The sequence below is a fragment of the Marinifilum fragile JCM 15579 genome (assembly GCF_001310955.1).
Lineage (GTDB): Bacteria > Bacteroidota > Bacteroidia > Bacteroidales > Marinifilaceae > Marinifilum > Marinifilum fragile.
Genome location: NZ_BAZX01000010.1, coordinates 1 through 115,343 on the forward strand (window position 1 = coordinate 1; position 115,343 = coordinate 115,343).

General features: G+C 34.8%; 100 protein-coding genes, 1 other RNA gene and 3 pseudogenes (1 of these 104 running past the window's edge). 70 read left to right on the top strand and 34 right to left on the bottom strand.

Features of this window, described 5'->3' with window-relative positions; genetic code table 11:
• Positions 1-17: 17 nt before the first annotated feature.
• Positions 18-584 carry a hypothetical protein gene (locus tag JCM15579_RS09235; protein WP_054719027.1) on the bottom strand — a complete coding sequence of 189 codons (567 nt, stop codon included), beginning with the start codon at positions 582-584 and terminating at the stop codon, positions 18-20.
• Positions 585-1,070: 486 nt separating this feature from the next.
• Positions 1,071-2,018 carry a TRM11 family SAM-dependent methyltransferase gene (locus JCM15579_RS09240; RefSeq protein WP_054719030.1) on the bottom strand — a complete coding sequence of 316 codons (948 nt, stop codon included), beginning with the start codon at positions 2,016-2,018 and terminating at the stop codon, positions 1,071-1,073.
• Positions 2,019-2,641: 623 nt separating this feature from the next.
• On the opposite strand from JCM15579_RS09240, the gene JCM15579_RS09245 reads away from it, so the two are divergent.
• The 3 genes from JCM15579_RS09245 (at position 2,642) to JCM15579_RS20765 (ending at position 6,349) form a co-directional block, all read left to right on the top strand.
• Complete coding sequence (locus tag JCM15579_RS09245; protein ID WP_054719033.1) at positions 2,642-3,490, top strand: GLPGLI family protein; 849 nt, start codon at positions 2,642-2,644, stop codon at positions 3,488-3,490.
• Between the two features lie 166 nt (positions 3,491-3,656).
• Positions 3,657-6,068 (top strand): TonB-dependent receptor, encoded by a 2,412-nt coding sequence (locus JCM15579_RS09250; RefSeq protein ID WP_218186122.1) that lies wholly within the window; start codon positions 3,657-3,659, stop codon positions 6,066-6,068.
• An 8-nt stretch (positions 6,069-6,076) separates the two neighbouring features.
• Complete coding sequence (locus JCM15579_RS20765; protein WP_218186123.1) at positions 6,077-6,349, top strand: hypothetical protein; 273 nt, start codon at positions 6,077-6,079, stop codon at positions 6,347-6,349.
• A gap of 75 nt (positions 6,350-6,424) precedes the next feature.
• On the opposite strand, the gene JCM15579_RS09255 is transcribed toward JCM15579_RS20765, so the two are convergent.
• From JCM15579_RS09255 to JCM15579_RS09270, 4 genes and pseudogenes are all read right to left on the bottom strand, one after another.
• Positions 6,425-7,168 carry a shikimate dehydrogenase family protein gene (locus tag JCM15579_RS09255; RefSeq protein WP_054719036.1) on the bottom strand — a complete coding sequence of 248 codons (744 nt, stop codon included), beginning with the start codon at positions 7,166-7,168 and terminating at the stop codon, positions 6,425-6,427.
• Between the two features lie 29 nt (positions 7,169-7,197).
• Positions 7,198-8,132: pseudogene (locus JCM15579_RS22270) on the bottom strand (polyprenyl-phosphate transporter).
• Positions 8,133-8,170: 38 nt separating this feature from the next.
• On the bottom strand, positions 8,171-9,577 hold the full coding sequence (locus JCM15579_RS09265) for a tetratricopeptide repeat protein (RefSeq protein ID WP_054719038.1): 1,407 nt from the start codon (positions 9,575-9,577) through the stop codon (positions 8,171-8,173).
• A gap of 152 nt (positions 9,578-9,729) precedes the next feature.
• Positions 9,730-11,286: a DUF4301 family protein gene (locus JCM15579_RS09270; protein WP_054719041.1), complete on the bottom strand. Its 1,557-nt coding sequence runs from the start codon at positions 11,284-11,286 to the stop codon at positions 9,730-9,732.
• Positions 11,287-11,524: 238 nt separating this feature from the next.
• Between JCM15579_RS09270 and mnmL the strand changes: the two genes are divergently transcribed.
• Positions 11,525-12,472, top strand: coding sequence for a tRNA modification radical SAM protein MnmL/YtqA (mnmL, locus tag JCM15579_RS09275; protein ID WP_054719044.1), 948 nt, complete (start codon positions 11,525-11,527; stop codon positions 12,470-12,472).
• Positions 12,473-12,474: 2 nt separating this feature from the next.
• On the opposite strand, the gene JCM15579_RS09280 is transcribed toward mnmL, so the two are convergent.
• The 3 genes from JCM15579_RS09280 to JCM15579_RS09285 form a co-directional block, all read right to left on the bottom strand.
• Positions 12,475-13,200, bottom strand: coding sequence for a tetratricopeptide repeat protein (locus JCM15579_RS09280; RefSeq protein ID WP_054719047.1), 726 nt, complete (start codon positions 13,198-13,200; stop codon positions 12,475-12,477).
• A 112-nt stretch (positions 13,201-13,312) separates the two neighbouring features.
• Positions 13,313-13,510 carry a hypothetical protein gene (locus tag JCM15579_RS21420; RefSeq protein WP_245625862.1) on the bottom strand — a complete coding sequence of 66 codons (198 nt, stop codon included), beginning with the start codon at positions 13,508-13,510 and terminating at the stop codon, positions 13,313-13,315.
• Positions 13,507-15,147 carry a YgiQ family radical SAM protein gene (locus tag JCM15579_RS09285; protein WP_245625863.1) on the bottom strand — a complete coding sequence of 547 codons (1,641 nt, stop codon included), beginning with the start codon at positions 15,145-15,147 and terminating at the stop codon, positions 13,507-13,509. Before JCM15579_RS09285 ends, JCM15579_RS21420 begins: the two co-directional genes overlap by 4 nt.
• Positions 15,148-15,272: 125 nt before the next feature.
• Between JCM15579_RS09285 and JCM15579_RS09290 the strand changes: the two genes are divergently transcribed.
• From JCM15579_RS09290 to JCM15579_RS09300, 4 genes are all read left to right on the top strand, one after another.
• Entirely contained in the window at positions 15,273-16,112 is an 840-nt protein-coding gene (locus tag JCM15579_RS09290; RefSeq protein WP_054719050.1) for a histidinol-phosphatase, read from the top strand.
• A 205-nt stretch (positions 16,113-16,317) separates the two neighbouring features.
• Positions 16,318-16,749 carry a GNAT family N-acetyltransferase gene (locus JCM15579_RS21895; RefSeq protein ID WP_218186124.1) on the top strand — a complete coding sequence of 144 codons (432 nt, stop codon included), beginning with the start codon at positions 16,318-16,320 and terminating at the stop codon, positions 16,747-16,749.
• A gap of 17 nt (positions 16,750-16,766) precedes the next feature.
• The gene (locus tag JCM15579_RS09295) at positions 16,767-18,122 is read left to right on the top strand and encodes a GNAT family N-acyltransferase (RefSeq protein WP_218186125.1); all 1,356 of its coding nucleotides are present in this window, start codon (positions 16,767-16,769) and stop codon (positions 18,120-18,122) included.
• Positions 18,123-18,218: 96 nt separating this feature from the next.
• On the top strand, positions 18,219-18,827 hold the full coding sequence (locus JCM15579_RS09300) for a LysE family translocator (RefSeq protein ID WP_054719053.1): 609 nt from the start codon (positions 18,219-18,221) through the stop codon (positions 18,825-18,827).
• 630 nt (positions 18,828-19,457) lie between these two features.
• On the opposite strand, the gene JCM15579_RS09305 is transcribed toward JCM15579_RS09300, so the two are convergent.
• Entirely contained in the window at positions 19,458-20,486 is a 1,029-nt protein-coding gene (locus JCM15579_RS09305) for a Smr/MutS family protein (protein WP_054719055.1), read from the bottom strand.
• 95 nt (positions 20,487-20,581) lie between these two features.
• Here JCM15579_RS09305 and JCM15579_RS09310 point away from each other — a divergent pair, with 95 nt between their 5' ends.
• The 35 genes and pseudogenes from JCM15579_RS09310 to JCM15579_RS09465 all read left to right on the top strand — a co-directional run bounded on the left by JCM15579_RS09310 (position 20,582) and on the right by JCM15579_RS09465 (position 56,287).
• Positions 20,582-21,829 carry an S-adenosylmethionine:tRNA ribosyltransferase-isomerase gene (locus JCM15579_RS09310; RefSeq protein ID WP_054719058.1) on the top strand — a complete coding sequence of 416 codons (1,248 nt, stop codon included), beginning with the start codon at positions 20,582-20,584 and terminating at the stop codon, positions 21,827-21,829.
• A gap of 387 nt (positions 21,830-22,216) precedes the next feature.
• Positions 22,217-24,100: an OmpA family protein gene (locus tag JCM15579_RS09315; RefSeq protein ID WP_054719061.1), complete on the top strand. Its 1,884-nt coding sequence runs from the start codon at positions 22,217-22,219 to the stop codon at positions 24,098-24,100.
• Positions 24,101-24,313: 213 nt separating this feature from the next.
• Positions 24,314-25,447 carry an SPOR domain-containing protein gene (locus tag JCM15579_RS09320; RefSeq protein WP_054719064.1) on the top strand — a complete coding sequence of 378 codons (1,134 nt, stop codon included), beginning with the start codon at positions 24,314-24,316 and terminating at the stop codon, positions 25,445-25,447.
• A 75-nt stretch (positions 25,448-25,522) separates the two neighbouring features.
• Positions 25,523-25,825: a four helix bundle protein gene (locus JCM15579_RS09325; RefSeq protein ID WP_083464616.1), complete on the top strand. Its 303-nt coding sequence runs from the start codon at positions 25,523-25,525 to the stop codon at positions 25,823-25,825.
• A 184-nt stretch (positions 25,826-26,009) separates the two neighbouring features.
• An RNA gene (gene rnpB, locus JCM15579_RS09825) (RNase P RNA component class A) lies at positions 26,010-26,372 on the top strand.
• A 1,386-nt stretch (positions 26,373-27,758) separates the two neighbouring features.
• A pseudogene (locus JCM15579_RS09330) lies at positions 27,759-28,936 on the top strand (polysaccharide biosynthesis protein); the annotation flags it as partial.
• 9 nt (positions 28,937-28,945) lie between these two features.
• On the top strand, positions 28,946-29,221 hold the full coding sequence (locus JCM15579_RS20775) for a hypothetical protein (RefSeq protein ID WP_245625864.1): 276 nt from the start codon (positions 28,946-28,948) through the stop codon (positions 29,219-29,221).
• Positions 29,222-29,794: 573 nt separating this feature from the next.
• Positions 29,795-30,091 (top strand): GIY-YIG nuclease family protein, encoded by a 297-nt coding sequence (locus JCM15579_RS09335; RefSeq protein ID WP_054719070.1) that lies wholly within the window; start codon positions 29,795-29,797, stop codon positions 30,089-30,091.
• Positions 30,092-30,204: 113 nt separating this feature from the next.
• Positions 30,205-30,393 carry a hypothetical protein gene (locus JCM15579_RS20190; protein ID WP_157471409.1) on the top strand — a complete coding sequence of 63 codons (189 nt, stop codon included), beginning with the start codon at positions 30,205-30,207 and terminating at the stop codon, positions 30,391-30,393.
• A 389-nt stretch (positions 30,394-30,782) separates the two neighbouring features.
• A complete protein-coding gene (locus JCM15579_RS09340; RefSeq protein WP_054719073.1) occupies positions 30,783-31,463 on the top strand; it encodes a polysaccharide biosynthesis/export family protein in 681 nt (226 codons plus the stop codon).
• Positions 31,464-31,483: 20 nt separating this feature from the next.
• Complete coding sequence (locus JCM15579_RS09345) at positions 31,484-33,214, top strand: SLBB domain-containing protein (RefSeq protein ID WP_054719076.1); 1,731 nt, start codon at positions 31,484-31,486, stop codon at positions 33,212-33,214.
• 416 nt (positions 33,215-33,630) lie between these two features.
• Positions 33,631-34,749 (top strand): Wzz/FepE/Etk N-terminal domain-containing protein, encoded by a 1,119-nt coding sequence (locus JCM15579_RS09350; RefSeq protein WP_054719079.1) that lies wholly within the window; start codon positions 33,631-33,633, stop codon positions 34,747-34,749.
• Between the two features lie 93 nt (positions 34,750-34,842).
• A complete protein-coding gene (locus JCM15579_RS09355; protein ID WP_054719338.1) occupies positions 34,843-36,279 on the top strand; it encodes a UDP-glucose 6-dehydrogenase in 1,437 nt (478 codons plus the stop codon).
• Between the two features lie 116 nt (positions 36,280-36,395).
• Complete coding sequence (locus JCM15579_RS09360) at positions 36,396-37,415, top strand: NAD-dependent epimerase (RefSeq protein ID WP_054719085.1); 1,020 nt, start codon at positions 36,396-36,398, stop codon at positions 37,413-37,415.
• Positions 37,416-37,522: 107 nt separating this feature from the next.
• On the top strand, positions 37,523-38,539 hold the full coding sequence (locus JCM15579_RS09365; RefSeq protein ID WP_157471411.1) for an oligosaccharide flippase family protein: 1,017 nt from the start codon (positions 37,523-37,525) through the stop codon (positions 38,537-38,539).
• Between the two features lie 177 nt (positions 38,540-38,716).
• On the top strand, positions 38,717-39,832 hold the full coding sequence (locus tag JCM15579_RS09370; protein WP_054719091.1) for a CapA family protein: 1,116 nt from the start codon (positions 38,717-38,719) through the stop codon (positions 39,830-39,832).
• Between the two features lie 120 nt (positions 39,833-39,952).
• Complete coding sequence (locus tag JCM15579_RS09375; RefSeq protein ID WP_172677407.1) at positions 39,953-40,738, top strand: ATP-grasp fold amidoligase family protein; 786 nt, start codon at positions 39,953-39,955, stop codon at positions 40,736-40,738.
• A 9-nt stretch (positions 40,739-40,747) separates the two neighbouring features.
• Positions 40,748-41,938, top strand: a complete 1,191-nt coding sequence (locus JCM15579_RS09380) for an O-antigen ligase family protein (protein WP_054719095.1) — start codon at positions 40,748-40,750, stop codon at positions 41,936-41,938.
• Positions 41,931-43,088 (top strand): glycosyltransferase family 4 protein, encoded by a 1,158-nt coding sequence (locus JCM15579_RS09385; protein ID WP_054719098.1) that lies wholly within the window; start codon positions 41,931-41,933, stop codon positions 43,086-43,088. The genes JCM15579_RS09380 and JCM15579_RS09385 overlap by 8 nt, the downstream gene beginning before the upstream one ends.
• 5 nt (positions 43,089-43,093) lie before the next feature.
• Positions 43,094-44,296, top strand: coding sequence for a UDP-N-acetyl-D-mannosamine dehydrogenase (gene wecC, locus JCM15579_RS09390; protein ID WP_054719101.1), 1,203 nt, complete (start codon positions 43,094-43,096; stop codon positions 44,294-44,296).
• Between the two features lie 61 nt (positions 44,297-44,357).
• On the top strand, positions 44,358-45,593 hold the full coding sequence (gene wecB / locus JCM15579_RS09395; protein WP_054719105.1) for a non-hydrolyzing UDP-N-acetylglucosamine 2-epimerase: 1,236 nt from the start codon (positions 44,358-44,360) through the stop codon (positions 45,591-45,593).
• A 149-nt stretch (positions 45,594-45,742) separates the two neighbouring features.
• Positions 45,743-46,294: a glycosyltransferase family protein gene (locus JCM15579_RS09400; RefSeq protein WP_157471412.1), complete on the top strand. Its 552-nt coding sequence runs from the start codon at positions 45,743-45,745 to the stop codon at positions 46,292-46,294.
• Between the two features lie 380 nt (positions 46,295-46,674).
• Positions 46,675-47,793: a glycosyltransferase family 4 protein gene (locus tag JCM15579_RS09410; protein WP_054719114.1), complete on the top strand. Its 1,119-nt coding sequence runs from the start codon at positions 46,675-46,677 to the stop codon at positions 47,791-47,793.
• Positions 47,794-47,797: 4 nt separating this feature from the next.
• Positions 47,798-48,406, top strand: coding sequence for a sugar transferase (locus JCM15579_RS09415; protein WP_054719117.1), 609 nt, complete (start codon positions 47,798-47,800; stop codon positions 48,404-48,406).
• 10 nt (positions 48,407-48,416) lie between these two features.
• Positions 48,417-49,943, top strand: a complete 1,527-nt coding sequence (locus JCM15579_RS09420; protein ID WP_054719120.1) for an amino acid adenylation domain-containing protein — start codon at positions 48,417-48,419, stop codon at positions 49,941-49,943.
• On the top strand, positions 49,940-50,758 hold the full coding sequence (locus JCM15579_RS09425) for a GNAT family N-acetyltransferase (protein WP_054719123.1): 819 nt from the start codon (positions 49,940-49,942) through the stop codon (positions 50,756-50,758). Before JCM15579_RS09420 ends, JCM15579_RS09425 begins: the two co-directional genes overlap by 4 nt.
• A gap of 38 nt (positions 50,759-50,796) precedes the next feature.
• Complete coding sequence (locus JCM15579_RS09430) at positions 50,797-51,021, top strand: acyl carrier protein (RefSeq protein ID WP_054719126.1); 225 nt, start codon at positions 50,797-50,799, stop codon at positions 51,019-51,021.
• Positions 51,022-52,086: a 3-oxoacyl-ACP synthase III family protein gene (locus JCM15579_RS09435; RefSeq protein WP_054719129.1), complete on the top strand. Its 1,065-nt coding sequence runs from the start codon at positions 51,022-51,024 to the stop codon at positions 52,084-52,086.
• Between the two features lie 12 nt (positions 52,087-52,098).
• Positions 52,099-52,314, top strand: coding sequence for an acyl carrier protein (locus tag JCM15579_RS09440; RefSeq protein ID WP_054719131.1), 216 nt, complete (start codon positions 52,099-52,101; stop codon positions 52,312-52,314).
• Positions 52,315-53,082, top strand: a complete 768-nt coding sequence (locus JCM15579_RS09445) for an SDR family NAD(P)-dependent oxidoreductase (RefSeq protein WP_054719134.1) — start codon at positions 52,315-52,317, stop codon at positions 53,080-53,082. It abuts the gene before it with no gap.
• An 8-nt stretch (positions 53,083-53,090) separates the two neighbouring features.
• Positions 53,091-53,837, top strand: a complete 747-nt coding sequence (locus JCM15579_RS09450; RefSeq protein WP_054719137.1) for an SDR family NAD(P)-dependent oxidoreductase — start codon at positions 53,091-53,093, stop codon at positions 53,835-53,837.
• Between the two features lie 2 nt (positions 53,838-53,839).
• Positions 53,840-54,205 carry an MBL fold metallo-hydrolase gene (locus JCM15579_RS09455; protein WP_054719138.1) on the top strand — a complete coding sequence of 122 codons (366 nt, stop codon included), beginning with the start codon at positions 53,840-53,842 and terminating at the stop codon, positions 54,203-54,205.
• A 25-nt stretch (positions 54,206-54,230) separates the two neighbouring features.
• The gene (locus tag JCM15579_RS22275; protein WP_444542999.1) at positions 54,231-54,473 is read left to right on the top strand and encodes an MBL fold metallo-hydrolase; all 243 of its coding nucleotides are present in this window, start codon (positions 54,231-54,233) and stop codon (positions 54,471-54,473) included.
• Entirely contained in the window at positions 54,473-55,126 is a 654-nt protein-coding gene (locus JCM15579_RS09460) for an acetyltransferase (protein ID WP_054719141.1), read from the top strand. The genes JCM15579_RS22275 and JCM15579_RS09460 overlap by 1 nt, the downstream gene beginning before the upstream one ends.
• 21 nt (positions 55,127-55,147) lie before the next feature.
• On the top strand, positions 55,148-56,287 hold the full coding sequence (locus tag JCM15579_RS09465) for a DegT/DnrJ/EryC1/StrS family aminotransferase (protein WP_083464617.1): 1,140 nt from the start codon (positions 55,148-55,150) through the stop codon (positions 56,285-56,287).
• A gap of 724 nt (positions 56,288-57,011) precedes the next feature.
• On the opposite strand, the gene JCM15579_RS09470 is transcribed toward JCM15579_RS09465, so the two are convergent.
• The 3 genes from JCM15579_RS09470 to JCM15579_RS09485 all read right to left on the bottom strand — a co-directional run bounded on the left by JCM15579_RS09470 (position 57,012) and on the right by JCM15579_RS09485 (position 59,543).
• Entirely contained in the window at positions 57,012-57,920 is a 909-nt protein-coding gene (locus tag JCM15579_RS09470) for a carboxypeptidase-like regulatory domain-containing protein (protein WP_054719146.1), read from the bottom strand.
• An 81-nt stretch (positions 57,921-58,001) separates the two neighbouring features.
• Positions 58,002-58,250: a hypothetical protein gene (locus JCM15579_RS20195; RefSeq protein WP_157471413.1), complete on the bottom strand. Its 249-nt coding sequence runs from the start codon at positions 58,248-58,250 to the stop codon at positions 58,002-58,004.
• A gap of 1,155 nt (positions 58,251-59,405) precedes the next feature.
• On the bottom strand, positions 59,406-59,543 hold the full coding sequence (locus JCM15579_RS09485; protein ID WP_157471414.1) for a hypothetical protein: 138 nt from the start codon (positions 59,541-59,543) through the stop codon (positions 59,406-59,408).
• Between the two features lie 635 nt (positions 59,544-60,178).
• Here JCM15579_RS09485 and JCM15579_RS09490 point away from each other — a divergent pair.
• A complete protein-coding gene (locus JCM15579_RS09490; RefSeq protein WP_054719157.1) occupies positions 60,179-61,348 on the top strand; it encodes a hybrid sensor histidine kinase/response regulator in 1,170 nt (389 codons plus the stop codon).
• 118 nt (positions 61,349-61,466) lie between these two features.
• Here JCM15579_RS09490 and JCM15579_RS09495 read toward each other — a convergent pair whose 3' ends face one another.
• The 7 genes and pseudogenes from JCM15579_RS09495 to JCM15579_RS09520 form a co-directional block, all read right to left on the bottom strand.
• Complete coding sequence (locus JCM15579_RS09495) at positions 61,467-61,817, bottom strand: four helix bundle protein (RefSeq protein ID WP_054719160.1); 351 nt, start codon at positions 61,815-61,817, stop codon at positions 61,467-61,469.
• A gap of 93 nt (positions 61,818-61,910) precedes the next feature.
• A complete protein-coding gene (locus JCM15579_RS09500; RefSeq protein ID WP_054719164.1) occupies positions 61,911-63,818 on the bottom strand; it encodes a DUF3858 domain-containing protein in 1,908 nt (635 codons plus the stop codon).
• A 206-nt stretch (positions 63,819-64,024) separates the two neighbouring features.
• The gene (locus JCM15579_RS09505; RefSeq protein ID WP_054719167.1) at positions 64,025-66,001 is read right to left on the bottom strand and encodes a DUF3858 domain-containing protein; all 1,977 of its coding nucleotides are present in this window, start codon (positions 65,999-66,001) and stop codon (positions 64,025-64,027) included.
• A 274-nt stretch (positions 66,002-66,275) separates the two neighbouring features.
• Complete coding sequence (locus JCM15579_RS09510) at positions 66,276-66,881, bottom strand: HD domain-containing protein (RefSeq protein ID WP_054719170.1); 606 nt, start codon at positions 66,879-66,881, stop codon at positions 66,276-66,278.
• 136 nt (positions 66,882-67,017) lie between these two features.
• Positions 67,018-67,635: a DUF2461 domain-containing protein gene (locus JCM15579_RS09515; RefSeq protein WP_262493506.1), complete on the bottom strand. Its 618-nt coding sequence runs from the start codon at positions 67,633-67,635 to the stop codon at positions 67,018-67,020.
• Positions 67,607-67,681: pseudogene (locus JCM15579_RS22280) on the bottom strand (DUF2461 family protein); the annotation flags it as partial. The pseudogene JCM15579_RS22280 and the gene JCM15579_RS09515, both read right to left, overlap by 29 nt.
• A 12-nt stretch (positions 67,682-67,693) precedes the next feature.
• Positions 67,694-68,038, bottom strand: coding sequence for a DsrE family protein (locus JCM15579_RS09520; RefSeq protein WP_054719340.1), 345 nt, complete (start codon positions 68,036-68,038; stop codon positions 67,694-67,696).
• Between the two features lie 303 nt (positions 68,039-68,341).
• On the opposite strand from JCM15579_RS09520, the gene JCM15579_RS09525 reads away from it, so the two are divergent.
• From JCM15579_RS09525 to JCM15579_RS09545, 5 genes are read left to right on the top strand one after another with little or no spacing between them, the layout of a single operon-like run.
• Positions 68,342-69,514, top strand: coding sequence for a hypothetical protein (locus JCM15579_RS09525; RefSeq protein ID WP_054719173.1), 1,173 nt, complete (start codon positions 68,342-68,344; stop codon positions 69,512-69,514).
• Positions 69,515-69,546: 32 nt separating this feature from the next.
• Positions 69,547-70,845: a YaiO family outer membrane beta-barrel protein gene (locus JCM15579_RS09530; protein WP_054719177.1), complete on the top strand. Its 1,299-nt coding sequence runs from the start codon at positions 69,547-69,549 to the stop codon at positions 70,843-70,845.
• Positions 70,846-70,851: 6 nt separating this feature from the next.
• Positions 70,852-72,165, top strand: coding sequence for a CotH kinase family protein (locus tag JCM15579_RS09535; RefSeq protein WP_172677408.1), 1,314 nt, complete (start codon positions 70,852-70,854; stop codon positions 72,163-72,165).
• A gap of 10 nt (positions 72,166-72,175) precedes the next feature.
• Positions 72,176-73,366, top strand: coding sequence for a HEAT repeat domain-containing protein (locus JCM15579_RS09540; protein ID WP_157471417.1), 1,191 nt, complete (start codon positions 72,176-72,178; stop codon positions 73,364-73,366).
• On the top strand, positions 73,363-74,829 hold the full coding sequence (locus tag JCM15579_RS09545; protein WP_054719189.1) for a glycosyltransferase family 2 protein: 1,467 nt from the start codon (positions 73,363-73,365) through the stop codon (positions 74,827-74,829). Before JCM15579_RS09540 ends, JCM15579_RS09545 begins: the two co-directional genes overlap by 4 nt.
• On the opposite strand, the gene JCM15579_RS22425 is transcribed toward JCM15579_RS09545, so the two are convergent.
• From JCM15579_RS22425 to JCM15579_RS09565, 4 genes are all read right to left on the bottom strand, one after another.
• Positions 74,805-77,810 carry an ABC transporter substrate-binding protein gene (locus JCM15579_RS22425; RefSeq protein WP_054719192.1) on the bottom strand — a complete coding sequence of 1,002 codons (3,006 nt, stop codon included), beginning with the start codon at positions 77,808-77,810 and terminating at the stop codon, positions 74,805-74,807. The genes JCM15579_RS09545 and JCM15579_RS22425 overlap by 25 nt on opposite strands.
• Before the next feature lie 104 nt (positions 77,811-77,914).
• Positions 77,915-78,496, bottom strand: a complete 582-nt coding sequence (locus tag JCM15579_RS09555; protein ID WP_172677409.1) for a DUF3332 domain-containing protein — start codon at positions 78,494-78,496, stop codon at positions 77,915-77,917.
• A 196-nt stretch (positions 78,497-78,692) separates the two neighbouring features.
• Positions 78,693-79,934 carry an ammonium transporter gene (locus JCM15579_RS09560; protein ID WP_054719200.1) on the bottom strand — a complete coding sequence of 414 codons (1,242 nt, stop codon included), beginning with the start codon at positions 79,932-79,934 and terminating at the stop codon, positions 78,693-78,695.
• 38 nt (positions 79,935-79,972) lie between these two features.
• The gene (locus tag JCM15579_RS09565; protein WP_054719203.1) at positions 79,973-80,320 is read right to left on the bottom strand and encodes a P-II family nitrogen regulator; all 348 of its coding nucleotides are present in this window, start codon (positions 80,318-80,320) and stop codon (positions 79,973-79,975) included.
• 809 nt (positions 80,321-81,129) lie between these two features.
• Between JCM15579_RS09565 and hisG the strand changes: the two genes are divergently transcribed.
• From hisG to hisIE, 8 genes are all read left to right on the top strand, one after another.
• Positions 81,130-81,990, top strand: a complete 861-nt coding sequence (hisG, locus tag JCM15579_RS09570) for an ATP phosphoribosyltransferase (RefSeq protein WP_054719207.1) — start codon at positions 81,130-81,132, stop codon at positions 81,988-81,990.
• Between the two features lie 42 nt (positions 81,991-82,032).
• Positions 82,033-83,331: a histidinol dehydrogenase gene (gene hisD, locus JCM15579_RS09575; RefSeq protein ID WP_054719210.1), complete on the top strand. Its 1,299-nt coding sequence runs from the start codon at positions 82,033-82,035 to the stop codon at positions 83,329-83,331.
• Positions 83,328-84,380: a histidinol-phosphate transaminase gene (hisC, locus tag JCM15579_RS09580; RefSeq protein ID WP_054719213.1), complete on the top strand. Its 1,053-nt coding sequence runs from the start codon at positions 83,328-83,330 to the stop codon at positions 84,378-84,380. The genes hisD and hisC overlap by 4 nt, the downstream gene beginning before the upstream one ends.
• A gap of 3 nt (positions 84,381-84,383) precedes the next feature.
• A complete protein-coding gene (gene hisB, locus JCM15579_RS09585; RefSeq protein ID WP_054719216.1) occupies positions 84,384-85,529 on the top strand; it encodes a bifunctional histidinol-phosphatase/imidazoleglycerol-phosphate dehydratase HisB in 1,146 nt (381 codons plus the stop codon).
• A 3-nt stretch (positions 85,530-85,532) separates the two neighbouring features.
• On the top strand, positions 85,533-86,123 hold the full coding sequence (gene hisH / locus JCM15579_RS09590) for an imidazole glycerol phosphate synthase subunit HisH (RefSeq protein WP_054719218.1): 591 nt from the start codon (positions 85,533-85,535) through the stop codon (positions 86,121-86,123).
• A gap of 119 nt (positions 86,124-86,242) precedes the next feature.
• The gene (gene hisA, locus JCM15579_RS09595) at positions 86,243-86,974 is read left to right on the top strand and encodes a 1-(5-phosphoribosyl)-5-[(5-phosphoribosylamino)methylideneamino]imidazole-4-carboxamide isomerase (protein WP_218186127.1); all 732 of its coding nucleotides are present in this window, start codon (positions 86,243-86,245) and stop codon (positions 86,972-86,974) included.
• 3 nt (positions 86,975-86,977) lie between these two features.
• Complete coding sequence (hisF, locus tag JCM15579_RS09600) at positions 86,978-87,733, top strand: imidazole glycerol phosphate synthase subunit HisF (RefSeq protein WP_054719220.1); 756 nt, start codon at positions 86,978-86,980, stop codon at positions 87,731-87,733.
• A gap of 170 nt (positions 87,734-87,903) precedes the next feature.
• Complete coding sequence (hisIE, locus tag JCM15579_RS09605; RefSeq protein ID WP_245625865.1) at positions 87,904-88,416, top strand: bifunctional phosphoribosyl-AMP cyclohydrolase/phosphoribosyl-ATP diphosphatase HisIE; 513 nt, start codon at positions 87,904-87,906, stop codon at positions 88,414-88,416.
• Positions 88,417-88,422: 6 nt separating this feature from the next.
• Here the strand turns inward: hisIE and JCM15579_RS09610 are convergent, their stop codons facing one another.
• From JCM15579_RS09610 to JCM15579_RS09620, 3 genes are all read right to left on the bottom strand, one after another.
• The gene (locus JCM15579_RS09610) at positions 88,423-89,364 is read right to left on the bottom strand and encodes a sensor histidine kinase (protein ID WP_157471420.1); all 942 of its coding nucleotides are present in this window, start codon (positions 89,362-89,364) and stop codon (positions 88,423-88,425) included.
• Between the two features lie 131 nt (positions 89,365-89,495).
• Positions 89,496-90,062, bottom strand: a complete 567-nt coding sequence (locus tag JCM15579_RS09615) for a transporter substrate-binding domain-containing protein (protein ID WP_054719226.1) — start codon at positions 90,060-90,062, stop codon at positions 89,496-89,498.
• 292 nt (positions 90,063-90,354) lie between these two features.
• The gene (locus tag JCM15579_RS09620; protein WP_054719229.1) at positions 90,355-90,873 is read right to left on the bottom strand and encodes a nitroreductase family protein; all 519 of its coding nucleotides are present in this window, start codon (positions 90,871-90,873) and stop codon (positions 90,355-90,357) included.
• A gap of 173 nt (positions 90,874-91,046) precedes the next feature.
• On the opposite strand from JCM15579_RS09620, the gene JCM15579_RS09625 reads away from it, so the two are divergent.
• From JCM15579_RS09625 to JCM15579_RS09665, 9 genes are all read left to right on the top strand, one after another.
• On the top strand, positions 91,047-92,075 hold the full coding sequence (locus JCM15579_RS09625; RefSeq protein ID WP_083464618.1) for a carbohydrate-binding family 9-like protein: 1,029 nt from the start codon (positions 91,047-91,049) through the stop codon (positions 92,073-92,075).
• 297 nt (positions 92,076-92,372) lie between these two features.
• Positions 92,373-92,849: a carboxypeptidase-like regulatory domain-containing protein gene (locus tag JCM15579_RS09630; protein WP_054719232.1), complete on the top strand. Its 477-nt coding sequence runs from the start codon at positions 92,373-92,375 to the stop codon at positions 92,847-92,849.
• Positions 92,846-95,551 (top strand): TonB-dependent receptor domain-containing protein, encoded by a 2,706-nt coding sequence (locus JCM15579_RS09635; RefSeq protein ID WP_054719236.1) that lies wholly within the window; start codon positions 92,846-92,848, stop codon positions 95,549-95,551. Before JCM15579_RS09630 ends, JCM15579_RS09635 begins: the two co-directional genes overlap by 4 nt.
• A 114-nt stretch (positions 95,552-95,665) precedes the next feature.
• On the top strand, positions 95,666-97,369 hold the full coding sequence (gene ggt / locus JCM15579_RS09640; RefSeq protein ID WP_054719239.1) for a gamma-glutamyltransferase: 1,704 nt from the start codon (positions 95,666-95,668) through the stop codon (positions 97,367-97,369).
• 471 nt (positions 97,370-97,840) lie between these two features.
• Positions 97,841-98,368, top strand: a complete 528-nt coding sequence (locus tag JCM15579_RS09645) for an NUDIX hydrolase (RefSeq protein ID WP_054719242.1) — start codon at positions 97,841-97,843, stop codon at positions 98,366-98,368.
• 7 nt (positions 98,369-98,375) lie between these two features.
• On the top strand, positions 98,376-99,755 hold the full coding sequence (locus tag JCM15579_RS09650) for a capsule assembly Wzi family protein (protein ID WP_083464619.1): 1,380 nt from the start codon (positions 98,376-98,378) through the stop codon (positions 99,753-99,755).
• Between the two features lie 108 nt (positions 99,756-99,863).
• Positions 99,864-100,919 carry a CDP-glycerol glycerophosphotransferase family protein gene (locus JCM15579_RS09655; protein ID WP_054719248.1) on the top strand — a complete coding sequence of 352 codons (1,056 nt, stop codon included), beginning with the start codon at positions 99,864-99,866 and terminating at the stop codon, positions 100,917-100,919.
• A 20-nt stretch (positions 100,920-100,939) separates the two neighbouring features.
• Positions 100,940-101,542 (top strand): hypothetical protein, encoded by a 603-nt coding sequence (locus JCM15579_RS09660; RefSeq protein WP_172677410.1) that lies wholly within the window; start codon positions 100,940-100,942, stop codon positions 101,540-101,542.
• A gap of 211 nt (positions 101,543-101,753) precedes the next feature.
• Positions 101,754-102,713: a glycosyltransferase gene (locus tag JCM15579_RS09665; RefSeq protein ID WP_054719254.1), complete on the top strand. Its 960-nt coding sequence runs from the start codon at positions 101,754-101,756 to the stop codon at positions 102,711-102,713.
• A gap of 52 nt (positions 102,714-102,765) precedes the next feature.
• Here the strand turns inward: JCM15579_RS09665 and JCM15579_RS09670 are convergent, their stop codons facing one another.
• From JCM15579_RS09670 to map, 3 genes are all read right to left on the bottom strand, one after another.
• Positions 102,766-103,563 carry a glycosyltransferase family 2 protein gene (locus JCM15579_RS09670; RefSeq protein ID WP_054719256.1) on the bottom strand — a complete coding sequence of 266 codons (798 nt, stop codon included), beginning with the start codon at positions 103,561-103,563 and terminating at the stop codon, positions 102,766-102,768.
• A 225-nt stretch (positions 103,564-103,788) separates the two neighbouring features.
• Entirely contained in the window at positions 103,789-104,415 is a 627-nt protein-coding gene (locus tag JCM15579_RS09675; protein ID WP_083464620.1) for an IspD/TarI family cytidylyltransferase, read from the bottom strand.
• Between the two features lie 188 nt (positions 104,416-104,603).
• Positions 104,604-105,383 carry a type I methionyl aminopeptidase gene (gene map, locus JCM15579_RS09680; protein ID WP_054719262.1) on the bottom strand — a complete coding sequence of 260 codons (780 nt, stop codon included), beginning with the start codon at positions 105,381-105,383 and terminating at the stop codon, positions 104,604-104,606.
• Between the two features lie 184 nt (positions 105,384-105,567).
• Here map and JCM15579_RS09685 point away from each other — a divergent pair, with 184 nt between their 5' ends.
• The gene (locus tag JCM15579_RS09685) at positions 105,568-108,582 is read left to right on the top strand and encodes a TolB family protein (protein WP_054719265.1); all 3,015 of its coding nucleotides are present in this window, start codon (positions 105,568-105,570) and stop codon (positions 108,580-108,582) included.
• 128 nt (positions 108,583-108,710) lie between these two features.
• Here the strand turns inward: JCM15579_RS09685 and JCM15579_RS09690 are convergent, their stop codons facing one another.
• The 3 genes from JCM15579_RS09690 to JCM15579_RS09700 all read right to left on the bottom strand — a co-directional run bounded on the left by JCM15579_RS09690 (position 108,711) and on the right by JCM15579_RS09700 (position 110,883).
• Complete coding sequence (locus tag JCM15579_RS09690) at positions 108,711-109,358, bottom strand: CPBP family intramembrane glutamic endopeptidase (RefSeq protein WP_157471421.1); 648 nt, start codon at positions 109,356-109,358, stop codon at positions 108,711-108,713.
• Between the two features lie 31 nt (positions 109,359-109,389).
• On the bottom strand, positions 109,390-109,923 hold the full coding sequence (locus tag JCM15579_RS09695; protein WP_083464621.1) for a lipocalin family protein: 534 nt from the start codon (positions 109,921-109,923) through the stop codon (positions 109,390-109,392).
• A 99-nt stretch (positions 109,924-110,022) separates the two neighbouring features.
• Complete coding sequence (locus JCM15579_RS09700; protein ID WP_157471422.1) at positions 110,023-110,883, bottom strand: DUF5677 domain-containing protein; 861 nt, start codon at positions 110,881-110,883, stop codon at positions 110,023-110,025.
• Positions 110,884-111,663: 780 nt separating this feature from the next.
• Between JCM15579_RS09700 and JCM15579_RS09705 the strand changes: the two genes are divergently transcribed.
• The 3 genes from JCM15579_RS09705 to JCM15579_RS09715 all read left to right on the top strand — a co-directional run bounded on the left by JCM15579_RS09705 (position 111,664) and on the right by JCM15579_RS09715 (position 114,247).
• Positions 111,664-112,431 (top strand): DUF6261 family protein, encoded by a 768-nt coding sequence (locus JCM15579_RS09705; protein ID WP_054719274.1) that lies wholly within the window; start codon positions 111,664-111,666, stop codon positions 112,429-112,431.
• 273 nt (positions 112,432-112,704) lie between these two features.
• On the top strand, positions 112,705-113,145 hold the full coding sequence (locus JCM15579_RS09710) for a bacteriohemerythrin (protein WP_054719277.1): 441 nt from the start codon (positions 112,705-112,707) through the stop codon (positions 113,143-113,145).
• A 1-nt stretch (position 113,146) separates the two neighbouring features.
• The gene (locus JCM15579_RS09715; RefSeq protein ID WP_054719278.1) at positions 113,147-114,247 is read left to right on the top strand and encodes a hybrid sensor histidine kinase/response regulator; all 1,101 of its coding nucleotides are present in this window, start codon (positions 113,147-113,149) and stop codon (positions 114,245-114,247) included.
• Positions 114,248-114,278: 31 nt separating this feature from the next.
• On the opposite strand, the gene JCM15579_RS09720 is transcribed toward JCM15579_RS09715, so the two are convergent.
• Positions 114,279-115,343, bottom strand: partial view of a metallophosphoesterase gene (locus tag JCM15579_RS09720; RefSeq protein ID WP_054719280.1) — the 3' portion only. The gene runs 204 nt beyond the window's last position; the window shows 1,065 of its 1,269 coding nt (coding positions 205-1,269); the start codon falls outside the window, past its right edge; the stop codon is at positions 114,279-114,281.

Genomic DNA, 115,343 nt, shown 5'->3' on the forward strand with positions numbered 1-115,343 from the left:
TTGTGTGTGGTTTTTATTCAATTTCTTATTATAGAAGTTGATATTACTCTCGCTAATGGATTAAGAGCTTTAATTGTGATGTCAGTAATGTCAGACATAATTACATCTGTAAATGGAGCATCAAAAAAGTAAAAGTTGGGATTTGTAATGAGTTTCTCAATCTTTTTATTTGGTTTTTCTAAATGAACTCCACCAGCTTTATTCGAGTATGTTTTTATTAAATCTCTTATTACAAGAACTTCTCCATCGATGTAATAAAATGGAATTTTTAAAAAGTTATCTAAATTAACTTTGACAGGGTTCTGAGACGGACCAACTCTTCGATATGCAAGGAGTCCTTTGTTCATATTTTTATGCTCTTCTAAATCAGTATAATAATTGGAATAGTCTTCGACTTCAAAAAGAATTTTTAATTTATAGTTTTTATTGGCTTGATGAGCCAGATTTTGTTTATCAATAAGAAGTTTTCGTAATAATCCTGAAAGCATAAGTAAATTATACTTTGACCAGTTTTTTGATTTAAATATTATATCAAGGTAAGTGTGATAAAATATCTCCTCTGGTGTCAATAGTCCATGATTCATATGTTTATTTCTTTGCTTTAGGTTAATATCGCTGGCTCAAATTACACACAACATTTGTGTAAAGTGCAATGCACCTTATTTTTCTTATCTGTTGTTTTGAGTAATGGTCATTAATTCAGTATGTAATAGACTATGTTGTTTCAAATGCACTTTTGTTTTTTGCAAGAGAGCATTTCTGTACAAACAGATTGATCCCATTACGATTTCCGAATTTATGAAAAGCACATTAATTGTCAAAACAATCTATTGCTAAAGTTTGTGGTTTAAGTGTGATGATTATGGATGGTAAATGAATGGCAAAAGAAAAGAGGGTGTCCAAAAAGTAAGTTCAATCGAATACAATGTCATGTTGAATGAAGAGAAGCATCTGTTAATCAAAGGGACAGATTCTTCGCTAAACTCAGAATGACAATAATATTGAACTTTTTGGACACCCTCTTTGAAAGTTATCTTTTAATAGCTTGTATTTTCTTAATCTATAATGGATCAGTTTGCCTTCTCGCAAACCCAAATTCTTCTGGCGAAATTTGCTTTCTCCTTTTTGCGAACACTACAATGATCCGTTATTGTCATGCCTGCATTGTTTACAATTTCAGAAATATCTGTAGTAGATACAATCACCAATCGATCGGTTAGTTTGGTTGACGACTCGATGATATGGGAGATGGTGTTCTCATCAGCATAGCTAAACAAATTGTATGGCAAATCGATAATGGCAGCATCGTACCTGTTCTCGATATCTTTAATATCCGAGCGATACACAGTTGTATCGTAGTTGAAATGAGCAAGGTTTTGGCGCGCTTGTCGGCATACCTTCCAGTTGATATCACTGCCTTCAATATGGTATCCGGCAAAACAGGCTTCGAGCATAATGGTACCAACACCACAGCATGCATCCAATAGTTTTGTTTCCTTGTTGGTTTTGGCAGCCAGGATTACCAATGCTTTGGCAATGTTAATATTGATTGAATTGCTATAGGAGAATGGTTTTTTGTTGTGTTTCTCCCAGGCAAAATCATTTTTAAGCAAGGTTCCAAAATACCAGGTTCCTTCGTGATAACAAATGGCATAAGTGATTTTTGGCTTGTAATATTCGGGCATGCCATTAATATTGTAGCCAACATCTCTTAGTTTGTCCAGACGATCCTTGTACTTGGTTTTGTCGCCATTTAAAACCACATATTCCACCTTGAAATCATCTACCGAGATCTTTTCATTTTTGATTTTCTCTATCAGTTCCAAGTAATACTTCGATTGCAATTGAACATCAACTCTTTTCCGAATGAAAGCACTGCACGAAGGTTCTATCTTGATATCAGAAATCAATAGCTTGTCCATTTCTTCCTGGTTGAAAAGATACTTTGATTCTAGTTTGCAAAGATCACTTTCGTGATTGTCGTAGATGTAGGTGTATATGTATTTGCTTGCTTGCATTTGTTGTCAGTAGGTTTAAATTCCTAAGAATGCCCGAAATTATTAAAACCACCTTAACTAACAAAAATCTACCCAAGTAAAGTTTAATACTAATTACACTATTAAATGAGCCTTATAAATCTAATTCCTTCTATTAGCATTCATAATGCTCAAGCCGCAAGGCTCATCCTTTTTATTCATTAAATAATTTCTTTATTAAGGAATTCATGAGCTCCCTTCGGTCGGTTCCATCGATGGAAAAGGATGCAAAAAATCTAGGGCGTGTAAGCTCAAACCACTTATACTTGAAAACTTTAAGTGCGGCGGGGTGATCTTCTCCCGATTATGAATTTTGTTGCATTTGATGGTTAAATGCTTACAAATTCTATTTCGGGATCAGCTTCCCCGTCTTTCTAAAAGTTTTCTGTGCATAAGCAGCCTGATCTTCCCATGCCCATTAAAATAGGACAAACAAAGTAGAGGGTAATTATAAAGGGATACCAAATATAAATTATACAGAGCCAAAATTACTAATTGGCTAATTTGATACTGCAATTGGTATTACTGAGATTTTTTAGATTCTAGTTTTAAACCATTTGCAAAAATGGAAGTCATAGCAGCATAACGAACATACATTGTACATCATGAAGAAATTTCTATTCGCCTTTGCTTGTTTCCTTGTTTTTGGAAACAGCTTATTTGCTCAAGACTTTCAGGGCAAAGCTTACTATGAAAGTAAAACCACCATTAATATGGATTTTGGAGGAAGACAAATTCCTGAAGATCGAAAAAAGATGATTCTGGAACGTATGAAACAGATGAGCGAGAGAACCTACATCTTAAGTTTTAACAGAACCGAATCGGTATACAAACAGGAAGAAAAGTTGGAACAGCCAGGAATGGGCCAGGGCCGAGGTGGAATGCGAATGGGAATGATGATGGGTGCTGGTGGTGAAGATTACTACAAGAATGTGAAGTCGGGAAAATATGCAGTATCAAAAGATTTGTTTGGAAAGATTTTTTTAGTGAACGATAGTTTGCCAAAGCTACAATGGCAAATGCAGGCAGAAACCAAAAAGATTGGCAATTACACGGCTTATAAGGCTACTGCGGTGAAACATGTGAGTGAGCCTAATATGAGGGCCTTTTTTCAGCGCGGGAGTAGAGGTGAGCAAGCGGATAATAAGGAGCCTGAGGTGATTGAAAAGGAGATTGAAATTGTAGCCTGGTATTGTCCTGAGATTCCTGTGAATCAAGGTCCGGGAGAATATTGGGGATTGCCTGGTCTAATCATGGAATTGAATGATGGCAGAACCAGTATTCTATGTTCAAAAATCGTGATGAATCCGAAAGAGAAGATTGAAATCAAAGAACCTAAGAAAGGAAAAGAGGTGAGTCAGGCTGAATATGATGAGATATCGCGCAAGAAAATGAAAGAGATGCGTGAGAATTTTAGAAGCATGAGACCTGGAGGCGGAAGAGGAATGCATTAGCAGTGATCAGTAAACAATGATCAGTTATGGGAAAAAACGCTGATTTTTAGTTTCTCCCTTTTAGGGGATTCGCGATAGCTATCGGGAGTCGATAGACAGAGGAGGGTAAGAAAGCTTAAGCTAAATAAAATATCAACCCACTACTTCATTTAATAAAAGGAAAATCATGAAAAAGTATTTTTTCATATTGGTATTGTTGTGTGCAAGTCTTATGACTTTTGCGCAGGAGAATGTCAATCTTAAAGGAATCGTTACGGATGATTCTGGTAAGGCCATTGAAATGGCCAATGTAATTGCAATAAATGCGGAGACGAACTTGTTGGAATCGTATTGTGTTACCAATCATAGTGGTTTGTATAAGGTGAAGCTGAAGTCGGGTTCGGTGTATAATATTAAGGTGAGTTTTATTGGCTATGCTGCTAAAGAATTCCGGTACGAGGCTACTACAGAAGATGGAAGTCATGATGTTAGCATGTCGGAAGAGAACAGCATGTTGAACGAGGTTGATGTAACGTATACCATGCCTGTAATGGTGAAAGGTGATACCATTGTTTACGATACTGATTCGTTTACTGTGGGAACCGAGCGCAAACTGAAAGATGTTCTGGTTACTCTGCCAGGAGTGGAAATGAATGAGGATGGACAGATTGAAGTAGAAGGGAAGCAGGTGCAAAAAGTGATGGTGGAAGGAAAAGATTTCTTCGATGGCGATTCTAAAATTGCTGCCGATAATATTCCTGCCGATGCAGTAAGCAAGGTGGAAGTGCTAAGAAACTACAACGAAATTGGCCAAATGAGAGGGCTTACAAACGACGAGGATAATATTGCTTTGAATATTCGACTGAAGAAAGGGAAGGATAAATTTTGGTTTGGTGAGTTCACTCTTGGCGCAGGTCCTGATGAGAAGTATTTGGCGCATCCCAAACTGTTTTATTACAGCCCTAAATTCAGTTTAAACCTGATTACCGATGCCAATAATATTGGTGAGGTTCCTTTTACCCGAAGAGACTTCATGAATTTTACGGGTGGCTTTAGAGGCTTTAATCCAGGAGGAGGAAGTTCCATTAGTGTGGGAGGAAATTCTCTGGGAATTTCTACAGCTCAAAATAATCGAGCCAAGGATATCGAAACCAGGTTTGCAGCTTTGAACTTTAGTTATGAGTTGAAAGATAACTGGGATATTGGAGGATTTGGAATCTATTCCTATACGGGAACATTAATGGAGACTCAGAAAATAACTACATATGAGTTGGAGGATAATCAATCGCAGGTGGAAAAAAGCATTACCAGGAACGATCAGGATGCTGAGCTGGGTTTGTTCAAATTCAATTCGGTGTACAAACCAAATGCAAACTTTCAGTTTGATTACGACATTTTTGTGAAGCAATCTAATGATGATGAGGAAGAAGATGTAGAGTCGACTGTTAATGATGAATTGGATAGAATTTACCAGTTGAAACAGCAGGAACCAATTACCTTGCAACAATCTGCTAAAATCTATTATACCGCAAATGATAAGAACATATTTGCTTTCGAAGGTCAGCATATGTATCAAAATGAGGATCCGTTTTACAATTCGATTCGTGATGAGTTTGCCTTTACAACACTATTTCCTGTAGATAATTCAGTGAGTTTGTACAATATGAATCAGGAGAAGAGAATTATTACCAATAAAGTAGATGCAAAGCTGGATTATTATTTGGTTACCGGTGACAAGAGCAACCTGCAGTTTACGCTGGGAACTACGCAGAATCATCAGAATTACGATACGGAGATATTCCAAAAATTGGATGAAGGATCTGATTTGGAAATGGCAGGTGATGAATTTAAAAATGATGTGAAGTTCAATGTTTCTGATTTGTTTTTCGGATTTCACTACAAACTTAAGGCGGGGATGTTCACTTTTAATCCTGGACTTACGCTTCATCAATACGAAACCAAGAGTACGCAGCATGGTAAGAAAGTAAAGGATGATTTGACTTCTGTATTGCCGGATATCTATATCAATATGCAATTGAAGAAATCGGAAAATTTGCGATTCAACTACAGAATTACCAGAACCTTCACCGATGTGGCGAAATATGCAGAAGCATTTGTGCTGAACAATTACAATTCGGTGTACGGTGGAAATCCTGAATTGGAAAGCGCTTTAAAGCACAATGTATCTTTGAACTTCTTTAGTTTTAACATGTTCAACTTTACACACATGTTCGCGAATATTAGCTATACCAAAAGCGTAGAAGGATTTAAGAATAATGTGATTCCGATTGGTATTAACCAGATTAGTTCAACCATTAATTCTGATTTGTCAGATGAGTCATTAAGCGCCAATGCAAGATACCAACGAACATTCAAGAATATAAAGGTATCGGCTAAAGCTAATGTTTCCTGGAGCGAATATAACAATTTGGTGAAATCTCAACCAACAAAGTCGGAGTCGTTTAATCAGAACTACACAGGTTCTGTAGGTACAAATTTTAAAAATGCTCAAATGTTGAATTTGGATATAATTATAGCATCAATATATATGATAGAGGAGCAACAACAAGCACCTATTATACCAAGCGTCCATTCGTAAGATTAGATATGGCTTTCCTAAAAAACTTTATTCTTACAGCAGATTACGATTTTTATTCTTATACCGATAAGGACAAGACCATAGAGAATAAGTATAGTTTTTTAGAAGCTGATTTAACCTACAGAAAGCAGGATAGCAAATGGGAGTTTGGCATCAAAGGAAAGAACCTTTTGGATACGGATTCTTTGGATAGGAATAGTGAGAATGATTTCTCATTTACTTCGTCAACCTACTTTGTGCAACCAAGGTATTTCTTGTTTACGGTGAAGTATGACATTTAAATCAATTACGAATTTTTAATTACGAATTACGATAGAAATTAGCCCATCTCGTAATTCGTAATTTTTCATTCGTAATTATAATTCGTTCCAGATTTCCCAATTCTTTTCTGCCTGTAGGTGCAGCATTTTTAATCCATTGTGTGTTTTGGCTCCTTGTTCTGCGCCTTTTTTCATAAACAGGGTTTCGGCAGGATTGTACACCAAATCGTAAAGAAAGTGTTCCTTACTTAAGTGCTGGTATGGAATGTCAGGACAAGTGTCTTCCTTTGGAAATGTGCCCAGGGGAGAGCAGTTTACGATTAACTTATAATCTTCTATGATTTCCTGTGTCAATTGCTCGTAGGTGAATTGGTTTTCTTTGGCTGATCGACTTACGAATCGATATTCGATTCCCAAATCTTCCAAGCCTCCAGCTACTGCTTTCGATGCACCACCTGTTCCAAGAATCAAGGCTTTTGGTCTGCTTTCTCCAATAAATTCCTTTAGTGATTCCTGAAAACCGTATATGTCCGTATTGAACCCTTTCAGTTTGATTTTATCACCATTTTTAATAATCTGAACCGAGTTTACAGCACCCAATTTAGCGGCCAAAGGATCGATTTCATCCAAAAACGGAATAACCTCTTCTTTGTATGGAATGGTTACGCAAAATCCCTTAAGACGATTGTTTTCATCCAAGGTTTTAGGCAAATCCTGAATAGAAGGAAGCTCAAAATTCAGAAATTCAGCTTCGATGTTTAATTCATTAAATTTCTCTTCAAAATACTTTTTCGAGAAGGAATGTCCCAAAGGATATCCAAGAATGCCGTAGGTGTTCATTGTGGTTAATTCGATTTAATGGTTGATGTTTATTTTGATTCTTCCGGAGAATATTTTTCCATAATCCAAATAAGCAGGAATCCTGCTAGAGCCAAAATTAAGGCAAAGTATAGTTGTGAATCTTGCGCTTGTAAAGATTCAAAAGTTCCTGGTAAAATGTTTTTTTGAAGTACAGGAACCACTTCACCATGTCGGTCAACTCTTGTGGTAATGGTTTCTTTCCAGGGCCACACTTTGTTTAATGATCCAATCATGAATCCTGAAAGTAAACCGATAGTCATGTTGTGATATTTTTTAAGCAACCAACTTAATAGGTGAGAGAAGCTTAGGATACCCAAACCAGCACCTGCAGCCACTGTAGCAATTATATCAATTTTAAAACTACTTAATGCGCTTAAAATATGATTGTATGATCCCAACAAAACCAGGATAAATGCACCTGAGATTCCCGGAAGAATCATTGCACAAATTGCCAACGCGCCAGATAGAAATAAAAACCAGTAGCTGGTTGGAGCTTCGGCTGGTGTTATTTCGGTAATCATAAAAGCTATAGCAGTACCTATAATCATGCAATTATGGTTCTGGCTTTCCACTCTGTAATTTTGCGGGCAACCACAATTGCCGAAGCTACAATTAGACCAAAAAAGAAAGACCAAATTAAAATGGGTTGTGTTTCCAATAAGTGCTTCACAAGTTTGGCCAATGTGTAGAAACTGAATCCAATGCCTGATAGTAAAGCCAAAAGAAAATTCCCATTAACGGCTTTCCAGAAATCCTTCAATTTAAATTGTAAAAGAAGCTTAATAGTGTTTAGATTTACCGATTTAATGGTGTTGATTAATTCTTCGTAAATTCCCGTTATAAAAGCAATGGTTCCACCCGAAACTCCAGGTACAACGTCAGCAGCTCCCATTCCCACTCCTTTTAGGGCAATAAGAACATAATCTTTAATTTTTCTAGGCATAATTGTTTTGTGCGTGAAATTAAGTAGCAATATATTTTCTATGCGGAGTAAGCCGCTATAATTTTCTTGAATTGTGAGTTTTCTTCCAATTCTGGAAACTGAAGGAAGATCTCTTTCAGGTTTTCGGCATCAATATCCGTTGATTTCTTAATGTAATGCTCTGTTGCATTTAAATCACCCGAAAGCATATAATAGGCAGCCAAATTGTTTAAAAGTTCTGGCGATTCCGGATTGTATCCACAGCTTTCCAAAAGAACATCAATGGCAGTTTCAAGCTTTTCGTTCTGATGATAGAATTCTGCTAAAGTTATTGAGAAGGTTGGATCATAAGGATCTAAATCAATTGCTTCGCGAAAGGCACGTACTGCTTTTTGAGGAGTTTGTGATCTTGAATAAGCCGATGCCAAAGCAAACCAATAATCAGGGTTGGCATCATCCAGTTTATTAGCCTTCTCAAGATAAACCAAACTTTCATCAATTTTGTCCTGATACATCAGAATCAATCCCATTCCAAACCATGGGTCAGGAAGTTCTTCGTTTGTTTTTATGGCAGTTTCGTAATAGTTGAGTGCTTGATCGTATTCATTCAACTTTTCGAAACATTCTCCAATATATGAATAGGTTGAAGCGTGATCATCTTCAAAATCCAAATATTCAATGTATTGTTTTATGGCCTCCTCAAATTTTCCAGAATTCGCTAGTGCATTTGCCAGGTTAAAGTAAGCCTTACTGTGCTGTGGGTTTACCGCCAAAGCAAATTCGTATGCTTCTATTGCCTTTGGAAACATCGCCAGGCGATTGTAAACAATCCCGATGTTGTACCATGCATTATCTGAAAAAGGATTTATATCCAGGAATTTAATGTAAGTATCGATACTTTGCTCATCCAAACCAAGTTTCTCGTAGCAATATCCCAGTTCAAAAAGTACTTCAGAATCTTCTTCATTAAGTCTTAATGCTTCCTCTAAGTAACCAATCGCCAAATCGAATTGATTTAGTTGTTCGAAAGCCATAGCAATTCTGAAAAGAAGATCTTCCCGGTTTTCATGATCTTTCGTTAAAGCTTCATCGAATTGTTTTTTGGCACTTTTGTGTTTTCCCATCAGGTTATAAATATTGCCTTTTAAAAGCCAAATCTCCTTGTTGGAAGATTCTATTCCCTGAATTTTATTTAGGATTGCCAATGCTTCGAGATGTTGCCCACGATTGATTAATACCTGGGCCTTTTTAATTTGAATTGATATGGCAGAAGGATGCTGTTTACAAGCAATGTTGGTAACTTTAACCGCATCGCTAAATTTATTTTTTTCGATATAATGATCTATGATGCTTTCAAATTCGTGAACATCAAAGTAGTAAAGCTTATTCACTTTAATCATTTCTTCATATCTACCTACAATCGTAAGTACATCACCATCAAGATAGTTTTCCGTATTATCTATCATTTATCAAATTAAAATGATTACTGCATTGCAAAAGTAGGATTAATTTTAAAAATACCAAGTTGTAAGATATTAACAAAGCAGGTGTTTTTAGAACAGAAAAGTTGGTGTAAAGCCTAAAAATAAAAGGTCTTGCATTGCAAGACCTTTGTTAATTATAAGTTTCGGTGTTCTATTCGTAATAAATCGAAAATGGTTTTAACTGGATTGAAGGTAATGATAGGAACTTCAACAAATATGGTGTTCCAGTCTGACATGGCACCATTCCAAAGTCCCGGAAGTTCCATGGCTTTTAAATCTTTGCCATTGTTTGATTTTTCAGAGATGAAACCAGTTTGAGGGTCAATAAATTGGCGCAAGTCGAATTTGTTTCCTTTGTAATCCTTAGTGCCACAAATCAAATCAACAGGATTAAAGTGTGTGGCTCTTTCAAAAATATTTTTCTGTCTTACGTCTGACTTATCAATTTGAGAACCTTCAATAATCTGCAAAGAAACTGAACCATCTGTGTTTCTTGCCCAGAAAGGACCTCCACCTGGTTCACCTTCATTTTTCACCATTCCACAAACACGAATTGGTCGGTTGAATTTTTCCAACAAGTACTTTTTAACCTTATCCGGATTATCTTTTTTCAATTTGGCTGGAGGTATGATACAAAGTTTTTCTTCCAGAAAAGTCAGCATCTCTTGAAGTGTATCTTCAGAGATCTCCTTGTCTTCTTCCAATAAATTTAAATAATCGAAAATGATTGATTGCATTTCCAGCAATAGACCCGCTAAAACCTTTTTAAACTTGTAGGTTGTTTCCTTTAACCTGTCCGGAACAACATTATCGATATTTTTAACGAATATGATATCTGCCTTAAGTTCGTTAAGATTTTCAATTAACGCTCCATGACCACCTGGACGAAACAGAATTGATCCATCTTCGTTGCGGAAAGGTTCATCGTTAATGTCAACTGCGATTGTATCTGTAGAAGATTTTTGTACTGAGTAGGATACATTCAAATTGCCTTGATATTTCTCTTCAAACGTATCTTTGGTTTTGTTAAAACGTTCCTGGAACAATTCTTTATGATCTTCTGATACAGTTAAATGGATGTTGGCATTGCCAGCTTCATCTTTGGCATAGTTTAGAGCTTCAACCAAATGTTCTTCGAAGGCTGTTCTTGAATAATGCTTGTATCTGTGGAATTTTAATAATCCTTTTGGCAAGTTGCCGTAATTAAGACCTTTGCTGTTAAGAAGCATGGATAAAATTTCCTTGAATTTATTTTTATCAGCCATTTTATCCAGGTCCAAACCTTCTTCAATCATTGCATTTTTAAGATCCCCGTAAAAGGCAAAATCTTCCAAATGGTCAAAGAAATTGAACATGGTTTCAGGTCCTTTGTTGCATAGGAACTTCAGGTATTCATCTTCAGTATCCTGATATGTGTTTAGAAAATCATAAAGGATTTTAAACATTCTTGATGCTGCACCAGAGGCAGGAACAAACTTTAAAAGTTCAAGATTTTTAGAATGTGTGTTATACACTTCTTCGTAAATCTCAAGTTCTTCATCTTGAATTTTGGTAATACCGTCTTCAATGGTAGCCGGCTTTTTCAGTTTCATCTTTGGAAAACCATTTTTGAAGTTGTTAATCTGTTCTTCGATTTTTTCAACAGAAATTCCTTTAGATTGAAATTGAGATAGATCTTGTTCTGAAAACATGTTTAAAGTTTTATTAAAGTGTCCGAAGCAAGATAAAGAATACTTTCAAAAATGAAAAGCATGTGGCTTTAATAATGAAAAAAATTATGCAATACAGTTAAATTATTTTCATTGTAATGGAAAGGGAAACTTAGCAACCAGTATTCTATATGTCATATGGGCTGGGAGGAATCAAAATATACTTGTTCAGTTTTGAATTAAAATTCTATTTGTATTTTTGTCGCAAAATAAAAGATAAATGGCTGACATTACTTACCCATGGGGACATGAAGGACGTTACAATGATTTTCCTTCTTATTTCAAAAAACGATTTGCTGAAAGGATTCAAAAAGTATCAATAGATGCTGGCTTTACCTGTCCCAATCGTGATGGGAGTAAGGGTGTTGGTGGTTGTACATATTGCAACAACAATAGTTTTAATCCTGAATATTGCAGTCCGCGAAAAACAATTACAAGGCAAATTGAGGAAGGGATTGATTTTTTTAAGGCCAAATACAAAGCACAGAAATATTTGGCTTATTTTCAGGCTTACTCGAATACCTATGGTCATATCGACAAGATAAAAGAGCTGTATGAGGAAGCATTGGCTCACGAGAAGGTAGTCGGCTTAGTTATTGGAACCAGACCTGATTGTGTAAGTAATGAGGTGTTGGATTACTTGGAAGAGCTGGCGAAGCACCATTACATTGCAATAGAGTATGGTGTTGAATCGGCTAATGATGAGGCATTATTGGCTATTAATCGTGGACATACTTACATTGAAGCAGAAAGAACCATCCAAAGAACAGCCAATCGTGGCATTCACATTGGTGTGCACTTGGTAAATGGTTTGCCGCATGATAGCAAGGAAGATATGTTGAACCATGCCATTGAATTATCGAAACTGCCTATTGAAACATTAAAATTACACCAGCTTCAAATTCTTCGAAATACTCAAATGGCTAAAGAGTACGAGCAAAATCCTGAGCCATTTTACATGTTTGAACTCGATGAGTATTTGGATTTTATTGTGAGTGTAATTGAGAGAATAAATCCAGATGTGATGTTGGAACGATTTACCAACCAGGCACCTCCGGGATGGTTGATAGCTCCCAAATGGGGCTTAAAAAATTATCAGTTCGTAAACAAACTGAATAATCTCCTAAAAGAGAGAAATACCTGGCAGGGTAAGCTATTCGAGAGATAGATTTATTTAATCTGCTTCAGAATATCAGCTCCTTGTTTATATCCCATAGTAACTGATGTTTGAATGTCTTTTATCGCGCCATTTTTGTCACCATTCTTTAGTTTCGCAATTCCACGTGCATAATATGCTCTGCCGAGTTTCTTATCTATTTTAATTGCCTTGTTGTAATTGTTGATGGCATCATTAAAGTTGCCCGTGCAATCAAGCGAAACCGCTTTGTTGTAATATACGCCTGAAGAATTTAAACCAATCCTAATGGAATGGTTGTAATCAGCAATGGCTCCTTTATAATCTTCTATATAATATTTGCATATGCCACGGTAGTGGTATGCTTTAATATTTCTAGGATTAATGGTTAAAACCTGTGTATAATCTTTAATGGCCTGCTTGTAATTTTTCTGATTCTCATAAAGAATTGCACGATTTAAATAGGCTTCTTCCTCAAATTTCTGTTTGCCGATTACAGCATTCAAATCCTTTATAGCAACCCTGTTGTTGTTAAGGTAAGAATAAGCAATGGCACGGTTAAAATATGCAGGCAAGTAGTTTTTATCTTCTTTTATAATCGTGGTAAAATACTTGACGGCTTCCTCAAACTTTTTATCTGCCAGCAATTCAATTCCTTTCTCATTTTGTCTGTCTTGTTTTGATTTTTCACAATTTGTAAACAAAAAGATGAATCCTAATAACAACAAATATTTAAAAGTCGTTTGGTAAAATGCTTTCATAAATTAAGCTTAGAGTTTGAACACCTAATGTACAATTATATAGACTAATAATAAAATATTACCTATTCAATGTCGACCAAATTATTATCAATAGTGTTTATTGTTTGTTAAACTATCTAAATAGCTTGGTGAGTAAATCTTTTTTACCCATTTTGATTAACTCTTGTTTAATTGCATCACGATATTCTTTTTTGTACCAGAATAAGAACTTTCTTTGCGACAATTTCTCTTTTTTGGTTTTGGCAGTGTAAACCTTTTTTAAAGTATAAGGATGATAGCCAGAATAATATATTACCGTTGCAACAGTCATTGGTGTAGGTGTAAAATCCTGAACCTGTTCCAATTTAAAATCCAATTCTTTGTTTTTACTGCCAAATCAGCCATGTCGGTACCATGACTTCCAGGGTGACTAGAGATAAAGTAGGGAATGAGTTGTTGGTTTGTACCTTCTTTCTTATTGATCTCATCAAAAAGAGTTTTTAGCTTGTAAAATAATTTGAATGAAGGCTTTCTCATGATTTCCAAAACTTCATCAGAAGTATGCTCTGGTGCCACTTTTAGTCTGCCGGAAACATGATTTTTGATCAATTCAACCGCATATTCCTTATTTGCTTTGTTGATGTTTTCATCTTTTGATTGATGCAACATTAAATCGTAACGAACGCCACTACCGATAAATGATTTCTTAACCCCTGGAATTTTATCCACCTTTTTGTAGATATCAAGCATTGGTTGATGATTTGTGTTTAAGTTAGGACAAACATCAGGATGGATGCACGAAGGGCGACGACAAGTTTTACAAATTGATTCAAAAATCCCTTTCATCTGATACATATTTGCAGATGGACCTCCTAAATCAGATAGGTATCCTTTGAAGTCAGGCATTTTTGTAATGTATTCAACTTCCTTTAGGATTGATTTTTCCGATCGGTTGGCAATAAATTTACCTTGATGAGCAGAAATGGTACAGAATGAACAACCACCAAAACATCCTCGATGCATATTTACCGAAAATTTGATCATTTCAAATGAAGGGATGTGTTTGCCTTTGTAGCGTGGATGAGGAAGTCTTGTGTATGGTAAGTCGTAGATCTCATCCATTTCTTTTTCATTCATTACAGGATATGGAGGATTTACCACGATTTGCTGATCGCCAAAGTTTTGAGTTAGTTTCTTTGCCATCATGGCATTTGATTCCATCTCAATATATCTAAAGTTGCTTGCAAATTTCTTTTTATCAGCCAAACAGTCCTCATGCGAAAAAAGCTCCTGACTTTGCCATTGCTTTTTAGTGGCATACTTTTCATCTTGATTTACAATGAATGAAGTTTGAGGAATATTTGTAAGAGAATAGAAAGGCACGCCTCGTTTCATTAGGCGAATAATTTCCTTTAATGGTTTTTCTCCCATTCCATACACTAGCAAATCTGCACCACTATCCATTAGGATGCTGGGTTTCAGCTGGTCTTCCCAATAATCGTAATGAGTTAATCTTCTCAGAGAAGCCTCAATTCCGCCTATCAATATTGGTGTTTCAGGATATAACTTTTTTAAGATTTGTGTATAAACAACTGTAGGTTTGTCGGGACGGAATCCATGCTTTCCACCAGGAGTATAGGCATCATCATGACGCAGTCTTCGGTTTGCAGTGTAATGATTCACCATTGAATCCATATTACCGGCAGTTACTCCAAAAAACAATTTTGGTTGTCCTAGCTTTTTAAAATCTCTTAAATCATCACGCCAGTTGGGCTGAGGAATAATTGCCACCTTTAAGCCTTCGTGTTCAATAATTCGTCCAATTACCGAAGCACCAAATGATGGATGATCAACATATGCGTCTCCGCTAAAAAGAATTACATCTAATTCCTCCCATCCTCTCTCTTTAACCTCTTTGGCTGATGTAGGTAGCCATTGATTATATCTAGTTGTTTCTTTATTCTCCATAAGTCTTGAAATTACTGCAAAGATAGGATTATTTAAAAACATTTTAAAGAAGCATGCTCTTATTCCTAAGCTCATCTTGAAAGTTCTCCATATTGGTTTATATTTGCACAACATAAAAAGAGCTAATGAAATATTTTTCATATCATACACATTCATCCTATTGTGATGGTAAAGGAGATCCGGAAGAGTACATAAAAGAAGGAATCAACCTGGGAATGAGAACAATTGGTTTCTCATCTCATGCACCCTTAAATGAAAATGTTCCCTGGGCAATGAAATCTTCGCGCGTAAAACCCTATTTGAATGAGATCAATCGTTTAAAGGAGACACATAAGGATGAAATAGAAGTATACCTGTCGTTGGAGTTGGATTATATTCCTGGAATTACAAAGCCTTTTAAATCCTGGAAAGAGACTTTGGGATTGGATTATACCATTGGATCGGTGCATTTGGTGAAAGGAGATTCAAATGACGAGTTTTGGTTCTTAGATGGTCCGGACATAAATTATTCAGAAGGAATTCAGAAGCTGTTTCATGGAGATGTTGAGCAAGCTGTTTCTGCTTATTTTAGGCAGGTGATAGAAATGATCGAGACCCAAAAGCCAGATGTTATTGGTCATGTTGACAAGGTGAAGATGAATAACAAGGGACGATTTTTTGAGGAAACGGAGGGATGGTATCTCAACTTGCTTAATAAAACATTGAATGTACTTGAGAAATCAGACTGTATAGTAGAGGTGAATACTCGTGGCATTTATAAAAAGAAATCTGCTAAGCTTTTTCCTGATGATTATTTTTTGAAGGAATGTTGTAAGAGGAACATTTCAGTTACAATTGGCACTGATGCACATCAACCAACAGAATTATTAAGCCATTTTGATGAAACGATAAAGGAGTTGAAACAGATAGGTTTTAAGCAAGTTAGTGTTTTTCATAAAGGAATTTGGATTAAAGAAAGTATTTAAATAAAAAAATAGAGTAGCGATTTAACCAAATATGAACGGTGTCATAAAAGAAATAATGCTATTTTTGCCTAATTAAGACGAAGTGTTCGATTAAAGCGAATACTAGCGAAAGGACAATCAAAACAAAAACTAAGAAAGAAAGTTAATCTTATGATTGAATAAGATTTTTCCTTATAAAAAAGGACTTTCATGAAAATATTAATATATGAAATTAGTTGATCCGAAAGATTTGCTAAAAGCCAGTGAGAGTTTAAATTGGTTTGGTGGTGAAAGTTTTGCCAAATTTTTAATGTACATTTTAAAATTAGACAGGCTGAACAAGCTATACTCTGATAATTGTTGTAAAGACGGGATCGAGTTTATAGACGCTTTGATTGAAGAGCTGGGAATCAAATTTGAATTTGATGAAGAAGAATTAAAGCGAATTCCTACCGAAGGTGCTTTTATTACCATTTCGAACCATCCATTTGGAGGGATTGATGGTATTATTTTGATAAAACTGTTGAGCCTTATTCGACCTGATTTTAAGGCCATGGCGAACTTTTTACTGAAAAAGATAGAGCCATTCAGGATTATTTTCTGGGAGTTAATCCTTTCGAAGATAGAAAAGGAGCAGCGTCAAGTACAGGTGGATTAAAAGAAGCACTGCGTCATTTGAGCGATGGAAAACCATTGGGGATTTTTCCGGCAGGAGAGGTTTCAACCTACCAGTCGGCAACACATAATATTTCGGATAAACAATGGATGCCTTCCATTCTAAAATTTATAAAGAAGGCTGATGTGCCTGTAATACCGATCTACTTTCAAGGAAACAACAGCTTGGTTTTCCATTTGTTGGGTATGATTCATCCAAGCTTGAGAACAGTTAAGCTTCCTTCCGAATTGTTGAATAAAAAGAATAAGGTTGTACGCATCAGAATTGGTAACCCAATCTCTCAAAATGATCAGAAAGGCTTTGTGGATATCAATCAGTATGGGAGATTTTTACGTGCAAAGACCTACATGTTGGGAACTCCAATTGAGGTGAAGAAGTTTTATCGCTTTAAGCGCAAAGCCAAGGTGGTTAAGGTGGAAGATGTAATTCCTCCTATTGATGGGAATGTGATTCGAAATGAGGTAGAAGGACTGAAAGAGGAGTATTTGCTGTTTAAAAGCCGATCGTATTGCGTGTATTGTGCACCTTCATCAAAATTGCCTAATATACTTAATGAAATTGGTCGCTTGAGAGAAATCACGTTCCGTGAGGTTGGAGAGGGTACAAATCAGAGTATAGATATTGATGAGTTTGATTTGTATTATCATCAACTCTTTATTTGGGATGAAGAAAACCACAAGATTGTAGGAGCTTATCGTGTTGGGAAGGGACATGAAATCCTGCCTGGATATGGATTAAAGGGCTTCTACTTACAGAGTCTGTTCCGAATGGGTAAGAAATTTCAGCCTATTCTTAGTCAGTCTTTAGAGCTTGGACGTTCGTTTATTGTGAAGGAATACCAAAGAAAACCAATGCCTCTGTTCTTGCTTTGGAAAGGGATCTTGTACTTTTTACTTAAAAATCCAGAATCTCGTTATTTGATTGGTCCGGTTAGTATTAGTAATAAATACTCGAATTTGTCGAAGGATTTGATCATTAAATTTATAATGGCCAATTATTTCAATTATGAAATGGGGCAGCATATCAAATCAAGAAAGCAGTTTAAAGTTAAGATTAAGGATTTGGATGTTGATATTTTATTGGAAACGGCCAAGAATGATATCAATAAATTGGATAAGTTGATTGGTGATTTTGAAATTACCAATGACAAGTTGCCTGTGTTGTTGAAGAAGTATATTTCTCTGAATGCTAAAATTGTAGGATTTAATATTGATCCAAATTTTAATGATTGTTTGGATGGATTACTTGTGTTGGATTTGTTTGATGTTCCAATGAAAGTGATTGAATCGTTATCGAAGGAAATAAACGATGATACAATTCTTCAAAGATTTTCTTCGGATGATATGGAATTTTAAGAGATTTATTCCGAACTTTGCGACTCAATTTTGTTAACTGAAAAAGACGATTAGTTGGAATTTCAATATATATTTAAAGGGATAGTTGTGGGCTTAATGGCTTCAATACCGTTAGGACCCATTGGTGTTCTAATCATTCAAAAAACATTGCAGAAGGGAAGGTTGGCTGGTTTTATTTCAGGATCAGGAGCAGCTGTTGCTGATACTTTATTTGCCTCCATTGCAGTGTTGGGTTTAGGTTTTGTTATCAATTTTATTCAAGCTCAGGAATTTTACTTCAGATTAATTGGATCCATTTTTCTGGTTTTAGTTGGACTACGAATTTTCTTAACCAATACGGTAAAACAGTTTAAAAAATCACAATCGCCTGGTAAAAGAGGTATGTTTGGTGATTTTTTAGCCATCTTTTTTTTAACACTATCCAATCCTATTGCGGTTTTGTTTTTTGGGGCTATGTTTGCTGGGGCTTCCGTGTTTGGAAATTCCCATTCGGTAATGACTGGTCTTTATTTATTGCTAGGAGTTTTATTGGGTGGAGCACTGTGGTGGTATGCGCTATCAACCATAGTGGATCTGTTTAGAAAAAAGTTTAGACTAAAACAGATGTTTTGGATCAATAAAATATCCGGATTAATCATTGCCATTTTAGGATTCCTGGTATTTCTTTCATGTTTTGAGCCCATCAAATCATTCTTGGATTCTTAAAGAATTTAAATCTACTAATATTTGCTGGTGCTTGATTGTCCTTGTGTGAGTGTTGTACTTATGGGGCGACCGAATCGTATTATCCGAAAGTTTTAAATAAAAATGATTGGCAAATCAAGCCAATGATAATGCTTGAATCACGATTTTGGTCTCATATTGTGCAAATCATATACTTTAATACTTCTATTTGTTGGAAAAACATGCATTGCAAATGATGCAACGGATATTTTGCTACAAATACGGCCGTTGCAAGAGATTAAACAGGCGTATTTGTACAAAAATGGCCGTTTAAAGTCTTGAAAAGCTCATATTGATGACAAAAACAAGCACTTAAAGTAAATAAACGTGCATATTTGCGCAAAAATGAAGATTTATTCTCTTGCAATGCTTCTATTCGTGCAAAAACGACCATTGCAAGTGATGAAATGCTCGTATTTGTACAAAAACTGCAATTTCTTTACATTTTTCGCTCGTATTTGTGCGATTATACCATTTAAAGTCATTCAATGCTAAAATCGTTAGCAAAATCAGCATTAAAACAAAATCATCGCTGTATTTGTTCCTTGTAGTCTGTTCTGATTCAAAAAATAAAAAAGAGTACAGCCACCTGTACTCTCCTCTTGTATTACGCTATCTTATTGTAACCATTGTAGCTCCCCAACCATATTCTTTAAACGAAGCATCTTGTTGATAGTGCTTTTTGTATTTGCGTTTCAATTCGTCGTGTACTTTCTTCTTTAAAGTTCCGTTTCCAATTCCATGAATGAACACAATTCTTTGTCCTTTTGAATTTTGGTATTGACGCATGATTTCGTGAAACTTATTCATTTGAAATTCCAGAATGTCTGCATTCGAAAGGCCAGTAACCGAGTCAATCAAAGCATTAATGTGCAAATCGACTTCAACCAAGTCCTCTTTGCCTTTTACATTTACTTGTTGGTTTTTAGATTTGTTGTCAGATTCTTTTTCCCGAATTACTTTTTTAAATTCTTTCTGGCTCAGTTCTTCCAGTTTGTGTTCCAAATCTTCACCTGTTAATTTGTAGAGAATCACATTTTGTTGAAAATATGGAGTGTCTTTGTAGCTTGTAGATTTGTAGAACTTAACCGGTTGAATCTTAATGTTTCGTTCAAGTGGTTTTTTAATATCAGACTCGCCTGATTTGTAGAATAAAATCTGAAAGAAACAGTTAGATAGTTCATTTAATTCCTTAAGATCGTATTCGTTCAGTAGGATTTTTGATTTTGGGTCAAGGTTACCAGCTGTTTGGCCTTCCATTTTGTCTCCTTTTTTATCATAGAATCCATACAGAAGAATATGATTGGTATCATTGATAAGATAAAGTTCTAAGGGACTCTCGCTTGGATTGTAGCCTTCACGAGGAGCAAATGCTGCATATACTTCTTCTTTCTCCACAAATAAGCTTTGTGCAGTGGGTTTAACAGTCGAACTTTCTGATGTAATATTTGTGGTTTGCTGCTGATTTGCTTGTTCGCCACCGGCAGCTTCAACAACTACAAGGTTTTTTTTAATGCTTGGAATCTCAAATTCATCTTCATCGTTCAACACCATAACCGTGTTGGCATCAATGATTTTGGTTACAATTCCTCCACCTATATCGTTTAAAAAACGGACTTTATCGCCTATATTGATTTGCATTTGATCTGATTTTTTTAATTCCCAACAAAGTTAGCTATTTTTGCCGATCAAAATGAATTGCTGCATGATAATGTGTGGCCTACAGATGAAGGAAGATGGAGATTAATACAGAAAATAAAACATTAGAGACACAACAGATTGAAATTGTAAATTTCACTTACGACTTACCGGATCATAGAATTGCAAAACACCCTTTGCAGAATAGAGATTTATCTAAATTATTGATTTATCGCAATGGTGAGATCAATGAATCTGTATTTAATCAACTTCCTGATGAAATTGAAGTGGGAACGAAAATGGTGTACAACAACACCAAGGTAATTCAGGCAAGACTAATCTTCCATAAGGAAACTGGTGCACGTGTTGAGATATTTTGTTTGGAGCCGCTGAATCCGGCAGATTACAATCTGGCTTTTCAGGCTACTCAAAAATCTACCTGGAAATGTATTGTTGGAAATTCTAAAAAATGGAAATCAGGTGTGTTAAGCATGCCTTTCTTTGTGGGTGATACGGAGTATCAATTACAGGCAGAGAGAATTCAGTTGCTGGATGGTGCTCAGGAAATTCAGTTCAGTTGGAATCACGAAGAACTAAGTTTTAGCGAAGTGTTGGAACAAACCGGTAAAATTCCGATTCCTCCTTATTTGAATCGCGATACAGAAGAAGGAGATTTGATTCGATACCAAACCGTTTACTCAAAATATGAAGGTTCTGTTGCGGCTCCTACTGCTGGTTTGCATTTTACCGATAAGGTTTTTGCAGAAATGGATGCCAAAGGAATTGAACGTGAAGAGCTGACTTTGCATGTTGGCGCGGGTACGTTTAAGCCAGTAAAATCAGAGCAGATTGGAGATCATGAAATGCATACCGAGCATATTCAGGTGACTGCAGAAAGTTTAAGAAGTATTGCTGCTGCAAAAAATGGTGTGATTGCCGTAGGAACAACATCCGTTCGAACATTGGAGAGTTTGTATTGGATGGGTGTTAAAATCCTGACAGAGGCAGAAGAGCCAAAGTTATTGAAGCAATGGGAGGCTTATCAATTGCCAAAACACCATACGGTAGAAGAATCATTTCAGGCCATTTGTTCTTATATGGATGAGAATGAAATTAGCCTGTTTAATGCAGCTACACAAATTATTATAGCTCCAGGTTACGATTTTAAGGTGATCAAAGGATTGGTTACCAATTTTCATCAACCACAAAGTACCTTGTTATTGCTAATTTCAGCATTGGTTGGTGAAGACTGGAGAAAAATCTACCAATATGCCCTGGATAACGAATTTCGATTCTTAAGTTATGGTGATAGTTCACTATTAATGAAAAGAGAGATAGTTGGATAGTCCAAAGGTCTGGAAAGGTCTTGAAGAAGCGAGTCCAAAAGACTCAAAGGATAGCCCCGGAGGGGTGTAATCTTTATAGCCTTGGGTAAATGAGCAAAGCGAATGTAGCCCAAGGTATATGGTTCATGCATATGTCGTCGCAACTGCATACCCTTGGTTAATGAAGATCGTTTAAATGCGACGGAAGAAAATACAAATAGTAGAATGTAAAATAGTAGAAATATAGAATGGCTGGAGATGCTTTCTCCTTTAACCTTTAACCTTTCTCCTTTGGCCTTTGTTCTTTTTTCCTTTCTCCTTATTTATTGGTATTTGATGCTTGAAGTTTGGATTTTCTGATAAAAAAGCCCTATTTTTATTTATGTTCATCCCAAACATAGTAAAAGTATGGCTACCAAAATTCAACTGACTTTGTTATTTGTATGTTTCACCTTTCTCTTGTCGGCTCAAAACCGATTTTTACGGAGAGGAGAGAAGGCATTTGTAAAAAATCATTATGCCGAGGCAATCGCAAACTTTAAAAATGTTAAAAACAAGAATCCGGAAATTAATCGAAAGATCGCCGAGTCCTATTACTTTTTAGGTGATTACCAGGAGGCTGAAAATTATTATCAGAAGATATATGATAGTGAGAAATCTGCAGGCGATTTGTTGGCCTTGTCTCATATCTACCTGAATTTAGAGAAGTATGAAGCTGCTATATTGTGTTGTGAAGGAGCTGCGATTAAAGGGGCTAATCGGATTCTTATAGACAAAAGAATCAAAGCAATTCAGGAATTACATAATACCCAAGATCACTCAGGAATGATTTTACGATCAATCAATCCACAACCCAAATCGAAAAGTCTGGGAGTGAGTGTGGCAGGGAATAAAATCATATATTCTAACCTGGGTAAAAAAAATGCTCGTGGCCATAAAAATTATCAGTTGTTTTATAGTGAGTTTGCTGATCAGGAGTTTTCTGAAGTGAAGCCCTGGGCCAATCAATTGGACAATGGTGTTGATCTGGGTGCAGTTGCCGTTCGTGATGATGAGAAAACCATGTATTATACGTGCTGGTATACCAGGAAAGGCAGGCAGTATATGGAAATTGTTGAGGCTGAGTTCAAAAATGATAAATGGAAGGCAAGTCATGTTTTGTCATTTAATGGTCGTAAATATTCTTGTGCCTATCCATTTCTTAGTAAAGATGGCAAGAGTTTGTATTTTTCTTCGGATATGCCTGGTGGATATGGAGGAATGGACATCTATGTATGTCACAAGAGAGGAGAATTCTGGGGAACACCCATTAATTTGGGCGATGAAATCAACACCAAACATCATGAAATATACCCTTCTCTTTTAAAAGATGGAAAGTTGTGGTTTGCATCCGATGGGCAGGTTGGTTATGGTCGTTTGGATTTGTTTTATGCCTCGAAAACAAAAGAAGGGAAGTGGGGAGAAGTTAAGAATGCAGGAGTAGGTTTAAATTCCTCTCTGAATGATTTTAGCATTCAGGATAGTCCTGAAGAAGGACAGCTTTTATTTATTTCGGACAGAAACAATAAGGGGATTCGGGATCGAATTTATTCATTTGGTGCAGATCGAAAAATATCGGTTGAACTTTTTGTGAAAGAGGCGAGCAGCAAGGAATCCATTCCAAATGCAAAACTGGAAATTAAGAAGGTGATAAGTGATCAGGTTATTGTACCGCAACAAATCACAACAGATAAGTTTCAATTTGATGTTTCCTGTTACGAATTGGGTAAGGGTATACTTTATGAAATAAATGCCGAAAAACAAGGCTATGAAAGCGCACATTTGAAATATTATCCAGTAGAATCTAATTTGAGTGTGGATATTTTACTAAGGAAATTGGAGAACGATATGGGGGGAGATTTTGCCAAAGAGTTGACTCCGATTGATTACCCGGATAAACGAATAATGTTCCGTAAAATTCATTTTGATGCTGGGCAGGAGAGTTTAAGTTCCGAAGCCAAGTTAACATTGACTAAAATGGCCGGATTTTGGAAGATGTATCCCGAATTGGGTGTCGTTATCAATTCGCATACCGATTCGAAAGGAGCTGCTGAATCCAATAGGATTTTATCTATGAAGAGAGCCAAAATGGCTAAGGAGTATATCGTTTCTAAAGGAGTTGATTCCGGTAAAGTAAGCTGTTGTGCCTATGGAGAGCGTTTTGTGGTGAATGAATGCTGTGATGGCGTAGATTGTACGGAAGAACAACATCGAGAAAACCGAAGGTTGGAGCTGTTATTTGTAATCAAATAGTAATTTCAGTTATCAGGGAATTTGGTCCCGAAAGCTTTCGGGATTGGAATTTGGTTTTTGAATCTTAGTATTAGTTCTCTGTGAACTGGTCACTGTTTGATGCTGATTGATCAGTATTAATGGAAAATCTTAATTGTTAATAAGTAGGAAATTATTATATTTACTACTAATATTGCGACCAATTTATCTCTGTACCCTATTCTATCTTGCACTATGAGAAATATTTATTTTATCATCTGTTTTGTTTTATCGGTTGGAACAATCGGCTACTTTTCCCCAGTTTTAGATTTGAACTTTAATGTAGCATCATCTGGGAGTACTTCCTATGCGGTTGAGATTGTGAAGTATAAATATCCTGTTTATACCGATTACTTTGAAAATCTGGATGGAGTGATCGAATTGAGTAGCGAGGGGGGTGATTTTCATTATATATCCGGTGTTACGAAGTCATTGAAAGAAGCAGAGGAGTTGAGCGAGAAGATCAAAGAAATTGGATATACAGAGGCTAGGGTGGTTGATTTGTTAGAAGAATTTTCGAAAGAAGAGCTGGAGGGAGTAATTGATTTGGAGCCTCAAAAAAAGGATGTTCAAAAAAAGAAAGCTGTCGAACTGGCAATATCAAAACTGACCAATTTAGAAAATGCATATTTCTATACCATTAAATTAAAAGAATCAAAAGAGATTTTAACAGCAGATCAATTTGCAGACCTTAAGCCTAAGGTTCATCAACAGGAGGGAGTATATTACTATTTGTTGGGGAAGTTTGAAGATGTGGGTAATGCAGAAAAATACCTTAACGACATGGTAAAAAGCAAGTATGCAAATGCAGAATTGCTTGTGATGAGCCAGGGAAAATTGATGAATGCCTCAAATTCTAAAAAAGTAAAAACAGCGGATGCAGGATCTTATAATATGGGGCGCAAAATGCGTGGAAAGGAGTATGTTGATTATTACTATGAGCTATCAAGCTTGAAAATTTCCAAATCACCAATTTATTATATCGAACTTGGACCATATGCCGATAAGGATAAAGCAGATGAAGCAGTTCAAAAGCTTCATGATTTAGGCTTTACCAGAGCTGGAATTAAGGACCCAAGTAAAGACAAGAGGATTGTAAATCAACCTGATGCTGCAGCAGATGCTCATTATACCATTCAGATTTTTGCTGGCAAAAACAAAGTAAAAATCTCTCGCTTTAACCTAAAAGATGTGAGCCAGTCCTATGATCAACATGATGAGTTGTATCGCTATTTTGTAGGAAACTACGATAACTACTGGGTTTGCCGTCGCGAATTGCGCGAAGTGCGCAAGAAAGGTTTTAGGGATGCTTTTATTGTAAAACTTTAATGTAAGTATAAAGTATAAAGTATAAAGTATAAAGTATAAAGTATAAAGTATAAAGTATAAAGTATAAAGTATAAAGTGGGACAAAACCAATTACAAGAAAGATTATTTAGCTTTTCTGTGGGTGTAATTACAGGTGTGCGAAATTTGCCCAAAGGAAAGGAATTTCAAGTTGTCTCTTATCAAATATTAAAATCAGCAACTTCGGTAGGAGCTAATTATGAGGAAGCTCAAGCGGCAGTGTCAAATGCTGATTTCTCAAATAAAATAGCAATTTCATTAAAAGAAATTACGGAAATAAATTATTGGATCAGATTGATATTGGCGATTTCAAGCAAGAAAGATGTATGGAAAAGCTCGAAAAGGAATCAATCGAATTAATGAGAATATTCGGTACAATACATTCAAAAACCAGGAAAAGGATTAAAAAGTAAAAATCACTTTCCTCTTTTATTCTTTACATTTTCATACTTTTTCTTTTCTCCTTTAATCCATTCTCTTTATTTCTTTTTCATTTTTCTCCTTTTCTCCTTTATCCTTTACTCCTTTCTACTTATCTTTGCCACCGGCAAACCGTTCTATCGCTGTTTCGCAAGAAAGAGAGGAAAGTCCGGGCAACGCAGAGTAACATACTTCTTAACTGGAAGAAGGTCGAAAGGCTTTAGTAGTAGAGCAGAAAATAACCGCCAAAACTACTTCGGTAATTTTGGTAAGGGTGAAAAGGTGAGGTAAGAGCTCACCGGTACCTATGGTGACATGGGTAGCCGTGTACCTTATGTGTTGCAAGATCAAGTATACCGACAGCTGTAGGCTTACTCGGCCGATGTCGGGGGGTAGATTGCTAGAGACATTTGGCAACAAATGTTCAAGATAAATGATAGAAACTCTTTTTTGAGGACAGGACCCGGCTTATAGGTTTGCCTTTTTTAATTAGTAATGAAGCATTAGTAATTAATAATACCATCTCAATTTATTGGGGTGGTTTTTTTGTATTGCTTATCTCATATCCCAAAAGCTCATGAGACCCAAAATAGCTAAAAGCAAGTATGAAGCCAGCTTGCAGGTCCCAATCCTTCGGGATAGAAAGTATTTAAAGTATAAAGTATAAAGTTGCGGAAGGTAGCTATGAGTTCCGAACTTTGCATACTCATTACTCATTACTCATTACTCATTACTCATTACTCATTACTCATTACCAGGTAGAGATCCCTCGTTTCCTCTGGATAACTGCCAACTCAAAATGATAAGCTTTTACTACTAACTGTTCATTGTTAACTGTTTTCCATACTTTTCCAGATCATTCGACTCTTTGACCATTCATCGATTTGACTTTTTGCTCAAATACAAAAAGAGGCACAGTCCTCTGCACCTATTGATTAATTACTCATTGATAATTATTAATTACTAATTGAGGATGTTTTACTCATTACACTTTTCTGTCATTATACCTTTCTACTATTTCACTTTTCATCTTTCCAGACATTTTGATCGTCCCTTTTTTCTACTTTGATGTCTAAAAACTTAAAAAAGAGTTTGTTAAGATAATTATTTAATGCTACGTAGGGTAATAGTTAAATAGATCGGTATAATTATTGACAAAAAACAAAGTGATGACGCAACCGTTTGCTTTTTTTGTAATCTTAAGAATGACACATTGTAGTGTGATGAATAGATATTAAACTTGTGTGAAGGCTTTTAAGCTTTTGATAAAAATAAAAAAATGACAAGTTTGACATTTGTTTTTGATAAATTAAGGGTGTACTTTTGTCAAGTTAACTATATGGGTATGTAATACCACCTATACTACTATAAATTGTTTATTATGACTTTACCTAAAATTAATATCTTTGATAAGACAACTCCAAGATGGATCGTTTTTCTGATCGATTTATTGATTAGTATGATTTCGATTACAGCTGCTTATCTTCTGCGTTTTAATTTTAATATAGAAGATATTCATCTCAATTCTGCAAAGGTGATTATTCCTTTGTTTGTATTGTTAAGGGCTTTAACATTTCTTTATGGAGGCACTTATGCAGGTATTGTTAGGTATACAAGTTCTAAGGATGCAGAAAGGATATTTGTTGTGGTTTCGGTAGGGTCAGCTGTATTTACATTGCTCAATTTATTAAGTTTTGTTGCAAGGGATGGTGTGTTTATTGTACCCTTCTCAATTTTGATCATTGAATATATTGCTGTTGTCTTCTTGATGACCAGTAGTCGTATTATATTTAAAGCCATTTACTATAGATACCTTACTCGATCTAAGATTCGTGAAAACATATTGATTTATGGGAGTGATGAATTTGGTATTATGGCAAAGCATGCTTTGGATAGTGGTAGCGAAGTGAATAGTTTCATAGTTGCGTTTATTGACCACAATAACAAAAAAGTAGGTAGTAAATTGGAAGATGTTAAGATATATAGTACATCTGATTTACAGGATTTGATTGAGCAAAAGGAGGTGGATAAAGTAATTATTGCCAAAAAAGATTTAACTCATGCTCAAAAGAGTGAGGTGGTTGAAAAGTGTCTTGAGTTCAATGTGAAAGTTTGGGAGGTGCCTAAATTTGAAAGTTGGGTGAATGGCGAGTTGAGTGTAAAACAAATTAGAGCCATAAAAATTGAGGATTTGTTGGAGAGAGATCCAATTAACTTGGATTGGGATCAAATCAATGAACAGGTAAATGGAAAAACCGTTTTGGTTACAGGAGCTGCCGGGTCTATCGGTTCTGAAATGGTTAGGCAGGTGGCGCGTTTCTCTCCCAAATGTATTGTCTTGTTTGATCAGGCGGAATCTCCGTTGTATGATATAGAATTGTCATTAAAAGAAGAGTTGAATTTTTACAATGCTGAAATTGTAATTGGGGATGTTCGCGATAAGGAGAGAACTCAAAGAATGTTTGATGTTTATAAGCCTGATTTGGTGTATCATGCAGCTGCATATAAGCATGTGCCTATGATGGAAAATAATCCTTCTGAGGCGATTAAAACAAATGTGTTGGGAACTAAAAATGTTGCCGATCTTTCCTTGGAATATGGGGTAGAGAGGTTTGTAATGGTTTCCACGGATAAAGCGGTGAATCCTACCAATGTAATGGGGGCGTCGAAGAGAATTGCAGAGATTTATACGCAATCATTGAATTATCCAGGATGTCCTACCCATTTTATTACTACGCGTTTTGGTAATGTTTTGGGATCGAATGGATCGGTGATTCCAAGGTTTAAAGCGCAAATTGAAAAAGGAGGGCCGATTACAGTAACTCATCCTGAAATTACCAGGTATTTCATGACCATACCCGAAGCTTGCCAATTGGTGATGCAGGCTGGAGCAATCGGCTCTGGAGGTAAAATCTTTATTTTTGATATGGGGAGATCTGTTAAAATTGCAGATCTGGCTTATAAGATGATAAAGTTAAGTGGTTTAAAATTAAATGAAGACATAAAGGTTCAGTTTACGGCTTAAGGCCTGGGGAGAAACTGTATGAGGAGTTGTTGAATGTGAAAGAAAATACCATTCCAACCAAGCATCCTAGGATTATGGTGGCAAAAGTGAGAGAATATGAATTGGCAGAGGTTCAGCTGATGATTGAGCATTTTTATGACTTGCTGGAAACCAACGATAATTTCAAGATTGTGGCCCATATGAAAGCCATTGTTCCAGAATTTAAATCGATGAACTCGATATATGAACAATTGGACAAGCGTTTCGTGTCAAAATCGAAGTTGGTGGGTGAGCCAGCTTTGTCTGAAGAAATAAAAGAGATGTTGAGCTAAATGTCCTAAAAAAAACTGATTAAAAGCTGTTCTGCACCAAGTGTAAAACAGCTTTTATTTTATCAAAATGTTTAGGAGTAGGGATACAATCCAACTTGACACATTTGGCAGCTTTTTTATTGAGAATTTTTATTTAGTATTGTATGCTAATATTAAACAGAAGGATAAGGAGAAAAGTCTGGAAAAGTAGAAAGGTCAAATAGTAAAATGGGTATGGTTCTAATATTTTACTTTGGAAATTTGTACTGGTTTCGAAGCAGTAATTATCTCGAGTTGGCAGTCATCCCGAGGAATCGAGGGATCTCAACACAAGAGGAAACAGATCCTTCACTCGGTTCAGGATGACCGGAAGGTTTAGCAGTTATCCCGATTTCGAATGGTTGGGAGAGGGAGCTAATGCTGGGTGTTGTCATCTCGAAGTATTGAGAGATCTCATTCTTAAGGAAATAGATCCTTCACTTAGTTCAGGATGACCAAAAGATTTAGCAGTCATCTTGGGCGTTGGTAGTCATCCCGAGCTTGTCGAGGGATCTCTTTGAATTAAATGAATATTTAAAATGAAAATATAAACGGATGAACACGTGTTACGTTTACATATTATCAAATAAAAATAAAACAGTGTTGTATGTGGGTGTAACAAATGATTTATCAAGAAGGTTAAGCGAACATATAAATCAAGTGGATAATATTAATGCTTTTACGAGGCGGTACAATTGTCATCATTTGATATATTTTGAACAGTATGAAAGCATAGAAGATGCAATTGAAAGAGAGAAGAAGATAAAAGGCTGGAGAAGGGAGAAAAAAGAAAAGTTGATTGAGAGCTTTAATCCTGATTGGAAGTTTTTGGAAGGGGATTTCTTTTTATAGATAGATCCTTCACTCCGTTCAGGATGACCAAAATATTGGGGCGTCATCCCAAGTTTGCAGTCATCCCGAGCTTGTCGAGGGATCTCTCCAGAGTAAGAAACGAAGGGTTAATCTTGTTATCAAGAGATCCTTCACTTCGTGCCTCTATTCAGGATGACCAAAATATTGGGGTGTTATCCCGAGTTTGTAGTCATCCCGATCCCGAATGGTCGGGATCGGGATCTAAAGCTGGGTATTGTCATCTCGAAGTATTGAGAGATCTCATTCTTAAAGAAATAGATCCTTCACTTCGTTCAGGATGACCAGAAGATTAAGTTGTCATCCCGAGGAATCGAGGGATCTCAAACCTTTAAATAGGTATAATGTTCTCTGATTACTGATCATTGTTAATTGATTTTTGATCACTGATTACAGGGCTTGGCTAATTAAGCTTGGGTTTTGGTCTCAACAGCTTTCCGAATTGAGTTTTGGACTTTGAAATTTGGTTTTTTGGATTTTACTCTTGCGTGAAAACTATGTTAGAAAAATTTAATATAAAATAGGCTCAAAAATTAGGGAATTGGATAGTAGTTTTTTATTTTTGCGCAACCGCAAAAATCTTTGATCAGACAAAAGTGGGGTTTGATCAAAGCAAAACGGTCTAAATTGAATAAATAGGTGTAAACCACAAGCATTTTAATAGAATACAATTATGATTCGATTATTTCGAAAAACTTTTTTCTTGGGATTGATCTTTGCTTTTGCCACCATCGAGGCTGAGGCGCAAAATACAAACATCAATCCAGCCACGGTAAATGTAAATGCATTAAGCGACAAGCAAATTGAAAGAATCATCTCCGAAATGGAGAAGAATGGGATGAGCCTGGAAGAGGCCATGGCTTTGGCACGAGCTCGTGGAGCTTCGCAAATGCAAATCGATCAAATGACTCAGCGCATTCGGGAGTACAAGATGAAAAATCAGTTTGGAGGAGATCGAAATAATGCTTTACGAGATACTAGCTTGTTTGCAGATGCACAAACAGAGGAGCTATCTGTGAAGAAGGAGTTCGAAGCAACGGAAAAGAACAAAAAGATTTTTGGTTTTCATTTTTTCAATTCAGAGAATTTAAGCTTTGCACCCAATGTGGATGTTCCGGTTTCAGATTCTTATGCTTTAGGCATAGGAGATGAAGTAAATATTGCGGTTTACGGTGCATCTCAACAGTCCTACATGTTGGTGGTTCAAAAAAATGGAGCCATTATCATTCCCGACTTGGGCCCGGTGAATGTGTACGGAATGTCTTTTGCAAAAGCCAGTGAGAAAATCAAATCCAGGTTAATTTCTATTTACAATGGCATGAAAGGCAATCAGCCAACACCTTTGCTGATGTAAGTCTGGGGGCTTTAAAAGGAGTGAAGGTAAATGTAATTGGGGAGGTGAACTTACCAGGAACTTATGCTTTGCCGGCAACCGCTTCTGTTTTCAATGCACTGTACTTGGCAGGAGGTCCCAATGAAAATGGCTCTTTCCGTGTAATCGATTTGATTCGAGATGGAAAAATCATCAATTCGGTGGATGTTTATGAATATTTAATCGATGGAAAAACACAAAATAACGTGCAGTTGCGCGATCAGGACGTAATCATGGTTCGTCCATATGTAAATCGCATTAAAGTAGCAGGCGAATTCAAACGTACCGGTTTGTTTGAGACCAAAGATGGAGAGTTGGTAGCAGACATTTTGCGCTATGCAGGTGGTTTTACCGATAAGGCTTATACCCACGCTTTGGATTTGTATCGCAACAATACTCGCACTCTAAGTTTTGTTGATGTTGCTGCCGATCAATATAAGGAAATTGAATTGATGAATGGAGATTCCATAAAGGCAGGAGCCATTACAGAGCGTTTCGAGAATAGAATTAGCATAGAAGGGGCGGTTTATCGTCCTGGCGATTACCAGTTGTTGGAAGGAATGAAGCTTTCCGAATTGATTGCCAAAGCAGAAGGCCTGAAAGAGGAAGCCTTTATGGAGCGCGGTGTAATTACACGCAAGCAAAAGGATTTGAGCTTGGAGGCCATCTCATTCTCACCTCGCGAAGTCTTGAATGGAAAAGCGGATATACTATTGCAACGCGAAGATCGAATTCAGATCTCTTCCATTTTCGATTTGCGTGAAGCACGTACGGTTGAAATTGTAGGAGAAGTACAATTTCCGGGAACATATGCCTGGGCAGAGAATATGAAAATTGCCGACCTGATTTTCCAGGCAGGTGGATTTTTGGAAAATGCAGAGGTGAGCTCTGTGGAGGTAAGTCGTGTATTGGACTACAATGAAACCAAAGACCTGACCAAATCACTATTGCATACCTACCAATATGGATTGGATCGCAACTTGAAGCTGGATGCAGAAGGAGAAGCTTTTGTACTAAATGCTTTCGATAAGGTATACATTCGCCGTGCACCAGGCTATCGCCCACAGGGGACAGCAAGTGTGCAGGGAGAAGTAAAGTATGCAGGAGAATATGGAATTACCCGCAAGGATGAAAAAATATCCGATGTCATTCGCAGGGCAGGAGGTTTAACGCCTGAAGCTTATGTGAAGGGAGCCTCATTGCGCAGAAGAATAGAGTTGAGCGATGCAGAATACCAGGCAAAATTGGCCATTGCCATGCAGGATACCACCATGAATGCCGAAGAGGTAGAAAAAGTGCAGTATCAGATAGTCGGTATTGACTTGCCAAAAATCATGAAGAAGCCAGGCTGTGTAGAAGATTTGCAAATGCATAATGGGGATCAGCTGATGGTACCTTCTAAATTGCAAACGGTGATGGTTTCAGGATCGGTATTGAATCCGGTAGCTCATACTTTTACGGATAAGAAAAAAGCAAAAGATTACATCCTGAGCTCAGGAGGTTTTGCACAAAGAGCCAAGAAAGGAAAAGTATATGTGCTGTATGCCAACGGAACTACAGCAGCCACAAAAGGCGGATTGTTCGGAAGACGCTTCCCTAGAATCGAACCAGGCTGTGAAATCATTGTGCCGGAAAAACCGGAAGTGGACAAAGCCGTAAACGCAAGCAAGTGGTTGGCCTTCACATCAACATTGGCGAGTTTGATTACAGCCATTGCGGTGGCTACCCGTTAGGGTAAAGTCCCCCTTTGAAGGGGGATGCAGGGGGATGTTTTTGATGTGGCTTGAACAGATTTACAGTTATCCCGAGTTTAACGGTCATCCCGATCTTTGCTGTCATCCCGAGGAATCGAGGGATCTCTTGCAAACAAGTAGGGAGAGGAAACTCTCTCAAAGAAGTATAATTGGATCTCTCAATAAAAGGGAATCATGTAAAGATAAAAATACCCCAAACCCCTAAAGGGGCTTGTTTGGTGCAGGAAAAGTCCCCTTCAGGGGATTTAGGGGTTGAAAGAGGAAAAGAAAAAAACAAATTAGCAGTCATCCCGAGCTTCTCGTCATCCCGAGGAACAGAGGGATCTTTTAGTTACAGAATAAAAAGTTTGCAGTCATCCTGAGCTTGTCGAAGGATCTCTAAAAAAGGAATTATAATGACCGAACAAAAAAATATAACTCAGGCTGAGGACGAAATCGACTTAATACAACTAGCCAAAACCCTATGGGAAGGCAGAAAGACCGTCATCAAAACAACCATCATTTTTATGGCTATTGGTCTCTTCATATCCATTTTCTCCGAAAAAGAATACACAGCTTCATGTACCATGGTGCCGCAATCGACAGAAGGAGGATCAAAGCTAAGCGGTAATTTGGGAGGTTTAGCTGCCATGGCAGGAATCAATTTGGGTTCTATGGGTGGAGGTTCAACAATACCTCCAACTTTATATCCGAAGATTATCTCGAGTATTCCTTTTAGACAGCAATTAATGAATACTCAACTTAATATCTCTGGTGTTGAAAGAAAGGTTAGTTATTCAGAATATTATTTAGATATATATAGACCTGATGTGTTTGGGTACCTGAAAAAATACACGATAGGACTACCAAGTACGATCATAAGTTTATTTTTAAGCAAAGAGGATAGTAATGTTGAGCAAATCATAGATGAAGGTTTAATTCAAATTTCCGCTGACGAAAAAAGGCTTATCAAGAAACTTCAGAAACAGGTTTCAATCGAAGTTGATAAAAAAGAAGGTCATGTTACCTTATCTGTAAGAATGCCGGAGGCGAAAGCTGCTGCTCAAATGGTTAATGATGCTAAAGATATACTTCAAAAGGCTATTGTAGACTTCAAGATTAAAAAAGCTAAAGAACAATTGTATTTTATTGAGCAGCGTTTTGAAGAGAAGAAGAAGGAGGCCAAAGAGGCTCAAGAGAGATTAGCGTTGTTTAGGGATGGAAATAAAAATATGAATACAGCAACAGCGCAAATAGAGCTTCAAAGATTAACTTCGGATTATGATTTGGTGTATGGAGTATATTCAGAATTGGCTAAGCAGTTGGAGAAGCAAAGAATTCAAGTTAAGGAAGATGCGCCTGTTTTTACTGTAATTCAGCCTGTTTCGGTGCCAACAGAAAAATCGAAGCCGAAACGACCTTTAATTTTAGTTCTTTGGACTTTGTTTGGAGGAATGGTTGGAGTAGGTGTTGTTTTTGGGAGAGGATTTCTTAAAGACGCGAAAAGTAAATGGAATAATGGCAATACTTTTTAGGCATATTTTCATTTGCTTATCAGCCCTAGTGAAATATTTGAGAAAAGAATATTAAAATAATCAAAATAGAAGCATTATTAAAAAATGAATGAAGTGAAATCAATTAAAAATATCTGCTGTATCGGTGCAGGATATGTTGGTGGGCCCACAATGGCTGTTATTGCACAAAAATGCCCTCACATAAATGTGCATGTGGTGGACTTAAATGAACAACGAATTGACGATTGGAATGATGCTGATTTAGATAAATTGCCTATTTACGAACCTGGGTTGGCTGATGTTGTGGCTGAAGCTCGTGGTCGTAATCTGAAATTTTCTACAGATGTAGAGAAAGCCATTGATGAAGCAGAACTGATTTTTATTTCTGTAAATACACCTACCAAAACCTATGGCGTAGGTAAAGGTATGGCCGCTGATTTGAAATTTATTGAATTGTGTGCACGTCAAATTGCTCAAGTAGCAAAGAATGATAAGATTATTGTAGAAAAATCTACGCTGCCTGTTCGAACAGCAGAAGCGCTTCGTACCATTTTACATTCTACTGGTAATGGTGTAAAATTTGATATTTTGTCAAGTCCTGAGTTTCTTGCTGAAGGTACTGCAATTCGGGATTTGCACAAGCCGGATCGTTTTCTGATTGGTGGGGAGCAGACAGAACGTGGGGAAGCAGCTGTTCAATCCTTGGTTGATGTGTATTTGAACTGGGTGCCACGCGAAAACATTGTTACTACTCGTGTTTGGTCATCGGAATTGTCAAAACTGACTGCTAATGCATTCCTGGCACAACGTGTCTCTTCTATCAATGCTATCTCTGCTCTTTGTGAGAAAACCGGTGCTGATGTTGATGAAATTGCCAGAGCCATTGGTAAGGATAGCCGTATTGGGGCAAAGTTCTTAAAATCTTCAGTAGGTTTTGGAGGTTCTTGTTTTCAAAAAGATATTTTAAACTTGGTATACTTGTGTCGTCATTTTAATTTACCTGAAGTGGCAGATTACTGGGAACAGGTAGTCATGATGAATGATTACCAAAAACATAGGTTCTCTAAAAATATTATTGACTCTCTTTTTAATACGGTTTCGGGTAAGAAAATTGCATTCTTGGGATGGGCTTTCAAAAAGGATACCAACGATACCCGTGAAACTGCAGCCATGTATGTTGCCGATGAGTTATTACAAGATCGAGCTGAAATTCATGTATATGACCCTAAAGTAACGGAAGAGCAGATTTTTGCCGATCTGGAATATTTGCAAACACACCGTGTTGGTCAATATGTAGAGCAAGGTGAAGTCATGTCCATAAATGAGATTCGCTCTTTAGTGACTATTCATACAGATCCGTACTTAGCAATGCATAAGGCGCACGCGACAGCCATTCTAACGGAATGGGACGAATTCAAAACATATGATTGGGAGAAGGTATATAATGCAATGTTAAAGCCTGCATTTATTTTTGATGGAAGAAATATTATAGATAAAGATCAGTTGGATACCCTAGGTTTTGAGGTGTATAATATTGGTAAAGGAAAATAGTTTTGAATATACAGCAGTACTAAGGTTGAACTCTACTACTTAGAATTGCTGTTTTAAAAATAGCGTATTAGCTTTGACTGGTCTAATTCGCTCTAATTTGTGAAATTCGTGGGAATATGAAGATACTAGTAACAGGAGCTGCTGGATTTATCGGCTTTCATTTAGTAGAAACCTTGGTGAAAGAAGGGCATGAAGTCGTCGGAATTGACAACATCAATGACTATTACGATGTGAATCTTAAATTTGCTAGATTGAATGAGTCAGGAATTGACCGTTATTTGATTACAGAAAACGGACAACTGATAGCAAGCTCGAAAAATAAGACTTATAGTTTTGCTAAGATTGACATAACTGACCTTCAAAAATTAGAAAAACTTTTTGTTGAGGAGAATTTTACGCATGTAGTAAATCTTGCTGCGCAAGCCGGTGTCCGTTATTCCTTGGAAAATCCACATGCATATGTTCAATCTAATTTGGTTGGATTTGTTAATATATTAGAGTGTTGCCGTCACAATAAAATTGAGCACTTAGTATATGCTTCAAGTTCCTCTGTTTATGGCGCTAATTCAAAAATCCCATTTTCGGAAGAGGATCGAGTGGATCATCCTGTAAGTTTATACGCTGCAACAAAGAAGAGTAATGAATTAATGGCGCACACTTATAGTCATTTATATGATTTACCAACTACTGGTTTGCGTTTTTTTACGGTTTATGGCCCATGGGGAAGGCCTGATATGGCACCAATGCTATTTGCGAAGGCAATTACAAAAGGAGTGGCTATCAATGTTTTTAATAATGGAGAGATGCAAAGAGATTTCACCTACATTGATGATATAGTTGAAGGAATCGTCCGATGTGTTTCTACTTTGCCTAAAAAACAACCAAGAGCTGAGGTCTTTAATATTGGAAACTCAAAGCCTGTGGATTTAATGGAGTTCATTTCAACTATGGAAGATTGCTTAGGGCTTTATGCGGAGAAAAATTTCATGCCTATGCAGGAAGGGGATGTAAAGAAAACATGGGCTAATACGGAATTATTAGAGAAAGTGACTGGATATGCACCAAATTATGAATTAAAGAAAGGGGTTAAAAGGTTTACTGATTGGTACCTAAAGTTTAAGGCAATTAAAAACTAATGTTTCAAAAGTGCATAAAATTATAGGGTTACTAAAAAAAATGATCATAAAGGGTGTTAAAAGATATAATATTAAATATTACTAATAATAAAGACGCGAAAGTTCTAATGACAAATTTTGCTTCTTTATCTGTAATGAGATTAATTGGATATATTTTCCCATTAATCACATTGCCTTATTTAGCTAGAGTAATTGGAGTAGATGGTTTTGGCGAGATAGCCTTTGCTGCGGCTGTCATGATTTATTTTGAAACCTTTACTAATTTTGGTTTTAACTATACCGCGACAAGAGATATCGCTAGAATTAAGAATGATACGTTATTAGTTTCAAAAATTTTCTCGAATGTTTTGTTTTCGAAAATTATTTTAATGCTAATAAGTGTTATTGTATTGGGATTTTGTGTCTATTTTATACCATTTATGTATGATAAGAGAGTGTTGTTGCTAATAACATTTTTATACATCCCAGGACATATAATATTTCCAGATTGGTTCTTTCAGGCACAAGAGAAGATGGTTTATATCACTATTCTTAATTTTATCTCAAAATTGATATTTACACTATTGGTATTTATTGTAATCAAAGAGCCTAGTGATTATACACTATATCCGCTGTTAACAGCTTGTGGTTATTGGATGAGTGGAATTATAGCGATGTATATTATTTTAAAAAGGTTTGGTGTAAAATTGATTTTACCTTCCTGGAATGATATTACTGAAACTATAAAGGGTAGTAAAAATATGTTCGTTAGTTTGTTTCTTCCCAATTTGTATACAAATTTTTCAACAATCATCTTAAGGGTATATGGAGGTAGTGCTGCAACTGGAATTTATTCCAATGGATTTAGGTTTATATCTCTGAGTGATCAATTATTTGAAGTTTTTTCTAGAACATTTTTTCCTTTCTTATCAAGAAGGATTGATAAACATAAAATATATGTAATAATAAGTGGTTTTATAAGTGTTTTGGCTAGCTTAATGTTATTCTTGCTTTCGGATTTGATAGTTGATATATTTTATACTGAAGAGTTTAAGGATTCTGCTCTGGTGATAAAAATAATGTCAATTTGTCCAATTGCATTATTTCTAATGAATACATATGGTCCTAACTATTTAGTTTGGTAGGGAAAGAAAAGTTATATAGTCATATAATAATGTTTTATTCTATTTTGGGACTAATTCTAACATGGATATTGACTACAACTTATTCTTACATTGGAATTGCCATGACAATTACGATTATCTGGTTTTTGCGTGGTATTACAACATGGTATTTTGCAACAAAAATAAAACAGACTAAAAATGCTTGAGATATTATTTGCTGGGGATTATTGTCCTCAGTATGGATTACAAGAGAAAATAGATTTAGAAGAATACCAAGAGGTGTTTGGTGATATAAAACCTCATATTGAAAGTGTTGATTACAGTATTGTAAATTTTGAAACATGTATTCCAGGTATAAATGATAAACCAATTGATAAGTGTGGCCCTAATCTAAAGACAAATGATAAAGCATTAGAAGCATTAAGATATATAGGTTTTGATTGTGTTTCTTTAGCAAATAATCACATTAGAGACTTTGGGGATGGAGGTGTGATGGGAGTAATTGATTACTGTAAGCGAAAAAGAATTGATTTTGTTGGAGCAGGAAGAGATTTGATATCCGCAAAGAAAACCTTAACAAAAGAAATCAATGGTAAAAAGATAGCATTTGTAAATTTTTGTGAGAATGAATTTTCTATTGCAACGAAATTTCAAGCAGGAGCAGCACCATTAGACCCTGTTTCTAATTATTATCAAATTGTAAAAGCGAAGACAGAATCGGATTTTGTTGTGGTGATTATACATGGGGGGCACGAGCATTTACAGTTACCAAGTCAGCGAATGAAAAGCACTTACCAATATTTTGTTGACATTGGTGCAGATGCAATAGTTAACCATCATCAGCATTGCTATAGTGGTTATGAGATTTATAAGGGCAAGCCAATATTTTATGGACTAGGTAATTTTTGTTTCGATGATAATATTCAGGATGATTTATGGAACTATGGTTTTATGCTTAAAATGAGGTTTAGTGAAGAAATTAGTTTTGAGCTTATTCCATATGAACAATGTAAGTCTAAAGATGGGGTGAAATTGATTGATAATAGAAGTGCTTTTGATAATAAAATAAAAGAGTTAAATGAAATAATTAATAATACAGATTTACTTGAAGAAAAATTAAATGATTATCTGTATAAAGGTGGCAAAAATATCCTCGGTGTTTTTGAACCATATACAAATAGATATATAAAAGCACTATATAATAGACGATTATTGCCTTCATTCATTGGTAAAAAGAAAAGTGTAATTATTCGAAACTTTATAGAATGTGAATCTCATAGAGATAAATTGTTGAACTATTTACGAAATATATAATTAATGTTACCATTTAGACATTACCTTAGGAGCCCGAAGTTGATTTTTTTAGGAGTTATACATAGTATTCCTCAAGTGTTCACAGATAGACTATATGTTTATATTGAGTATAGCTTAAAAATGGGTAAACTTTTAAACTTGCGAAATCCAAGATATTTTACAGAAAAGTTACAATGGTTAAAACTCTATGATAGAAGTCCAGAGTATTCGGTTATGGTTGATAAAATAGAGGTCAAAAAATATGTAGCGGAGGCTATTAGTGATAATTGTATTATCCCTACGATTGGTACATGGGATCATGCAGATGAAATTGATTTTGAACAGTTGCCTAAACAGTTTGTTCTTAAATGTAATCATACAGGAGGAGGGAATGTCTTTATTTGTAAGGATAAAACAAAGATTGATTTCGATCAACTCAGAGCTAAGCTAAATGCTCAACTTTCAACCAACACTTTTTTGAGAACTAGGGAGTGGCCATATAAAAATATAAAGAGAAGGATTTTATGTGAGAAGTATATGGAGGATGAAAGTGGTGAACTGAGAGATTATAAGTTTTATTGTTTTGATGGAAAAGTTAAATTGTTGTTGATAGCGAGTAATCGATTTACTACGCATAATTTCGATTATTATGATAGTGAATTTAATAAGTTGGATATAACAAGTACAGAGGGACCAAATTCTTTGATTAATCACAAGAGACCTGAAACTTTTAATGAAATGATAGAAACAGCAAAGAAATTATCAAAAGGTATCCCTCATGTAAGAGTTGATTTGTATGAAATACATGGTAAAATGTATTTTGGAGAATTAACGTTTTTTGATTCATCCGGGTATGATAATTTTGGATCTGACGAATGGAATTTGATTATGGGAGATGAGCTTGAACTACCTAGTATTCGAAAATAAAAGAGAATAATGAATAAGCAAACCTTTGGAAATATTATTCAGAGCTGTGTTTTATCCTTAGTTATTTTATATTATTTACAGGGGGTAATTTATCCTATTGGAAACATAGTTGCAAAGATCTCCTTTGCATTCTTGATATTGATATCAGGTATTTATGTTGTTAAGGTATTAGCTTTGAAAAATAAAGGTGTATTTGTTAAGTTGCTGATAACATTTATTTTTATTCAGAGCATGTATTTTTTGTTTTATAGGGCACCTGATTCGGGACTTATATTTCCAAGTTGTTATTATGAACAATTTAAACTTATATTAGGAGGCCTTATTCCTTTCTTTGTATATTATTATCTTGCTCTAAAGGGCAGATTATCAGCGAATATTCTAAATTGGTTTTCTGTTTTTCTTTTTCTAGCACTATTAGGAAAGTACTTTTATGAATTACGTAGTATAATTGACATTAGTAATGATTCAGAAAATGTAGTTAATAATGCTGCTTACTATTTCGTAAATCTCGCTCCACTGTTACTACTTATTGCACGAAAGAAACCTATAATATCTATAATATGTGTTGTTATTAGTTTAGGTTTAGTTATTTCCGCTACGAAACGTGGAGCTTTGGTTTGTTACGTTATGTTTATGTGTATCTATTCATATTTTCTTTTTAAAAGGCAAAGAAAATTCTTGGATACTAGGCTAAAAAAAACTGTTGCATCTATTTTAGTATTAACATTAGTTGTGACGATTGGCTATTTTGGTTTTCAGGCGTTATCAGCAAATGAATATTTTTTACGAAGGTTGTCTGATGGTGTGTCAAATACAAGTGGGAGAGATAGTATTTTCGCTTCGATATTTGAGGCTTGGATGAATGGTAATGTCATAGAAATACTATTCGGTCATGGTTTTGCTGCTTCCGTACAATTTGCAGGAAATTATGCGCATAATGATTGGCTGGAGTTATTAGCTATGGGAGGATTAAGTATTGTTATGATTTATCTACTTATTTTTTTATCATTAGTTGGTTTAATTCGCTCAAAAAGTATGAACAAAGAAGATTCCATAGTGTTGTTTAGTGTGCTTTCTATGTGGGGGGCACAATCACTGTTTTCAATGGGATATTGTGATTTTAGTTGGAATATATATGCATTAGTATTGGGTGTTGTTATTGGAGGTATTGAACGAAGTAAAAGATTGAATTATGAATAGTGGAGATAATAATGATATTTGCTTTATTAGTGATGGTTACCCTTATAAAGGAGAAGCAGAATTTACTTTTGTAGCCCAACTAGTGGAAGCCATTGCTGATACTAAAACGAAATGTATTGTCATTGCGCCACAAAGTATAACAAGAGTTTTTCTTTCGACGAAGAATAAACGTCCGACTATGTGGAAATATAAGACTGATCGAGGTAATGAAATAACTGTGTATCAGCCTTTGACTCTTACGTTCAGTAGGCTAAGGGTTTTTGGCGAATCAATTAGTTATTTATTTGCTCGGTTTAAGATAAATAAGATTTTAAATGGTTTAAGGAAAAAACCTAGTGTGATTTATGGCCATTTTTGGCAAAATGCATATGCTGGTTTTCCATTTGCATATAAAAATAGGATTCCATTGTTCGTGGCTACAGGTGAATCTAAAATATGGATACAAAGCTTAACAAAGTTTAAAGATAAAGATAAGTTTGTGTCTTTTTTATCTGGAGTAATTGCTGTGTCAACTAAGAATAAAGAAGAAAGTATACAATTAGGTCTTTTAAAAGAGGATAAGTGCAAAATTCTACCTAACGGTATTGATAAAAACAAATTTTACAAGAAGGAACAAAAGCTTTGTAGGGAAAAATTAAACTTCCCTCAAGAAGTGTTCGTTGTATGTTTTGTCGGAGCTTTTATTGAACGAAAAGGTGTATTAAGAGTAAACGATGCTGTTAATTCTTTAAATGATAGCTCGATAAAATGTCTGCTTATAGGCAAAGGAGAGCAGGAACCTGAACAAACTAATTTATTGTTTAGTGGTTCTTTGCCTCATGATAAGTTGGTAGATTATTTGAATGCAAGTGATGTATTTGTTCTACCTACTTTAAATGAAGGTTGTTGTAATGCTATTGTAGAGGCAATGGCTTGTGGTTTACCCGTAATTTCTTCTGATAGGTCATTTAATCATGATATTTTGAACGATAGAAATGCAATTCTGGTTGAACCATCAGATATTGGAGAAATTGCTAATGCCATAGATAAACTAAAGAAGGATGCATCACTTCGCTCTATGCTATCCAGAAATGCTTTGGAAACAGCAAAAGATTTATCTGTAGAGCATCGAGCAAAATTAATTGTGGAATTTATAAAAGAAAAACTTTAAATATTATGAAAGCATGTTTTATGGGATTAGGCTATATTGGTCTTCCTACAGCTACAATTGCTGCGCACAATGGAATTGAAGTATTAGGTGTCGATGTTAATCCTACTGTTGTTGATACAATTAATAAAGGTAAAATACACATTGTAGAGCCTGGTTTAGAGAAAATGGTAAAAAGTGTTGTTGAAAGTGGGAAACTTCGTGCAGCTCTTGCTCCTGAAGAAAGCGATGCTTACTTTATTGTTGTACCAACACCATTTAAAGGTGATCATGAGCCCGATATAACATTTGTGGAATCGGCAACGCGAGCCATCATTCCTTTGCTAAAAAAAGGTGATTTATATGTAATTGAATCTACGTCTCCAGTTCATACTACAGATAAAATGGCAGAATTAATTTATTCGGAGAGACCTGAATTAATAGGTAATCTGCATATTGCATACTGTCCGGAAAGAGTTCTTCCCGGTAATGTGATTTATGAATTGGTAAATAACGATAGAGTTATTGGAGGTGTTGATGACGCATCAACTAAAGCAGCAATAGACTTTTATCGAACATTTGTAATTGGTGAATTACATGCGACCAATGCACGTACTGCAGAGATGTGTAAATTGACCGAGAATTCATCTCGCGACGTTCAGATTGCATTTGCAAATGAGTTATCATTAATTTGTGACAAAGCTGATATCAACGTTTGGGAATTAATTGAATTAGCAAATAAGCATCCTCGTGTAAATATCTTACAACCTGGTTGTGGTGTAGGTGGACACTGTATTGCAGTTGATCCTTGGTTTATTGTTTCTGAATATCCAGCAGAGTCAAATATAATTGAACAGGCAAGAAAAATTAACAATTATAAGGCCTTCTGGTGTGCTGAGAAAGTGCATAATGCAATGCTAGAGTTCCAACTTAAAAATGGACGTGAGGCAAAAGTGGCATTAATGGGCTTAGCTTTTAAACCAGATATTGATGATTTAAGAGAATCTCCTGCTAAGTATATTGCCCAAAAAGTAATGCAACGAGCTAATAATGCGGAAATGATGGTTGTTGAGCCTAATGTAAAAGAACACAATGTTTTTAAGTTAACCAACTACAAGGAAGCATTTAAGTCTGCTGATATTGTTGCCTTTTTGGTGGCTCATAAAGAGTTTAAAGGCCTTGTGAATGGTGAAGATAAGGTGATTCTAGATTTCTGTGGTGTTAATAAATAGTAAATGAACATATAGGACTGTGGTTTAGTTTTTATCCGTGGTTCTTACGTCCTAAATAGATATGAAAAAGGTAATGTTGGTTTTTGGAACTCGCCCGGAGGCAATTAAGATGGCTCCATTAGTGAAAGAGTTTCAAAAGAATAATGAGCAGTTTGAAACTATTGTTTGTGTAACTGCTCAACATAGAGAGATGTTAGATCAAGTATTGGATTTGTTTGAAATTGTTCCAGATTATGATCTTAATTTAATGAAACAGGGACAAGATCTGTATGATGTAACTTCACGTGTATTGTTGGGAATGCGAGATGTTTTGACTAAAGCAAAACCTGATTTAATTTTGGTACACGGCGATACTACGACTTCAACATCAGCAGCGTTAGCAGCTTTTTATCAACAAATACCTGTAGGTCATGTTGAAGCTGGATTAAGAACTCATAACTTGTATTCACCATGGCCTGAAGAAGCCAATCGTCAATTAACAGGACGTCTTGCTACTTATCACTTTGCTCCTACGGAAACAAGTAAAAAGAATTTGTTGAAAGAAGGAGTTTCAGAAAATCGAATTTTTGTAACGGGAAATTCGGTAATAGATGCTCTTTACAAAGTTTTAGATCAGATCAAGGAGCGTTCAGACTTAAAAGTACAGGTAGAATCAAAGTTATTGGCTAGTGGTTTGAAACAAGAAATAGTAGACCACTATATGGTGAGAGAGTCGTCTTTAGTCGGTGATAATGCCATAAATTATGACTATTCTTCAGAAAATGGATCAAGCCGAAAACTTATTCTTATAACTGGGCATCGTCGTGAAAATTTTGGTGAAGGTTTTTTAAATATCTGCAATGCAATTAAGGATTTGGCAGGAAATTATCCAGATGTAGATTTTATTTATCCAATGCACTTGAATCCAAATGTGCGAAAACCAATCTTTGAAGTGTTTGGTTCAAAAGATAATGAACAATTAAATGCTGGTAATGTCCATTTTATCGAACCGCTGGAATATTTACCATTTGTTTATTTAATGTCACAATCCTGTTTGGTTTTAACTGATTCAGGAGGAATTCAGGAGGAGGCTCCAGGATTAGGTAAACCTGTATTGGTTATGCGTGATACTACTGAACGTCCTGAAGCTGTTCAGGCTGGTACTGTTAAGTTAGTTGGAACTGATAGAAGAGAAATCGTAGAACATGTTTCTTTATTACTTGACAATGAAAAATATTACGAGTCTATGGCAAAAGCAAACAATCCATATGGTGACGGGTTGGCATGTGAGAGAATTGTTGCTCAGTTAAAGAAATAGAAAATATGAAAGTTATTTTTTTGTTGAACTCTTGTACTCAACCACGCTGTCATAAAAGAATTAGAACAATAAAAAAAATGACATGTGAAACGGAAGTATATTCGTTTGATAGAAGTTGGTATTCCATAAACAAACCAAAGGACATTGAAATGGAAATTCTTGATGGCCTTGAGCATGGTTCATATTTAAAAAGACTGATTAAATATATTAAAACACTACGTCCAATAATTAAGAGAAATAAAGAAAGTGTTTTCTATGTATTTGGTACTGATTTAGCTTTAGTTTTGTTTTTATTTGGTCGTAAGTTTATTTATGAGGAAAGTGATTTAATGTATCTCAACTATCCTAAAGTACTTATAAAAATATTTAAAGTATTAGATAGGTTTTTGCAAAATAGATCAGAGATAACATTCCTAACATCCGAAGGGTTTAGGCAATATTTATATGATAATGCATCGCCCAATAATGTATTCATTCTTCCCAATAAGTTAGACCCATATTTTTTATCTATAGATCGACCTGAAATTAAATTATTTGAAAATGTAAATCAATTAAGATTTGCTTTCGTAGGACTTTTAAGATATCCAGAAATGTTATCAAATTTTATTGAAACATTAATGGATGAAAAACCTAGTTGGGAATTTCATATTTGGGGAGATGGTCCTAAAGAAATGGTGAAACTTTGTAAAAAAACATTGTGATTATTACAAGAATGTATACTATCACGGAGCATTTAGAAACCCAATTGATTTAAATCAGATATATAAAGAGTTTGATGTAAATTTTGTATGCTATGATACAACCGGGGTAAATGAGAGAATTGCAGAACCAAATAAACTATATGAGTCTATATATTATCATAAGCCAATAATGGTTAGTAGCAATACATATTTATCAAATGTTGTTACTCAAAAAGAGATAGGTTATGCAATAGATTGTAAGAATAAGGAGGAGATAAGGAGATTTTTGCGTGAACTTGATCATACATCTTTGAATAGAAAAATTGAAAAATGTGCATCGTTCAAAGAGGAAATGTTGATTGATAATGGTGAGAAAGTAACTTCAATACTAAGTGATTTTTATGAAGAAAAAGGTTATTAGAGTATCCGCAGTACCAGAATCCTTATATACTTTATTGGATGGTCAACTAAAATTTTTATCAAAATATTACGAAGTAATTGCACTATCATCAAAAAGTAAGTTGTTAGAAGATTTAGCAAAGAAGGAGGATATTAAAAGAACAATAGGAATTAACATTGAGAGAAGAATTTCTCTTTTTAAAGATATCCAATCACTTATAAAATTAATTTTAGTCTTTCGTAAAGAAAAACCTGCAATGGTTCATTCTATTACTCCCAAGGCAGGACTTCTTTCGATGTTAGCGGCTAAGTTTTCAAATGTTCCTGTTAGAGTTCATACTTTTACTGGGTTAGTATTTCCAACTTCGACAGGTTTGAAAAGGAAAATTTTAATTTTGACAGATAAATTAACCTGTTGGGCAGCTACTGATATAATTCCGGAAGGAGAAGGAGTAATGAATGATTTGGAGAAATTTAAAATTACTTCTAAACCATTAAAAATTATTGCAAATGGAAATGTTAATGGTATTAACACTTCGTACTTTAAAATTAGGGATGAAAGGAAAGTAACAAATAATAGATTTACTTTCTGTTTTATAGGAAGATTAGTTGGGGATAAAGGTATAAATGAATTAGTAACTGCTTTTGTAAATCTGTATAAACTTCGTCCGAATATCGAATTAGTATTGGTTGGTCCTTTTGAGAAGGAACTCGATCCAATACATCCAGAGGTGGAGCATTTAATTTTTAATCATCCGGCAATAAAGTTTAAAGGATTTCAGAAGGATGTACGCCCCTTTTTAGCTAATGCAGATGTGTTTGTTTTTCCGAGTTATAGAGAAGGATTCCCAAATGTAGTGTTACAAGCGGGAGCAATGGGGTTACCATCAATTGTAACCGATATCAATGGTAGCAATGAAATCATTTCAGATGGTGTTAATGGCAAAATAATCCCGTCAAAAGATGCAGATGCTTTATTGCATATGATGAGACACTTTGTGGATCATCCTTTGGAGGTTGAACAAATGGCTAGTGATGCCCGTGATTTAATAGTTAAGCGCTATGAGCAACATATTGTATGGGAGGCTTTACTTGCTGAGTATCAAAAGTTATTAAATTGATTCTATGTATCAGAGATATTTTAAAAGAGTTATTGACTTTTCATTTGCATTGATTGTATTGCTTTTGGTGATGCCTATCCTTATTGTTGTTACTATTTGGTTGTACTTCGCAAATCATGGATCTGGAGTTTTCTTTTTTCAGAAAAGACCAGGGAAAGATGAGAAAATTTTTAAGATAATTAAGTACAAAACGATGACGGATGAAAAAGGTTCGGATGGTAAGTTGTTACCAGATAATTATCGTTTAACAAAGGTCGGAAAGTTTGTTCGTTCTACTTCCATAGACGAATTGCCTCAATTAATAAACGTTTTAAAGGGAGATATGTCTTTAATAGGGCCCAGACCACTTTTACCACAATATATACCACTATATAATGCTCAACAACGCAAAAGACATAATGTAAGACCTGGAATAACTGGTTGGGCACAAGTTAATGGTAGAAATGCCATATCATGGAATGATAAATTTATTTATGACGTATGGTATGTGGATAACATTACTTTTATACTTGATATTAAAATTATATTTTTAACAGCCCAAAAAGTTTTCTTACGTAGCAATATTAACAAAGCAGGAGAAGCTACAACTGAAGCATTTAAAGGAAATAATTAAATAGAAGAAAATGAGATACAATATTAGTTCATATTTTGAAGAAACAGTTGAAAAATTTCCGAATAAAATTGCGATTATTGACGGAGATAAAGAGATTAATTTTAAAGATTTAGAGCAAAACTCAAAGAAGTTAGCATATAGAATAATCAAATCTGAAATAATTAATAGTCCAATTGCAGTCTATCTTCCTAAGAGTATAGAAAGTATTTATTCTAACATTGGTATTACATATAGTGGTAACACATACATGAATCTCGACATCAAATCGCCTGTTGAGAGAGTTAAGAATATTTTTGCCAGAATCCAACCTCGAGTTGTTATTTCTAACTCAGCTTTGATTAAAAAAATTAACGATGTATTACCAGAAGGAATTCTTATTATCAACTTAGATGATTTTAATTTTGATGAAGGCTATGATCAAAAAGTAATATCGGAGAGACTTTATAGAATTATAGATGCAGATCCTCTATGTATTATAAATACTTCAGGTTCAACTGGAACGCCGAAGGGAGTAGTTTTAAATCACAAAAGCTTTATTGATTTTACAGAATGGTCTTTAAGTGCCTTTGAGTTTTCAGATAATGAAATAATAGGATCGCTTTCTCCGCTGGTATTTGATATATATAGTTTTGAGCTTTGTTTACTTATGGCTAAAGGGGCTACTATGGTTTTAATTCCTGATAGTCTTGCTGCATTTCCTGTGAAAATTTTGGAGTTGATGCAATTGCATAAGGTTTCATTCATTTTTTGGGTTCCAACTATAATGGTGAATATCGCAAATATGGACTTGTTGAGAACTGATTATCTTAAGGATTTAAGGTTGGTATGGTTTGCAGGGGAGGTATTTCCTACTCAACAATTTAATTATTGGCGTAAAAATTTGCCTAAAGTCTTATTTGCTAACTTATATGGTCCAATAGAGATTACATTAGACTGTACCTATTATATTGTTGAAAGGGAGATTGAGGACAATGAACCTATTCCAATAGGATATGCTTGTAAAAATACTGATATCTTGATATTAAATGATCAAGATAAATTAGTGAATGGAAATGAGGAAGGAGAATTATGTGTGAGAGGAACCTCCTTGGCTATGGGATATTATAACAATCCTGAAAAAACAGCACAAGCTTTTGTTCAGAATCCATTGAATAATTCATATCCGGAGATCATGTATCGTACAGGTGATATTGTCTCAGTTAATGAGAGGGGAGAAATTGTTTTTAAAGGTCGAAAGGATAGTTTAATAAAGCACCTAGGCTACAGAATTGAATTGGGAGAAATTGAGCATGTTGTAGTTAATACATTGAAGATAGTTAAAAATGCTTGTGTTGTATATAATTTCCCACTAAAAGAAATTACTCTTATATATGAGGCTGATAGCGAAATGCCTGTTAAAGAATTTAGAAATCTAATTTCAAAAAAACTTCCTAAATATATGGTTCCGACGGTATTTAAGCAAAAAGCTATCTTACCAAGAAATACTAACGGAAAAATTGATAGATTAGCTTTAAGTAATGAGGTGAATTGTATATGAAAATAGTTAAATCATTTGAAGAGATTATGTTGGGAATAAAATCTGTAAGAGATTTTAAAGAAAAGTATTATACAAATTTTTTTCCTAACAAAGATCAAATTGAATTGTGGATAGAAAAAGCAAGCTTATATAAAATTGATAAATTTAATGGAGTTGTTTTTTTTATTAGGAAGAACGAAAGCTTTAATTCACTCTATTTTGTAGCAAAATCAGAAGAATCTTTAAGTAATGGAATAAGCCTAGCAGCAAATTTTTTGGAAGAAACATGTACGGTTATTGATCTAATTGGTAAAGCGACAGAATTGAGTAGGCTAAATGATATTTTTAAAAATTATAAGTTTGTAGAATATACTTCATTAACTCGGATGAGTCGAGTTATAAATGAGGATGAGGATTTTAAAAATGATATTTCTATAGATTTTGCCAACACAAATGATGTACAAGAAATAAAAATATTGCTTGATACATATTTTGATCCTTTATCAGAACAAATACCATTTAAGGAAGAAATATTAAATTGGATCAAGAAAAATCATATTGTTGTGAAAAGAGAAGATGATCATATTGTTGGATTTGTAATTTTTGATTTGATAGGTATGACTTCTTATTTAAGATATTGGTTTGTTCATCCAGAGTATAGAGATAAGAAAATAGGATCTGCTTTATTGAATAAATATTTTTTCTTGAGTAGTGGTTGTAAGAAACAAATGTTTTGGGTTATTAATGATAATGAAAATGCTATAAAAAGGTACAAACACTACGGTTTCGAAATGGAAAGTTTAAATGATATAATTTTAAAAAAAGATCGTAATTAGATTTGAAGATATTTTTGTAAAAAAAAGATTATAAAGAAATGGAAGATAGAGTAAAAAGTATTTTAAAAGAAATTCAGCCAGAATTTGATTTCGCAGTACATGTAAATTTTATTGAAGAAGGAATGTTAGATTCTTTTGATATGATTAACCTTGTTACTTCACTTGATGAAGAATTTGAGATTTCTATTGATGGGATGGATATATTACCAGAAAATTTTTCATCTGTTGAAGCTATTGTTAAGCTCGTTCAAAAAACGAAATAAATGGACTTAAAATATAAAAACAAAAAAATATCAGGAATCTTAACAGTTTTGCCTTCTAAGGAAGTGTCATTTGAGGATGGTATTGAGAATTATAATTTTTCTCTAGCTAAATCGATGAAGTTAAAGTTGGCAATGGGATATAATAAAAGAAGGATTGTAGAAGATGGAGTTTGTTCATCAGATCTTGCAATCCATGGCTTAAAACATCTTATTGATAGTAAACATCTTGATAAGAATGATATTGATGCCTTATTATTTGTTTCTCAATCACCTGATCATTTTATGCCTCCTACAAGTAATATAATTCAGGGTGAATTAGAATTAAAGCATGAAATGTTATGTTTGGATATCAATCAAGGATGTGCTGGATTTATAATTGGTCTTCAGCAAGCTTTTATGCTTTTAGATCAAGATGCTATAAAAAAGGTAGTTTTGATTAATGCTGATGTGTTAAGTCCAAAAGTTTCTATTAGAGATAGAAATAGCAATCCCTTAATCGGAGATGCTGCTTCAATAACTATTGTGGAAAAAACTCCTGAATCTAATGAAATTTACTCTTCTATATTGATGAATGGAAGTGAAGCTAAGGTTTTACAAATTCCTGCTGGTGGGTTTAGAATGCCCTCAACACAAGAAACATCTACAATGAAAGAAGATTCTAGTGGGAATTATAGGAGTCTTGATAATTTGGTTATGGAAGGGGATAAAGTATTTAACTTTGTGCAAGCAGAAGTGCCACCTATTATTGATAGGGTTCTGAATATAAGTGGAAAATCAAAGAAGGAAATTGATTATTATCTGTTTCATCAGCCGAATCGTTTTATGCTGCAAAAATTAGCTGATAAAATTGGAGTTGATAGGGATAAACTACCTTCGAATATAGTGGAGAATTTTGGGAATGCAAGTGGTGTTAGTATTCCAACAAATATTTGTTATAATCTAGGTGAAAGCTTAGTGTCAAATAAATATAATGTTTGTTTGTCAGGATTCGGTGTAGGCTTGACTTGGGGTGCAATGGTTATGGAATTAGGAAAATTGGATTTTAATATGATAATTGAATTTTAATATTATATACACATGGAAAATTTTATTGAAAATATAGCGGAACTTTTAGAAGAGGAAAATGTTAATCTAAATGATGAATTAACCTCTTTTGAAGCATGGGATTCATTAACAGTTTTGTCAATAATTGCATTTGCAGATGAAGAGTATAATGTAACTTTATTAGCGGATGAAATTAATTCTGCTAATACAATTGAAGGATTATTTAAACTAATTCAAACAAAAAATTAAATGGAAGTTTTTAATCCTTTAGATCTTCGTGGCCGTAAATATCTCATAACAGGAGCTGCCTCCGGAATTGGACGTGCCACGTCGATTTTATTATCCAAATTAGGAGCTAAATTAATTCTTGTAGATATTAATCTAGAAGGTTTAGAACAGACCAAAATAGAATGCGATGATAACGATCTGGTTGTTCAATTGGATTTGCTTAAACCTGAGAGGTTTAAAAAGATTATAGAAAGTGCTATTGCAGATTTCGGTAAGATTAATGGATTCATTCACTTGGCAGGGATCCCTTATCTTTCTCCGTTACGGACTATAAACGCTAGTAAAGCTTTGGATGTTTACAAAGTAAATTCATACGCAGGCATTGAGTTGGCACGTATTTTTGCTAGCAAAAAAGTATTTGCAAATGAATTTGGATCAATTGTTTTTATTTCGTCGGTATATGGTTCTGTAGGTTCTGCAGCCAATGTTGGATATGCTATGTCTAAAGGAGCTGTAGAAAGTGCAACAAAAGCATTAGCAATCGAGCTAGCTTCTAAAAATATTAGAGTTAACTGTGTTGCACCTAGTTTCGTTAAAACTGAGATGATGGATGATGTTTCAACTTCATTCTCTTCGGATTCTTATATGAGTGATTTGGAGAAAATGCATCCATTGGGTTTAGGAGAAGCTATTGATGTAGCAAATACTATTGCTTTTCTATTATCTGATATGGCAAAATGGATTACGGGCTCGATTCTTTGTGTTGATGGAGGGTTTACCGCTCAATAATTGTAGCTATGAAAAAAGAATTTGTTTTAATTACTGGTGCTTCTTCAGGTATTGGAAAAGAGATTTCAATTCAGTTGTCATTGAACTTTAATGTAGTTCTGTGCGGTAGAAATTTGGAGAAGTTAAATGAAACAAAATTGCAATGTTCGTCAGAAAGTAAATCATTAATATTCCAGTTTGATTTATCTGATAGTTCGAACATTGATAATGCACTTTCGAATTTTATGAAAGATAACAATATTGTTATTTCTCATTTTGTTCATTGTGCAGGATATATGAAGATGCAACCTGTAAAATTGCTTTCACTTGAAAATTTACAACTAACTTTTAGTACAAATGTCTTCTCAGCGGCTTTAATCTGCAAAGTATTAACTAAGAAAAAAATAAATTTTTCGTCCTTAAAAAGTGTTGTTTTAATATCAAGTAATATTAGTGATAGAGGGGCTAAAGCATTAACTGCCTATGGTTCTTCAAAGGGAGCTTTAGATTCTTTAATGAGATGTTTAGCAGTAGAGTTAGCCCCTGCTGTTAGAGTTAATTCAGTTCTGCCTGGTGCGGTAAGAACCGAAATGACTGAAAATATTTTTGATGATCAAGAGATTGCTTCTAGAATGGAGAAAACTTATCCTCTAGGATTTGGATATCCTTTAGATATTGCTAATGCAGTTGATTTCTTAATATCTGAGAAGGCTAGGTGGATTACAGGACAACAGTTAACAGTTGATGGAGGAAGAACTGTTGATATATCAGGATAATTATGGGGGTGATTATAAAACAAATTGTTAGTAATCCGATTGACTCAAATTGTTTTATTTTGCATCAGCCAAATAATCAATCATGTATTATTATTGATCCTGGTGCAGAAAATACTACAGCTGTGTGCGAGTATATTCAAAACAATATGCTAGAACCTGAGGGTATATTGCTAACACATGAACACTTTGATCATATAATGAGTGTTGAATCATTACGAAAACAGTTCGATTGTAAATTATTTGCATCTAAAAAATGTTCAGATAAGATTGTAGATTCTAAAAAAAACTTATCTCTTTTTTATAATAATATTGGATTTAAATGTAAATCCGCAGATGTTTTTTTTGTAGGAATTAGGGGGATTTATTGATTTTTCATGGATTCAAATTGAGGTTATTTCCACGCCAGGTCATACAGAAGGAAGTGTATGTTTTTCAATAGAAGAGAATCTTTTCTCGGGTGATACTATTTTAGAGAATATTAAAACTGTTGTGAAGTTACCGGGTGGTAATAAGTATGATTTAGTAAATAGTGTTAATGCTATTCTAAATAGGTTTGATTCAAATGTTAATGTTTATCCTGGCCATGGCAAATCTTTTTTATTATCTGAGCTTGAAATTGAAAAAATAATTAATTAATGAAGAATGTTGTAATTATAGGAGCAGGAGCTCATTCTGCTGAAATTGCTGGTCTAATACATGATAATAATAAGTATATTAATAAGGAGTCTCAGTTGAAAATTAAGGGATATATTGATGATAATGATGAAAATTACAGACGTTATAAATTTAACGAACCATTATTATCAAACCTATCTGATTATATTCCTGAAAAAGATGATTATTTTTTAATTGGAGTGTCCAATATTAAGGCAAGAAAAGCATGTTTGGAAAAACTGAGTAATAAGAATTTAAAGTTTACCAATTTTATTCATCACACTGCAATTGTATATGAAACTGCTCAAATAGGTGAGGGTAATGTCATTTGTTGTTTTGCTAAGATAGGTCCAAATGCTATTATTGGTGACTTAAATTCAATAAATTCTAAGACAGAAATTGGTCATGATTGTATTGTAGGGTCTAACAACGTATTTGCTGGTAATATAGGAATTGCTGGTTATTCTGTTGTGAAGAATGATAATTTTTTTGGTATGAACTCCGGTGTTATACCTGATATTTCAATAGGTAGTGAAAATACAATACAAGCTGGAATGATTGTTGATAAAAATATTGGTGATCAGACTTATATTTTTCATCGATTCAAAGAGAAAGTTATTGCTATTCCTAAGTAGTTTAGTTTAAATGTTGTTATTATGAACCCAAAAATATGGCTATCCTCACCACATATGGGAGGAAACGAAATGAAATACGTTCAGGAAGCGTATAATACCAATTGGGTAGCCCCACTTGGCCCTAATGTGAATGGTTTTGAAGAGGATATTCAAAATTATACAGGTACAAAGCATGCTTCAGCATTAAGTGCAGGTACAGCAGCTATTCATTTGTCTCTAATTTTATTAGGGGTAAAAGCCGGAGATGAAGTGATTGCTTCTTCTTTTACTTTTTCGGCTACAGTGAATCCAATTACCTATTTAGGAGCAACACCAGTTTTGGTGGATTCTGAAAAGGATACCTGGAACATGTGTCCGATTCAATTGGAAAAAGCCATTCAAGATCGCATTGCCAAAGGAAAGAAACCAAAGGCAATTCTTTGTGTATATCTGTATGGAATGCCAGGTAAGATTGAAGAGTTATTGGCTGTTGCCAAGAAATATGAAATTCCATTGGTTGAAGATGCCGCTGAAGCTTTAGGTAGCAAATACAAGGGGCAGTCCATGGGAACCTTTGGTAAATTTGGTATTCTTTCTTTCAATGGTAATAAAATCATTACGACTTCAGGTGGTGGGGCCTTAATTTCGGATGATGAAGAACTAATTGCAAAGTCACGATTCCTAGCAACACAAGCCAGAGATAATGCGCCTCACTATCAACATTCACATATTGGTTATAACTATCGTATGAGTAACATTGTTGCAGGTATTGGACGTGGTCAAATGGAAGTCTTGGATGAGCGTGTTGCGCAACGTCGTGCAAATTTTGAATTCTACAAAGAGCTGTTTGCTGAAATTGAAGGTGTTACATTGTTAGAAGAACCAAATGAAGATTATTTCTCAAACTATTGGTTGACTTCAATCTTGGTAGATCCTGCTCATGCAAATGGAATTACACGAGAAGACGTTCGTTTGGAACTGGAAAAAGAAAATATTGAGTGTCGTCCACTTTGGAAACCAATGCACATGCAACCTGTTTTTGCGAATTGCCCATTCTATGGAGATGGTACTTCGGAAAAACTGTTTGAAGAAGGCTTGTGTCTTCCTTCTGGTTCTAATATGACAGATGAAGAGCGCGAGAGAATCAAAAATGCAATTCTTAATATTTTTAACAAGAAATAAACTATCGGCGTACCAACCCAATAGAAGTTAGCACTTGTGGGGCCGAATGTAAAACAAAAGCTCGAAGAAAAAACTCTTCGGGCTTTGTTTTTTGACAGAGATCCCTCTCCCGACCATTCGGGATCGGTATGACAACTGGCTCGTAATGCCTAGAAAACCTTCTGGTCATCCTGAGCGCAGAGAAGGATCTGTCTTTTTTCCTTTATACTTTCTCCTTTCTCCTTTTGATTTTCTGACATTCTACTTTTCCAGACTCTTCAAGACTTTTCCAGACCATTCGACTTTTCTACTATTTTACTTTTCAACTGTTTGACTGTAAATTCTAAAGAAAATAAGAACGCAGTACCAAACTCCCTCTTCTTGATGTAATGTCATTAAGTTAGCACATTTCGACCTACGCTAACCCTTTTATTATTCCTTTTAGTCAAGAGACGCTTCGCTTTGTACCCTAAAGGGAACAGCGCACAGGAAAAGCCCCTTTAGGGGTTTGGGGTAATTTTGCCAATGTTTATCAAAAGGATTCACCCTTAACTTAATGATATTGCTCCTTGAGGAGAGGGTTGGGGTGAGGTAATTGCAAAAAATAAGAGGCACAAACCAATGCACCTCTTTTAATTACTCATTGTTCATTACCAATTGAGAATTTGCTCCTCCTTGTTCATTCTAATTTTAATGAAGGACAAATTCAATTACCTTTCGACTATTCGACTGTTCAACTATTGGATTATTCGACTGTCTCTAACTCAATCTCCAGCACATTGGTTTCTCCCAGTCGATGAATCAGGTCCAGGCTGATGCTTTTGTAGGTAACTGCTTCCACTTTTACGGTATAAGTACCAGGCTCCAGTTTTTTGATTCGAAAACCTCCCTTTTTCCCTTTCACCTCATGATCCAAATCGATGGATTCGATAATCACGTGAGCTTGTGGTACCGGTAATTTGGTGCTTTTGTCCAGAATGGAACCTTTTACAGCCAGTGTACTGGAGTTGGGCTTCTCAATTTCCGAGGCTTCCACATAGGTATGATAGAAATCGGGGTCAGCATCCTCAAACATCGATTCCATCACCTTGTCCAACCTTTCCTGAATGATGTGCAGACCATCTGTATGAGCATCACTTAGGTCTTGTTGGGCAATTTTCTGTTTGCCAATCAAAACCTTTGGTCTTGGAGCCAAGGCTTCGTAGTTGGTAAACAGGGTTTTCAAATCATCCAAATCCTGGGTCGCAAGGCCAGTTTCACCGATTGTTTCAGCCATTTTTTCCAGGTACTGAATGCTGTATTTACTACGGCTAATCAACTTCTCATCCGAAAGCCTATTCAAACTGCCTTCACTGCCTTTAAAATTTGGCAATTCTGCTGTGATCTCATTTTTGATACAATAGTTGTATATCAACATATTGCATTTGGAGAGATGCTTGGCCAATTGACTTTTTACATTCCGTTTGCTAAGGGTAGAGCCCGAATAATCCTGAGTTAGGATTTCCCATGACAGTTCAAACTTGTTGAAGCTGGCAAAGAGGGCATCAAAAATTTCCTTCAGAACAGGAATGGCATCAATTTTTGCCTGGTTTGCGCTATAGAAGTCCTCAAGTCTTCTTTTCATTTCGCGGTAAGTAAAAAATACTCTTTTCATTGTATCAGTAGTTTTAATGACAAGCACTGCATGGGCAGGAACATGTCAGATGAAAAATAATTGGTATGTACAAGTGGTATTTTAGACGATTACAAGTTCGTCAAGCAGGCTATCATTGGATAGTTGAGAGAGTTGGTGGTTTAAAGCAACAGTTATATAGGCTTCTGTGCTAATCCCACAATTTTTTGTATCGCAAACAGGTTGCTCTGTATTCCAAACAGATGCTTTTATATCGTCACCGCACTTTTCTGTGTCATAAACAGGGTCAGCAGTGTAATCCCCAGAATTTTTTGTATCGCAAACGTCTTGCTCTGTATCATCAACAAACATTTTTGTGTCGTCCCTACACTTTTCTGTGTCATAAACAGATCATGCTGTGTCTCCCCGTAACTTTTTGTGTCGTAAACATCTTGCTCTGTATCGTCAACATACACTCTTTGTATCATCCCCACACTTTTCTGTCTCATAAACAAAGACTGCCGTATCATCCCTACAACTTTTTGTATCCTCAACGCATTGCTCTCTATCATTGTCCAATACGCTTTGTATCATTTCAGAATCTTTCTGTATTACAAACACAGGCTTTCATGTCACTCTCGGGCACTTCTCTTGCATTAATAGCAGCATTTCAATCTCTTGCGGTAATTTTAAATATTGGATACATTAAAATTTATTTGTTCATTTAGGGAGACTTTATTTTAATCCGGTGACTTACTGTTTGTCTACAAATTTTTCCATTTATACTACTTGTATGCATGAAAAAATCAATAAGCCACCGGATACTTTTAGTTTCTTTCAATGGGTGATCTTATAGATCTGCCTCTTTCAAGCAATAAGTTTACGCTATACATCATACTTATTTATAAATTACAACAACTGCAAAGTACAATACAAGCGGAAATATATGTTCGTGAGATATATTTAGGCTCATTTAAAGAACCTTATAAATGGAATATCGGTATCCCGATTAATTTGTAGACAATATAAAGGTAAACAAAATAAATTTACACTGACAAATAAAACTTAGAGATTATTTAAAAAAAATTAAAATAATTTAAACCCTTGGAGTAAATTCAATGATACATAAGGCATTCCCCTTTCTCCTTTCACCTTTGACCTTGTTTCTTGGGCTTTGTGCTTTTGAGTTTAAATTGAGAGATCCCTCCACAGGCTCGGGATGACTGTCATGAGTAATGAGTAATTAACAATGAACATTACAGTTTTGAAATCATACGGTTCTCTACGAAACAGCTTCATTTGAGTTCATCTGTGGACAAGACTTATCAGCGAAAATCAGATCTATCATCAACATCTGCGTCTACGCCTTTGTGTTCTTTGTGAAACGCCTTCGTTTGCCTTTGTGGTTAAAATTTACAATCCGTAGCGATCCATTCGTGTTCTTTTTTATTTGTGGAGAATCATTGGAAAAGAATAAAGCCCCAAAGATGAATTCCTTGAGGCTTTTATTATTGAATATTTATTTCTTTAGAAACAAAAATCCAAAACCTTAGCGGCATTTTCCTGGTCACCATTCTCTAAAAGATCCTGGGCCATTTTAATCAATTGATTGTCTGCCGCCCCATTTTTAATAGCTTCCGCTATCTCCTTTGGTAAATTTTCCATATTAAAACATTGTAATAGTAGTGTTATATCAAACAAAGCTATAAAAATAATTTGTACTGTCAAGCTGTCAAATGTGTCAACTTATATTTTTAATGGTAAAATTGGATCATTTCATTATCGAAAACGTTTGATTCGTCTATAGGTAGTCAAAATGTCGCACAGTCCAATAGTCGAATAGTCCGACCGTTGAATGGCAGGAAGCGCTTTCTCCTTTCTACTTGGGATTTTGGCTTTGTGTTTTGGAGTTTAAATTGAGAGATCCCTCGACTAACTCGGGGTGACCACAAAATTGGAATGATAACTGCCTACTGCTAACTACTTCCTGAACTTTTCTTTTCTACGATTCTACCTTTCTACCATTCTACTTTTTCAGACTCTTCAAGACTTTTCACACATTTTGACTATTCAACTGTTCGACAGCAAGAACAAAAGAGGCACCGCCCTATGTACTTCTTGTAATTATTCATTGCTCATTATTAATTACCAATTGTCATTTCCACTTTTTGCCTCTTAATTATCAAATCTTAAAATTAATATGTTATATTTATGCTTTGATTAGGATAAGCCCCCTATAAGTTCTTATTCGTAATCAACTCAATTAATACAACTTAAACCCCTTCAAATAAAATTTGACAATGAAGAAACATCGTATTCTTATCGTTGATGACATCCCTGAAAATATAAAAGTTCTACAAGCAATTCTTTCCGATTCATCTTACGAAATTCAGTATGCGCTGAATGGTAAGGATGCTTTAATGCTTTGTGTGGCAGATAGTTTTGATTTGATATTATTGGATATCATGATGCCTGAAATGGATGGATATGAAGTTTGTAAGTATCTTAAATCAAAAGATAAAACCAAGGATATTCCGATTATTTACCTTACTGCCAAGGTAGACAGTGAGGATATTGTAAAGGGATTTGAATCAGGAGCACAGGATTATGTCACGAAACCCTTTAATCCGCAAGAGCTGATTGCTCGTGTAAATACACATCTTGAACTGAAGCATAAGAATGAATCCTTAAAGTTCATGAATTTGCAATTGGAAGAGCGTGTGGCAGCTCGTACCATGGAATTACAGGAGGCGAATAATGAATTGCAAGAGGCAAATCATCAGTTGTCAAAATTGGAGGATGCCAAGAACGATTTCCTTTCTTTAATGTCAACAGAATTGCGTGAACCATTAAATGGGATCGTGGGTTTTGCTGATATGTTGGAGTTCTCTATCAAGAACAAAACCAACTTAAAATATGTTCGATTTATCAAGCAAGCAGTCGAAAAGTTGATTGGCGTATCTGATATTGCCTTATTACTTTCTGCCTTACGATTCGAACGTTATGAAATGAAAGTACAGGGACTTCCTGTATATGAAATTGTAAAAACGAGTTCTGATAAACTGAAAGGGCTGATTACAGAACGTAAGGTCAAATTGAAGATTGATATTCCTAAAAACTACATCATTCGTGGAGATGAGCGCTTATTGCTGGTTTGTATGGAGAAAATCATTGAGAATGCCATTACAAATACGCCATCGCGTTCCGAAGTGTATGTAGGAGCTGAATTGATGGGGCAAAAAATTAAGGTATTTGTAAAAGATGCAGGAACTCATTTTGCTGCAGGAGAGGTAAATTACACTTTCCGATTCTTCGATTTAGAGAAAAACGAGCGCACCGAAGAATTTAAAAGATTCTCACCAGGATTGGTGGCCGTTAAACTGGTAATGGATTTACACAAGGCCAAAGTAGATGTTGAAAATCTGAAAGAGGGTGGGGTTTGTGTTTCATTTCTGCTTCCGGAGTATTAAAAAAAAGGTCTAAACAGTCAAAAGTCAAACTGTCGAATAATTAAATGTAAATTTTGGCAAAATCATATTAAAGAAAAGCACAATTAGGTTTATTAATTATCTAATTGTGCTTTTCTTATTATTTAAGGTATTTCATCATATTGTATATGCTTCCTGATAAAAGGCGTGATTTTGATTCTAATTCTCGACTTTGATCCAAGGACATGTAATTTAAGTCAAATGCCAAATAACTCATGCTTCGTACTTCACCGCATGAAGCTTTTGCAATATCAAGAAACCGATAAAACTCTTTATCAGAGCTTCTCTCGAATCCTTCTGCAATGTTATTCATTATGGATATTGCTGCTCGTTGCATCTGATTGGTAAAACCCTTATCTTTTATTTGATTACAGTAGTCATAAACCAATCGAACTAAAGATCTGGCATCTTTCCAGATAAGTAAATCTTCAAACTGTTTTATTGTCGCCATTCTTTAATAATTTTAACTTATTCGACTATTCGACTGTGTGACTATTCGACTGTGTGACTGTTTAGACTGTGCGACCGTTTCGACTGTTCACGTTTAAATCTTCTTCAAAACCATCTTAGCCTTATCAGCTCTAACCACTGCTTTTTTGTAATCTCTTAAGTCATCGTATCGTTTTGCCGGTAAATTGAATTTTTTGTATTCCACTTTTCGGATGTAAGTTACTGTGTTACCATCTTGTTTGACTTCACTATAATACTTGCCAAAATCCGAATCAAGCACAACCTTTTCCGGAATACTTTCCATTTCAAAACCATCTGGTAGTGTAAATTGTATGCTGTCAGTATCATAATATTCGCGTGTGTAACAGATATCTGTTTTGCGATCTTTAATCTTTTTGGGAGCCTTATTGGTTCTGTTGATCAAATTAAGAGGAATGAATAAACGATCACCCGATTTGGAAGCATAGTTTCTAATGTCCAATTCAAGCTTTAAAACCGAACTTGGAATTCTTGTTAACTCTTTGGATACTTCATGATTGTTGATTTTAAAATCAGGAAGTTCCAGATCACTATATATTTTCTTTTTCTGATCTTCAGGACTTAAGTGAGAAAGCCCAGCTAGGTATGAGTATTGCAAACCCCTGCATTTTTCTGTAATATTTGCCGTAGCAGTACCATCTGGATTAATAACGATTTCTCCACTTTTATTTTGGGTATTATCTTCCATTTTATATTCTGGCGTTCGAACCAAATGTCCACCATTTTCATTAATGGCAAGTACGGTTCTGTCATCGGTACTCGAACTTAAAAATCCACATGGACTGAATTTATTGGTACATTCCAACCAAACGGTATCCTTTTGTAATGGCACCATTAATATGATGTGGTTTCCAAAGTTTTTAACGAAAGTTGTATCAAGATCACGTTGTTTATTCGCTGATGTGATAATGGTATAATAGGATGGGATATCAACTATCTTAAGAAGCGATTTCATGTAATTCGATAAAGCTTTACAGTCGCCATAGGATTTATCCTGAACATCTTGAGCAGGGAATGGTTGTTGGCTACCGATACCAACTTGGATGCTAACATATCGGGTTTTGTTTTGTAAATATTCATAAAGGGTTTTCACCTTCTCAAATTCCGTTTTGCAATCCTTCACCATTTCTTTTACTTCAGCAACGGTGTTTTCATCCAGAGCATCTCTTCCATGATTTAGTTTAGAGAACCACTTGGCCAATTCATTCCATGAACTTGTATTCCCTTCAATTTTATCGTATTGAAATTTTGTAGGAGCACAAATTAACAAGGGGCCTTGAATTGAATAGGGAGAAGAATAAGGTTCGTGCTTGTATGCTTTCAACTTACTTGCTTTCCATGAATGCGAAGTTTGGCCTTTGATATTAACTACTTCAGGTTCGATTACTGAGCCGTATAGTTTGTGCTTGAAACAAGTAGGATCGCTTGTTACAATTTTGTATGTACTTTCTTGTACCGAACATCTGTAACCGTCATAAGGATACCAACCAGCAATGCTTGTATATTCGTTCAAGCTTTGATTGTATGAATACACAATGGTATATGGATAATTTTTTTGAACTGTTTCATATTGTTTTACCCTGTTATCAGAGAACATCGATTCTCCAGAAGCACTATAGTCATTAATTTCAGAGGATTTTACCTTCTCGATTAACATACCTTCCGCATCATATAAAGCAATTTGCAGGTTGCTTAAAGGCATCGATTTGTCATAGAATGCAACAACTTCAGCAAATTCATCGCCCGATTCGTTGAGAATTGTAATGGCTTTATGGTAAGAGTATTTTAAATTATAGATCGAATTGATTTCAACAATTGTCTCATCAAATCTAATTACGGCATCTGCATTTTCTTTTAGCTCTTCCGGAATATCACTTACCGGGTAAACAGGAGTTTTTTTTGCGGATAGTTGATTTGTACATAGAAATGTCAGGAGCAATAAAAAAATGTATCGGACTTTCATAAGTATTGGTTAAGATTTTTAAAATATCATAAATTAACAATGAACGGAAAGCAAAGATCAATGGTCAGGTTTTATGGAGAAGAGATAAACCAGTGACAATCTTCTTTTAAAAACAGATCACAGATAAGTGATTAACACTCCATTAATTCTTTGCTCTACGGTTCATCACTTCATTAACAATTCATTTGGAATTATTAATGGTATCTCTACATGCGTTTAAGAACCAACATTTCTGCATGCTTGGCTACAATCAGGTTGTAAAATTCTTTTAGGTTAGCATATTCATTATACAAGAATGTTCGCTTGTTAATTTTAAACCTGCTAACCACCATAATTTTATTGCCATTCTGATTTGCTGAATACATGAATTGACCCGATTTTTCAGGAAGATTGATTCTTGCAGGAGCAGGTTTACTTTCTAAAGTATATCCATCAGGCACAGTAAGCTCAAGCATAAAAGTTCTATCAATTGGATAAGTAAAATCAACAGGATACTTTCTTTCTTCCAAAGTGAAAGGGTTTTCTTCAATTTTATTCACGATAAATGGATTGAAATAGATAAGATCATTTACGTTTTCAAGTTCTTCAGTCATTTCAACTTCCATTTTTGAAATAATACTTTTTTCTACCTCCTTAAGATTACTAATTTCAACACTTTCTACATCTATTAGCTTATAAGCTTCATCCATGGTTTCGCGCAGTTCTTCTTCACTTTTATCTTGAATGGCATCTCTAAATTGTAAAGCGGTAAATCCATTTAAAGATAAATCGAGATTGCCTGAAACTACACCATCCTCATCAAGTTTTAGTTTTGCAATTGTGGCTGATTTTGAAATACTACTTGACTTGATGTCTACAAAGAATGAACCTTGGCTACTAATCAGTCTTCCTTTATCATTGATACAACGCTCAGGAAGAAGGTTGCATGGGCAATTGGCATCAGTAGCATCCAAGTAAATTCTATTTTCTCCAACTTTACAACTTGCGATAACATAGTTGAACTTGGATTGACTAGGAGAGAACAGGCTCAATAAACCGTTGCTTCTTGTGCTTAGAATTACAGGATCAGCTTTAATACCCAATTTATTTAGCAGAACCACTAACATTAAATTGATATCAGCAACATTCCCTTTTTTCTCTTTAAACGCAGAGCGTAAAGTGGATGTGGTAAATTTTCCGTAGGAATCGTCCCATTTCATATTGGATTTAATGTAATTGAATGCAGCCAATATCTTTTCTTCATCCGATTTTGTTTTGCTGGTAATTTCAGCAACCACATCTTTTAAAAATCCACCTGTTTTTAACTGTAGCCCAAAATACTCACTTTCCATTAGGGTTTTATTAATCTTATCCCAGTTACCGGTTAAATCTTTGTAAACACCATAATTATTTTTGACTCCAGCAATTTCAAATTCAATGGCTGACATGTAATTTTTACTAGAACTGGTAAAAGGTTCTTTTTTAAAAGCAGGTACATCTTTAATAACGAATCGATATTGGTCAATAGAAAACGTTTTACCATTGTTGAAAGTTCCATTACCAAAATTGTGCTCGTTAATATCAAAAACCAAATATCCCTTTGCATTTTTTTTGTAATCAAAGTACTCAGGAACGTTAACTCTAAACTCACTCCAAATGGTAGGGATACTGTGTTGAAAATACCAAGGATCTATATTCCATGGAATATCAGATGTTATTTGATACATGAATTCAACGACTGATCCTGGTTTAACATTTTCACAGGCTAATTTATAGGTGTAAATATCATCAGAGGATTTCTCAAGAATTTTGTCTTTGCTACTAACTTTCGTTTTTACAATCTGTCCATTTTCCAAATTGTAGGTGCACGCTTTAACTGTTCCCACATTACATTGTGTTTTATCAAAAGAAAATTCAAGGTCTGCATAATCCAGTCCTTCATCTTTTAATATTTTTATCCTGATAATTCTTGTGGAATTGTATTGGAAATCTCCAGTAGTATTCATGTAAGGAATTTCGCTTACTCCATAATCACATAAGTAAACAGCTACGGCAGTACTGTCTTTTTCATATGTTTGCATTTTTAGCTCATCAATACTTACTTTTCCGAATTTAATTGGAGCCTTAGCTGCAAAACCAAAATTACTAATAAAAAGAATTGTTAATCCCAGAAAGATAGTTCTAAGAATCGTAAAATTTTTCATAGATAGAATAGGTTAGTTTACAATGCGGATAATATAGTAAACTAAAATTTAAGAATGAATATATATTAAGCTAAGTGATACCAGTGGCAATTAAAGTACTCTTCTAATTACAATAATATGTAGATGTATTGCTGTTTGTAATTTAAATGTTTATAGCTTAATGGTCAGCAGAATTGAATAGTTACATCTATTTCAATATTTATTTGGCATGCTAAAATTACTAGATGTTAATGACTCTTCGTAAATGTCAAATTTCCAGTAATTATTGAAACTTTTATTTGCAATTATTACAATGCGACAGGAAGTATTTCTTTAGATTCTTTTCTTTAAGAAATTGAAGTACCTTTTTGCCATAATTTGTGAAGTAACAATGATCTTTTAAGAACTCAAGATTCTTATCGCACCAATATTGTTTCGGAATTTCGGTTGAGGTAACCGTTTCTAGTTCTTTAAGCAAAGAAAAACTTCTGGATTCATAATCATCTAAACTGAGATGATACATGTCTGCATCACAAAGAATTTTTTCAAGCTCATTTTTGGGTTTAGGAGGGTAGTGTGTAGCTAAAATGCAATTGATTACCTTGTTTATCTTGGAAACAGGGTAATTCATTTTGCTCAAAAACTCTTCTGCAATTTCAGTTCCGGCTTTTTCGTGCCCAAAATAAGTAACAGCATGCCCAGCATCATGAAACCACGCAGCAATAATTACAATTTCGGTATCACTTGTTGAAAGACCAGAATTTTCTGCTATCAATTTACAAGCTTCTACAACCTCCTTGGTATGTTTTAAGTTGTGATAGCATAGATTTTTAGGCAAGCCACATAACAATTCTGTGACAAACTCTTCAACTTTTAATATGTAGTTTTTACTGTCGTACATTTATTGCTTAATTCTGAAGCTAAATAAGTTATGAATTGGCAAACAAAAAAATGTTTTCTATTAAAAGATGTTATTCTTTGTTAATTTGAAAAAAATGCCGTTCTATTTGTTAAAACGGCATTTCCTGGCTTTTGTTTTATAAATCTTGAACTATTTCGTTTAAGAATCTGTTTAGCGGATACAATGCTTTAAAGGCATTATCAATTTCTTTTACAAATTGATCTGAATTGACCGTTTGATCATCAATCATCTTAGAAACAGCATAGTGCTTGTAATTAAGTAAATCTATATGTTCAAAGTCTTTTGGAAATCCTCTTGGAGCTGTTTTTAGCTTTTCTCCGTACAATGCTGGAAAGTGTTTTTTAAACTCTACATTCTCAATGATTCCCTTAAATTCTTCAGGATGATGAAAAATTTCATTTCGTATGGCTTTTAAAACATTTGAGGCTGGCATATAGCATCCTCCTCCCAGGAAACATTGCTCAGGTTCGATGTGTATATAATAGCCTCCATATCGACTTTTTCTGCCATTTTTAGCCAGGAAAGCTCCAAAATTGGTTTTGTAAGGCTTTTTGTCCTCCGAAAAGCGAACATCTCTGAATATTCTAAACAGACAGTCTTTTGCGTTTAAACCAGAAACACTAGGATCAAAAGTTTTGATTTGTTCTATGCTTAATTCAACAAAAAGTTGAAAATCCTTTTTTGCGGTTTCATACATCTTTTTTGTTGGCGTGAAACCATTCTCTGTTGTTATTCTCTCTAAGTTCTAATAGAAAATCAAATACCGATCTGTTAAGCATTTTTAATACGATTTAGAATGTAATTACTTTATAATCTTTTTGCAGGTATTGAGTTAAAGGTTTTCCCATGTATTTTACCTCTATACCAATTTTCGAGAGTTTGTCGGAAACTTTATACATATCAGCACAAGCTTTGCAAGCATATACATTTATTCCTGCTTCTTTCATTTTCTTAATGTAATCCTGTAAATCCTTGTCTTCACTAAGAAGTTTTGAAGATGGTCCCCAAATTATAAAATTTATTTCGTCCCACCATTCAAATTTTGCTGCATTATATGCATACATGAAAACCATTTTTTCAGCGACTTCTTTATCAGCGCTTGTCCAAATAATTGCTAGTTTATTGTCTTGATTCATTTTAATGTTTGAGGATTGAGAAAGATTATTTTTTGCACTACAATTTACTATTGAATTTGCACTGAAAAAAACTAGTAAGACGAAAACTAATAAAACCTTATTCATGGATGATTAAATTTATTTAATAAATCAAAAAAAACTGTTCAAATAAAAAAAAGTATTCTTTAAAAATTTGCTGATTAATTAAATAGGAAAATAGGCATTATATGGATTAAATAAAAATACTTATCAAAAAAGTATAACTTATTTATGAGACTTTCCGTTAAAAAAGTGAATAATAAGTAATTTTAATATAAAAATTGAATGTGGAAGTTAGTTCGGGTATTGGTTTTTCTCATTTTAATTATTCCAGTAATTTCATGGCTTGCTTGGAAATTGGAAAAAAAGAGACCCATAAATTTACTTGTAATTGATAAAACAACTCCAGAGAAGAATTTCTCGGAGCATTTGTCTTTTTTCTGGGTGGCTAACCAAAGTAAATGGGTTAAACCTACCGGAGAAGAGTATGACTATTCTAAAGATTTTCTAGGCTTTCATCCTGGTGAAAATGGCCAGTACGTAATAAAGGATTTAAAAGTATTCGGCAAGGGAAGTAGCGCACATTTAGCCGATTCATTGGATATTGTATTTTTCGCAGATACTTACGGTATTTACAATTCCAATTGGAAAGATCATCCAGATTATGGAAAAGATACGATCTCACTTTTTTACGGTGGGCTGCAGGCTGAAGAATTTAATCTGCTCCGGGAATTAAAAAGAAAGGGTAAAACCATAATAGCTGAATTTAATTTCTTTGCTTCTCCAACATCCCCGATAATTCGAAAGCAAACCGAACAGCTTTTAGGCGTAAATTGGAGTGGGTGGATTGGTAAATATTATCACTCTTTGGATACATTAATTAATCCAGAAATTCCTCAATGGCTTCCAGAATTATACCGTAAAAATTACAATTCAGAATATCAGTTCCGAAAAGGAGGAATTGTTTTGGTAAATAACAGGGAACAGATTATTATTTTGGAACAGGGTGTACACCTGAATGAAGGATTACCAATTCTAAGATCTGCCTTAAGTACTCAATTGGAGTATAATGTGCCAGAGGAAGTTTACTATCCGTTTTGGTTCGATATCAATGAAGCAGATGCACGAAACCATGTACTGGCAAATTTTGAGATTGATGTGAATGAAAAGGGGAAACGACTGTTGGATTCTTTGAATGTACCCAATAAGTTTCCTGCCATTATTGAACATGATAAGGATTACAAATTCCTTTATTTTGCCTGCGATTTCTCAGATAATAATATGGGGATATACTCTTCTTATTTTCGTGGAATTGAAAACATTAGTAGTGCTTTTTATAGTCCTGATCAGATTAAAGATAGAAAAATGTTTTTTTGGAATTATTATCGACCATTTATGTTGACGGTAATGGATAGTATTAGCGCAAAACAGGAACGCAAAACGAAATATTTGGATTAAAATTCTGAAAGAAAATAACTGATAAATTAAATATGATTAAACTTTTATCTCTCTCATTTGTGATTTCTTTTGCATTGTTGTGTTCAATGAATTTGAACGCTCAGGAAATTGATACGCTTAAGGCAAAGGGTTTTTCTGCGGAATTTAAGAAAGCGCAAGGACTTGCTTTTAATGGCAATCGAGAAGAGGCTCGAAAACTTTGTTATAAGATACTTAAAGGCAAGCCAAATTTTCATGATGCTAGGATTTTAATAGGAAGAACTTTTGCATGGGATAAAAGATATGATGAGGCAAGAAAAGAATTGCATGATGTTTTAGATAAAGATTACGATAATAAAGATGCAATATCTGCATTAATTGATTTGGAGAAGTGGTCTGGAGATCTGTCAAAGGCATTGTTTTACTGTGAATACGGGCAGTCTTTTTATCCAAGGGAGGAAGATTTCTTAATTAAGAAAATAAAGATTCAACAAGAAAAGGGCTTGGATGCTAAATCTTTACAAACTATAAATGAACTGTTGGAAATTAACCCTGGAAATGCTGAAGGGATCAAACTTTTTAAAGCTTATAAATCAGCAACAAGAAAATACTCATTAATCATTCAACATGATTTCGAACATTTCGATGAGCCATATGTTCGAAGATGGCATGTGAGTTCATTTCAAGTTTTAAGAAGAAATTCCTGGGGAAGTTTAATAGGAAAAGTAAATATTGGCGATTTGGTAAAAGAGGGAGAAGCATTGTGGTCAAAGGAAATTTCGAAACAATTTGAAATTGATGCCTATCCACGTATTTCAGCGAGCAATTATATGTACTTGAATTATGGATATTCTCCGGATAATTTATTCCCAGAACATAGAGCTGGAGCCGAGTTTTATCAGAAATTACCTGCAAAGTTTGAAGCATCTGCGGGGATGCGTTTTTTGAGATTCAAAGGCAGTTCCAGTCATAAAAATGTATACATCTACACAGGCTCGCTTGGAAAGTACTACAGAAATTATTGGTTCTCATTGCGAGGGTATTTTACTCCCAAGAATAGTGATGTATCAAGGTCAGTATTATTTATCACCAGAAGATATTTGCGAGATGCAAAACAATATATCGGATTGGAGTTGGGAACAGGAACCTCTCCAGATGATGCAAAAGGAAATGTATCAAATTTTGATACTTATAAATATGATAGTTGGAAAATTCGATTCGCATATCAAGATCAGTTAATTGATAAAAGGTTAACCTATTTGTTACGCGCTGGTTATGAAAGAGAAGAATATTTGGTAAATGAGAAACGTCGAATTCTTACTGTCTCAGTTAAATTGTCATATCAATTGTAAATGCAAATGATGAAGTCTGTACTCCTATTGTTGTGTTTTTTTATTGTGAGTTCTGATTTGTTTGGTTCAAATAATCAGGATGATGATAAGAGTATGGCTGGAAATGAAATATTTGACAGCGAGAAAATTCATGAGATAAGAATTAATTTTTTACAATGTTCTGCATGGGATTCATTGGTAAATCATAAAGAAATCCGCGACTCTTTAAATATAAGTAAGTATTTACAAGGGAATGTTGAGGTAAATGGTAAGAAGTTTTATGTCTGTGGCGTAAGAATAAAAGGTGAGTCGTCATATGATTATTATCCAGGTAGAAAGAAGTCTTTGAAAATAAATTTTGGCAAGTACATTAAAAAGCAAAAGTTAAATGGTTTAAAAACCATTAATCTCAATAATGCTTTTAAAGATCCCACTTTTATGAGAGAAAAATTATACCTCGATTTTATGAGGTCAGAGGGATTGCCTGTGCCAAGATCGACTTATGCAAATGTATATGTAAATGGTGAATTGTTTGGTTTATATGTGCTGGTTGAGGAAATCAATAAAGGCTTTGTAAAAAGAAATTTTGGGAATAATTCTGGTGCATTTTTTAAAGGAGAACCCAAAGCAAGTTTGCTTTATTTAGGCGATAATCAGTTGGATTATGAACGATCGTATAAGATAAAATCAAAGGATAGAAAAGACTATCAGGAATTAATGGATTTTATAAAAACGCTTGATGGCTGTGTTAAATTGAATCAGGAAGCTTTAAAACATCTTGATGAGGTTTTTGATGTATATGAGTGCTTAAAAATATTTGCAATCACTAATTTATTTATGAATACTGATGCCTTGAATTTGTTGCATATTCATAATTACTATTTGTACAAAAATACTTTTGATCATCAATTTAAATGGATTCCTCATGATGGCAATTATGCATTTTGTGCGTTTAGTTCAAAGTTTACTATGCATCAGGCGGAAAATTTAAGTGTTTATTTTATGGATAGCAGCAATGAAAATAGCTTGATGAAAACTGTTTTTGGAATAAAAAAGTACCGTGAGTTCTATACAAACTACATAAAGGAGTTAATGAATAAAAAGTTTACGATAGACCATTTAGAACATGAAATTGATGGGCTTGCCATCAGGCTTAGAAAACATGTTTATCAGGATACAATGAAAATGTATAGCAATTCAGAGTTCGAAAAGAATTTAACAACGCATTTGGGTGATGAGTTAGATCCTGGAGCATTTATCCCAGGATTAAAGACTTTTGCAAAGAAGAGAGTGCAAGCTGTAAAAAGAGAGCTAAATATTAAAGAAAAGAACAGAAATTAGAGTGTTATTATTGGATCAATATATTATTCTATTTGACTTTCAGGAACTGGTGAGCTCAACACTGGCTCTCTTGATTGCTGTATTCGACTTTTTAAGTAATCTAATAGGTCGATTACAAGCTGTGATCAATTATGTTTTTGAGAGTTTGCCTTATAATGCATTGAATCGGTTGATTGTATATATGATACTGATCTTTTTTGTATCGTTGATTATCTTGCTGCCAACAATTTTAATTTCAAAATTATACCTGGCTTATCAAAAGACAAGGTACAATCAAATTCACGTAAAATATTCTCAGATCATTATCGATTACCTAATTGGAAACAAAGGGGTCCATGATATTAATGATAGGGATAAGCTAAAATCAAGTCGATTTCATCGGAATGTAATGATTGATGTTTTAATGGCAATTGATAAAGCCGAAAATAAGGCTGTAAGTGATAGGATAAGAGCTTTGTATCTGGATTTAAAACTGAATCAGGAATCAATTCGAAAACTGGATAAGTTTTCCTGGAACAAAAAGATTTTTGGAATTCGCGAATTGAGTCACATGAGGGTAAAGTCTGAGAATCAAAAAATTATTTCTTTTCAGCAGAAAAATAATGATGTATTGAGGATAGAATCACAAATGGGATTGATAAAACTCTTACCATATGTTCCTTTCGCATTTTTGGATTCTCAGGAGAAACCTTTTACAGTTTGGGAGCAAATTAATGTGTTTGATTTGATACGTAAAAACAGGATTGAAATTCCTGAGTTTCATTTGTGGTTAGAACATTGGAATGATTCGGTGGTTATGTTCTGCTTGGATATGATTAGAATATTAAAACAAAAGCAGGCGGCACCAAAGGTTTTGGAGTTAATATATCATGACAATGACTATGTAAAAGGAAAAGTGATTAAAACTTTAATCGACTTGGAAAGTTATGAGGCAATTTCAAAGCTTAAAGAAATATATTATTTGGAAGAATTGCCAAATCAGTTGAATATACTGAGATCCATTGGGCAGTTAAAAATGGAATCGGAAATAAACTTTTTGGAAGATAAACTGAAAAGCAATGAATTTAAGATTAGGATGGAGGCCTGTAAGTCAATTGCTAAAATTGGGGAAACAGGCGTTGCCAGGCTAAATGCTTTATCAGTAAATGCTGATGAAGAATTAAAAGGGATTATCAACCACGTACTAGATCCTAGAATATGAATTACGATGAGTTAATTAGATTTATTAGTTATTTCCTGGATAAGGTATTTATATCTTATGCATTCTTATTGATATTTAGTTATACAGGACTAAGTATTGTTTCGGGTATAGCCTTAAATTACTATCTGAAAAAGAACAGTTTTGTTGATTATAGTGTAATTCTAGATTCTCCTCTTGCTCCGTCGGTTTCAGTTTTGGTGCCTGCTTTTAACGAAGCAAAAACCATTGTCGATAATGTAGAGTCTATATATACAATACACTACAATAATTTCGATGTAATTGTAGTAAATGATGGAAGTTCGGATGACACATTTGAAGAGCTGCAAAAAGCATTCAAGTTAGAGCGGGTTAATTTTGCAATCAATCATGAAATAGAAACAAAAGAGGTTCGAGGAGTTTACAAATCGCAGCTTGAAACTTACTCAAACTTAATAGTTGTTGACAAAGAGAATGGAGGAAAGGCCGATGCTTTAAATGTAGCAATTAATGTTTCTGATAAAGACTTATTTATGGCTATTGATGCTGATTCGATTTTGGAACCGGATGCAGTATTAAAGTTGGTGAAACCATTCTTGGAAAGAACAGATAGAAGAGTAATTGCAGCAGGAGGTGTTGTTCGCATTGCAAATTCGTGTGTAATTGAAAATGGAAGAATAGCAGAGGTTTGTGTGCCAAAGAATTTATTGGCTAGAATGCAGGTTTTGGAATATACACGATCATTTTTAATGGGACGAATGGCTTGGGCCAAATTAGATGGTTTGATTATTATTTCAGGTGCCATGGGAATGTTTGATCGGGATGTTGTAGTGCAAAGTGGCGGATATGCTCATACCATTGGAGAAGATATGGAGTTGGTGGTTCGAATCCGTCGTTATATGTCAGAGCAAAGAGAGAAGTACAAAATAGAATATGTACCTGATCCATTGTGCTGGACGGAGGCCCCATCGGACGTTTCTACTTTTGGACGTCAGAGAAGTCGTTGGACAAGAGGTACAATAGAAACTTTAACCGATCATTCGAAAATTTTCTTTTCACCAAGATATGGTGCCATGGGAATGTTGGGATATCCATTCTGGTTTTTGTTTGAATGGCTGGCTCCTTTGGTTGAAGTGCTTGGTATCATTTATGCAATTGTTCTGTACTTTACAGGCAATCTAAGCTTGAATTTTATTCTGATAACCTTTCTTTTTGTATACACATTTGCCTTATTTTTTACAACCTGGGCAATTCTTTACGAAGAATTGACTTTCCATAGATACGAAAAGAAAGGAGATGTATTCCGATTGTGGATTGCAGCTCTTTTGGAACCATTTATATTACACCCAATATCTTTATTTTTCTCTATTAAAGGTAACATTCAATATGCCAGAGGGAATCGAAATTGGGGTAAAATGGAACGTAAAGGTTTTAAACACAAGCAAGGTTCAAAATCAAAGCTTCAATTGCTCGCGAATAAGAAGTGATCGATTTTATTTAATAATTTTTCTGAGTTTAAAGGCTTTGAGAAAAAGTCATTACAACCTGCCGATAATGCTAGTTTCTCATCATTTTCTGTTGCATAGGCTGTTTGCGCTATAATGGGAGTCTTTTTAAGATTTTTTCTGATTTCTTTGGTGGCATCTAATCCATTCATTTCAGGCATTTGAATATCCATTAAAATTAAGTCTGGGTGATATCCCGATTTGCATAAATCTACAGCCTCTTTGCCATTTTTACATATTGTGATATTTGCACCTGTGTTATCAAGTAATTCCTCCAGAAAACTAATATTAATATCCACGTCATCAACAATGAGAATTTTTTTTCCATTCCAGGAAAACCTACTTTGTTGATGATTGTTTTCATTTAGTTCGATTTCTTTTTTTTGTATTGGAATATAGAATTGAAATTTGGAACCTTTATTTTGGTTAGAGTCAAGTATTAATCTTCCGCCCATCAGTTCAATAATACCTTTTGAGATTGGCAAACCAAGTCCAACCCCTCCAAATTGTTTAGTATATACATTTTCTATTTGCCCAAAGCGTTCAAATATGATATCATGCTTTTCTTTAGGTATTCCTATTCCTGAGTCTTCTACAACGAAAAACAATTTCGATTCAATTAAGGTAGAACTAATTTTAATAAATCCTTCTTTGGTAAACTTCAGAGCATTATTGATTAGATTAATCAAAACTTGTTTAATTTTACCAAGGTCAGAATCGATTTGATCGAATTCTGTTGGTACATTATTTATAAATGAAATTTCTAGATTTTCTTTGTGATATTTTGGCTTTTCAATTTTAAATAATGCGTCCAGATCGCTAAAGAGTTTTGAGATGGAGAAAGTAGCTTTGACTATTCTTAATTGGTTGACTTCTAAATAAGATATGTCTATTATGTTGTTGATGATTTCCAATAGCTGGCTCCCATTTTGATGCAAAATATCAATATACTGTTCCTTCTTGGCTTGTGATAGATTTTCTTTTAATAATAATTGACTAAAACCTAATATTCCATTCATAGGAGTACGGATTTCATGACTCATATTGGCAAGAAATGCTGACTTTAATCGATCACTTTCTTCTGCTTTTTCAAGTGCTACCTTTAGTTTGTTTTCGGCTTGTTTTAGGGGGGAGGTATCTATAAGAAATCCTAGGAATTCATCATCATGAATTTTCACAGCACTAATGAATGCTGGAAAATTCCTATTTTCAACAGACTTAACCATAACTTCTCCTTGAATTTTCCCTGATTCCAAAAGTTGTTTCATCATCTCAACGTTTTTTGCAAGTTGCCATGAGGAGAAAAAATCTTTTATGTAGTAATTAATTTCCTCAGATTCTACAATATCTAAGAGCTTTAGAAAGGCAGGGTTTGCAAACTTGAGTTTGGTGTTTTTATCAAATATTACGAGGCCATTAGGAGATTCTTCAATGTAGGTTCTAAGTTTGTATTCGCTTGCGATTAAGGCTTGCTCGATCTCTATTCTCTGGCTAATATCATTCATGAGCCAAATTTCTTTACCATCGAAACGGTAGGCGTGAAATTCAACTTGTTTTATTTTCCCTGATTTAGTTATAATGGATGTGATTGTTGGATTTTTAAAATTTTGGGATTTGTTGGTCGTGTAAATTTTATAATTTATTTCTTTTTGATCTCTGTAAATTGTAGTAAACCAAGAATTAATATCGGGAGTATCTTCGTTGGTATATTCGGTTATTTCATAGGCTTTTTTGTTGGTGAATAAAACTTCCCCTTCTACGAGAATAGCTCCGGAAGGTAAATTTTCAATTACCTCTCTAAAACGTTTTTCAGATTTAATTAATTCCTCATTTTTCAGCCTAATATTAGCGGTTTGTCGGTCAACAGCTTTTTTTAATTGTTTATTAAAAATGTATAGATACAGTAAAATTATAACAGCAATTGATATTGTAATAATAGAGATGATTAGTGCCCATTTTAACCATGTTGGAGTTTTAAATTGTTCTCGCTTATAAATAAAACCACTTAAATCATAATTTGTAGAAATCATACCCATCTGAGCACAAATTCTTGCAATATTATCTAGTCTGCCTGGATTAATATGTCCGATTTCGACATAATCATTTAAAATCAACTTTTGAATTTGTTTTGCTTCGAATTGAAGGTGTTGTTTACTTTTGTTTACTCCGTAAGTGTTAATAATGATATCGATGATTTCATCTTGATTTTTTAATGCATAGGCCCAACCTTTTTTTGTGGCTCTAATAAATGCATCAACTCGTTTCGGGTTATTTTTAACTTCATTTTCAGTTGTAAATATTCCATCACCGTAAAAGTCAATACCATAGTTTTGAGGATAAATGATTGTATAATCAATTCCTTGCTCACTTAAAAAATAAGGTTCGTTTGTCGAGTAGGCATTTAAAACATCTGTTTTGCCAGTAATTAAATCATTAACATTGTAGGTGGTGGTTAATCTAAGTATATTGTCCAAAGGAATTCCTTCTTTGTAGAAAATAGCTAATAGTTCAGGATCTCTATATTCATCCAGAAGCATTACTCGTTTGTTGATAAGGTCATGAGCTGTATTTATCCCTGACTTCTTTAGGCTAAGGAATATAGATGGAGAACTTTGAAAGATAGAGGCAAGAAGTACAACTGGTTTGTTATTAATACGCTCAATAAGGATATCATTTGCACCTACACCGTATTCAGCATCGCCCTGCAAAACAATTTCTACTGCGTTAACCGTCCCACCTTCTAAAAGTTCTACATCTAAACCTTCATTTTTATAAAATCCTTTGTGCAGTGCAGCATAATATCCTGCGAATTGAAATTGGTGATAGTATTTTAGTTGTAATCTGATTTTATCAAGGATTGGTGCTTTTGTCGGTTCGTTTGCTTGAGAATTGAGAAAAAGCAAAAGAAATATAAGAGTTAAGATCAGATTAAACGAGAGGAATGGTATGGGTGATTTGTTCATGTTAACAGCATTTTACGTGCTGTTAATAAAGTTACATTTATAGTATGGAGCATCAAAATTTTGAGAAAGAAAAATCCCCGACTTTTAAAAGTCGGGGAGGAGTGTTATTTCATTGCCCAATTGATGGAGTTGGAATTAACCTGTTCTTTAATTAATGCTAAATCATAGTTGTTTGGATTAACCTGAATCATCTCGCCATTTGGCTTGTAGATTTCGATTAGATTAGCTTCTTCATTTAAACTTACTAATTTTTGTAATTCTTTGTCACCATCCTTTAGGCTCCAGCTTGAACTAGTTGGGTCGTAAACCAATTCCGCAAAGTTGCCTTTGTTTGGACCTTGTAGCTGTTCGATGTGAAATTTATTTTTTGTAGCTGTGATTCTGTATTTTTTACCATCTTTTTTCACAACCTGAACATCTTTTTCACCTTCTTTCATTGCTATAGGATTATCTCCTGACCAAAACTCAATGGTATTTAAAACCAATCCATCAACTAGAACAGCAACCTCGTAAACAGGAATTACAACAAATGCAAAAAATACCAATGCATTTGTAAATTTATCTCCTACAGTTCCATTCCATTCATGAAGGTTTTTGGTCAAACGAAAAGGTCCGTAACAGCCTGTTTGTCCAATGCTAAGAGTGAAGAATAGACAAGCTAATAAGAAAACATTAATCTTTTTCATGTTCATCAATTTAATTTATTAATATGTTATTTTTAAAATCCTTACTTCTTGCAAAAGAACGCCAAATAAAATTAAATATTGTTATTCATTTTGTTTTTCCTCACATGAAATTACAAAGTTTTTTTTATTAAAAAAAGATGATGGAAGAATCTTACTTCACATCATCTTTATTGAGAAACGAGTATTTGTTTGGTAATTAATGGTATGCTTTTTCGCCGTGCTCGTAAATGTCCAGACCTTCTTCTTCAACAATTGCCGGAACCCTTAAACCTATTGTCTTATCTAATAATTTAAATAAGATATAAGCAGTTCCTAATGCCCAGGCTGCAATTGCTAAGACACCTAAGGTTTGAATTCCAAGAAGTTTAAATCCACCTCCATATAATAGTCCGTCATCAGTGGCAAAAATTCCTACTAAAAGAGTTCCCAGTGCTCCATTCACGCCGTGTACGGTTATTGCACCTACAGGATCGTCAATTCTGAGTATTTTATCGATAAACTCAACAGAAAAGACAAGTGTTATACCTGCTAAAATACCAATTAATATTGCAGCTTGAGGTGTAACAATATCACATCCGGCAGTAATGGCAACTAGTCCTGCTAACGCACCATTTAAAGTTAACGAAAGGGTTGGGCGTTTATATCGTAACCAGCTTACCATTAGGGCTGCAATGGTTCCACCTGCTGCTGATAGGTTGGTTGTTAAAAAGATATGAGAAATAGCAGCCGTATTGTCTGTTCCTGAGGCAGCTAACTGAGAACCTGCATTAAATCCAAACCATCCGAACCACAGGATAAATACTCCGAGAGCGGCAAAAGTTAAGTTATGTCCTGGAATTGCATTTGCTTTTCCATTGTATTTACCTATACGTGGTCCGATTAATGCAGCACCTACTAATCCCATCCAAGCACCAACTGAATGTACAACGCTTGATCCTGCGAAGTCGTGGAAGCCAAGATTGCTTAACCAACCGCCTCCCCATACCCAGTGGCCTGAAATAGGGTAAATTATGGCAGTGGTGATAATACTGAAAAATAGATAGGTTTTAAATTCTGTTCTTTCTGCTACAGCTCCGGACACAATTGTGGCTGCTGTTGCTGCAAATACTGTCTGAAACATTAGAAATGAATAGTCAATTTGAGGACTTGTTTCTTCCAGAAAGGGAAGTCTTCCAATTAATCCTCCTAAATCGGAACCAAACATTAAGGCATATCCAATTAAGAAGAATGAAATTGATCCTACGCCAAAATCCAGTAAGTTCTTCATAAGGATATTGGCTGTGTTTTTAGCTCTTGTAAAACCCGCTTCTGCCATGGCAAAACCTGGTTGCATAAACATTACTAATGCTGCCGATAGTAGCACCCATACTACATCTAATGAATGACTGGTTGCCGTAATTGTTGATTGTATTGTGTTTAAACTCAGAGTTTCTTCCATCATAATAAATTTAAATTCGTGATTAATTAAGGTTGGCTCTATTCTTCATCGTATAAGGAGCGATCTCCAGAATCTCCCGTTCTGATTCTGTAAGCATCAAGAACTTCGTAAATGAAAATTCTTCCATCTCCTATTTCTCCTGTAAATGCATTTTCATGGATGCACACAATGCAACTGTCTACAAATTTGTCTCTTACAATAAAAGATACCAAGGTTCTCTCAATACTACTTGTATCATACTTAATTCCTCGGTATACTCTCTCTTCTACCGATTTACCTACACCTCTTACATCCCAAAATGTCAGGTAGTCTATACCTATTTTGTGTAGCCCTTTCTTAACGTCTTCAAATTTAGTTTTGCGAATAATAGCTTCGATCTTTTTCATAAACTTTTCTTTTATAAGATTTTAATTTAAATGAGTCTTCTAATTTGAAACACCAAGGTTCCCCGGATTAAGGAACCTTGGGTTTCATGTTTAGACCAAGCGTAAATTCGACTGTTGTCGAAAAATTGAAGAAATTAACAGTTTTTGATGTCTTGAGTAAAGCAGGTGTGCTTTATCTTCTGAATTCCGAAAATTGATTTTCATGTGGTTAATAATGGTTTTTAATAATAGTTAGCAATTTTTAGTTTTTTCTTAAGCAACCCTTTCTTAAAAAGGGGGACGTATTAAATAATTGTGGTTTTTTAATAAATACACCTGTTTTTTTCAGAGGTTGCTTTTGTAAAAGTATTAAAAATTTCACGCCAGCAAATAAAAATAAGGGGTTCTTTTCTTGAAAACTGTATTTTTTAAAATTATATCGTTTCCGAAGAGGGGGTGTGTTCAATTATTTTGTTTTTTCAGAGAATAACCTTATAAAATAATAGGGGGTGAGTTAGAGAATAGAGATATTTATGTGGTATCAATTTAGAATAGAATCTATGTGTCTAAATCGTTAACTTTTCAATATTCTTGAAAAAAGATTTGTCTGAAAAAAAATAAATGCTAATCTTTGCTCCACACAAAAAGAACAAAAAATGAAGTTTATTGCATTACATCATCGTCATCATCATTTTACTTACCCGCAGGTGAGCTGACGATGTTATGCCTTATTCTAAAAAGATATTTTAACTAACATTATTAATGCCCGCCTGATTCAGGTGGGCATTTTTTTTACCCGTGAAGAATCAGGTGGTCTCAAAATTTTAATCATGGGTGAAAAATTAAAAATTGCAGTTCAAAAGTCAGGAAGACTTAAAGAAGATTCTCTTAAAATCCTTAAAGAATGTGGAATTTCTATCGATAATGGAAAAGATCAATTAAAAGCCAGTGCTTTTAACTTTCCATTGGAAGTTTTGTATCTTAGAAATTCGGATATTCCTCAGTATGTGGAAGATGGGGTGGCTGATATTGCTATTTTAGGTGAAAATGTTGTAATAGAAAAACAAAAAGAACTGGAAATATTACAGAAGCTTGGTTTTTCGAAATGCAGGTTGGCAATGGCATTACCCAAGGATGTTGAATACAATGGCCTGGAGTATTTCAATGGAAAAAAGATCGCAACATCTTATCCAAACTCTCTTCAACTATTTCTTGATGAGAATAATCTGAATTGTGATATACACGTTATTTCTGGTTCGGTGGAAATTGCTCCAAATATCGGTTTGGCCGATGGTATTTGCGACCTTGTAAGTTCAGGAAGTACCTTATTTAAAAATGGACTGCAGGAGGTAGAACAAATTCTAAAATCAGAAGCTTGTTTGGTTGCCAATAAAAATATATCAGGTATAAAACAGGCAATTCTAGACAGACTAATGTTCCGATTGAAATCTGTTTTGGCAGCTAAGAATAATAAATACATTCTTTTGAATGCTCCAAATGAGAAGGTCAATGATATCATCGAAGTATTACCTGGAATGAAAAGTCCTACAATTATGCCATTGGCTCAGGAAGGATGGAGTTCTTTACACTCTGTAATTAACGAAAATGACTTTTGGGGAGTAATTGACCAGTTAAAATTGAATGGCGCCGAAGGTATTTTAATCATCCCAATTGAAAAGATGGTACTCTAACATTTAAATAGAAAAAGACTATTAATCACAGAATATTTAATCATGCAAGTAATAAAATACCCCGATAAGAAAGACTGGAAGGCGATTTTGTCACGTCCTTTGATTGATAATGATGATTTGGAGAATGTGGTAAACCAAATTTTTAATGAAATAAAAACTGGTGGAGATGAGGCTCTGAAAAAATATACTTGGCAGTTTGATAATATTAAAATTGATAAGCTTGAAGTTCCTCAGGAGGGAATTGATAAAGCCGAGGAACTACTAAGTACGGAATTAAAAGATGCTTTATTGGTTGCTGCCAATAACATTAAAAAATTTCACGCTGTACAATACCAAGAAACTGAAGTTATAGAAACTACAAAAGGTGTTGAGTGTTGGAGAAAGGCTACTCCGATAGAACGTGTTGGATTGTATATTCCTGGGGGAAGTGCTCCATTGTTTTCAACTGTCTTAATGTTGGGAATTCCTGCAAAGCTGGCAGGCTGTAAAGAGATTGTTTTGTGTACACCACCAGGTAAGGATGGTAAGATTGATCCAGCGATTCTTTATGCCAGTAAATTGGTGGGGATAGATAAAGTGTTTTGCGTAGGTGGAATACAGGCAGTAGGGGCGATGGCATTTGGAACAGAAAGTATCCCCAATGTTTATAAGATTTTTGGACCAGGAAATCAGTTCGTAACTGCAGCAAAACAGAGGGTGAGTAAACTTGGGGTAGCAATTGATATGCCAGCAGGCCCTTCTGAAGTATTGGTTTTAGCAGATGAAAGTGCGAATCCGGAATTTATTGCTTCTGACCTATTATCGCAGGCGGAACACGGAACCGATAGTCAGGTGATTTTTGTTACCTGGGAAGAATCGTTAGTTAAAGAAGTTCAATTGGCAGTTGAAAGACAGTTGAGTAAACTTTCTCGCAAAGAGATTGCTGAGCAGGCCTTACAGAATTCTAAAATTATTTTGGTTTCTTCTATGGATGAAGCATTGGAACTAAGTAATGAATATGGACCTGAACACCTTATCTTATCCGTTGGAAATGAAGGAAAATGTGTCGATAAAATATTGAATGCAGGTTCAGTGTTTTTAGGAAATTATACACCGGAGAGTGCGGGCGATTATGCTTCCGGAACAAATCACACATTGCCTACGAATGGATTTGCTAAATCCTTTTCGGGAGTAAGTCTTGAATCTTTTATGAAGAGTATTTCATTTCAAAAGATAAGCGAAAAAGGTTTGCTTGAGTTGGGACCGGTAATTGAGGTGATGGCAAAAGCTGAACAGTTGGATGCTCACTGCAATGCAGTAAGTGTGCGTTTACAAAAATTGAGAGAGGAGGCCAAAGGATGAATACAACATTTACAATTGATAATCTGATTCGACAGAATGTGAAACAATTGGTTCCGTACTCTTCAGCTCGTGATGAATTTTCGGGCAATGGTTCTGTTTTTCTCGATGCAAATGAAAATCCTTATGAAAATGGAGTCAATCGTTATCCTGATCCATTGCAAAATCAATTGAAAAAAAGATTAACTCAAATAAAGGGAGTTCCTCCAACAAGAATGATTCTTGGGAATGGAAGTGATGAAGTAATTGATCTATTGTTTAGAGTGTTTTGTGAACCAAACAAAGACAATGTGGTAATTTGCACGCCAACTTACGGAATGTACGAGGTTGCAGCCAATATTAATGCAGTTGGAATTAAAGAGGCTGCATTAAATGAGGATTTTCAACCAGATTTAGATTTGGTACAGGAGCTTACCGATGAGAACTCTAAGATGTTGTTTTTGTGTTCTCCGAATAATCCTACAGCAAATTTGTTGGATGAAGATAGGATTATTCAACTCCTGAAAGCTTTTCCAGGGATTGTAGTTGTAGATGAGGCTTACATAGATTTTGCTCAAGGAAAATCGGTCTTGGATAAGTTGGAAGAATATCCAAATCTTGTGATTCTTCAAACTTTGTCGAAAGCATGGGGTATGGCTGGTATTCGATTGGGAATCGGTTTTGCATCAGAAGAAATTGTAGAAGTGTTGAATCGTATTAAGCCACCATATAATGTAAATGGCCTAACTCAAACAAAAGCTTTGGAATTGCTTGATGATGAGGCGAGGTATTTGAATCAGTTAAATGAGATTTTAAAAGACAGGGAACAGTTAAGCAAGTTTTTATCTGACTTATTATATGTGAAAAAGATTTACCCTTCAGATGCGAATTTTATTTTGATTAAGGTGGAAAATGCTAAAAAATTATACAATTACTTGTTGGAAAAAGGAATAATTATTAGAGATCGTTCAAAGATTGTTGGCTTGGAAAATTGTGTAAGAATAAGCATTGGCACCCAAGAAGAAAATAAGCTGTTGTGCGAATCATTAAGTGAATACAACTCTAAATTTTAAGCTATGAATACAAAAAAGAAAGTTCTTTTTATTGATAGAGATGGTACTTTAATATTGGAGCCACCTGTAGATTACCAAGTGGATAGTTTAGAGAAGTTGGAGTTTTATCCGGCTGTGTTTAGAGGGTTATCCAAAATTGTTGATCAACTGGACTATGAGTTGGTGATGGTGACCAATCAGGATGGTTTAGGAACAGATTCATATCCTGAAGAAACATTCTGGCCTTCACATAACAAGATGTTGAAGACCTTTTCAAACGAAGGGATTAAATTTGCAGATATCTGTATTGACAGAACTTTTCCTGAAGAAAATGCACCTACCCGTAAGCCGGGAACTGCTCTTCTGACAAAATACTTTTCGGAAGAATACGATTTAGCCAATTCTTATGTAATTGGTGATAGATGGACAGATGTAGAATTGGCTAAAAACCTGGGATCGAAAGCAATTTTTATTACATCAAGTGGAAATATTGGTGATGATGAATTGAAGGACTCTAAAAATGTTCTTCAAGCTTGCATTTCTCTTGCAACGGATAGTTGGCTAAAGATATACGAGTATTTAAGATTAGAGGAAAGAACAGCAAGAATAGTTCGCACTACAAAAGAAACTCAAATCGAAATCAAATTGGATTTGGATGGAGAAGGGAAAGGAGAATTTGATACAGGAATAGGTTTCTTTGATCACATGTTGGATCAAATAGCCAAACACGCAGGTGTTGATTTATCTGTAAAGGTGAAAGGTGATTTGGAAGTTGATGAGCATCATACGATTGAAGATACTGCTATTGCTTTAGGAGAAGCTTTTAATAAGGCCTTGGGTTCAAAGTTGGGCCTTGATCGATATGGTTTTTCTTTGCCAATGGATGATTGCCTTGCACAAGTTGCCCTGGATTTTGGAGGAAGAAATTGGCTGGTTTGGGATGCTGAATTCAAGCGCGAAATGATTGGCGGTATGCCTACCGAAATGTTCTATCACTTCTTTAAATCATTTACTGATGGGGCAGTATGTAATTTGAATATTAAAGCTGACGGACAAAATGAGCATCACAAAATAGAAGGCATTTTTAAAGCCTTGGCCAGAGCCATTCGCATGGCCATTAGAAGAGATGTAAACTGTTTGCAATTACCATCAACCAAAGGAAAGTTATAAAGGATGAAGAAGCAAAATATTGTAATTATAGATTATGATGCAGGTAATATTCAGTCGGTAAAATATGCCTTTGAACGATTGGGAATTACTGCAATAGTTTCTAAGGATAAAGAGGTGATTCGTAATGCTGATAAAGTGATATTCCCTGGAGTTGGAGAAGCTTCATGGGCAATGAACTCTCTAAAAGAAAATGATTTGATTGATTTGATTCCTGACTTGAAGCAACCTGTATTGGGTATTTGTTTGGGAATGCAATTAATGTGTGAAACTACTGAGGAAGGGAACACCAAGGCTTTAGGCATTTTTCCTGTATCCGTAAAGCGTTTTACCAATGAGCAAAAAGTGCCGCATATGGGCTGGAATCAGCTGGATGATTTAAAAGGTGGGTTGCTGAATGGTATTAAGCCAAGTGATTTTACCTACTTTGTGCACTCTTACTATGTGCCAGTTATAGAGGAAACAATTGCCAGTTGCGATTACATTGTATCTTTTAGTGCGGCCTTGCAAAAAGATAATTTTTATGCATGTCAGTTTCATCCCGAAAAGTCGGGTGATGTTGGAGTAAAAATCCTGGAAAACTTTATCAATTTATAAAATCTTAGTTCGATTAAAAATATCCATCACAAAAGGTCAGATTTATTTAAGATTTGCATTAAAAAAACTGAAAGAACATTGGGATATTTTAAATCAAACTAATGCTAAAAGAAAGAGCAATGGCAAAAATTAAAATTATACCAGCAATAGATACCATAAAAGGCAGATGCGTTCGACTTACAAAAGGTGATTATGATACTGAAAAAGTGTACAGTGAAGACCCTTTGGAAATAGCAAAGAAATTTGAAGAATTGGGCATTACACGATTACATCTGGTAGATTTGGAAGGCGCAAAGTCTGGACACATCTGTAATGCCGAAGTTTTAAAAAGAGTAGCGGAAGGTACCAATTTAAAAATAGATTTTGGTGGAGGAGTAAAATCCAATAAAGATATTGAATTGGCATTTGAATCTGGTGCAAATCAGGTTACGGGAGGAAGTATAGCAGTGTCGAATCCGGAATTAATGGAGAGCTGGCTGGAGAAATATGGAGCAGATAAAATAATTCTGGGTGCCGATGTTAGAAATGAAATGGTTTCCATTTCAGGATGGCAGAAAGATTCGGATTATCACCTGTACAAGTTTTTGGAAAATTATCAGGCCAAGGGAGTAAAGAGTATTATATGTACCGATATTTCGAAAGATGGTATGCTACAGGGACCTGCTATAGATTTGTACAAAGGAATCATGAAAGAATTTCCGGAACTCAACTTGATTGCCAGTGGTGGTGTGAGTAATATTGAGGATGTTCGAGTACTAAATGAGATTGGGTGCTGGGGAGTAATCATCGGTAAGGCGATTTACGAAGAGCGAATTGATGTGAATGAATTGGTTAACGAATTTATATTGTAAGTTATGCTATCGAAAAGAATAATACCATGTTTGGATGTGAAGGATGGTAGAACGGTAAAGGGAGTTAACTTCGTTGATCTTCGTGATGCCGGTGATGCGGTTGAGCTGGCTGCTTACTATGCGGAACAAGGAGCCGACGAATTGGTATTCCTTGACATTACAGCCACCCACGAAAAAAGAAAAACTTTGGTTGAATTGGTACAAAAAGTGGCCAAAGAACTGAATATTCCGTTTACCGTTGGAGGTGGAATATCAACACCTGAGGATGTAGGTGTTCTTTTGAATGCTGGCGCAGATAAAGTATCCATAAACTCAGCAGCTGTAAGAAATCCGCAATTGATCTCCGATTTGGCAAAAAGATTCGGAAGTCAGTGTGTGGTTTTAGCTGTTGATGCCAAATGTGTTGATGGCAATTGGGAAGTATACTTGAATGGAGGTCGACTTTCAACCGGAATCGATCTGTTTGAATGGATTGTGAAGGCAGAGCAGCTTGGGGCTGGTGAAATTCTTTTCACATCCATGAATCACGATGGTACTAAAAATGGTTTTGCCAATGAAACCTTAGTTAAGATTTCTGAAATGGTAAATATTCCGGTAATTGCTTCGGGAGGAGCAGGTAATATGGAGCATTTTGCTGATGCTTTTATCGAAGGAAAGGCTGATGCAGCCTTGGCAGCAAGTGTTTTCCATTTCAAAGAAATTGGAATACCGGAACTGAAGAAATATCTGAAAACTAAAAATATTCCTGTAAGAATTTAACCGTATAGAATAGGACAGGATAGACTCAAATTTTGATTCTCATATCACAAAATTTAATAGAAAATGAATTTTAAAGATCTAACAAATCAAATTGATTTTAATAAAGGAGATGGCTTGGTTCCTGCATTATACAAGATGTAAAAACCCAAAAAGTATTGATGTTGGGTTACATGAATAAAGAATCATACGAAAAGACCATAGAAACTGGAAAAGTAACCTTCTATAGCAGAAGCAAGCAACGATTGTGGACCAAAGGAGAGGAAAGTGGAAACTTCTTAAATCTAAAAGATCTAAGCTTGGATTGCGATAAGGATACACTATTAATAAAGGTTGATCCTGTAGGACCTGTTTGTCACAAAGGAACTGATACATGTTGGGAAGAAGCTAATGTGGCAAGTTCTATCGATTTTCTTTTGCAATTGCAGCAAGTAATAACAGAGCGAAAGAAGAATCTATCTGAGAAATCATACACTGCAAGTTTGTTCGAAAAAGGAATTAACAAAATTGCACAGAAAGTGGGAGAGGAAGCTGTTGAGTTGGTAATTGAAGCCAAGGATGATAATGAAGATTTATTTATGGGTGAAGCAGCTGACTTGATGTTTCATTACCTTGTATTGTTAACGGCAAAAGGATATAGTTTAGAGCAAGTTGTTGCCTTATTGGAAACAAGACATTCTAAATAAAAAAATCTAACGTATGGGGAGGGTGAAATAGAATGAGGAGCCTTCTCCATATTTTGATTTTACCCAAATTTGTCCATCCATAATCTGTAATAGTTTTTTACAAATATTTAAGCCTAAACCTGAGCCTCGATATAATATAGTCGTGTCAATTTCAATTTTTCGGAATCTATCGAAAATATAGTTTAGGGATGATGGTTCGATTCCTATACCTGTATCTTCTATACAGAAAATTAACTCCCTCTCGCTATTGTAGCTAGCATAAACACTGATGGTTCCGTTGTCAGTAAATTTTATTGCATTTTCAATTAAGTTATTAAAAATTTGCTTTACTCTTAATTGATCCGCTGTAATTTTAAAATTATCTGTATTTAACTGATTGAGAAATCGAATATTAAGATTCTTCTTTTTGGGAATATTTTGGGTTTGAATTTCGACTATATCTTTAATTAGCCTTATAATATTAAATTCTTTATGGACTAATTTGATTTGTCCTGATTCTATAATGGATAAATCTAAAATCTCGTCGATTAAGTGTGTTAAATCATTACAATTTGACCTGATAATATTTGCAAATAAATCGGTTTTTTCCTGATTTAAATCCTTTGATGTTAAAAGTTCTGAAAACCCTTGAATAGCATTTAATGGCGTTCTGATTTCGTGGGACATGTTAGCTAAAAATGAACTTTTTAGAGTGTTGCTTTCCTCAGCTTTTTCTTTTGCTTTTTTAAGTTCTCTTGTTTTTATTGCAACATTTTTTCTTAAAGCCTTGTTCCAAATCCACATTAGTAGTAATCCTAATGCAAATAGGAGTAATGTGGCTACTAAACTTCCCCAAAAAAAAGGATTCTGCCAGAAAGGCTTTGAATTAATTTGAATGTAATGGTTATAAATTTGGTCTTGTTCTTTTGGACTTATTTCTGCCAATCCTTTTGAAATGATTCTAGCCAATATGGGTTGATCATTTCTTATGGCAAAGCCCAGTTTGTTGTCGTAGTTGGCATTACCAACAATCTTAATATTCGGTATTAATTGGTTGTGAATAATTTGAATACCATACCCCTGTTGTGTAACTACAACATCTATTTTTTTGCAGATAAGTTAAGTAGACATTCCAAATCGCTTTTGTAAGGAACCAAATTAATTTCCGGATACATTACTTTTAAATGTTCATGTATGGCATAATTGTCTACAACTCCAACATCCATATTTTCCAATTCTTCAATTTTTACATGTTCAGGAGCATTATTTCTCATAAAAATGACATGAGGGATAGAAATGAATGGTTCGGTAAAAAAGAAATGTTTTCTTCTATCGGGAGTTTCTTGAATCTCCAAAATAACATCAACCTCCTTTTTTATTCCTGCTTGAAGTATTTCTTTCCATGTAGGATATATTTTTTTTCTAAATGTATAATCGAGTTTTGTTTCCAGTAATGAAAGGATGTCTATGGATATTCCGGTTGAATTACCTTCTTCATCTGTATATTGAAAGGGAGGAAAAGATGAAGATACGGCAATAGAAACACTTGGGTGTTCTTCTAACCATTGTCTCTCTTTAAAAGTAAGGATGTCGTATTCTTTTCTTGAACAAGAAAGAATAACAAGAAGAGAGAGAAGAAGAAAAATGAAGTGTATTTTACGTCCCATTCTTTAAGAGAATTTTAAAGACTTAAAATAATTAATTTAAATGAAAATTCACACATAAGATTTAATGATTATATGAAAATAGATTTTCAATACTCAAAAAAAACATTAAAAAGCTTTTGTGTGTATAATTTTGAAAATGAGAATGAATACTAGTCTATTCTGAGGGTAACTTTATTGTGTGGCAGTAAAAGTTTTCTTTTTTAGTAATGTAAATTGCTTTTGAAGAAGGAAAATAAAAAAGCTTGCAAAAATTAAAATCTTTACAAGCTGTACATTCAGATCAAAAAAAATATTAGAAATGATTTCTATGTATTTTTTCTTTTTTTAGGAAAGATTCATCTCTACTTTCTTTGACTCCATCTTTATTTCCGATACCAATTATGGCAAGAACTTTTTGATTTTTAGGAATGCCTAATAGTTTTTGAATGTATTCTTCGGCCGAAGAATTTTCGTTATGCTCACGACCTCTTATTTGCACCCAGCATGCTCCCAAATCTTCTTTCTCGGCTTGTAGCAACATATAGGCAGCTGCAATTGAAGTATCTTCAATCCAAACATCGCTTTTTTCTTCATCTCCTGTTATTACTATTGATATTGGAGCATATTTAAGAAAACTTGCACCTCCAGGTTTGCTTTCTGATAGTTTGAAGTTAAGCTCTGGCTGATCGCACACAATAAATTCGCAAGGGTATTTACTTTTTGATGATGGAGCCAGTAAGCCTGATTGTAGGATTCTGTCTAGTTTTTCTTCTGCTACTTTTTCGGCAGTAAATCTTCTTACACTTCTTCGTTTGTAAAGTATATCTAGCATGATAAATTTTCTTTTAATACAATTTCAAAAATAGGAAATTAAAACTAAACCAGTTTAGCCATAGAAGTATGTAATAAATATGTTGTTCATGCAATATTTTATTGGATATATGAATTCTTCCTTACCTAAATTATTCATTACTTTTATGGGAAAATCCGCTAAAAAGTATTGTTATGAAGAGTTTTGTCACGTTATTTTTGATCTTGTTGGCATTTGGTGTAAGCGCTCAAGATTATCCAGAATCTTATATGTGTTATAAGGCTAATGCAGATATTACTATTGATGGTTTGTTGTCGGATGAAGAGTGGGCTAAGGCCAAATGGACCAATAAATTTGTAGATATTGAAGGTGATAAGAAACCAAAGCCTAAATACAAAACTCGAGTGAAAATGCTGTGGGATGAAAACTATTTTTACGTAGCTGCAGAATTGAAGGAACCACACATTTGGGCAAAGCTAAAACAGCGTGATACCGTAATTTTTTACGATAATGATTTTGAGGTTTTTATTGATTCTCAAGGAGATAATCATAGATATTACGAGTTTGAAATCAATGCATTAAATACCATTTGGGATTTAATGCTTGCCAAACCATATCGCGATGGTGCACCTGCTATAAATGCATGGGATATTAAAGGATTAAAATCAGCAGTGAAGATCTATGGAACATTGAATGATCCTGATGATAAAGATAAAAAGTGGACCATAGAAATTGCTTTTCCCTGGAAGGTTTTGAGAGAGTGTGCATACCAAGGAAGAAAACCAAAATCGGGAGAGCAGTGGAGGGTTAATTTCTCCAGAGTGAATTGGGAGATTGAGGTTAAAAATGGAAAGTACCAAAAGAAAATGAATCCCGAAACAGGGAAAGTTTATCCGGAATACAACTGGGTTTGGTCTCCACAAGGAGTAATTGCAATGCATCAGCCAGAAACATGGGGATATGTTGAGTTTACTGATGAAATTGTTGGAGGAAAAGAACTTACACCTCGAATAGATGAAGATTATCCAGCCAAAATAGAATTGATCAGACTTTACAATCTTGAGAAGAAAATGTATAAAAAGTATGGCAAATATTTTAACAAGATCACTTCTGGTTATGGAGCTTTAATTGAAACAACGAGCAAACAGTTCTTAATTTCAATTCAAGCTGCCTCTGGTAAAACATTGTATATAAATCAGGAAAGTAAAATTTGGTCAGAATAATGGCATAGTAATTAAATATCAGTATAAACTACTTTTAATTTCTCTGAACTAAAATTAAACAGTTTGTATTTTTTAAATATTTCTTTAAGATAAATTAATGATTAGCAATGTACTAATATCAATACTAAACGATATTTTTCTTTTTTTTAAATCAAAAGATTAGATTTAACAATATAACGATGATATGATTGTCTATTGTGTTGGTTGTTAATAAATATGGTTTAAAGACTTGTAGGTTTGTTTTTTGTTTTTTTATACATTTATAGTCTACCTAATTATAATCTAATCTTTGTTCAAATGAAGAAAATAAAAATTTTATTTCTTGTTGTAGCCTTGGTCGCTTATCTGCCAAGTGCTTTTTCGCAAGGGGTAACAACTTCATCGATGCGTGGTAAAGTTGTCGATCCTCAAAATTCCCCTATTTTTGCGGCAACTGTCGTTGCAACACACACTCCAACAGGCACGCAATACGGAACCATCACACAAGATGATGGTCGCTTTGACATTCGTAACATGAAAATTGGTGGTCCATACACGGTAACTGTTACTTTTATAGGCTATAAAGAGTCAAAGCAAGAAAATATTTATTTACAGTTAAATAAATCTGCAGAAATTAATTTAGTTATTCACGAAGACAATGTTCAGATTGATGAAATTACAGTAATTTATGACAAGAACGATGTGATTAGTCAGGATAGAACAGGTGCTCAAACCAACTTGAATCGTGAAAGAATTATATCATTGCCAACCATTTCACGTATCAGTCGGATATGACCAGATTAACACCCGAGTCCGATGGTAATAGCTTTGGTGGTCGAAATAATCTTTACAACAACTTCTCATTGGATGGATCAATTTTCAATAATTCATTTGGTCTGGATGTAGCAACTCCTGGTGGACAAGCTGATGCTCAACCGGTATCATTAGATGCGATCGACCAGATTCAAGTGTCGTTAGCACCTTTTGATGTTCGTGAGGGAGGTTTTACTGGTGCTGGTGTAAATGCAGTAACAAAATCAGGTACTAATGAATTTAAAGGATCAACTTATTACTATTTCCGTAACGAAAATATGATTGGTGATAAGGTAAACGGTCTTAAAGTGGAAAATCTTGATTTTAGCACTAAGCAATATGGTATTAGTCTTGGAGGTCCAATAATAAAAAACAAATTATTCTTCTTCATAAACTTTGAGCAGGAAAGAAGAGATCAAATGGCTCATGGTTTTGTTGCAAATAACGGCTCAAATGCAGGTAATTCAAATACAACAAGTGTATCCGAAGCCGATGCATTAGCAGTTCAGCAACACTTAATTAATCGATGGGGATATGATCCAGGTGCGTATCAGGGGTATAATCACGAAACATCAAACGATAAATTTCTGGTAAAACTGGATGCTAATTTGTCTAAAAAGCACAATTTGGTTCTTAGATATAACATGTTAGATGCCTGGAAGGATATTCTTCCTCATCCCGAGGCCGTTGGTGGTCGTGGACCAACAAGCTTTCGTTTGCCATTTGAGAACTCGTCTTATCGAATTTTTAATAAGATTCATTCGGTTGTAGGTGAATTACACTCAATGTTTTCGAATAAGATTTCAAATAAATTAATGGTAGGTTTTACATCATTTCGCGATAGGCGTAATCCACATTCAGATCCATTCCCTGTGATCGATATTCTTGATGGAAGCGGTAATGTAGCTTTAACGGCTGGTTCCGAAATGTTCTCTACTCATAATCGTCTGAATCAGGATGTGTGGCAGATTTCTGATAACTTAACTTACTACTCTGATCGTCACGCAATCACAGTCGGTTTTAACTATGAACGATTCAAGTTCGAAAACTCTTTCAACTTATTCTATTATCCATGGATTACTGCTTTTAGCGTTCAAAATTTCTTAAATGATGATTTTGCTTACTTTGTTGGTAATGCTACCAACGATTTCAATCAAGATGTAACAGATGCAAATCAGAACCCTTTTGCTTGGTCGGATGTTGATGTTGCCCAGATAGCTTTCTATGCCCAAGATGAATTCCAGGTTAACGATGATTTGAAGCTAACTTTAGGTTTACGTGTTGATTTTCCTAAATACTATAATGATATTCCACAAGATGCAGCAACAGATCGTGGTCGTGACTTTACGGGTTGGGTTGATGAAAGAGGAAAAGGTGTAAGATTAGATCCTGCAACCTGGCCTGATTCTAAAATTATGTGGTCACCACGATTTGGTTTCAACTGGGATGTAAAAGGAGATAATACAATGCAGTTAAGAGGTGGATCAGGTATTTTTACTGGTCGTATTCCTTTCGTATGGTTAGGAAATCAATCTTCAAATGCACGAATTGATGCTGGCTACGAATTCCAATTAAATGCTACTGCAGATGACTTTAAGTTTCCGCAAGTTTGGAAAAATAATGTTGCAATGGACATGAAATTTGGAAAAGGTTGGTTGGCAACTGTTGAAGGAATTTACTCAAAAGATGTAAATGCTGTTGTTCATAGAAACTACAATATGCTTCCACCAACAGGACAATTAACAGGAACAGGAGATAATCGTGAAAGTTTTGCTGGATTTAATGAAGTTAATATTTACTCTTCTTCAGCAGGATCAGAAGCATTTCTTGATGCTGGAGCTATTGTAATGGACAATACAAGTAAAGGATATCAGTTTACAGCAACCGGTAAATTAGCTAAAAAATGGGATTGGGGATTTTCTGCAGATATTGCCTATACCTATTTAACTGCTAAAGATTTAACGTCGATTCCTGCTGAGATTGCAGCTGATGCTTTCCAAAGAAACCCTGTTGTGGGTAATCCTAACCATCCGGCTTATTCGTGGTCGAGATATGGATTGAAGCACAGAGTAATTGCTTCGGCTATGTACAAGGTTAATTACGGTAAATTTGCTTCTTCGTTTGCAATGTTCTACGAAGCAGGAAAAGGAAACCGTTACTCATACACATATACAGGAGATGTGAATGGTGATGCAATCAGTAATAACGACTTGATCTATGTACCGAGAAATTCATCAGATATCAGATTTGGTACGGTTGAAGATGGTGTAGGAATTGAGGCTGCCGATGCTGCTCAACAATGGATTGCTCTTGATAAATTCATCAGTCAGGATGATTATTTGGAAGATCGTAGAGGCAAATATGCTGAACGTAATGGTGCAATGTTACCTTGGTTTGGTCAGCTCGATTTCCGTTTTATGCAGGATTACAACTTCAAAGTTGGAGGAAAGAAAAATACGCTTCAATTCTCAATAGATGTATTGAATCTTGGAAATATGATCAGCTCAAATTGGGGTGTTCGACAATTTGCAACAACAACAAGACCAATTACGGTAAATGGAGTAGATAATAATGGAACTCCTTGGATGCATTTTGATCCTAAACTAAAAGAATCATATACTGATGATGTTTCAGTGAATTCAAAATGGCAATTACAAATTGGATTACGATATATTTTTAACTAAATATTGGATTTAAAAAAGTAAAGCGGTTGCAATTGTAACCGCTTTTTTTGTATACATAAATTTATAATTTTTATCTTTATGCATTACTGAAACTAAAGCTATGAAACTAAAGCTATGAAACTAAACAGAGTCCTATCAATTGTTGTTCTGCTATTGCTACTATTAGCATGTAATCAAAATAATAAATTAAAGTCGGATAATGTATTTAAGAATGGTGTGGTTGTAACAGCACACTACCTGGCATCCGATGTGGGGAATAATATATTAAAACAAGGGGGTAATGCCTTTGATGCTGCGGTTGCTGTGCAATTTGCATTAGCCGTTGTGTACCCAAGAGCAGGTAACATTGCTGGTGGAGGCTTTGCAGTGATTAGAACAGCTAAAGGAGAATCGGAAAGCCTTGATTTTAGAGAAAAAGCACCTAAAGCTGCTTCGGAGAAAATGTATCTTGATGCAAATGGGAATGTTATTGAAGGATTAAGTGAGATAGGACATTTGGCTGTTGGAGTTCCTGGTAGCGTTGATGGAATGGTTAAGCTTCATGAAAAATATGGAAGACTGAGTTGGGAAAAATTGGTGCAACCAGCAATTGACTTAGCAAAAAATGGAGTGATACTTACAGCATTGGAAGCTGATAAGTTAAATGCATATCGCGAGAGAATTAATAAGGTGAATTCTGGTAAAATCAATTGTTGCTACCTGAGAAAAACAGATTTTAAAAAAGGAGAGGTAATTAAGAATCCTGAATTGGAAAATGTCTTGATTCGGATTAAGGAACAGGGGAGGAAAGGGTTTTATGAAGGAGAAACGGCTGAACTTATCATTTCTGAAATGCAAAGGGGAAAAGGATTAATTTCAAAAGAAGATTTGTTAGAATACAAGGCTGTTTGGCGTCCGGCTCTGATTGGAAAATATCGCGATTGCAAGCTTATTTCCATGCCGCCACCTTCAAGTGGAGGAATTGCCTTATTGCAACTTTTAAAAGGAGCCGAAGAGTTTAATTTGGGACAATATCAATTCGGATCATTTGAGCATATCCATTTAATGGTTGAGTTGGAAAGAAGGGTATATGCGGATAGAGCCACATGGTTAGGAGATCCGGATTACTGTTCTGTTCCCGTGAATAAGTTATTAAGCGAAGAGTATTTGGTTAATCGCTTTTCTAATATTAGTATGGATAATAAGTCGAATTCACAAGAAATAAAAGCAGGTAATGTAGAAGTAATAGAGAGTTTTGAAACAACTCACTTCTCTGTTGTAGATCAATGGGGAAATGCAGTTTCGGTAACTACAACATTAAATGGGAACTATGGAAGTAAAGTGATTGTTGAAGGAGGTGGTTTCTTTTTAAATAATGAAATGGACGATTTTAGCATTAAGCCAGGAGTGCCAAATCAGTTTGGTTTGGTGGGTGGAAAAGCCAATGCAATTGAACCTGAAAAGAGAATGCTTAGTAGTATGGCTCCAACTATTGTTGAGAAAAATGGGAAGCTGTTTATGGTAACTGGATCGCCGGGAGGTTCAACTATTATTACTTCAGTGTTTCAAAATATCATCAATGCTGTCGAATTTAAAATGAATCCTCAGAATTGTGTAAACGCTCCAAGAATCCATTCACAATGGCTGCCCGACAAAGTATATGCAGAAACTGATGCAATCTCGCCAACAGTAAAAAGAAATTTGCAAGATTTGGGACATACAATTCAAGAACAATCCAGAATTGGAATGATGGCTAATATCGCAGTAAATGAAGATGGATTATTGGTTGGAGCTCCTGATACTTTGAGGCATAAAGATAGTAGAGCTATTGGCTACTAAATAAAAAAGGCATTTCAATAGGAAATGCCTTTTTTTATATATGGTATTTGGGTTAGAATCAAAATGAATGGGGCGGCTTGAATACCTTGTTCAAGTAAAATTAGCGACCATTTGATTTGAATAAGATACAAGCTCTTTTTTAGTCAGGATAAAAAATATTTAGCTTGGCCATACCCATCGTATTTGCTTCGGCACTAAAAGTAATAAGTTTTTGAAATAAACAAAGCACTGCAATCGATTTAAAAGCTAATTTGGGATGAATCCAAATAAAAGATCAGGAAGATGGGTTTGTAATATTTGCCAATGACTTTAAAGTATTTAAAGGAAAAATTCTAAAATTAAACAGCTAATTATTGGCATTCAGATAACAATAAGTTAGTTTTGCCTTTTCATTATATTTTTATTCAATTCAACTTTGTTGATTAAGAATTTTTTGAATTAAAAATTTGATTCACAGTAAACCGTAAGGGTATGGCACCAACATTTCCAGAAAAAGTAATTCGATATTGTCCAAAATGTGGAGGTAGAGAATTTGTTTACCATAAGGACAATTCCTTTTTGTGCGGAACATGTTCATTTCATCTCTATATCAATTCGGCAGCAGCTGTGGCTGCTTTAATTGTAAACGAGAAAGGAGAGTTATTGTTGACTCGCCGGGCAATTCAACCACAATTGGGAATGCTAGATTTGCCAGGAGGATTTGTAGATGTTATGGAAACGGCTGAAAATGCCATAGAAAGAGAAATTAGAGAAGAGTTGAATTTGGACATTAAAGAGATGAAATACTTTATGTCATTTCCTAATGAATATGTGTTTGGAGGATTATCAGTGTTCACAACAGATTTAGCTTTTGTTTGTCAGGTAGAATCTTTTAAAAATATTAAAGCCGAAGATGATATTTCCTCGTTTGAATTTTATAAACCTGGAGATATTCCATTGGATGAGATTGGATCGGTATCAATAAAAGAAATTGTAAAGTCATTTGTAAAAAACAATTAGAATTAAAATGAAGTATAGGGGATTAGTATTGATTTTAATGTTTGCTTGCCAAACACTTTTAGCTCAAAGTAAAAAAGTAAATTATGAGGCAGAACTATCTACTCAAGTTTCTTCAGAAAGTAATTTGCCATTTTGGTTAATAACAAACAAATATGGTATTTATCCAGATGAAAATAATGGAACATTAAATTTTCGAATTCACAGTACTCCTTCGAATAATTCAAAGAAAATTGATTTTAACTATGGAACCTCCTTAATTGGAAGTCAAGGAAAATCCAGTGATTTTTTCATAGACGAAATGTATGTGTCAGCTGATTGGAGGCAAATTGGAATTAATGTTGGAATGCAACATAGAGAAATTAAATTTGATGGATTGTCTCTTACCAATGGAGATATGCTTTACTCTGGTAATGCTCGCATGTATCCGGAAATGAAAATCCAGCTTAATAACTTTATTGCAGTTCCTTACTCAAACAATTGGTTGTGGATTAAAGGTAGTTTTTCCAATGGAATAATGTTGGATGATAGATATGTTGATAAAGCAAATGTTCATCATAAGAGTGCTTTTCTAAGAATAGGTAAAAAGCAAGGATTGTCATTTACAGTTGGATTGGATCATTATGTGCAGTGGGGCGGAGATTCTCCTAAATGGGGTAATTTAGGTGGATTCGATGCTTTTATGGATGCTGTTTTGGTTAGAGGAGGAAAAGTGTTGGTAGATCAAGATGGCAATGAATCCATAACAGAGAGCTATAATAAATCGGGAAACCATATTGGTCAAAATACTTTTGAATTATCATATTCTTCGCCTAAAATAGAAAGTGTGGTGAGCTTAAAGAATATTTACGAGGATAAATCGGGAGATTTTAAACATTTAAAAGGTGTAAAGGATTGGAATCTGACTTTTTATGTGAAACTGAAAAACTCTAAGCTGATATCCTCTTTTATTTACGAATATTATTATACTAAGGATCAGGGAGGTTATATTATTCGTCCAGATCATCCTATTGAACCAGTTATTGGTTTTGATAGTTACTTCTCAAATTCAGTATTTCGATCAGGGTGGACTAGTCACAAAAGAATCATTGGTATGCCTTTATTTACACCATCTTACAATGATGGAATTGTAAATGGTATAAGCAATAATGCAGTTGTTGCACATCATTTTGGAATTACAGGTGCTATAGGAAAAATCAGATATAAAACCTTAATAACATTTTCGGATAATTATGGTAGAGCCTTACTTGTGAATGATGGGCAAGGCAAGTTAGAAGAAAACTATTCTAAAAGTTATAGCTACCCAGATGGTCTTTCTCAACAATCCTATATGTTGGAAGTTATATTTCCGAAATGGAAAAAAATTCCATTTGAACTTTCGGCGAGCTAGCTGTTGATAATGGTAAATATTTGCATGATAATATAGGTTTTCAATTCAAATTGTTGAAAAAAGGATTACTATCCAAAAAAGGAAATTAAATACTAAATAACTTACAGAATGGTTTTATCATATTATGTGATTAAGTTTCCTTATAGATTGGTTTGGAACATTCTTAATTTATTCAAGAATAGAACAGAGGTTGTATTTTTCTGTGCTAATGAGCTCGATTTGGAGATATTTAAAAATGTACAAAGACATTTAAGAGAAATACCTGTTGTTGCAAAGAATCGAAGTATACAAAAGAAGTTATTAGAAAAAGGAGTAAACGCTAGAATTATGCCTGTATTTCCAAAGGGAGTAATTATGTGTAGGCAGGCTTGTTATTTGTTTCCGGAACCTAAAATTGTAAAGATTGGGATTAACCATGGCGCATATCATTTCAAGCCTTTTGCAAATGTAAAAGGACATAACATGTTCGATCAATTTCATTTTACAAGCTCTAAAGAGGTAGAGGAAGCAAAGGCGATCGGAATTGTCTCAGGTGTTGGCTTGGGATACCCAAAGATGGATGATGCTTATAATGGAACTTATTCAGAAGAAGTATTAAACAGTTTAAAAAAGAAATTAAAACTTGATGAAAATAAGAAGACAATTCTGTTTTCGTCTACATGGGATAAGTCTCAAATGTCTGCTGTACACAAATGGTATGATAAGTTAAAAGATTATACGGAGAAATATAACGTTCTTGTAACTCTTCATGTTTGGACTTCAGATAAGTATAGAAATATAATAAAAGAAACACCAGGAGTAAAGTATATAGACACTCAGAATGTAACACCATATATTATGATTTCAGATATTTGTATTGGTGATACTAGTTCAATATTATCTGAAATGTGTGCTTTGTATAAACCAATTATTACTTTTAAGGTACCGGTTGTTAGAAGAATTGTTCCGGAGGTACGCCAAATAATTAATTCCATTAGTTTCCAAATTGATTCGCAAGAAGAATTAGGTAAAATGTTGGATTATGCATACGAGAATGCAAATGAAAAAAGAGATGCTCAGCAAATCGCAAACAAAAGGATGTTTGAATCTCTTGATGGTAAAGCAGGAGAACGTGTTGCAAATAAGATTATAGAATTGTTGCCGGAACTTTATAAGGAGGAGTAAAGATGATATTGGAGAAAAAAATGCGTTATATAATTAATCCTGATTATTTGTTCGTTGAGAATTTTGTTAAAAATTTGCCTCATGTTTTCGACAATGAAGGTGTTTCAATATACAAAGGGCGCAACGAAATTAAAATATTTGAATGTGAAGGATTAAAGTTGAATGTAAAATCATTTAAAATTCCTCACTTGATTAATAAAGTTGCATATGCCTGGTTACGCGGATCGAAAGCGAAGCATTCCTATGAATATGCAATGAAAATGATAAGTGTAGGAGCAGATACACCTGAACCTGTAGCTTGTGTTGAAACACTTAAAAAGGGTTTGTTCCATAGAAGTTACTATGTGAGTATTCATCATGATTATGATTTTACCATTCGTGATTTAATTGGATTCGAATTTCCTGATAAGAATAATATTTTACGTCAGTTTGCTGAATATACCTATTATAAACTTCATAAGAATAGCATACATCACTTAGATTACTCTAGAGGCAATATATTAATTAAAAAATTAGAAGATAATAAATATCAATTTAGTGTGGTTGATATTAATAGGATGCGTTTTGAGAAAATGCCTTACATGAAAGGTCTTAAGAATTTTGCTCAAATTTGGGCAAGTTGAAGAGGAATTGGAAGTAGTGGCGAGAGAATATGCTAACTTAAATGGAAAGGATGAAGAGGAAGCCGTGAGATTGTTAATTCAATTTGACAAAGAGCATAAAGAGAAAATTAACCGAAAATTAGCAATCAAGAAGAAATTCAAAAAATAGAATTTTCTTTAAATGTTAATAGACCATTAAGGTTTTTATAATTAACAGATAAAATAGTATAACATGAATATATTACTCGTTACAGATTTAGTTATACCAGCAAAGCATTATGGTGGTATTGAAAGAATTATTTGGTGGTTAGGAGAAGAGTTAATAAAAAAGGGGCATGAAGTGAGCTTTATGGCTGCCGAAGGATCTACATGTGATTTCGCAAAAATGTATTTCTATAATCCTAAAAAGTCTCTAAATGACCAAATTCCGGAAGGAACAGATTTGGTACATTTTCATTTTCCTATTCATGAAGAGATTACAATTCCATATATGGTAACTCTACATGGTAATAGTAAGCCAAGTGAAAAATATGATATCAATACGGTATTTATTTCAAAGAATCATGCGGAGCGTCATGGTAGTTCGACTTTTGTATACAATGGTTTGGATTTTAATGAATATGGTCCTGTTGATTGGAATTTGAAAAGAGAACATATGCTCTTTTTAGGTAAGGCAAATAGAAGTAAAAAGAACTTAAAAGGATGTATTAAAATGGCAAAAGCTTTGAATGAAAAGCTTGCTGTTGTTGGAGGTAGAGGCTTGCCTTTTTCAAGAACTGTAAAATACAAGGGATTCCTGGGAGGTTTAGAGAAGAGTTATGTCATTAATCAATCCAAAGCCTTATTGTTCCCTGTTATTTGGCATGAACCATACGGATTGGCTATTGTAGAAAGTTTATACTTCGGAGCTCCAGTTTTTGGTAGTACTTACGGCTCTCTGCCAGAGTTAATTATTCCTGAAGTAGGTGTAACTTCAAATTCTTATTCGGAGTTAATTGAAGCAGCAAGAAATTACGGAGATTACAATAGAAAATATTGTCACGAATATGTTTGTGATAACTTCTCTGCAACCAAAATGTGTAATGACTATCTTAAATTGTATGAAAAGGTATTGAATGGAAGTAAACTGAATTCAATTGAACCAGTTCATCAAATGGATGTGGAAATTAGGCATTATCCATTAGAGGATTAAAAAATACGAATTAGAAAAAAGGCTTGATTGTAATTTACAATCAAGCCTTTTTTTATAAGTATTGTTTGATACCTTTTTCGCAGTAGAATAGTTTTTTCTCTCTGCAATCAAAGTACATTTGTTTATTTTTCTCAGAGCTTGCCCTAGAGCTTTTTGGGTGCCATAGGTGGTACTGTAAAGCCATCATTAACAAGGTTGTTTTTTTAACCCCGGAATTCATTAATCGCTCAACCATCTCAATGTCTTCGTATCCCCAACCAACAAAATCTTCATTATAGCCATTAATGTTAACCATGTCTTCTTTCCAGTAAGCCATGTGACAACCTACATTACCTTTTCGGGATGTGTTGTTTCTTTTATTTTTAAATAGGCTCGATAAGAATGGAATTCTGAAGAATCTTTTTCTTTTTTTAACGTTTAGTAGATTTAAACTAATGTTAGACGGATCGTTTACCAACTTTTCTGTTTTGGACTTTAGAACGAAACAGCGATTTCCACAAACCAATTGCTTAGGTTTAATAACTGTTAAATGATCTTCGATGAAACGTGGATGAAGCATAACATCTCCATCAAGTTGAATGATGTAGTCAGCACTTACTTGTGCAATTGCCTTGTTTAAGATTCTACATCTCTGGAAACCATCATCCTCTTGCCAAACATGTTTGATTTCGAATGGGAATTGATCTCGGTATGAATCAATTAATTTCTTTGTATCTTCTTTCGATCCATCATCACCAATAACAATCTCATAAGGGTTTACAGTTTGTTTTAATATACTTCTGAAAACCAAATCTAAAAATTTGGGACTATTGTAAGTAGTGATAAGAAGAGCGATTTTTGTATCCTTCATGCTAATATCTATTCAATTTATATTTTATTTTCAGCTTTAATTAATACTCAAACAAACAGTAGCCCTAAAAGTAACAAGTGTAATGAGGAAAAAATCCAGATATTCAATAGTTACTTGATAGCTAAGCTTTAATATTTGCTTAATGATTAATAGCCGTAAAGGTACATTATTTTAGTAAAAATCAACTTTTGTGATTTACAGAATAAACAGCTTCACTATTTAAACCTATTTTTTATCTGCAATTTGTGTTCCCTGCAGTAAATCTTGCTCAAAGGTGATTTTGATATTGGATTCATCACCGTCAATAATGTGGATGGCTTCATTTGGAAGATATTTTAGAACAACTCCACAATCATCAGTTGCCACAAAATTTGAATCGCTCATTGCAATATCATAGGCTTTTTTTATGGTTTTGTAGGAGAATGCCTGAGGAGTTTGAGCTCTTCTTAGCAGGTTGCGATTGGGAACAGACGCAATGGTTTCATGCGGATTCAAGCAGAAAATGGTGTCGGTAGTTGGAATTGCAACGGCTACCGATTTTCCATCTTTCAATGCATTAATTACATCGCTAATGATACGCGCAGAAACGAAAGGACGAACAGCATCATGAAAAATCAGATATACATTTTGCTCACGTTCATAAGCTTTAATTGCTGCAAGGCTTGAATCGCTTCTTTCTTTGCCTCCACTTAATACATATCTTACTTTATTGTAGTTCTTATCTGTAACCAAATCGTTGATCTCTTTGTGGTAATCGGCATTAATAATAATGCAAATTTCATCGATGTTGGGATGATTTTCAAACGCCTCAATTGAGTGTTGAATAATTGGTTTATCGGCAATTTTTAAAATTGTTTAGGGAGTGAAGTTCCCATTCTTTTACCGCTTCCGCCAGCCAATAGAACTGCAACCTTCTTCATAGTTTAAAGTTTAGTGATGAGCTAAATTAATACAAATTCTTTCATTGGGAAAGTGAAAAAAAATAACCGTCCCAAATTTTATTTAAGACGGCTTATATTTCAATTGGTGTGGGAAACTTCTTATCTGAAGATTTCGTAATCACCTACATCGGTTAAAATCTCGTATCCATCTTTTGTAACCAAAATGGTATGTTCAAATTGAGCAGATAATTTTTTGTCTATCGTTCTTGCAGTCCATCCATCATTTTCATCAACAACAGCTCTTGCCTTACCCAAATTTATCATTGGTTCGATGGTGAAAACCATTCCTTCTTTCATTTTAGGGCCTGAGTTTTTAGGAGCAATGTGTTCTACCTGAGGATCTTCATGGAAATCTAATCCAATACCGTGTCCACAGAATTCATACACTACACTGTATTTTTTTGCTTGTGCATAACGTCCAATCATAAAACCTATATTTCCAAAATAGTTGCCTGGTCTTACTTGTTCAATTCCTAAATATAGAGCATGTTCCGTATCTTCAACCAATCTTGCAGCTTGGTCGGTAATATCACCAATGGTAAACATTGTACTGGTATCACCATAATAACCGTCAAGAATGGTTGTAACATCCACGTTAAGAATATCTCCTGGTTTTAAAATGGTTTTTTCATCAGGAATACCGTGACAGATTACATCGTTAAGTGAGATACAACATGATTTTGGAAAACCATGATAATTTAAAGGAGCTGGAATTGCTCCGTTGTCGCGGATGTATTCTTCAATTAATTTATCAAGATAATGTGTTGATACACCTTCTTCAACGTAATTGCTAATATATTTTAATGTATTGCCGGCCAATTGAGAACTTTTTCTAATTCCTTCAATTTGCTCCGGTGTTTTAATTATAATTTTACCCATAATTTCGATCTATTCAGATACTGTTTTTCAATCCATAATTAAGGAGGCAAAGGTCTGCATTGAAAACGACTTTTGCAAATTGAAAAGGAGATATCATTTAATATTCACAAAACACCTTTAAATTAATTTTGTTTACAGTGTATTAGTTTGGTATTTTAAGGCTTTCAAAATAAAGAGACAATTTATGATTAGAAAGTTTGTGTTTTTAGTATGCTTTGTTCTGGTATTTATATCGGGATATTCGCAGTATTTTAATACAGGACAAGACCCTGCCTCTATCAAGTGGAAACAGATTAATACGAAGGAATTCCAAATTATTTTTCCACAAGAATCAGAAGATAAGGCTCGATATGTGGCAGCTTTGTTCAAAGATTTATTGCACAAAGGAGGGAAGAGTTTAAATCGAGTGCCAAAGAAATTTTCTGTGGTATTACATACGCATTCGGCTAACTCAAATGGATTAGTGGCCTGGGCTCCGAAACGAATGGAGCTTTATACCACCTCGGCTCAGAACAATGATGCACAAATCTGGCTGGATCATTTGGCAACGCATGAGTTTCGACATGTAGTTCAAATGGATAAAATAGAGCAAGGATTTACAAGAGTACTAAATTATGTGTTCGGTCAACAGGCTACTGCTGTTGTGGTAGGCTTGTATTTGCCACCATGGTTTATGGAAGGCGATGCGGTTTGTTTGGAGACCAGCATGAGCGAGTCTGGCAGAGGAAGATCACCGGAGTTTGAGCAGGAATTAAGAGCTCAATTGCTTGAAAAAGGTGAGTTTTCTTACGATAAAGCGGTTAATGGTTCGTATAATGATTATGTGACCGACAGATACAAATTAGGATATTATTTAGTGGGTAAGGCAAGAGTCAATTATGGAGATAGAATTTGGGATAATACTTTAACAAATGTAGCTCGACACCCATTAGGAGTAGTTAGCTTCTCGAATGGTATAAAGAAAAGCCTATCTGCTAAGAGGAAGCAAACTAAACTTGAACTGCAAAAGAAGTATGGAAAAGCAGAAGATGTAGATTGGGAACAGGTTCAGGGAGCAAAAACGTATTCTGATGGGAAGTTATTGTTGTATTTCGATACCATGCAAGAGTTGCTTTGGGAGTGGAAGAAACAAGATACTGAAACGGATAAATCTGCTTTTCAGTTGGTGAGCGAAAGAGAAAAATACTTTACCAGTAAAAGAATTCCTCATGTAACCGAGCAAGGTGATTTGATTTACTTAAAGCAGGGTTTATCGGATGCTCTGTGTTTTGAGAGGATAGATGCCAACGGAAAATCTGCTAAAGTTTTGGTGCCAGGATTTTTGTCAGATATCGACTATGATTATAGAAATGAGTACCTGGTTTGGACAGAATCGAAACAGAATATTCGTTGGGAACATGCAGACAGGAGTATTTTGGTGACTTACAATATCAAATCAAAAGAGAAGAAGACGCATCGTTTAAAGAAGTCATTGTTTGCTCCATCATTTAATATGGATGCAAGTAAAATTGTTGCCGTTTCGTCAGATCAGAAGGGTGATAATAGCCTTGTGATTATTGATCATGAAACAGGCTTAATCAAACAAAGAATTGCTGCAGATAAGAATGAGTATTTTCAAACACCTCAATTTATCGATGATGAGAATATTGTTTTGATTGTTTTGAATGATAAAGGGAAGCAGATTGTAAAATTGAACCTGAAATCTGAAAAAAGAGAAGAACTTTTGAGTTCTGGGTATGCCGACATGTCGCGTCCGGTTCCTTACGGTGATTACCTGTATTTTAATGCTTCATTTACTGGCATCGATAATATTTTTGCTCTTGATTTAAATACCAAAAAAGTTTACCAGGTAACTTCTTCGCGATTTGGAGCCAGAGATGCATATGTTGATTCCAATAGGAATCTGTACTATTCTGATTATACTTCAGATGGCTATCTTCTTGCAAGAACAGCTGTCGATAAAGAAAGTTGGAAGGAGTGGAAGGGTGATTTTTATCAATATCCATTGGCTGAACAGCTATCCAATCAATTGGGAGAAAAGTTAAATGCTGATATCACAAATCTCGACCGATTCGAAGTAAAGAATTACTCGAAATGTGCTAATTTATTCAATTTCCATTCCTGGGCTCCAATATTTGTTGATGGCATTGAAGGCAAAGCAGATGTGGGAATTTCTGTTGCCAGCCAAAACAAGTTGAGTACCTTGCTTACTACAGTAGGCTACAAAAAGGAGGAAGGCTTTGATAATGGTCAGTTTTATGCCAACCTTTCTTACAGGGGATGGTTTCCAATATTAGATTCTAAATTCACCGTAGGAGATAGGAATACTACTTATGCTACTGTGGCACAACGCCTGCAGCCTGAGCAGATGGATACTTTACTGGTGAATACCGAGTGGAAACAATGGGAGTGGGAAAACAGCATTAGTTTGCCATTTAATTTATCATCGGGACAATATATTAGGAAACTGATTCCAAAACTGACTTACAGCATTGTAAAATTCGGTGATTTAAATACTCAGGTGTTGGCAACAACTCAAAATAATACGCTTGGTATAGGTGAGTACAATTTTGGCGATGAATCCTTCACACAAGAAATTATGGAATACCAATTGTTTGCCTACAATATTGCCAAAACTGCACCAAGAGATGTACAATACCAATGGGCTCAGATATTGGAGGTGAACTACCGACATTCACCTTGGGGCGATCGTGATCTTGGCAATACCTGGTCTGCCGAAGGACATTTGTATTTCCCTGGAATTGTAAAACATCATGGAATCAAGTTGTATGGTGGGTATCAATACCGTTCGTTAAATCATTCTCGATTTTCGAATATGGTAAAGAGCCCAAGAGGGATGATTGATTTATATGGAAAACACATTGCAAGTGTTGGAGCAGATTATGCAATGCCTCTTTTTTATCCGGACTGGAACCTGGGTCCATTGGCCTATTTTAAGCGAATTAAAATGAATGCCTTCGCAGATTATGGATATGAGAAAAAATACTTTGAAAATGAAGAAGGAGAAATTTTCCCATTTAAAAATGACTATTTCTCAGGTGGCATTGAACTAAGAAGCGATCTGCATGTATTAAGATTTTCGGCTCCCCTTGACTTGGGAGTTCGATTGGGTTACGAAAATCAAACCAATAGCCTGTTTGTCGATTTCCTGATTTCTTTCAATTTGGCAGCATATTAAACTTACATCCAATCATAGAAAAGCCACAAACTCTTTTCGAGTTTGTGGCTTTTTTAATATTAATTCAACCGTTTTTGTTTTGGGCTGTAGTATAGGATACTGGATTAGTTTCCTTTTAACTATCTGTTCTACAAATTCAGCAAGTTCCCAAATATTTCATAAAAGGGATCACTGTCTAATACCGTGTAATAGAACAAAGCCCCTAACCATCCATGAAAGATTCCCAGCACATACAAGTTTTTCTCCTTCAAATAAACGTATCCATAGAATATTGCCAGAATAAAAGTACCACCAATCAACCAGTAAGCGGGATAGTGAACCAAAGCGAATAGGGTAGCTGCAAACAGTACAATAATGTGCTTATTGAGTTTGCGATTTGGATTGTCGTACAGGTTTCCTGCTACCAAACCAATTAGTAGAAATTGTTGAATACTGCCCCATAGTGGATAAAACAACAAAACCGGGATGATGTGCCATGTTGCATTAATAGTTCCTTGAATGCCACCAATTGTAAAAAATGCGATTACTGCAGTAAGGCCAAAGGGGAGAACCACCTTTAAAACACTTCTGAAATTGTCGGTTCTAAATCCCCAGTATTTTAGTATTTCCTTGTTGTTTTTCTTCCTGTACCAAATGTAAGCACACCATAAAATGGTGGCACTCAAAACGAATGGAAATCGCCAGTTTAGATAATCCATAAACAGGAATTTAGCCAATACGGTTAGAACAATGGCCAGAATTTCCAGGGATTTATTGGATAGTATTGTTTTACTCACTTCGAAAAAATAAGATTAAGAGAATGTGGCTTTAAATCTTTCGCTGTTCCACTTTTATCAATTTGTTAGTGTCGTAACCTCTTACTCTTAATTTGTTCAGCAATTCGAGGTACAATTGATCATCCATTTGTGGCTTTCGTGATAGTATCCACAGGTATTTATCTGTATTGCTGCCAACAATGGCCCACTGGTAATCATCATCTAATTCCAGAACAAAATAATCGCCATAAAAAATCCAGAAGAAGGAAACTTTCAATTTGGAAGGAAGGTTTGGGTTGGGAATTTTCGCTTTGCCAATGGCTTCCGATTTCTCTCCATCCAGGCTCCCTTTGTATCCCGAGTTCACGACCTTTATTTTTCCATCCTCACGCATGGAATATTCGGCAGTAACTCCTACCAATCCTCTTTCAAAGCTGTGATCGAAACGTGCAATTTCGTACCACTTTCCCAGGTAACGATCAATATTTAAATCCTTCACTACGCTATTGTCAATCGCCGATTCTTGCCCTTTGCACGAGCACAAAAGAACAAGAGAGGCAAGTAGTATGTTGAGTTGTTTTTTCATTTCTAGATGATCAGATTGATGTTTTATTATATAAATTGTTTTGCTGTTAGGTTAATGGCCTAGCGGCTGCCTACTCGATTATGCCTTGTTTTCACTCTTCTAGCCAAATAAATATTTATCAGGATTTGTCTTGTAGGTTTGAAAAATATGTTGTCCCAACAGCTCATTGGTTCTTTTAAATTCGTGAAAAGAATCTATTTCAAGGTTTCTTTCTGACCATGTCAAAAACTCTTCAGAGGCTTCAATGAGCATTGAAAAAATAGGAGCAATAATTCTAGTGTCATTATTGTCATAAAAATCCATTTTAGGTATAAAGAAATCTCCTTCGCAATGGGTTAAGTGAAGTTGTCTTATATCGCCCCATCCACTGTGTATAATTTCAGATAGCATTCCATATAAATACGAGTATGTTTCTGATATTTCAACTTCCTTATGTATCTCGGAAAAGTTTTTACCGTCAAGGTCCCATTTTCGACCTTTCTTTTTTGAGTTTTCTGCTTCGAAATCATCCAATGAAAAACCATCGATGTTCATCGCATATTTGAATTTATCAACCATGACTTGTCCAATCCCATCAATTCCTTCAAGTTCTTTCAAATTCTTATATCTTCTTCTATATGAAACAAGTCTATAATGTTTTTGAGATTCAATTCCTTTCAAGATCAAATACTTCATGAGTACAAATGCCTCATATATAGGTCTACTTAGTAAAATTGTAGTTTCATATTCACACTCATTATAGGCTCGTAGAAACAATTTATAGTGCTTATATAGTTTTGTGTATAGTCCAACAATTGTTGCTTGATTTACATCATAAACATATCCTTTGTCTTCGAAAGGATCTAACGTTTTCTTTATGAGATTCAATAAATCGTTCGAAAAATCTTTTATAAAGTCGCACTTCTGCAACTCCAATTCTAACTTTTCAATAGTTACTATATGTGAATATTTTCCTTTCATTGTCATAAGTTAAAATATAATATATTCAAATCGTGACTACTCAATTAAATGAGGCATAACGTAGGAATAACATCATGCTGATGTTATATCACCTATCTGTTACTTTTGGTAAGTTGTTTAAAATCTTTTGTTTGTGTGCTGAAGTTGATAAGGTATGCTCCTGTGTTTTGCAAGAGTATCAATGCTTCATCAATTTTTATCAGCACATATAAATTTAATCATAAATCACATGCAGCATTGTCTTGTACACTAATTCATTATCAATAAAAATAAGAAAGTTAGTTTTTGTATAAGTTAACTACCTCTCTTTGTACTGTTAGGAAGACTTCTCAAATTACAATGGGTACACGGCAACTATGAGTATAGCTATAACTTCAATCTTTAATATTTTTTCAATTCAAGAGGAAAAATATCGATACTATGGTGTTATTTTCTTCCTCCCCAGGGGAGCAAGCTTATAACATAGCATTATTTTGTTCCTCCCTTGGGGAGCATGAAAATAACGACCATTATTTTGCTCCTCCCGTGGGGAGGAAGAAAATAACATACCATTATTTTGCTCCCGCCCGTGGGAGGAGATAAATAACGGTCCTTTATCCACTCATGTTTATCTGCTTTTAAGGAGTATTTAATTATGAAATATATGGCGCCATTCGAATGACGGTTTTACAGAAGAGTTTTTTGTATTTTATTTTACGATTCATAAAAATTATGAAATTAATTGTTTATTATCCATAAATTAAATAACTTCATGGTTGAAAATAACAAAACTAACACATTATGAATTTTAAATCCATACAATTAAGACAACTAAGGCACAACGAATTTATCCAGTATAATAAGAATTTTCTTGAAATACTTACTGGTTTTGATTTGGAAACTTTAAAAGTGAAAATGCAGTCGGATTCTTTTTCATCCTTATTATCAGATATGACGGCATTGTATATGCCTGATAGGGGAAGTGAGATTACCAAATTGTTAGAAGAGGATGATGCGCGTCGTGATAAAGCCATTTATGGTATTCAAGCAGTGGTAGAAGGATTTTGTAATCACTTCGATGCTGAATATGTAATGGCAGCTACTGTATTACTTAATTCTTTAAATAAATATGATTCACGTATTGCAAAGCAAAATTACCAGGGCGAAACAGCAATAATTGATTCTATTTTACAAGAATGGAAAAATGAAAGTGTTTTGATAAATGCTTTGAGTAAATTATCTCTTACAGATTGGGCCAACGAGTTAGAAGCAGCTAACGCTAAATTTAATACGGATTATCTAGATCGTGTTAAGGAGGATGCTGAGCAATCGGATATGAAAATTATTGATATTCGTAATCAAATGATTGAATCGTACAGAGTGTTAACAGCGAGAATTGAAGCTTTTGCCACAATTAGTGATGATCAGACATATTCTACCATTATTAATCAGGTAAATAGTGTGATTCCAAAGTACAATGCAGTTGTAGATGCTCGTAAACCCAAAAAAGAAGAGAAAGAAAATACCGAAGAAGAGGCTGTTAGCGAAGCTTCAAGCAACGAGTCGTAATTTATTACTTACAAACTAATATATTTTAACCCCATGCATGCTTGTTTTGTATGGGGTGTTTTATGACTGAATGTATGGGTTCTAATTCTGATAAAGAGGATGTTAAGATTTAGTAATGTAATTATTGAAAATAAATAAGAGATTCTTACACATAATTTCTTATTTTAGTGATAACGCCAATACCCAATGTGCAAACTGGCTGATTTTTGGGAGTTACCACAAGTTGCAAGGTGTTTGTTAGGCAACATTATACTAACATTAAAACATAAGAGTATGGGAAGTAGAGAGATAGATGGAATTATACAATGGCATTCCGATTTTGAAACAGGTATTGCGAGAATAGACTTCGAACATAAAATTTTTATAGAATTGTTGAATTCTTTTAAGTATGAAATCAATTTAAAGCGTTCTGATGATGAGTTGTTTAGAATTATGAATGAAATAGAAAAGTATGCAGAATTTCATTTTATTAGTGAGGAAAATGCTATGCGTAGAATGAATTACCCTGCTTTTAAAGAGCATCAAATTGAACATTTTGAATTGTTGGAAAAATTTAACCTTGCAAAGTTTAAAAATTGTAATTTTGAAGGATTTCATGAATTTCTAAAAGAATGGTTTCTTAGGCATACTGTTGAATCAGATACAAAATTGAAACTGTATATGTTGGAAAATAATATAAATTTGGAAGACTTTTTCTACGAACTAAAGATCTAAAATGAATACATTAAACGTTATCAAACTCCTGGTAGTTGATGATAAACCTGAAAACCTAAATCTGATTTCAAGCTTTTTTGAGGATTCAAACTATTTTGTGCGTACTTCAAGTTCATATGAGGAAACATACGAACTGTGTAATGAAGTTGAGTTTGACCTTTTGTTAATCGATATTAGAATGCCACGTGATGGTTTTGCCTTTGCCGACAAAATAAGAGTGAGTGATTTAAACAGCAATACTCCTGTTATTTTTATGGCTGAGAAAACCGATCAGGAGAATATCTCAAAAGCTTTTAAAGTTGGGTGTAGGGATGTAATTACAAAACCTTTTCAGTTGGAAGAGTTACTTTCAAAAGTATCTACACATTCCTTATTGCAAATTCAGCATAAGCAAATTCATGAATTAATGCTAGCCAAAGATAAGATTTTCTCAATCATTGGTCATGATTTAAGAAGTCCTTTCAATTCATTGATTGGTTTTTCGAAATTATTGCTTGAAAACCTGGAGGCAAGTGAAGATAAATTGTCTAAAAAATATGCTGAATTGATTTGTAATATTTCCACAAAAAACCTGGAGTTATTGGATAATTTACTGGTGTATGCACGTGATCTGGAAAAACAAGCAGAATCTACCTTGGAGAAAATAGATGTACACAAGCTTATTTCGGAAGTGCTACAAATTGTTCAACCTACAGCAGCATTAAAAAAGATACAGTTGGTGCAAATCTTCGGGGAGGCAAAATCTACTTTTGGCACCAAAGATTTAATTGCTACGATGATTCGGAATATTTTAGGCAATGCCATTAAATTTTCGCGTCAACAAGGTTTCGTTACCGTACAAACCAGGGTAATAGGCAATATGATCGAAATTGACATTACAGATACGGGAGTTGGAATGAACGAAAATCAATTGAATAATTTGTTTGATAAAGAGCATCCTCAATCTAGTCTGGGTACTTCGGGAGAATTGGGATCGGGATATGGTTTGCTTCTTTCGAAAGAAATTGCAGACAAACACAATGGTGAAATAAAGGTGGAAAGCCATGTGGGTAACGGTACAAGTTTTAAAATTAGGCTTCCAATATATGAAGAGTCAAAATAGAAAAAAGCTCCAATATTAATTGGAGCTTTTTTTATGCCAATTCCACCACGGTAATTTCGGGTGGCATACCAATTCTACCAGGGAAACCGATGTATCCAAATCCGCGATTTACATACAGGTACTGATCGCCTTCGCGGTACAATCCGCCCCAGCGAGGGTACTTGTATTGCACTGGACTCCACTTTATGCCTGCACGTTCAATTCCAAACTGCATGCCGTGGGTGTGTCCTGCAAAAGTAAGATCGATATTCGAGTTTTTAATCACCTCTTCGTCCCAGTGCGAAGGATCGTGACTCAACAATATTTTAAATGGAAGATGTTCTGTACCCTGGGTAGCTTTGCTTAAATCGCCATGCTGAGGGAATGGAGGTTTGCCCCAATTTTCAACTCCTACCAAAGCAATTTCTTCTCCTTTCACATTAATGGTTTCGGTTTCGTTCAATAACAATCGAAATCCCATTTGCTTGTGAAAATGTTTGATTGCTGCAAGGTTTTTGGCCTTGTCTTCTTCTGATCGCCAATAGGAGTAATCGCCATAATCGTGATTTCCCAGTATGGAGTATTTGCCAATTTTAGCTTTCATTTTTGCCAGAACAGGAGCCCAGCCATCGGTCTCTTCGGCAAAGTTGTTTACCAAATCGCCGGTGAAAACAATCAAATCTGGTTCTTGCTCATTAATCAGTTCAACGGCTTTTTCCACCTTCTCGAAGTTTTTGTTGAAACTTCCCAGGTGCATATCCGATATCTGAACAATTTTTAAACCCTTAAATGCTTTCGGAAGATTGCTGAAACGAATGCTCTCGCGCATTACTCGGTAGTTGAATTTTCCTTTGGTTACTCCGTAAAGGATAGATGCAAATGGAATGGCAGCCAATACCAATCCCATTTGGTACAAAAACTCGGATCTCTCCATCTTTCTCTTCGAATTAAATTGTGGTACACTTTTGTTCCTTCTCTCTCTGAACCATGCAATGGTTCTCCTAATCGCCCCTTGTATATCCTTTATTAAGACGAAAAATATGAATACAAACTTTGGAAAATAAAATAACGCAAACCCGGCCACCAAATAGCCGGAATAGATGTAGGCATCTGCTTT

Coding starts and splice junctions, on each gene's coding strand:
- JCM15579_RS09400 (WP_157471412.1), top strand. CDS start 45,743: ATGGAAATTCTTGATGGCCTTGAGCATGGTTCATATTTAAAAAGACTG.
- JCM15579_RS09445 (WP_054719134.1), top strand. CDS start 52,315: ATGGAAGTTTTTAATCCTTTAGATCTTCGTGGCCGTAAATATCTCATA.
- wecB (WP_054719105.1), top strand. CDS start 44,358: ATGAAAAAGGTAATGTTGGTTTTTGGAACTCGCCCGGAGGCAATTAAG.
- JCM15579_RS22425 (WP_054719192.1), bottom strand. CDS start 77,810: ATGAACAAATCACCCATACCATTCCTCTCGTTTAATCTGATCTTAACT.
- JCM15579_RS09425 (WP_054719123.1), top strand. CDS start 49,940: ATGAAAATAGTTAAATCATTTGAAGAGATTATGTTGGGAATAAAATCT.
- JCM15579_RS09705 (WP_054719274.1), top strand. CDS start 111,664: ATGAATTTTAAATCCATACAATTAAGACAACTAAGGCACAACGAATTT.
- JCM15579_RS09530 (WP_054719177.1), top strand. CDS start 69,547: ATGATTAAACTTTTATCTCTCTCATTTGTGATTTCTTTTGCATTGTTG.
- JCM15579_RS09270 (WP_054719041.1), bottom strand. CDS start 11,286: ATGTTTTCAGAACAAGATCTATCTCAATTTCAATCTAAAGGAATTTCT.
- wecC (WP_054719101.1), top strand. CDS start 43,094: ATGAAAGCATGTTTTATGGGATTAGGCTATATTGGTCTTCCTACAGCT.
- JCM15579_RS09650 (WP_083464619.1), top strand. CDS start 98,376: ATGAAGTATAGGGGATTAGTATTGATTTTAATGTTTGCTTGCCAAACA.
- JCM15579_RS09500 (WP_054719164.1), bottom strand. CDS start 63,818: ATGAAAGTCCGATACATTTTTTTATTGCTCCTGACATTTCTATGTACA.
- JCM15579_RS09410 (WP_054719114.1), top strand. CDS start 46,675: ATGAAGAAAAAGGTTATTAGAGTATCCGCAGTACCAGAATCCTTATAT.
- JCM15579_RS09490 (WP_054719157.1), top strand. CDS start 60,179: ATGAAGAAACATCGTATTCTTATCGTTGATGACATCCCTGAAAATATA.
- JCM15579_RS21420 (WP_245625862.1), bottom strand. CDS start 13,510: ATGACTGTTGCAACGGTAATATATTATTCTGGCTATCATCCTTATACT.
- JCM15579_RS09340 (WP_054719073.1), top strand. CDS start 30,783: ATGATTCGATTATTTCGAAAAACTTTTTTCTTGGGATTGATCTTTGCT.
- hisD (WP_054719210.1), top strand. CDS start 82,033: ATGCAAGTAATAAAATACCCCGATAAGAAAGACTGGAAGGCGATTTTG.
- JCM15579_RS09315 (WP_054719061.1), top strand. CDS start 22,217: ATGGCTACCAAAATTCAACTGACTTTGTTATTTGTATGTTTCACCTTT.
- JCM15579_RS09430 (WP_054719126.1), top strand. CDS start 50,797: ATGGAAGATAGAGTAAAAAGTATTTTAAAAGAAATTCAGCCAGAATTT.
- JCM15579_RS09700 (WP_157471422.1), bottom strand. CDS start 110,883: ATGAAAGGAAAATATTCACATATAGTAACTATTGAAAAGTTAGAATTG.
- mnmL (WP_054719044.1), top strand. CDS start 11,525: ATGGCTGACATTACTTACCCATGGGGACATGAAGGACGTTACAATGAT.
- JCM15579_RS09335 (WP_054719070.1), top strand. CDS start 29,795: ATGAACACGTGTTACGTTTACATATTATCAAATAAAAATAAAACAGTG.
- JCM15579_RS09285 (WP_245625863.1), bottom strand. CDS start 15,147: ATGGAGAATAAAGAAACAACTAGATATAATCAATGGCTACCTACATCA.
- hisH (WP_054719218.1), top strand. CDS start 85,533: ATGAAGAAGCAAAATATTGTAATTATAGATTATGATGCAGGTAATATT.
- JCM15579_RS09715 (WP_054719278.1), top strand. CDS start 113,147: ATGAATACATTAAACGTTATCAAACTCCTGGTAGTTGATGATAAACCT.
- JCM15579_RS09455 (WP_054719138.1), top strand. CDS start 53,840: ATGGGGGTGATTATAAAACAAATTGTTAGTAATCCGATTGACTCAAAT.
- JCM15579_RS09670 (WP_054719256.1), bottom strand. CDS start 103,563: ATGAAGGATACAAAAATCGCTCTTCTTATCACTACTTACAATAGTCCC.
- JCM15579_RS09615 (WP_054719226.1), bottom strand. CDS start 90,062: ATGGGACGTAAAATACACTTCATTTTTCTTCTTCTCTCTCTTCTTGTT.
- JCM15579_RS09320 (WP_054719064.1), top strand. CDS start 24,314: ATGAGAAATATTTATTTTATCATCTGTTTTGTTTTATCGGTTGGAACA.
- JCM15579_RS09245 (WP_054719033.1), top strand. CDS start 2,642: ATGAAGAAATTTCTATTCGCCTTTGCTTGTTTCCTTGTTTTTGGAAAC.
- JCM15579_RS09495 (WP_054719160.1), bottom strand. CDS start 61,817: ATGGCGACAATAAAACAGTTTGAAGATTTACTTATCTGGAAAGATGCC.
- JCM15579_RS09560 (WP_054719200.1), bottom strand. CDS start 79,934: ATGGAAGAAACTCTGAGTTTAAACACAATACAATCAACAATTACGGCA.
- JCM15579_RS09685 (WP_054719265.1), top strand. CDS start 105,568: ATGATTAGAAAGTTTGTGTTTTTAGTATGCTTTGTTCTGGTATTTATA.
- JCM15579_RS09545 (WP_054719189.1), top strand. CDS start 73,363: ATGAATTACGATGAGTTAATTAGATTTATTAGTTATTTCCTGGATAAG.
- JCM15579_RS09255 (WP_054719036.1), bottom strand. CDS start 7,168: ATGAACACCTACGGCATTCTTGGATATCCTTTGGGACATTCCTTCTCG.
- JCM15579_RS09660 (WP_172677410.1), top strand. CDS start 100,940: ATGCGTTATATAATTAATCCTGATTATTTGTTCGTTGAGAATTTTGTT.
- JCM15579_RS09625 (WP_083464618.1), top strand. CDS start 91,047: ATGAAGAGTTTTGTCACGTTATTTTTGATCTTGTTGGCATTTGGTGTA.
- JCM15579_RS09555 (WP_172677409.1), bottom strand. CDS start 78,496: ATGAAAAAGATTAATGTTTTCTTATTAGCTTGTCTATTCTTCACTCTT.
- JCM15579_RS09265 (WP_054719038.1), bottom strand. CDS start 9,577: ATGATAGATAATACGGAAAACTATCTTGATGGTGATGTACTTACGATT.
- JCM15579_RS09505 (WP_054719167.1), bottom strand. CDS start 66,001: ATGAAAAATTTTACGATTCTTAGAACTATCTTTCTGGGATTAACAATT.
- hisB (WP_054719216.1), top strand. CDS start 84,384: ATGAATACAAAAAAGAAAGTTCTTTTTATTGATAGAGATGGTACTTTA.
- JCM15579_RS09370 (WP_054719091.1), top strand. CDS start 38,717: ATGCTTGAGATATTATTTGCTGGGGATTATTGTCCTCAGTATGGATTA.
- JCM15579_RS09440 (WP_054719131.1), top strand. CDS start 52,099: ATGGAAAATTTTATTGAAAATATAGCGGAACTTTTAGAAGAGGAAAAT.
- JCM15579_RS20195 (WP_157471413.1), bottom strand. CDS start 58,250: ATGTTTGTTGATGATACAGAGCAAGACGTTTGCGATACAAAAAATTCT.
- ggt (WP_054719239.1), top strand. CDS start 95,666: ATGAAACTAAACAGAGTCCTATCAATTGTTGTTCTGCTATTGCTACTA.
- JCM15579_RS09485 (WP_157471414.1), bottom strand. CDS start 59,543: ATGGAAAATTTACCAAAGGAGATAGCGGAAGCTATTAAAAATGGGGCG.
- JCM15579_RS09250 (WP_218186122.1), top strand. CDS start 3,657: ATGAAAAAGTATTTTTTCATATTGGTATTGTTGTGTGCAAGTCTTATG.
- JCM15579_RS09360 (WP_054719085.1), top strand. CDS start 36,396: ATGAAGATACTAGTAACAGGAGCTGCTGGATTTATCGGCTTTCATTTA.
- JCM15579_RS09305 (WP_054719055.1), bottom strand. CDS start 20,486: ATGCAAATCAATATAGGCGATAAAGTCCGTTTTTTAAACGATATAGGT.
- JCM15579_RS09510 (WP_054719170.1), bottom strand. CDS start 66,881: ATGTACGACAGTAAAAACTACATATTAAAAGTTGAAGAGTTTGTCACA.
- JCM15579_RS09630 (WP_054719232.1), top strand. CDS start 92,373: ATGAAGAAAATAAAAATTTTATTTCTTGTTGTAGCCTTGGTCGCTTAT.
- JCM15579_RS09655 (WP_054719248.1), top strand. CDS start 99,864: ATGGTTTTATCATATTATGTGATTAAGTTTCCTTATAGATTGGTTTGG.
- JCM15579_RS09240 (WP_054719030.1), bottom strand. CDS start 2,018: ATGCAAGCAAGCAAATACATATACACCTACATCTACGACAATCACGAA.
- hisF (WP_054719220.1), top strand. CDS start 86,978: ATGCTATCGAAAAGAATAATACCATGTTTGGATGTGAAGGATGGTAGA.
- JCM15579_RS09470 (WP_054719146.1), bottom strand. CDS start 57,920: ATGAAAAGAGTATTTTTTACTTACCGCGAAATGAAAAGAAGACTTGAG.
- hisC (WP_054719213.1), top strand. CDS start 83,328: ATGAATACAACATTTACAATTGATAATCTGATTCGACAGAATGTGAAA.
- JCM15579_RS09520 (WP_054719340.1), bottom strand. CDS start 68,038: ATGAATCAAGACAATAAACTAGCAATTATTTGGACAAGCGCTGATAAA.
- JCM15579_RS09350 (WP_054719079.1), top strand. CDS start 33,631: ATGACCGAACAAAAAAATATAACTCAGGCTGAGGACGAAATCGACTTA.
- JCM15579_RS09365 (WP_157471411.1), top strand. CDS start 37,523: ATGACAAATTTTGCTTCTTTATCTGTAATGAGATTAATTGGATATATT.
- JCM15579_RS09435 (WP_054719129.1), top strand. CDS start 51,022: ATGGACTTAAAATATAAAAACAAAAAAATATCAGGAATCTTAACAGTT.
- JCM15579_RS09710 (WP_054719277.1), top strand. CDS start 112,705: ATGGGAAGTAGAGAGATAGATGGAATTATACAATGGCATTCCGATTTT.
- JCM15579_RS09465 (WP_083464617.1), top strand. CDS start 55,148: ATGAACCCAAAAATATGGCTATCCTCACCACATATGGGAGGAAACGAA.
- JCM15579_RS09415 (WP_054719117.1), top strand. CDS start 47,798: ATGTATCAGAGATATTTTAAAAGAGTTATTGACTTTTCATTTGCATTG.
- hisA (WP_218186127.1), top strand. CDS start 86,243: ATGGCAAAAATTAAAATTATACCAGCAATAGATACCATAAAAGGCAGA.
- JCM15579_RS09280 (WP_054719047.1), bottom strand. CDS start 13,200: ATGAAAGCATTTTACCAAACGACTTTTAAATATTTGTTGTTATTAGGA.
- JCM15579_RS09375 (WP_172677407.1), top strand. CDS start 39,953: ATGGGTAAACTTTTAAACTTGCGAAATCCAAGATATTTTACAGAAAAG.
- JCM15579_RS09450 (WP_054719137.1), top strand. CDS start 53,091: ATGAAAAAAGAATTTGTTTTAATTACTGGTGCTTCTTCAGGTATTGGA.
- JCM15579_RS20765 (WP_218186123.1), top strand. CDS start 6,077: ATGGCTTTCCTAAAAAACTTTATTCTTACAGCAGATTACGATTTTTAT.
- JCM15579_RS09460 (WP_054719141.1), top strand. CDS start 54,473: ATGAAGAATGTTGTAATTATAGGAGCAGGAGCTCATTCTGCTGAAATT.
- JCM15579_RS09235 (WP_054719027.1), bottom strand. CDS start 584: ATGAATCATGGACTATTGACACCAGAGGAGATATTTTATCACACTTAC.
- JCM15579_RS09565 (WP_054719203.1), bottom strand. CDS start 80,320: ATGAAAAAGATCGAAGCTATTATTCGCAAAACTAAATTTGAAGACGTT.
- JCM15579_RS09300 (WP_054719053.1), top strand. CDS start 18,219: ATGGCTTCAATACCGTTAGGACCCATTGGTGTTCTAATCATTCAAAAA.
- JCM15579_RS09380 (WP_054719095.1), top strand. CDS start 40,748: ATGAATAAGCAAACCTTTGGAAATATTATTCAGAGCTGTGTTTTATCC.
- JCM15579_RS09290 (WP_054719050.1), top strand. CDS start 15,273: ATGAAATATTTTTCATATCATACACATTCATCCTATTGTGATGGTAAA.
- JCM15579_RS09535 (WP_172677408.1), top strand. CDS start 70,852: ATGATGAAGTCTGTACTCCTATTGTTGTGTTTTTTTATTGTGAGTTCT.
- JCM15579_RS09695 (WP_083464621.1), bottom strand. CDS start 109,923: ATGAAAAAACAACTCAACATACTACTTGCCTCTCTTGTTCTTTTGTGC.
- JCM15579_RS09665 (WP_054719254.1), top strand. CDS start 101,754: ATGAATATATTACTCGTTACAGATTTAGTTATACCAGCAAAGCATTAT.
- hisG (WP_054719207.1), top strand. CDS start 81,130: ATGGGTGAAAAATTAAAAATTGCAGTTCAAAAGTCAGGAAGACTTAAA.
- JCM15579_RS09525 (WP_054719173.1), top strand. CDS start 68,342: ATGTGGAAGTTAGTTCGGGTATTGGTTTTTCTCATTTTAATTATTCCA.
- JCM15579_RS09620 (WP_054719229.1), bottom strand. CDS start 90,873: ATGCTAGATATACTTTACAAACGAAGAAGTGTAAGAAGATTTACTGCC.
- JCM15579_RS21895 (WP_218186124.1), top strand. CDS start 16,318: ATGAAATTAGTTGATCCGAAAGATTTGCTAAAAGCCAGTGAGAGTTTA.
- JCM15579_RS09310 (WP_054719058.1), top strand. CDS start 20,582: ATGGAGATTAATACAGAAAATAAAACATTAGAGACACAACAGATTGAA.
- JCM15579_RS09385 (WP_054719098.1), top strand. CDS start 41,931: ATGAATAGTGGAGATAATAATGATATTTGCTTTATTAGTGATGGTTAC.
- JCM15579_RS09635 (WP_054719236.1), top strand. CDS start 92,846: ATGACCAGATTAACACCCGAGTCCGATGGTAATAGCTTTGGTGGTCGA.
- hisIE (WP_245625865.1), top strand. CDS start 87,904: ATGAATAAAGAATCATACGAAAAGACCATAGAAACTGGAAAAGTAACC.
- JCM15579_RS09420 (WP_054719120.1), top strand. CDS start 48,417: ATGAGATACAATATTAGTTCATATTTTGAAGAAACAGTTGAAAAATTT.
- JCM15579_RS09645 (WP_054719242.1), top strand. CDS start 97,841: ATGGCACCAACATTTCCAGAAAAAGTAATTCGATATTGTCCAAAATGT.
- map (WP_054719262.1), bottom strand. CDS start 105,383: ATGGGTAAAATTATAATTAAAACACCGGAGCAAATTGAAGGAATTAGA.